Source organism: Nostoc sp. UIC 10630, assembly GCF_010747425.1.
Taxonomy (GTDB): Bacteria; Cyanobacteriota; Cyanobacteriia; order Cyanobacteriales; family Nostocaceae; genus Nostoc.
Map to the genome: position 1 here is coordinate 1 of NZ_JAAGOG010000007.1, position 95,185 is coordinate 95,185.

A 95,185-nucleotide genomic window follows, 5' to 3' on the forward strand; every position below is an offset into this window, starting at 1 on the left:
TATAGGACTCCGATTTGATTTCTGAAAACATACTGAGACTGAAAAGCCCATTTTCTCAGGTTTTTATCTGAAATATTGTTCAAAAATCAGATATGAGCCCTATACATTTTACAAATGTTTAAACAAGGTTAATTTTTACATAAATCAAAAGTCTCACTTTTCGCTAAAACCTAAATAATAGGCTGAATACCTATAAATTCAAATATTCTCACATCCGTAAACAAACACTTGACAGGGAAGCTTCTATGTCTGTAAAACGCAAGTTATTGAAGGCACTAATATTTTATTTAAGAAATCTTAGTAATCAGTTTTTATCTGCAATAAAAAAGAAAATAATTTGGTTGCTAAGAACTATTTTCACAACTAATAGAAGGCGTGGCGCGGGAAATGCTGGTTTTGTTTTACCAACGGTAGCAATGGTATCTTTAGTTGTTGTACTGTTAACAACTGCAATTTTATTTCGCTCTTTTGAACGCTCCAAAAATGCTAGTAATGTTCGAGTAAATGAGGCTGCACTCAATGCTGCAACTCCAGCTATTGATCGAGCTAGAGCTAAAATAAATAAGCTGTTTCAAGACGGACGACTACCACGAGCCACACCAACAGATGATGCGTTGTATTCTACTTTGAGCGGCAATATCAATGAATATACATTTGGTGATGAAACTCAACTTCAACTGGCTCTAAATACCGATCAAAAAGCAAAAAGAACCGAAACTACTGAAAAGGATAAGACACTAAATACTGCATGGCTATACCCTCTAGATACTGATAACAACGGCAAATTTGATAGCTACACGCTTTATGGCATTTATTTTAGAAATCCCCCTATAAATGCTGGTGTATATAAATATGCCAGAAATCCATTAGAAGCAAGAACTTTACCAATGACTGCTGGTAATGTCAGTGGAGATTGTGGAGATACGCTAGGCACAAGCGCTACCTTAGTAGGTAATACTGGCTGGTTTAAAGTGGGCAATAAGTTGAAAAAAGCCTTTTTTGTCTATACAGCAACCGTTCCTATTACTACTACACCAGCTTCTAATACTAAATATGAACTTTACAAAGGTAATAAAAGCTTTTCTGCTTTAGAGTATCAACAAGAACGTGTCCAAATTCCTGTAGTTAATAATGCTGTTCTTTATGAAGATGATATAGGACTTAGCCCCGGGCCAGCCTTCAGATTAAATGGACGAATTTTTACTAATAGTAATTTTCTCACTGGTTCACCAGCAAATAGTGTCAAGCTATTTCAAGTTAGTAGTAAGGATTCCTGTTTCTACGATGACGAGAATGCCAAAATAGTAATTGGTGGAAACTTGGGTGCTGGTGGCTTCACAGATACAAGTGACTTAGGTAATGTCACTAAAGTGCATTTATTTAGAAAAGGAGAAGCTACCGATCCTGTTGAAGTCGATTTTGCAAAATCAACTACTCCAGCATCAAATGAAGCGAATTTCATGGCTTATAACAGCCTTGCCTATACTCAGCGTATCACTCGCCTAGTTAACGCTCAAATAGCTACTACAAATCCTGATCCGACAGAAGTTACCAAAGGTATTCAACAACAAAAGGATAAGCTTGGTTTAGCAAGTTACACCACAGCAGAAAACGACGCACTACGCAAACAACAGCTACAGCTTTACTTTCAAAAGCGCACCCGCCGCGTACCTTACAAAGAAGTTGCTGCTGGGAGTGCTGAATCAGTTGCATTAGGTACATACGCCACAACTACTCCGCTTCAAGGCAGTGGCGATACCCTACGCCCTGTAGATGCTTGGATGTATCCTACCGATCCCACGGATGGTAAAACGGGTACTGGTTACAGTAATTTAACACTAAGTATCAGCAGTAATAAGCTGATACCTGGTGCAACGGAACCTACTAAACTACAAAAAGACTATGACGGAAAAGAACAATCCTTGGGTGACAGGGTTGTAATTGGTAACAATCTGCCTCAAATCTGGTGGGACAGCAATCAAAGCCTATTTGTCGGCCCAAATTTCCAAGATACCCAAAATATTAGTGGTGTTAACTGGGATCTACCAACGACACCTGCTACACCTCGCACTCGCCGCTCTCGCGTACAAATATTAGCTGATTTAGGCTCTACAGACCGAGATAAAGATTGGGAACTAGCAGCAGCTCAAGTTCCGAGTACCATACAAGACCCTTTTGGTGGTTTACGAGTGGTAACTGGTGCTGGGATTTATTTGCCTGATAGTTACACAGCCGCAAGTACTACTTTCACTTCAGCTACCAAAGAAATTTGGTCTGATCTGATGCCAGTGCCTCAAGCTCCAGCACCCACACAAAAGACTATTAAGCCATATTGGATGTATGATTACTCTGCTGTAGGCGCAAGTAATTATTCTTCAATACAGTATACATGGCCCGAAATTGCCGATCCAACTAAGACACCATCTCTGCGGATGCGAGCTACAGCTGTTTATCACTACAAAGCTACTAGTTACGACCAGCAAAGTCCACAGCCTATAGCTTGTGTAAGCAGCTTTTATGTCCCTACTAATAGCACTACTGCTAAAAATCAAACAGGGCTTCCAGCTTGGGCTTCAAATGCTAATAGTTCAGCTACAGGTGGTTTATCCAACAACGGCATAGTTTACGGGCCTCCAACGAAGGCAGTCAGTGATTATCAGGCCATACTGACTTATCAATCTCAATTAAAATATCCAAAAGGTGATATAAAAGGAGATCCAAAACGTCCAATAACTGATACAACTAATGCAGATTATTTAGCTGGACGTTCTATAGATGATGGACTGCTAGCAAAAGCTTTAGCAAAAACAGCAGCAAATCGTACTCTCTCCGAACAATCTACAATTCATGCTGCAATTTGCGCTCTACAAATTTTAGACGGCAGTATTTCTCCAGTAACCACTACACCTCCTATTCCTCACGGCGCAATTCAAGAAACTGCCTTTTTAGATCCAAGACAGGTTAAGGCAAATCAAACAAGCACTACAAGTACTGATTACGATCTTGCAACAAAAGACAGACAACCTTTAGAAATTCGCGCCACAGTATTAGATATCAACTCGCTTCGCACTACTACGTATGGTGGAGCAACTCCAGCGCAAGAATACTTACTGCCAAATAGTGGCATTATCTATGCTACTCGCAATGATGCACTGCCAGATTTGAGTTCAACAAAGACAGATCCAGAGGCGCAAAAACTTGAAAGCCCAGTGGATTATACGCTTGACCCAACGCGCCGTCCTAATGCCATTATGCTCATCAACGGCTCCCAAATCGGTCGCGGCACAAGTAATAATTATCGAGACGTAGAGAAAGGGTTGATTTTAGCTACCAATTTGCCTGTTTACGTTAAGGGGAACTTTAATCTTCACACCCAAGAAGAGTTCACAACAGCATTGTCAGATGATTGGAGCAATTTCTATACTCGCGCCAAAGCACAGCGCAATCCGAATTTTGCTTGTCGTCCAAATGATACAAGGCTACCAAACTGTACAACTGGTGATTTATGGCGGCCTGCATCTGTATTGGCAGATTCTGTTACTTTACTTTCTAATAACTTTAGATTGGGCTACCGCGATGAGGGAGATTATGACTGGAGTAATAGCTATAATGCTCCATTTCCAACACTATCTGGTTTCTCACAATACAATAGCTTTGTCCCCGTAGCTCGATGGCGTGATACCACTACAGGCATACCCAAAGACCTTGACTCAACTACAACAGGGTTCCAAGGTAGTTCCTACCTCAACAACTTTGTGACACCGATTGCGCTACAAATACCACCAGGGACATATTTGACGGAAGTTTGCTCTGCAACTAACGTAGCAGATTGTAGTGATCCGACAAAAGCGACAACTGCATGGACTATCCAGACAGCCTGTGGAGGTGGAGGAGGTAATACGTTTTATAATGGTCAAATTGTTGGTAAAAATGGAAATCCAAACAATAGTCGAATAAAAACAGGATACATTTTTGATGATCCAGCGACGGATTATTCAGGAGGATGCTTTCCTGCAACGGCTCCTCGGAGAATTGCTTTTGTACGTGATGCAACAACTGGTCAGTTAGTTACTCCTCTTAGAGTCTTAGGAGTTGATAACACCAACCCTGGTAAGGTACAAGAATTTCCTCTAGGGTCAACAACATCAACTACAGGAGGAGGGCAAACACTATTACCGCCACCAAACGATGTGTTCATGCCCTGGCTGAAGCCTGTTATAACTGCTGGTGCTATCACTGGATTTGAACCAGTTCTACAAATTAACCAACCCTTTGCTACTCCTCAAGACCCAGACAACACTAATAATATTGTCTCTGGAACCCACAATAATTGGTTGCAAACAGCTACTGAAACTACCTTTAATTTAATTGCTGTGGCTGGAGATACCCCAGCACGTCCTACGGAAGATAACGGTGGTTTACACAACTTTGTGCGCTTTGTGGAAAACTGGAACCCAACAGGAGGAACAAGTGATGCCATTAAAGCTAGGATTAGTGGCTCTTTCGTCCAGACTAAACGAAGTGCCTATGCCACAGCATCATTCAACACATCTATATCAACTCAATCTGATAGTTTTAAGTATAAGATTCAAGGCAACAACAGCAGAACACCTTTCTATCTAGCTCCTACACGGCAATGGGGTTATGATGTAGCACTGCTATCTCAGTCGCCTGACTTATTAGCCCAAAAATTGGCAACCATACCAGATGATTTGCCAGATGAGTACTTCCGTGAAGTTGGTCGAGATGACGCATGGGTGCAAAGTTTGTTGTGTGCGAAAAAACCCGATACCAGCACTCCTCCTGTATATACTCCTGCAATCGATTCTGATCAACGTCCTAGTAACTGCCCATCTTAAAACTTCATACTACTCTCCTAAACTGTAACTTTCACTTTAGGGGAGTAAGATTTCTCAATTACGTTTTTGAATGCAAATTGGTATCAGAAGCTGGTGATAAGTTAATGATTAAGCACAAACTACAGCAACAAATCATCTCTGCTGATGAGTCTGGTTTTACGATTATTGAGTCTTTGGTAGCAATAGTTATAGTTGCTATTTTAATGGCAGCAATCGCACCTGCGATCGTCATCTCAACAGCAACCCGCGTTCAGTCTCGACGAGTGGAACTGGCAACCCAAGCGACAAAAGCATTTATTGATGCTATAAGAACTGGAGCAATTGCAGCGCCAAGTACAATCATTGCACGCGATCCTGTGAGTGCAACTACAACCCGAAATGTTTCAAATTCAACTCAAGCAGCAGCCTATTTAATTAGCAGTACAGAGATGCCTGTTCCGCAAGCAAGTGATACGAATTTGTATTGCTTTAAGGTTACTGATGGCACTATTACTACTACTAGTACTACAGCTTGTAGAGATAAGCCCTTTGAGCAGTTTTACATTCAAGCTGCTCAAGTTAAAGTCACAGGTAGTTCGGTAAACGACGGTTATCGTCTGGCAATTCGGGTTTATCGAACAGATATTGACTTTAGTAAAACTATAACAGCCAATACAGGGAACTCGAATAGTGATAAGAAAACACAAAAAACTTTCACAGGTGGATTGGGCGATCGTCAAGCACCATTAGTCGAAATGACAACCGACATTGGCAATACTAACACTACATTTCAGGCTTTATGCCGACGACTAGGTAATGCAACAAATCAAGCTTGCCAGTAAAGAACTAAGCAGTTTCACATTATGCGATGCTCACTGTGCATTTATTACTAAAGAGAATTCCAGAATATGGTGAGTACACTAAAATTCTTAATCAAAAGCCAGCTAAAACGCTCTAGGTTAGTTCAGCAAGTTAACGGTTTTACAATGATTGAATTGTTAATTGCCATGATCCTGGCATTCCTCATCATTACACCGTTGCTAGGATTCATGGTTAACATTATGGATACAGATCGAAAGGAGCAAGTAAAGGCAAATTCTGAGCAAGAAATTCAAACTGCGCTAGATTATATTTCCCGTGATTTACAACAGGCAATTTATCTTTATGATGCTGACGGAATTGAAGCTATAAAAAATCAATTACCTAATTCGAGCGCAACAGATAGAGTCCCGGTTCTTGTCTTTTGGAAGCGAGAATTAGTTAATCAAGCGCTTACAATTACAGGAACCGAAAAAGATGATACTTTTGTATACTCATTAGTTGCCTACTATTTAATTAAAGACGCTACTTCTAGTTCTACTTGGTCTAATGCAGCTCGGATTGCGAGATGGCAAATTAAGGATGGTGTACCAGCTAGTACTGGTGTTGATTGTACTGGCTACACTGGCAAATATATTAGTGGTAATTGTCCAAGTCCAGGTTTTACCCTATTTAAACTCGATGGAGTAGGCACTATTAATGACAAGATGAATGCTTGGGTAAAAGCCACGGAAACTTATACTGCTGATACTACAGTACTGGTTGACTTTATTGATCAAACCAAAACTGATGATACAACACCAGCACCTGCGGCAACTTGTCCTACTGATAACAACACATGGCAAAAAGTATCACCAAACACTGCTAGCTTTAATACACGTAATGCTGGCAAAATGACTGGTTTCTATGCGTGTATCGATAGGGTTAACACAACAGCACAGGTATTTTTACGAGGCAATGCACTCGCACGGTTACAAAGCAATAACCTTAATTACACAGATACCAACAAAACTTATTTTCCAAATGCAAGTATGCGCGTACAAGGGCGCGGATACTTATTTACTAAATAAGTGCTGAAAATTCAAGGATTAATTAATGGCAGCTAATTATGGGAAAGTTAAGTTTGAAGTTATTTAACCCAAACAGTAAAAATGAAACCAGTAAACAGCGATGTTTAATTCACAGACTACGCTATGCTTCTGGATACACCCAACAAGATGCTGGCTTTAGCTTGCTGGAATTAATTGTAGTGATGGTGATGATTGGAATTTTAGCAGCGATCGCAGCTCCTGGTTGGCTTGCCTTTGTGAATCGGCAGAAAGTGAATAAGGTTAACAACGCTGTTTTAGCCGCACTGCAAGAAGCACAGCGCGAAGCTAAAAACAAAAAACTTAGCTACAGTGTCAGTTTTCAGAAAAATAGCACAACCCAAAATGCAGAGGTTGCTGTTTATAATACCAATGCTGGAAGCCCTACATGGAAACCTTTAGGAGCAGATGTAGGCATCAGCTCTGATAAATTTCTGCTAGGTGCAAATCTCACCAGCCAAAACACTGCTGGTTCATCTGTCTCTTACACTTTAAGTGCGTCAACAAAAATTACCTTTGACTATATGGGGACTTTACCCAATGCAAGCTTTGGAACACCTATAGCCCCTTCGACAGAGCCACCTGGGTTAAAAATAGTGGTAGCTGTACCAAGCTCTGCAAACTCCACATCGGCTAGTAGCGTCAAGCGATGCGTCATTGTGAAAACTCTCTTAGGCTCAATGCTCACAGCACAAGATGATAAATGCAGTTAAGTAGCTTATGCAGGAATCTTCATTTCAAATTACGTAATAATACTGTATATAAAACTGCACATTGATAGCAAAATTAAAACATCAGGTGCAGTTTTTAATGTTCGATAGATTTATTTAAGAGCCAGTAATAAACTAGCTATTGGTTCAATATACAAAATAAAAAGCGTCTTAATCAAAATATCAAAATGTAAATTTTGTCAAATGACTGAAAACCTTGATATTACTATAGCTATCCCAACTTATAACGGTGAAAGTCGTTTGCCTGAACTACTAGAACGGCTACAAAACCAACTTCACACCGAAAACTTATCTTGGGAAATTATAGTTGTAGACAACAACAGCACTGATAACACAGCTAAAGTTGTTCAAGCCTATCAACAGAATTGGCAATGTTCTTACCCTTTGAAGTATTGCTTTGAAGCACAACAGGGGGCAGCCTATGCCCGAAAAAGGGCAGTCGCAGAAGCTAAAGGTAGATTAATAGGTTTTCTAGATGATGACAACTATCCAGTATCAAATTGGGTATATGCAGCTTATGCTTTTGGTGAAAAATACCCCAAAGCGGGAGCTTATGGCAGCCAAATTCACCCTGACTGGGAAGTAGAACCACCAGAAAACTTTCAGAGAATTGCTCCATTCTTAGCAATTACAGAGCGAGGTAATTTACCGTTATTATATGAAGCATCTAAAAAATTGCTACCTCCCTCTGCCGGACTTGTAGTGCGTAAACAAGCGTGGCTAGAAAGCGTGCCAGATAAGGCGATTTTAACTGGGAGAGTTAAGGGTAATATGCTTACCAGTGAAGACTTAGAAATGTTGTCTTATATCCAAAAATCAGGATGGGAAATTTGGTATAACCCAGAAATGGAAATTTCCCATAGAATACCTAGTTTCCGTTTACAAAAAGACTATTTAATTCCCTTTTTTAGAGGAATTGGACTTAGCCGTTATGTAACTAGAATGATTAATATCAAACAGATATATAGACCAATTGCTCTTGTATCTTATATGATAAATGATTTACGTAAAATTGCTTTACACTTACTCAAATACCGAACTAGACTCAAACACGATTTGGTAGTTGCTTGCGAAATGGAACTTTTTTTTAGTAGCTTCGTTAGCCCTTTTTATCTTTGGAAAAATGGATATTTTAAAAAATAAATTATCAAAGCATTAAGTATTATGGTCAACTTGTCAGTTGAAAGTTTAGATATTAGCGTAGCTATCCCTGCCTATAACGGAGCAACCCGTTTACCTAAAGTTTTAGATAAGCTATTAAACCAGATAGGAGTAGAAAAACTTAACTGGGAAATTATTATTGTGGATAACAATAGTTCTGATAACACATCTGAAATAATCCAGAATTACCAAAAAATATATGATGAAAATTGTCGGTTAAGATATTTTTTAGAACCAAAACAAGGAGCCGCTTTTGCAAGATTGCGGGCAGTACGTGAAGCAAGAGGAGAGCTAATAGCGTTTTTAGATGATGATAATTTACCTGCTCCTGATTGGTTAGCCCAAGCATATACCTTTGGATTAGAGCATCCTCAAGCAGGTGCTTGGAGCGGACAGATTCATGGAGATTTTGAAGTGAAGCTGCCAGAAAATTTTGAAAGAATTCAAGCTTTTTTAGCAATCAGAGAACATGGTTCAAATCCGCATTTATTTGATGCAGATAATTTAAGACTACCTCCTGCGGCAGCGCTTGTTGTGAGAAAACAAGTATGGTGTGAAAATGTACCACAAAAACCGACTTTAAGCGGCAAATTACCTGGTATTTTTGTGCAGGGTGATGACTATGAACCATTGCTTTATATACATTATGCAGGCTGGCAAATTTGGTATAACCCTACCATGCATACTTATCATCAAATACCGCATTGGCGGCTGGAAAGAGATTATTTACTGACTTTGGCACGTGGCTGTGGCTTATGTATTTTTCAGCTACGTTTGATAAATGCTAAAAATTGGCAAAAACCAATAATTTTTGTGAAAACTATTTTAGGAAATTTACGTAGAGTATTACAGCACCTCATTCAGTATAGAGGGCAATTTAAAACTAATCTAATTGCTCTTTTTGAGCTTAACTTTTACTTAGCTAGTATGATGAGTCCCTTTTATTCTTTAAGATGCAAGTTAGACAAAATCTTGAAAACAAGAAGTGTACAACATGATTAAGTCAACTTTAAATAAAACATTAGTTAGTGTAATTATCCCAGCTTACAATAGTGAGAAAACTATTAAAGCAACTATTGAATCTGTTTTAAATCAAACTTTTCACAATCTAGAATTAATTGTAATAAATGATGGTTCCCAAGACTCGACTTTAGAAATTATTACAAAAATTCCAGACTCACGAATAAAAGTATTTTCCTATCCCAATGCCGGGGGAAACGTTAGTCGTAACCGAGGGCTACACCATGCTGTTGGAAAATTTGTTAGTTTCTTAGATGCAGATGATATTTGGACACCTGATAAACTTAAATCTCAGTTAAAGGCTTTGCAAGAAAACGTTACCGCAAAAGTCGCTTATAGTTGGACTGATTATATTGACGAAAATGGTGAATTTATACTTTCAGGTAAGCGTGTTAAAGCTAATGGAAATGTTTACGAAAATTTGCTACTAAATAACTTTTTAGAGAATGGTTCCAATCCTTTAATTTGTAGAAAAACTTTAATTGCATTAGGTGGCTTTGACGAATCTCTAGGTGCGGCTCAGGATTGGGATATGTGGCTGCGATTAGCATCTAAGTTTAATTTTATATGTGTCCCATCTGTACAAATTTTATATCGCATAACTCCTAATTCAGTTTCTTGCAATCTTGTCAGACAGGAAAGATCCTGTTTGCAAGTGCTTGAGAGAGCCTATAAAAAAAGACCTTCTCTACGAGACGCTACACAAACAACACTAAAGGATAGTTGGAATCTTTGTCTGGCAAATTTATACAAATACCTGGTTTGCAAAGCTCTACAAAAGCCATTTAACAGAAAAAAAGGTCTAGCGGCGGCTATATTTTTGTGTAAGTATTTTATTTATGACCCTTCAAGACTTCAGAATATAAATTTCACCTTAAAACTGTCACTGAAAATTGTCACAATCCTTATTCTGCCGACCTTGCTAGACATTATTACTAACCAGCGTCAGGTTAGAAGGCAAGAAACTGAAACATTGCTCAACGACTGGGTAGTTGAAAAGCGATCAGAAAACAAAAATGGATATCCAGGTGCATTTACCGTCTCTAGTTAATGCAAAAAATTTTTTGAATAAGCACTCCAGTAGTGGTTTTACCCTACCAGAGATGTTAATAGTTGTTGTATTAATTACTATATTAGCTACGCTGGGAATATCTAATTGGCTAGCTTTTGTAGAGACTCGCCGTCTCAACACTGCTCAAAACGAAGTTCACCTTGCTATTCATCAAGCCCGAAGCCAAGCCACTAAAGAAAAGTTGACTTGGCAAGCTAGCTTTCGTGAGCAAAACGGCATTATTCAATGGGCAGTTCATCCTGCTACAGTAAACCCATCTACGGTTAACTGGAATAATATAGATTCCAATGTACGCTTAGATTCTGAGACAACCTTACAACTGTCAGATAACATACGTAAAGTTCAATTTGACTACAGAGGTAATGCTAAAAGCCCTAATGATCTAGGACGGATCACGCTATCCAGTAAGTCTGGTGGTAAAGTAAAGCGTTGTGTTATTGTTTCAACGATTTTAGGGGCAATGCGAACGGCAAAGGAGCATACTACAACCGATAACGACAAGTATTGCTATTAAAATATCTCTTAGTTTATTAAAAAAGGTATTGTGTGCTGAATTTACCAGCAAACCTAAAACAGCACCTGATTATTTTTACTCGCTATCCAGAACCAGGTAAGACAAAAACCCGATTGATACCTGCTTTAGGAAATCTTGGTGCTGCCAATCTTCAACGGGAAATGACTGAATATACAATATTTCAGGTTCAAGAATTGCAAAAAGCCATTGCCATATCTGTGGAAGTGCGATTTGCAGGTGGCGATTTGCAACTCATGCAAGACTGGCTGGGGTTAGATTTGGTTTATCAGTCTCAAGGTGAAGGTGATCTAGGTTCACGGATGACGCGATCGCTTTTCGATGCTTTTCAATCTGGTGCAGAAAAAGTAATTATCATCGGCACAGATTGTCCTGGAGTCAATGCCGAGATTCTAGCAACAGCTTTTGAAAAGTTACACACCTTTGACCTCGTACTTGGGCCTGCGATCGATGGTGGATATTACTTAATTGGTTTGCGCCAAGCTATCCCGGAGTTATTCGTTAATATCGAGTGGGGAACTGCTCAAGTATTCCAGAAAACCGTAGACATTGCCCAAAAACTTCATTTATCATACGTGAATTTGTCGCCTTTAGCTGATGTTGACCGACCCGAGGATCTGCCAATTTGGGAACAATCCCTTGTGGGTGAGGTGAAAGGATGAGGGAGATATAGTGATTTTTATATGGATGCACAACCCACTAGGGGTGCACATCTGTGCGCCCCTACAAAATGCCTATGTTGCAAGCGATTGAGAACTGAAAACAAGGGAAATCGAGTAATTAATGAGTCTTTTCTGACGTTACCGATTATACTTATATTTTAAAATACTAGGAATTTCCTGAAGACACTGTACATAACAAATGTTACTGTGGCCTAGTTGAAAACCAAGAGGCAGATAGCCTTTACCAATATTGAATCTGCTTTGTATTTCTACACAACAGTCACGGTCATAGGCACAATATTCAAGTAACTTGAAATATGAAAATCACTCGTATTCACCGCCAGTTTGAAAAACTATGGTTAACCGTTTTACTTCCGTGAGTACTGCCCTCACCGTTAAGGTAGTTGGAATAATCTGCATTTTGTCGTTTTTTGTGGACTTTTTGATTCTATTGTTACCCTTTCAACCGACTGATCGGGTATGGCAAATCAACTTGGCAACAGCGCTAGTTGATCGGGGGATTGTTCCTCTAGTGGGGCTGGGGCTGCTGTTTGCTGCCTATTGGATTGAAAACGCTGATGCAGGAAGCGATCGCCCCCAGGGGATCGATTTAAGATTTCCCGCCGTAATTCTCTCAAGTATTTTAGGGTTGATGTTCTTGCTGATTTTTCCCCTGCACCTCAATAACGTCAATCAAGCTAAGACTCAAACACTCAATCGAATCACTCAAGAAGCAGATCAGGCAGAAGCTCAACTCAACAATCGCTTATCGCAATTGCAAGCACAACTGAATACTGAGCAAGGAAAAGCCCAATTAGATCAACTGCGAACCCAAACCAAAGCTCAGTTTAGTGAAATCCTCAAAGACGATCAAAAATACAAGCAAGCGCTTGAAAGCTCTCAAATTCCCCCAAATATCAAAGAGTTACTGAAGAAGGCTAAAACAGATCCTCAAGCACTTGACAAAGCTATTGAACAACAAACAGATATTCAGACACTACGAACTCAACAACTGAGCCAAGTTCGCCAACGCAGAGAAGAAGCAGAACAACAAGCTAAAGATACTGCTTGGAAGTCTGGACTGCGGATTGGGATTAGCAGTTTGTTGTTATCTATTGGTTACATTATCATCGGCTGGACAGGCTTAAAAGGTATGGGTGCTGTACAAGGTGGTAAACCTAAAGCTACCGCCCGTTAATCCACTATTGGCATGGCAGTAAGACTTATACAAAAATTATTCGGTTAATACTGCCATGCGCCTAATAGCTAATAAAAATAAAAAAGCAATTATCACTGACTAAAATCACTATAAAACTTGAGTAATGTTCTCAATTTACATACTTACATATAACGAAGAACTAGATATTGCTGCTTGTATCGAATCAGCGATGCTATCGGATGACATTATTGTTGTGGATTCATGCAGTAGCGATCGCACTATGGAAATTGCCAGCAGTTATCCCATCCGCGTTGTCCAACACGCTTTTGAAAGCCACGGCCGCCAACGCACCTGGATGTTAGAGTCTATTCCCCCAAAGCACGAATGGGTTTATATTCTCGAAGCTGATGAGCGGATGACACCAGAACTGTTCGCGGAATGCGAAAAGGTCAGTCATAATCCCGATTACATCGGTTACTACGTGGCTGAACGTGTCATGTTCATGAATCGTTGGATTCGTTACAGCACACAGTATCCCCGTTACCAAATGCGTCTTTTCCGCCACGGAAAGGTGTGGTTTACAGACTATGGTCATACTGAGCGGGAAGTTTGTGACGGTGCAACTAGCTTTTTAAAAGAAACATACCCCCACTACACTTGTAGCAAAGGTTTGAGCCGTTGGATTGATAAGCATAACCGTTATTCTACAGATGAAGCTCAAGAAACGCTGTATCAGTTAGAACAAGGAAAGGTCAACTGGCAAGATTTATTCTTTGGTAAATCGGAAGTTGAAAAACGCCGCGCCTTGAAAGATTTGTCTTTGCGTTTACCTGCGAGACCGTTGCTACGCTTTCTATATATGTATTTTATGTTAGGCGGATGTTTAGATGGACACGCTGGACTTGCTTGGTGTACATTGCAGGCATTTTACGAATACTTGATTTTGCTCAAAGTTTGGGAAATGAAGTATCTACCAAAACCTAATTTAGACGTAACAGCAATTCTGGCAAAAGAGAGTCCACAACAGTTACAGTGTGCAGATTCGGAAACTACACAGGCTGATGTGGTGTAAACGGGACTGGAGATTAGAAGGATTCCCGATAAAATCAACAAGCAGCGATTGAGTGAGTAGGCGATCGCAAAATCAGAATTTTCATGAATAGGGTAGCATAGCTAGCTGTGCTGCCCTATCGCGCTTTAAATTTAAACAAAACCACCATATTAAATTAATATTTATAACAGACCATTTTCATAAAAACCGCTCCCGATCAAAAGTGACTAACCCTATAAAATAACTCCTCTGTTTACCTGGTGGTACTTTCACAATCATGGGCAGCTTTTGATTGAGCGCGATAGATTAGTAATACCTTATGACTTGCAACAATCATTTACAAGTCTTACAAGGAAAGGTGACATTTTCTGAGAATAACCAGCCGCCATCCGATTGGTTGATATCTATGTCTATGCTTGTAGGAGAATAGCTGATTTACAGCAAAAAGTACGTATTCTTGCTGTAGTAGCCAAACTGCTAGCGTTTTGGATAGTTACTTGCGGCAGAAGTTGCTTTAAGTAAAGCCTTTGCTATTTGATGAATTTGCTGGTATGGATACCAATAACAAAAGTTCCTCTAGCTTAAAACAGGAGAATCAGGGCTTGGTAATCGATCGCCTAAAACAGGACTTAAAAAACGACCTGATTGCTGGTTTGTTGGTAGTGATTCCCCTAGCAACCACTATCTGGCTGACAATTACCATTGCTAATTGGGTAATCAACTTCCTCACCCAAATTCCCAAACAACTGAATCCTTTTGATGGGTTGAACCCAATTTTAGTAAATTTACTGAATTTATTAGTAGGATTAGCTGTACCACTACTATGTATCTTATTGATGGGTCTAATGGCTCGCAATATTGCTGGGCGGTGGTTGTTAGATTTTGGTGAGCGATTATTACAGGCAATTCCTTTAGCTGGGCAGGTATACAAAACTCTCAAACAGCTTTTAGAAACAATACTAAAAGATTCTAATGGCAAATTTCGCCGGGTAATTTTGGTAGAGTATCCCCGCCGAGGAATTTGGGCGATCGCCTTTGTCACTGGTGCAATCAGCAGTGATATCCAAGCCCAGATGTCACGCCCCGTCCTAAGTGTTTTTATCCCCACTACCCCAAATCCAACTACCGGATGGTACGCAGTCGTTCCTGAAGACGAGGTGGTGAACCTCTCCATGTCCATTGAAGACGCTTTTAAAATAGTTGTATCAGGTGGCATTGTCGCCCCTAATACGCCCTTGATTTTCCCCAAAGAGTCTAATCTGGAAGTGAAACACGACGAAACCAAGCGGCAAGTTATTCCCGTTGAAGAAATTTAAAATCAATCTGGCAAAGTCACAAGCAAATGCGTAATCTTGTTGTTTGACTGTGCCAAAATTGATAAACTTGTAAGTTTGCCCAGCCTAGTTACTCAGTTCTCGCACAATCACCCCTGACTTTTATGCAACCTCGTAAACCCCAGCAAATTGCTCGTGAATTGGCGCTTTTAAGCCTTAGCCAATTGCCAGTCAACCCAAAAAAATTAGATACACTACCAGACGATCAGCTAGTATCGAAATTGGTACTGGGAGCAGTACGCACCCTGACCTCAGAAGTGCAAGATACCCTCAATAATGCCGCAGGTGAACTGCAACGCAGTAACGATCGCCTTTTGAGTAGCCAAACTCGCGCTTCCGACCTCAATTCTGCCAGAACAATGCTTCAAGAAGCGATCGCCTGCACCCAGACAGCAATCAATCAATTGGGTACGGCAGTTGATTTCCCCGAATTGATTCAACTAGCTAATCAGGATAAGGGAGTCCGTAATTACGCTAAAGAGCTTGTGATTACTGTCAACGAAAATCGACACATTATAGATGAACTCCTTTCTACTGCCTTAGTGGATTGGCAAGTAACTCGTCTTGCCCAACTTGACCGCGATATCCTGCAAATCGCAGTGGCAGAAATGAAATTCTTAGGAGTTCCCGATAGTATCGCCATCAACGAAGCTGTGGAGCTAGCCAAACGCTACAGTGGAGACGACGGTCATCGATTTATTAATGGTGTTTTGCGCCGAGTCACTGAGCAGAAGAAAACAGCATAGTAACACTGCCTAATTCATATACTGCTATGGAGAAAAGTCTGTAGCCGATTCTGCGGCTTCCTCCAAGCGAAACTTTTACCTTGGCGCTAGCTCTCCTTTGGAAGAAAGGGAGACACTGCGCGAACCGAAGGAAACTGATTCTCCTCAAACTAGCTATCAAAGGTGAGGATAACCGGGAAGTTTTCACCCCAAGAAAAAGTGCAAAGTTAAATTAAACTCATAACTTATAACTTATAACTCATATAACTAATACTGCTGCAATGGTTTTTAATTGGTTCCGCCGTCAATATAACGATTCCTCTGAGACTCCCTCTGATAAAAAACAGGAAGAAACTACTCCTGCACAAGAACTCCAACCAGAGCCAGCCGAAACCTCAACTGCTGAAGCTGCACCAGACACAACGGCAGACTTGTTGGCGTTTGCTAAAGCTGCTTACAAAAATATTCAGCAAAAACAACAAACTGAGGTAGTAGAAACCCCACCTGATTCAGAAAATGCCTTAGCAGAACCTGAAACTGTAGAAATGGCAATTGCGGAAATCACTGAATCAGAACTAACTGAGGAACCTGTTAGTACAACCCTAGAAACAGCACAGCCAGAAATTATCCCAACTGCTACTGAGGAAGAAAATACAGAAGATTCTTCGGTAATTGCAATCGCTGAAGAGCCAGATGTCGAAAGCCCAGAAATAACCACAAACGAAATTGAGCAAGCCCCCACGCCAGAGGCAACGCAGCCAACAGCACCAGCTAATTTATCCTTCTTAGAACGGGCGGCGGCAGAACGGCAAGCAAAACTAGATCAACTAATAGCCACCGCCATTGAAGTTCCAGAACCGGAGGTAGTACAGCCAGTAGCGGCAACCTCAGAGATCGGAGAGGAAATTCCCGGACTGGTATTTGATGATGGGTTTGTCTGGTCAGCGAAAGTTTTAGCAGCTCAAGGTAGAAATCCAGAAGACGTTTCTATTGAAGAAATTACCTGGCTCAAAAAGCTCCGGCAAGGGTTAGACAAAACTCGCCGGAGTATTCTCAACCAACTGAAGGCGATCGTTGGTCAAGGGCCGCTAAACCAAGCTGCTGTGACGGAAATTGAAGCATTACTCCTGCAAGCTGATGTGGGTGTAGAGGCGACAGACTTTATTATCAATGCGCTACAGACAAAACTTCGAGAAGAAGTTACTGCACCGGAAGAAGCGATCGCTTATCTGAAAAAAATTCTCCGGGATATGCTGGATGCACCAAGCATTGCATCCCACAAAACTAGCTTTACCCCAGAGAAAGAAACCTTGAACATTTGGTTAATCACTGGGGTGAATGGTGCAGGGAAAACCACCACCATTGGTAAAATTGCCCATTTAGGGCAAAAGTCTGGCTATAAATGCTTGATTGGGGCAGCAGACACCTTCCGCGCCGCCGCCGTCGAACAGGTGAAGGTTTGGGGTAGTAGAAGTGGTGTAGAAGTAATTGCCAATCCTGGAAAAAATACAGATCCAGCAGCAGTTGTATTTGATGCGATCGCAGCCGCCCAATCGCGGCAAACAGAATTACTTCTGGTAGACACTGCTGGGCGATTGCAAAACAAGAAAAACTTAATGGACGAACTCGGTAAAATTCGGCGAATTATCGACAAAAAAGCTCCAAATGCCAAAGTTGAATCGCTATTGGTTCTAGATGCCACTTTAGGTCAAAATGGACTACGACAAGCTGAAGTTTTCTCCCAAGCAGCCCAACTGAGTGGCGTTGTCTTAACCAAACTAGATGGCACTGCTAAAGGTGGCGTTGCCCTTGCCGTTGTGCAACAGCTAGGTTTACCGATTCGTTTTATTGGTGCTGGTGAAGGAATTGAAGACTTACGACCCTTTTCGAGCTATGAGTTTGTCGAAGCTCTCTTGAGTGGCTAATTAAAAAATTGGGAGTTAAAAATTTTCTTGACAAACTGATAAATTTAGGGATAACTGAATCTGGTATTATCACTTGAACTAACTAAAAACAGTTAAAATCCTAAAATCATAAATTTGTCACAATAAATGGGTGACTTTTGCTAAAATCTCAAGCTAATGAACTTTTTCACCCCTTTAAGGGCTTTTTAAGTGGAGTAGCAAGACATTTAGTTGCTAAACACAAAAGCCCGTAAACTTACACTTTGTACAAACTTAAAGGGTAGACAAGATACTCACCCCCACAAATACAACTATTGTGGTGTGGGATGGACAGCAGTCTGAGCGGTGAGTAGTACATTAAAGAGCCAACGTGGGTGAGTCAAATACTGCGGTATTTTCCCTCCGCAGTTAACTCATATTAGCTATGGCAACTTGTACTGCTGTCAAAGAAGCAAGCTAAAGCTATGCGTAGCATCACCAACAGGCGAAGCGACTGCATTAGCAAGTCGAGAGAACTGCACGCTGCACGTAACTTACTTAAAAGTTGGATTACGAGCATCAACTGTTTGCCCAATGCTTGCCAGAAAGACGGCTTCCGACCATCAGAAATTCGGAAAGTCGTCCACTGTGGACTCAAAAAGTGAATTAGTGTAAGTAAGCTGTTTCAACACTCCCAGGTGTATTTTCAGCTCCTACTTGCGAAAGAATCTACAAATATTTTTGTAGTAAATCGAGAGATTTGAATTCTGATGATAAAACGACAACATTGTTTCTGGCTTTTGACTTAAAGTTTTGGGAGGAGATTTTTTCTAGATTTAGTATCATCCTTGGCGATTATCACGGTAATTATGGTATACAGATTAAGTATTTAAAGACTTATTTACATATTCTTAGCTTTTGGAATGAATGTAAGTATGTTTTTACCAAACTAAGCTCGATTGGAGCGCTTATTGAGGTTTTCGCTCAAAAGACTTCTAATTTCCTAGTTTCCTATACCCAAATAATTACTCTGAAAGCGTTATAAATTATTCTTTGAATAAAGTATTTTTCTGACTTTAGAGATATGCTTTGGTAATTAAGTTATGAAAAAAGGAAAAGCTTTCTGAACTATCACCAAAACTATAGCGCTTCTCGTTTTGATGCAATACACTTTGATCTTTCTTCGAAAAGGCTACAGTGTATACACATCTCTCTACAAGGCTCAGGGTTAGGTTTATATTCCATACAATTGATAACCGCTATAGTAATTTTTACGGGTTGGATTTTGACTAAAAATACATGATTTTCAATGACTAAGATTCCATCAAAAATACAATAAGCAAATAAAATACTGATAAAAGTTGCCTGTTACGTCTTTATACTCTTGCTAAAGTGACAAGTCTTGTCTAATTATGGTTTAGCAATACGAAAGCCAAAAAGCTTATAAGTAATCTAAAATCTGCCAATATAAAGTGCAATAATACCTGTGCCTGTGTCTCAACTGCCCTCTCAACCCACTGACAACAATAGTAGTGCCGCGACGGATGTCACCCCAGTCGTGGCACTCAAAGAACTCGTGGCAAGGTTGCACCGGGAACAGAACAAAATTCAAGATTTGCTCAGTTCTTTAGGATTTGCCCTGAGAAGTTTCAATAATTTGAATCAGTTTTTGGAACTGATTCCACTAATGGCAACAAGAGTGACAGATGCAGACGGCAGCGCCCTGTTTCTCTACAAACCTAATGGTCAAGTCAGGTTAGAACAGTTACATTGGCAAGATAGTGGACAGCGTAAAAATATCCGCAAAGCGCTAGAAATAGCCAGCAGTCAAATCACGCTTTTGCCAAATACTGCCCCTCTAGCGAATGCGACGGGGATTTTGGATGACCAGATGCATCGTTATTTGGGGCCAGATGTGCAAATCTTTGGTACGGCGATTCTGGTAAAGCATACAGAAAGGGGATGGCTCTATGTATTGAGCCGCGATCCAGAATACAGTTGGACAGAAACTAGGCAAAAGTTAGTTAGGTTAGTGGCAGACCAAACAGCAGTAGCGATCGAAAACGATGAACTAGCTGTAGAACTTAGAAAAAAAGAACGGTTAGACCAAGAGCTAGAAATTGGTGCAGAAATTCAACGGCGACTTCTACCACGTCAATGTCCCACAATACCTGGTGCAGTCCTAGCGGCCCGTTGTAAACCTGCAAATCGTGTCGGCGGTGACTACTATGACTTTATTGCTACCAATCAGAATAAAATTCGGTCTAAGACTAAAGGTGACACCGAGACTGGTCGCTGGGGTTTGGTTATTGGAGATGTCATGGGCAAAGGTGTCCCTGCTGGTCTGATTATGACGATGATGCGAGGAATGCTAAGGGGAGAAGTGCTACATGGGAATTCCCCAGCAAAAATTCTGCAAAACTTAAATAGAGTTATGTATGCCGATTTGGAAAATTCTCACCGTTTCGTAACACTATTTTATTCAGAATATAATCCTCACAGTCGAATTTTGTCTTATAGCAATGCGGCACACAATCCTCCCTTGTGGTGGCACGCAGCCACGAAAACTGTCAGCCGTTTAGATACTCTAGGAATGCTAATCGGTTTGGATGCTAACAGCCAATATGAAGATGCTCAGGTACAGTTAGAGCCTGGGGATACAATTATTTACTATACAGATGGCTTGACCGATGCAGCGGCGGCTGGTGGCGATCGCTTCGATGAGGATAACTTTGTCGCTGGCTTCAATACGGCTTGCAAGTACTGTAATGGGCCAGAGGAGATTGTGGATTATTTATTTGACCAAGTTCAACAATTCATTGGTGATGATAAGCAAAACACTGATGATATGACACTAGTTGTTCTGCAAATTTTATAGTCATTAACCATTTTTCCTGGTCAAGTCATGAATAAATACCTAATTTTATGACAACTGGTTATGGCAACTGGATATTTACCACGCCAAATTTAATTTTTAATTTATTTTTTCTTTAAATTTCCTTAGCGATCGCTCAAATAATCGCCAATTAACCTTTTTTCAGGACTTGTTTGTATTTAATCATTAGGATAATACATAAAAAATGATCCTTAGAATACATTTCTGTTGAAGCAAAAACTATATATTTTGCACATCTAGCACAGTAGGAAACGTTAAGGGGGAGAGCAGGTAAAAGGTAAAATGTACAAGGCAAAAAGTAAATTTACTTCTTCATTTTTGCTTTTTTTCTATCCTTGTTACGCAAGCATTTAGCCTGTTCCCTCTTGGCGTTTTAATTTTTCTTTTCTCCGCCGTAGCAAGTTCACAACAGTTACGACGGAGTTTTGCTTTCTTTGTTTCTTAGGTCTAAACTTGGCAGTTTTCAACTTACTTGGTCTTTAAGTTATTAACCTTCATTTAATCATTTGTCAATATATTTCTAAAAAGATTTTAGTTGAAAAATTCAGAATTAAAATAGCTATTCTTGCGCTCCAGCTTTTTGCAGACTCCGCACTACATTTTTATAACCATTAAATTCTGCAATCATCAAAGCAGTATAACCACCACGGTTTTTTAAATTCACATCTGCCCCAGCTTGGAGTAATAACTGCACAATTTCGCCATAACCTGCTGAGGCAGCCCACATCAATGATGTTGCTCTCGCTGAGTCTTGAAAATTGACATCTGCCCCCTTTGCCAGCAGCAAATGTATGATATCTGTGTGCTTGCGTTCGGTTGCTTTAATCAAAGCAGTTTTGCCATCGTCCCCCAGAGTGTTGGCATCAGCACCATAGTCTAACAACACTTTCACTGTTTGGGTGTGTCCTTGTGATACAGCCAAGGTCAAAGGTACTTCACCAAGATTTTTCCCATTAATATCTCCCCCAGAACACAGTAGGGCCTCAACAATTTTGCTATGTCCCTGCAATGCTGCTACAAGCAGTGGCGTATCACCCAGACGATTCCTAATTTGGACATCTGCACCCCCGTTCAGTAATACTTGCACGACATCAATGTAGCCTTCCACAACGGCAAGATGTAGGGCAGTTTCACCATCTTGGTCTTGGAGATTAATTTCAGCACCTCGATCCAGTAAAGCTGCTGCGATCGCACTATGTCCCCCTGCTGCTGCTGCCAATAATGCAGTTCCACCATCAGCGTTTTTTACATTCACATCAGCCCCCGCCGCTAGCAGTGCTTCCACAACCTCCAAATGCCCCAAATCTGCGGCTAATGTTAAGAGTGTCTCACCCTCTTGATCTGGAATATTGACATCAACACCAGTTTGGAGAATTGCTTGTAAAATTTCTATGTTTCCCTGCTTAATGGCAAGTTTCAAGGCAGTATCATCATCTTTATCGGCAATACTCACCTCCGCACCAGCAGCCAATAAGACTTGCACTACATCGATATGACCTTTGAGGACTGCGGCCATTAAAGCTGTGCTGCCATCTTCATTAGTGGCATTGACATCAGCACCTTTGGATACTAAAAGTTTCAAAATGTCAAGTTGTTTGGCACTAGCTGCCAACATCAAAGCCGTCAAACCATAGAGTTTTCTGGGCAAGTTGATATTTGCCCCAGCATCCAGCAGCGATCGCACAATTTCGGTGTAGCCTAAATTGGCAGCAAACATTAACGCCGTAGTACCTTGGCGATCGCACGCATCTACCCTCGCACCAGCAACCAGTAGCGCACACAGACCCTTAATATCACCACTTTTAGCAGCTTTTAGCAGCAAAGTATCGTTGTTTTCAGTCATGAATGAGATCCCACACAGGGGGTTTTGTTCGTCTACCCTCAAAACTCAGTCTGAGATTGTTTATGCACTTTGGCAAGAGGGTTATGCAATTAAAAATTGAAAATTAAAAATTAAAAATTAAGAAACGCAGTCTTGGCAAGCATTCTAAGGCAAGGGAGGCTTCACTCTTGTCTTCTCTCCTCATCCCTTAGACTCTTTTAATTTGTGCAACTTGAAGCACAGAGAATAGAGTTATGCTAATTTTTATGAAGATTTAATAATTAGGCGAGAACACTATGAGCTTGGAACTTTCTGCGTCGGTGAAATATTGGCTGAATTTCTTCCATCCGGTGCTGATGTGGGCGCTATTAGTACTCTCAATTTATGCTGCCTACTTGGGGCTGCAATTACAGCGTACCAGAAATGCTCAGGGGGAAGAAAAGAAAGAACTGATTAAAGGTAGATATAACGTCAGACACTACCAAATCGGGTCTATACTCTTAGGTTTGATGGTAGCAGGTGCAATTGGAGGGATGGGTGTCACTTACATCAATAATGGCAAGTTATTTGTCGGTCCTCACCTGCTGGCAGGACTGGGTATGACAGGTCTGATTGCATTTTCTGCTGCTTTGTCCCCTTATATGCAGAAAGGGGCAAACTGGGCACGCGCAACCCATATTTTGCTAAATTTCACGCTTTTGGGACTTTTTGCTTGGCAGGCTGTTACTGGCGTGCAAATTGTCCAAAGAATTCTTACTAAAGCATAGTCATTTGTCCTCTCTTACAAAGCTCTGAGCGGAGGAGACCTCCGCTCAGAGCTTTGTCCTTTGTCATTAGTGTATGAGAAATGACAAAGGACTGTTGACTCAGCGCTTTTGTTTGGAATTCCCAGAAAAGGGTATTTCCAAAGATTTCTGAAAATCTTGCTGAACTTTACGAGTTAAGCGGCGGGAAACTTGGCGGACGATTTGGTTAAGTAAGCGATCGCCTGTAGATTGAATTATAGACTTGGGTAATCGCTGAATAAATCGGGGAAAGTGCAAATCAACAATTAAATCCAATTCCCATTCAACTCTCGTAACCTCGCCGCTACTGCAAGCATCGTTTTCTATTAGCTGTAGAGATGCCCGATAGTCTACGTCATAACCAGGCGATTGGTAATCAGGAATGGGGATTGTACGGATGCGGTAAATACCTTCTTCTGGGGGCAACAATTCCAAACCAATTTTCGGTTCTACTTCATAACCGAAAGCACCAAAACGACCAATTACTAAAGCATAGCCATTTTCCCCAAGTAATTGCACTTTCATGGGTTCAGCACAACGAGAAAACCATAAGGCGTGAGTATTAAGATACTCAGCAACCTTCTCTGCTGGGGCAGGCATTTCCATAAAATCTTGATAACGACCGTAAAATTTTGTAATCGTCGCTACATTTATGTCTGTTAATGTGTCCTTCGCTTCTTCTTGGTTGGACGCTACAGGTAAAACTGCTTCTGTTATTTCCCAGGATTTATATTCGCCTTGTTTTGAAAGCATAAATGCATTACTGTATATTTTGGCGTTCTGTCTATATTAATAATTCCCTACGTGCTTGGGTCATTTCACACTAATATCTCATTTTGACCAAAACCTCATTAATCTGCCATCAACTCCATAGAATTACTAAAATAAAGAACTAAACAAGCACACAATAGTTTCCCAGGATAGCATTTCTCATGAAAGCATTTGTAGCAGGGGCAACCGGTGAAACAGGTCGCCGGATTGTGCAAGAGTTGATAGCGCGGAATATTCCCGTTCGTGCTTTGGTGCGGGATATAGAGAAAGCTAGGGGTATTCTGTCTCCTGAAGCCGAGTTGGTTGTAGGTGATGTATTACAACCAGAAAGTTTAAATGCTGCGTTGGGAGATAGCACAGTTTTGTTCGTTGCGACTGGTGCAAAACCTAGTTTTGACCCCACAGGCCCTTATAAAGTAGATTTTGAAGGGACTAAAAATTTAGTAGAAGCTGCCAAAGCAAAGGGGATTGAGCATCTTGTCTTAGTCTCTTCTTTGTGTACTTCGCAGTTATTTCATCCACTAAACTTGTTTTGGCTGATTTTGGTGTGGAAAAAGCAAGCTGAAGAGTATATCCAGAAAAGTGGTCTTACTTATACGATTGTGCGGCCTGGTGGATTGAAGAATGAAGATAACTCAGATGCGATCGTGATGCAGAGCGCTGATACATTGTTTGACGGTAGCATCCCCAGGCAGAAAGTCGCCCAAGTTGCTGTTGAGGCCCTATTTGAAGCAGATGCACGCAATAAAATTGTCGAAATTGTTGCTAAACCTGAAGCAGCCTCAAAAAGCTTTAAGGAGTTATTTCAACAGTGCTGATAGTTGTAGAGGATTCTATTCCCCAAAATGATCGGCTCAAATCTGATCGCACTTTGTCAAGTAGCTTGCTTCATTTAAATTGACCGCCCTTGATTTTACTTTCTAAAGCGATCGCTCCATCCCACACCTAAAATGTAGGGTTAAGGTTAAAGTGCATTCATTGCTCATACGGCGCTTTAACCCTACACTCATTTACCATAGACAAGCAATTCCACAATATACGACAATACAGTTCAGGTAAGACCAAAATACTTGTAGAGACGGCGATTTATCGCGTCTCAAAAACCCAAAATTTTTGCCAGTCGCCCTTAACCCAAGCGTATTGCAATATAGGAAATCGATTCTTGTAGATTACAAAATGAAGTAGGCGAACTACTAAATAATTGATCTGGAAATAGGAATTCTACCAGTGCATAATAATTGTTAAAACCAAGGTCGGCTATTCCATTTCGCCATTAATAAAGTTTATAGATTTCATCAGATAATTTGAAGAGTAAATTTTTGACAATCTTATCAATTTTCTGATGAGTCAACCCCGAATTATAGCAATCAAAAATTCAAGATTGGTAGATTACAACCAACCAAAAATATAATCGAGTTCATTACATCTTCTGCTCCATAGTCGTAGGGTATGAGTTGATATAGTTCTGATTTACAGCACTCAGAAATAACGGATACCATATAACTAACAATCAGGTATGAACTTTGTCAAAATGAGTTCGTCAATGATTTGTGTTAGCAAAGAGAGCAAATTTGAAGGAGTTAGACTCTGAAAGGCTTTGAATTCAAAGGTGTTGAAAAACTTATTGGGCCAATAGCTGCGCTTCTTGGCTTTGTGTATTTGTTGCAATGGTATATTGGAGACTTGCGATCGCCTTCCGATCCCATCTTTGCAGATAAACAGCCGCCCTTGGTGATGAAACAGGGCGACCCCTATATCCGCGCTTTAATGCGAACTATTTCGGCGAGTGAAGCTAGTGGAAACCGCCCCTATTCGCTGTTGTATGGTGGACAACAAGTTAATGACCTTAGCAGACATCCTGAGATATGCGTCACAATTATCACAGGCCCAAATACAGGTAATTGTTCTACTGCTGCTGGTAGATACCAAATTATCAACATTACTTGGTATCGTTTAGCCCCTCGCTATCACCCAAAGCCGATGCAAATGATGTTTTGGACTGCTTATAGTTTTGAAGCAGAATATCAAGATATAGTAGTTTACCGTTGGTTAACTGATTCTAAAGTTTGGGGAACTGATCTTTCTCAATTGCTGCGTCAGGGAAAGTTAAATGATGTTTTGCGGCGACTCTCTCCGACTTGGACGAGTCTAGGATATGGTATAGAAACTAATTCTGTTAGTAGTTCTTTGCCTAAAGTTTATCAGAAAATGTTGCAAGAGGAATTAACCACAGCTAATCAACCAACTGTCCAGAATTTGACACCATCGCCAACTCCTTCTAGAAAGCCACTAAAGAAGCCGTGAGGTTATCTGAATTTCTAACTTGCTGTAGATAGGAAAGATTTGATATTTTCCACAAATGCCAAGGTATTTTCAAAGTGAATATTATGCCCAGCATTTTTAATTATTTTTAGCTGTGTAAATTCACAGATTTTAGCCATTTCTGTATTAATAGATATAAACTTTTCATCATATTTACCAGCTAGTAAGAGTATAGGAATTTTATTCTCTTGTAGCTTCTCCCATAAAGAAGGTTGACATCCAGTCCCCATGAAGCGCAATGATTTATCCAATTCCTGTGGATTGTTTTGCAACCGACTTTCTATCATGCGATTGTATTCTGGATGATTTTTTATATAACCAAAAATTGGTTGATTGTACCAATTGGACAAAAAAGTCGCAAAATCACTTTGAATAATGCTTCTGCTTAATTTTCTAGCTATTTGAGTATCATGCCTAACTCGCTCTAATCGTTCTGCCTCTGTTGCTAAACCTGGGGAGGCTGATTCTAATACGACTTTAATAAAACGTTCTGAGAAATTTAGAGTTAGGTATAAACCTAATCTCCCACCCATCGAATAACCAATTAAGTGGCATTTATCTATTTTTAATTCATCTAATAAATTAATTATTGCTTGAGCGATGGATTCCATTCCATAGTATTCATCACCTCCGACAACTTCGGTTTTCCCATGTCCTGGTAATTCAAGAATAAGATAAGAAAAATCTTCTACTAGAAATTTTATAGCTTCATCAAATTCATTAATGTTTCCCATGAAGCCATGTAACAAAATAATTATAGGTTTGTTAGTATTTATATTTATAAAATAGTTAAATTTATATTTATTTAAAATCATTCTTGGAAGATATCTATAAAATCCAAATACAAAAACTTCCCTACCGTACTCTACTATAATTTCAAGGGTATAAGTTATACCCTTATGACTGCTTTGGAACTACCCAGACTATCAACGATGACTGTGAAACACTTATGCTAATTTTGGCATAAAAACCCTTTGTCTGAGTCAATACACCAAATATTACATCTCTACCAAATGTCTTGTAGTGCTAGTCAATTTCTAATTTTTCTAATTTTTAAGGTAAAAATCGATCTAAAGCAGCTTTTAACTGTTTAATTTCAACATCAATATTACCCTCTTGTGCAGCTCTCGCAATACATTCAGTTAAATGTTCATCCAAAACAATTCGCGCTACCTTATCCAATGCGCCCCGCACTGCGGCAATTTGCAGTAGAACATCAGGACAAGGGCTATTTTGCTGCACCATTGTTTTAATACCACGAACATGGCCTTCTATACGCGATAATCGATTGGCAATTCGCCGTAAAGACTCTTCGCTATGGACATGAGGATGAGCAGGCTCTCCAGTCCCATGAGTATGATCTGTATGCTCGTGGTCTGTATCATGATGCTGGGAATGTTCTGCTTGCTGGGATATTGGCAAAGATTTCTTGCCTAATCGATTTGATCCATTCATGGGTTATCACAGGACTGGTAATACTAAAATCCTAGCCTAGAGGGTAATGGTTAATCGCTAATTAGTTTACGCCCATACGTGTCAATAACAAATTCAATTCGTGGAGTTAATGGGTACATCAAAATAGGTCAAGCTTTTCCGTAGGGTAGCCTACCTGTGTCGGCTAATAGAAAACAAGGGTATTTTGCCCCTTGTTTTAACCAGTAGAGACGAATAAAGCCTCGTGTGATTGCGGTTTATAACGGACTATTTAACTACTGACGATTGGGCCTTTGTTGGGGAATAATTTCTGTTACTACCCTACCGCTAGAACTGCCACCTTTGACTACAATATTTTCTGTTTGCAGATTACCAACGGCTGTTTCACCTGTAAAATTTAACGGCGGGTCAACTTGCCGATAAACCACATTTCCCTGAGCTTCAACTAACTTATTGTCTAAATACCAAGTTAATGTATTAGATTTCAAAGACTGGCGACGCTGACCAATGGCGTTGACGTTACCTGTTAAATAAACCGTTTTTTGTGGGATTTTCATTTCACCTTGATTAGCGGTTACAGTAAGATTTTCAAGCCGTTGGAACATTCTTACAGGGGAATTTGTAGTAACAGTTTCTGCGTTCATGTTCCATGTCATAGAGTTACTAGCTATTTGCACTGGTGGGTCTAGTAAATCTAATTGAGCATTCTGTTGAATAGTGGCAATTTTTGTTTTTAAGTTGACTTCGGCAGAATTTCCCTTACCGCGATCGCTAATCTTATTATCTTTGTAGCGATCAATTTGTATGGGGCGATCGCCAATCAGTTTTTCTTCTTTAATATTCCAAATTAAATGCTCGGTTCTTACTTGTAATTGGGGATCAGCAGAATTTGCTACTACTCGTCCAGAAAATTCCATACGCTGTTCGCGGGTTTTAACTCGCGCTTCTTGCGCTACAGCTTGTAGTTGTTTGTGAGTACCGTTAATTTGGTTACGGACAATCAACAAATCTTCTTTGGGCCGCCATTCTAACTCATTGCCTTGCAATACAATTCCATTACTAGGGTCTGTGGCAAATATCTTACCTTTAAGAAACAACTGCTTCCCATCTTGTTCAATATCTGCAACATCTGCCTTGATTTGGTAAACTACTTTACCATCTTGATATAGTTCACCATAAGGACTTTCAGCTTGACCAATTTGTTTTTCTTTGGTGTATTTTGCTTGTTTAGCCCTGACTTTCCAAATTGGTCTTCCCACTTCATCTGCCTGTTCTAGGGTGACATCAAAGAAGGTTAAATCGCTATCTTGCTTAGATGAAGCCGCAGAATTTTCTTGAGACGCTGGAGGGGATTTACCCCCACAACTTACTAAACCAAATATCAAGAAAAAAATCAAAGGTAAAAAAAGGAAGGAGGGAGTGGGGGAGTAATTTTGAATTTTTCTCTCCCCCTGTCTCCCTCTTTTATGAAATTGATACGCCATTATTCTTGGATTTCTAGGTGTCCATCACTAGTTCTTGGGTCTTCCAAAAAGCCGATACCAGATAACGGCCGGTATGGATAGCTTTGGCGAGGGGTTTTTTGAATGTCTTCTTTGATGGCTTCTAAATCAATGTAGCGATCGCTTACATTAATTAAGCTGTCACTGGTCATCGAACGCAAACTTACCACTTCTACCCGCACGCCGCGATAGCTAACTGAATTGACTGCATAAGCCAAATCCCCATCACCGCTCACTAAAACTGCGGTATCATAAGAATCAACTAGCGCCATCATGTCTACCGCTATTTCTACATCCAGGTTAGCTTTTTTAGAGCCATCTGGTAGCTGGACTAAATCTTTAGCAATGACTCGATAGCCATTGCGACGCATCCACAGCAGGAACCCCTGTTGCTTCTCGTTCGTCCGGTCTACACCAGTGTAGAAAAAAGACCGCAGGAGTCTAGAACCTCCAGTCAATCGACACAATAGCTTCGTGTAATCTATCTCAATCCCTAGTTGCAGTGCAGCGTAAAATAGATTTGAGCCGTCAATAAATATGGCAACCCTACCCCGATTCTCCAAAACTTGTTCTGGCGTAAATATTGAATCGGTTTCAAAATTATTCAACATCATTGTGATACCTCGATTTTTATCCCTGTTATTTTTGATACAAATTACGAACTTTTAGATGCTAGTCACAGCGGCTTATGATAATGTTCCGGGGTTAATATAAATTAAGCCCCGATAAATTTTTTGAGAGAATAAGAAATTGAACAAAATCAGAATTTGATAAGGACTAATCGTTTTTCGGGGGTTCTATTCGCTTAAAAACTGGTTGGAATGTACCCAACTGTTGTTTACTAGATAGTATCCCCCATGTCGCATGGGTGGCAAAAGGAGCGGTAACTGAACTTTGTATTTGATCGTTAAAGTCTATTCCAAAGCCCAGTTGCTGATAAATATCGCTACTGATGTTTGGAATAATTGGGGAAAGCAGATAAGCTGCCAGTCTAACTGATTCTAGAACTGTGTAGAGAACTTTTTCTACGGACTCTTGCTGTCCCTGTTTATATAATGACCAAGGAGCTTGTTCATCAATAAACTTATTACTGGCTTGTGCCAGTGAAAGGATAGCGCCGCAGGCTTGACTGAAGGCTAGTTCCTTATATGCTTCTTTCACCTGTTCCCCTAGACGTAAACCTATTGTTTTCAAAGGATTTTCGTCAGGAATTCCTTCATTGCCGATTGACGGAACATTATTGTCAACGCAGTATTTCTTCACCATGCTCAAGGTGCGATTGAGCAAATTACCTAAATCATTTGCCAAATCTGCATTCAGAACATTAATGAACCTTACTTCATTAAAATCTCCATCTTTGCCAAATTCGATTTCCTTAAGGAAGTAATAACGAACGGCATCACTACCATAGCGTTGAACTAACGAAACAGGATCAAGGGTATTACCCAGACTTTTACCCATCTTTTGACCATCTTTAGTCAAAAAGCCATGCCCAAATACTCTTTCTGGTAAGGGTAAGCCAGCTGACAACAACATTGCCGGCCAATAAACTGCATGGAAGCGCAAAATATCTTTACCTATTAAGTGCAGGTTGATTGGCCACCATGTTTCTAAAGCATTTGCTAAAGTTGGTTCTGCATCTGGTTCGAGTAATGCCGTGACATAACCTAGCAGCGCGTCAAACCAAACATAAAGGGTGTGTTTGGGATCAACTGGTACAGGAAAACCCCAATCTAGATTTACCCGTGAAATAGAAAAGTCTTGCAGCCCTTGATTGACAAAGCTAAGGACTTCATTGCGCCGACTTTCTGGTTGAATAAAATCGGGTTTAGATTGATAAAATTCTGTCAGCTTATTTTGATATTTAGATAAGCGGAAAAAATAGTTTTGCTCGTCTCGCCACTCAACTTCCTTGTTAGTATGAATCGGACAACGATGTCCTTCTATCAGATCCCGTTCTTCTTTAAATTCTTCGCAAGATACGCAATACCAGCCTTTTTGTTGTCCTTGGTAGATATCACCAGATTCCCAGACTCGCTCAAAGAATTCTTTGACGATCGCTTCATGACGAGGTGCAGTTGTCCGACTAAAGCGATCATATTTAATGTCTAGTAACTGCCACAAACTAACGAAACTAGGGACAACTTCATCGCAAAACTCTTGTGGCGCTTTACCTAAACTTTCTGCCGATCGCTGAATTTTTTGTCCGTGTTCATCTGTACCTGTAATTAGTAATACCTGATGCCCTAGTAATCTATGAAATCGTGCTACTACATCTGCTGCGATCGTCGTATAAGCACTGCCTATATGGGGGACATCGTTTACATAATATAGTGGTGTTGTCAGTGCAAATGTTTTTTCTGTTTTATTCACTAGATTCATACAAAATAAAAATTAACTTATTAAAACCTTTTACTTCTTACTTTTGTGGGAAAAACCACGCAATTATACAATAATATTTCCATTTTTTCCAATAACACCTTAATAGTAGCAAATTTATCAGGTCAAAAATTGTTTTGTAATATGTATCTATTCAAATCATCTTTGCCTATCTGAGGAAAAGTAACTAATCATAATTTTTTTGAATACTTTCTATTAGAAATTATTGTGATCGAGAATACATAATGCAGAATGCAGAAAACTTAGCTGGTTTTGTAGATCAGATATTTCTATCTTAAGACGGTCATGGCAGTAGTAAAGAAATGTAAAAATTAAGTTAAGATAAACCGCCATATTTACCGTAAAAACATATTGATTAGGTATGAGTCGAAATAGCCCCCTAGAGATTTCTCGCGCTTTGGTGGCGGCACTCTCAACACAAATGTTTCGCTATTATGAGGATCGCATTCCCCAGGATGCTAGCGTTTTGGTAGTCAGCAATCACCGCAGCTTCATGGATGCACTGATATTAATGACAGCGTTATCAAATCCGATTCGCTTTGCTTGCCATCACTATATGGGACAAGTGCCAGTAATGCGGGAGATTGTCACCGATCAATTGGGGTGTTTTCCTTTAGAGGAAACTCAAAACCGCCAACAAAGCTTTTTTTCGCAGTCGCAGTTGCTATTGCAGTCTAAGCAGATGGTGGGAGTATTTCCAGAAGGTACTGCACCAATGGTGAAATTTACTCAGCCAAACCAGGTGGGTGAGTTTCAACGGGGATTTGCCCATTTAGCATTGCGAGCTGATGTGCAGGATTTAGCAATTTTGCCGATCGCGATCGCTTCCTTAGAAGAGGTAAACACGAATGGTTTTCCTTTAAGGCTTTTGAGTGTATTTGACCCTTCAGAACCTTTATTTAATCAAGCGGGTTGGCATCCTTTGGTAATTTATCGTCGGGTTGCGGTGTTGATCGGTCGCCCTTATTGGATAACACCCCAACATCAAAAAAAATATCACGGGAAACAAGCCAGAACTGTTGTGGCTGAACTGACAGAACACTGTCATGGTGAAATTAGCCATTTACTGCGTCAAGGTTGCTATTAGAGCTATTCGATTTTGGATTTTGGATTGTCGGAACAATTAACAGTTCAAAAGTTTTATACCATTGACTAATGACCATTGACCAATGACCAATGACTATCTCTGAAGTTGAGTTAAAGCCTTGTTTCCTGACTCCTAAACGAGTACAGCCAGAGTATCCGCTATTGGTATATTTACCGGGAATGGATGGAACAGGTCAATTATTGCGATCGCAGACTGCTGGATTAGAAACTGGCTTTGATGTCCGTTCTTTGGCACTCCCCCGAAAAGACCTTAACACTTGGGATGTGTTAACAAAAAGTGTATTGGACTTGATCGACGCTGAATTACAAAAAAGCTCTCACAGGTCAGTTTACTTGTGTGGTGAGTCCTTTGGTGGTTGCTTGGCAATGAAAGTAGCGATCCAAGCACCGCATTTATTTAAGCGAACTATCTTAATTAACCCAGCTTCGTCCTTTCGTCTTCGCCCTTGGTTGAGTTGGGCATCTCAACTTACTTACTTAGTGCCATCAGAATTGTATGATGTTGGCGCACTGGGATTGTTGCCGTTTTTGGCATCTTTGCCCCGCATTTCTCGGAGCGATCGCCATGAACTGCTGAAAACCATGCGTTCTGTACCAGCAGAAACCGTTCTGTGGCGATTGTCTTTATTGCGAGAGTTTGAAGTTGATGAGGAAAAATTAAGTCGCTTAACTCAACCAGTGTTGTTGATTGCTGGTGGTAGCGATCGCCTTTTGCCTTCTGTAACAGAAGTGAAGCGGATAGGGAATATCTTACCAAATAACAAGATTGTGGTACTGCCCGATTGCGGACACGCTTGCTTGCTAGAGCAAGATATTAATCTCTATGAAATTCTTAAAGATAACGACTTTTTAGAAAATAATGCTGATATGAGTACAAGGCTAGAGGTGAGAGGATAGGGTGAGCGTCCTGCTCCCAAAGAGAAGTTAAAATAAACAAACTGCTTTTCTACGCCGGAATTATTTCTCATCTGGAAACAGACTGGAGACTCAAATGACCCCAGCAGCCATCGCTATACCCCGTCAGGAATCACCCCTGTTGTTTGAGGGACTGACCTGGAGAGAATTCAAAGCAGTTGAGCAGTTGCTAGACCGTCCAGGATATAGGCTCTCTTTCCTGAATGGAGTTTTGGAGATCCGAAGAATGCCTGGAGAACCACACGAAACCGTTAAGAAAAGAATTGCGGCATTAGTGGAACTGTACTTGCTTGCGGCTGGGTTTGACTTTATTCCCACTGGCTCAATGACCTTGGAAAGTGAAGTGGGTGCTGTCAAGCGTGAGGCGGATGAATCTTATAAACTGGCTCCAGGTCGAGTGCGTCCCGATCTGGTGATTGAAGTGGTGTTTACGAGTGGCGGTATCGATAAGCTGGAGGCATATAAGCGGCTCTTGATTCCAGAAGTGTGGTTCTGGGAAGATGGTGTGTTAGAAGTTTATCACCTGCGGAAAGAGGACAAGGCACTTCACTATGAGAGGGTTTCCAGTAGTGAGGAGGTCAAAGGAATCGATCTGGATTTGTTGTTACGTTGCATTCTTATGGTGAATCATGTGGATGCCATCAAGACTTTTCAGCAGGCGCTTCAAAAATAGCTGGCGATCTGCTTTAATTTCTAATTGTGTGATACCTGCGGCAACCCAGAAAATAGTTAATCTTCAACTGCTATTTACGTTTATAGAGAGATGTAGAGCCGCTCATAATTCGCTACAACAAGTTTAGAGAGGCTTTACAAGATGGTGTCAAGTAATGGCAGACAAATCCCAACAAGAAATAGTAGTGAATAAATCAGTTAATTCACCCAGAGAAACTTCAGAAATAGAAATCCAGGCTCAATCATCAGTAGAAAATGAACCGTCTGTATTAGAGTCTTTTGTTCAAAGTGTTGCTCAGACTGGCAAAGCAGTTTTAGACACAGCATTAGAGGTGGGAGAAGCGACAGCAAAACAAACACACAAGTTAATTGAGCAAACAACTCAAACTAGTGGTCAGGTTGTGAATCGCCTCAGCGAAAATTGGTTGATTAGAAAACTATCTGGAGTATTAAATCTCAATTGGCTAATTGGTACTACTGATGCTGTTGATTTGGAAAAAGCAGAAGCTGCGGTAAACAAGCTCAAACAAAAGTATCCAAATGAATCACCTAGTGAGATTGCTCACAGAATCATGGTGGAAAAAGCGACTCAAGCAGGCACTGTTGGACTAGCCACTAGTATTTTGCCAGGAATAGCAATTGCATTGTTGGCAATTGATTTAACAGCGACAACAAAATTGCAGTCAGAAATGCTTTATCAAATTGCATTTGACTACGGGCTAGATTTAAAAGATCCTGCCCGTAAAGGAGAAGTCTTGGCAATTTTTGGTCTGGCTTTGGGTGGAGGTCGTCTTTTGAAAGCTGCGGGATTAGGCTTACTGCGAAATGTGCCTTTAGCGGGTGCTGCGATCGCAGCTAGTTCAAATGCAACAATGATCTATTCATTGGGTTATGCTGCTTGTCGATTTTATGAAGCCAAGCTAGATGAATCAACTTCCCTAGCATCGCCACAGACTCTAGCAACATTAAAAGCAGAAAGTGAAAAGTATCTCGAAAGTGCGATCGCTCAAGAAGCCGTCATGGATCAAATCTTAGTTCACATGATTTTGGCTAGCCATCCAGATAAGACTTTAGAAGAAATTTTGCCAGAATTACAAGCTGTAAAACTCAGTCCTACCTCGTTGGATGCCATTGCCCAAAATATCAAATCGCCTAAGTCTTTAGATATACTGCTCAATCAACTGAATCGTGATTTTGCTATACCCTTACTCGTTCAGTGTAAAAAAATTGCCCAGCTTGACAATAAGACTACACCACTTGAGCAAGAAATAATCGCAGCGATCGCCAGAAAATTTAACATTGATCCAACAATTGAGGCATAGGGAATGGGGAATGGGGCAAGAAGCAGGACGTAAAAGAATCTGACTTTTCACGGTATCTGGAAAATCCCTCTCCTAAAAGGAGAGAGACTTTGAATTTTCCCCCTTCCCGCGTCGGGAAGGGGGTTAGGGGGTTAGGTTTTTGGTGGACTTTTCCACATAACGCGAAAAGTCAGGTAAAAGAATGAAGATCATAGCTTCATTAGCGAGTATAAAAGCCTCGTTAACGGAGTTCTGAGGTGGATTCACGAGGATAAAAGACTCGTTAACGGAGTTCTGATGTGGATTCACGAGGATAAAAGCCTCGTTAACGGAGTTCTGATGTGGATTCACGAGGATAAAAGCCTCGTTAACGGAGTTCTGATATGGATTCACGAGGATAAAAGACTCGTTAATGAGTACTACTTGCACTAATTCACTAAATTATAGCTACCGCTCCCTACTCCACAATGTCCAATGCCCCATGCCCAATACCCTATACCCATTCCCCTCATCCTGAAACAAGAATTTTGAGCAATACTGGTACAAGAAGGAATACTTACACAAAATCCCAAAATGACAATTCAACCTAGTGATAAGCCTTTGCTAGAGTGGGCAGGCGATAGTTTGGCAATAGGATTATTTGAAGATGCAGTAGAGTTAACCGGAGAACTGGCAACTTTAGATCAAAAGTTTTCTGGGGTCTTAAAAGAACTAATTGCTGAAGAAGAATTTAAAGGTAAAGCCAACAGTACAATTTTCACTCGTGTGAATCCTGGTAGCCCAGTACGTAAATTGATTCTGGTAGGATTGGGTAAACCAGATGCACTAAAACTCGACACTTTGAGACGCGCTGCTGCTGCGGTAGCCAGAGTAGCAAAAAAGCAAAAAAGCAAAATTTTGGGATTTAGCTTCCCATTATGGAATAACGATCCAGCTGCAAGTGCCCAAGCGATCGCAGAAGGTGTTGAATTAGCACTTTATCAAGATATTCGTTTTAAATCAGAACCAGAAGATAAAGGATCGCAAATAGAAACCGTAGATTTACTAGGTTTCGGTGGACAAGAAGCAGCCATAACCCTCGCCAATCAAATCGTTTCTGGGGTAAATTTGGCACGGGAGTTAGTGGCAGCACCAGCCAATGCAGTAACACCAATTACTTTAGCCGAAACTGCTCAAGCGATCGCCAAGGACTACGGTTTACAAGTAGAAATTCTCGAAAAAGAAGACTGTGAAAAGTTGGGTATGGGTGCTTTTTTGGGAGTAGCACAAGCTTCCGAGTTGCCCCCTAAATTCATTCACCTGACTTACAAACCAGAAGGTACACCGAAAAAGAAACTAGCAATTATTGGCAAAGGTGTAACCTTTGATTCCGGCGGACTGAATATTAAAGGTGCTGGTAGCGGCATCGAAACCATGAAAATGGATATGGGCGGTGCGGCTGCTACCTTGGGGGCGGCAAAAGCAATTGCTCAAATTAAGCCAGATGTTGAAGTTCACTTTATCTCGGCGGTAGCTGAAAACATGATTAGCGGTCGTGCCATGCACCCTGGAGACATTCTCACCGCATCAAACGGCAAAACAATTGAAGTGAACAACACCGATGCAGAAGGACGTTTAACCCTTGCAGATGCTTTGGTGTATGCCGAGAAATTAGGGTTGGATGCGATCGTTGATTTAGCAACCTTGACAGGTGCCAACGTCGTTGCCTTGGGTGATGATATTGCTGGTTTGTACACTCCCGATGATGACGTAGCTTCCCAGATCGAAAAAGCTGCCCAAACTTCAGGGGAAAAAATTTGGCGGATGCCAATGGAAGAAAAATATTTTGAAGGGCTAAAGTCTGGGATTGCGGACATGAAAAATACAGGCCCGCGTCCAGGTGGTGCGATTACGGCTGCCCTTTTCCTCAAGCAATTTGTCAAAGAAACCCCTTGGGCACATTTAGATATTGCCGGCCCAGTATGGACAGATAAAGAAAACGGCTACAACGGCGCAGGTGCTACTGGCTACGGGGTTCGGATGCTAGTTAACTGGGTGTTGGGGATTGGGGAGTAGGAAGTAGGAGGAAGGGGAAGCAGGGGGAGCAGAATTAATAACCAATACCCAATCCCCAATGCCCTATGCCCTATTCCCTAATAAATGGTACTTGGCTTGTTATGTGCTAATTGCTGGCGCAATTTTGACTAAAGGCCCAGTGGGAATTGTCTTGCCAGTGATAATTGTTGCCGCCTTTTTGCTTTACGTGGGAAGATTTAGAGAGGTATTGCGGGAAATGCGCCTCTTCGTGGGTATACTGTTAATTCTAGGTTTGTCAGTGCCCTGGTATGCTTTAGTAATTTGGCGCAATGGCTGGAATTATATTAATGCCTTTTTTGGTTATCACAACCTGGAACGCTTTACAGAAGTAGTTAATGGTCACTCAGCACCTTGGTATTTTTACTTTGTAGTAGTGCTGCTGGGTTTTGCACCATACTCCGTGTATTTACCAGTTTCTATAATAAGACTAAAGTTTTGGCAGCGATCGCACTGGCGATCCCTTGAACGTTTTCAGCAGTTTGGTTTATTCGCCTGGATTTGGTTTGCTAGCATCTTTGGCTTTTTCTGCATTGCTGTCACCAAACTGCCTAGTTACGTCTTGCCTTTAATGCCAGCAGCAGCGATCCTAGTGACGCTTTTATGGAGCGACTTTTTCCAGGATACAAAAGACAGACAAACATCTCCTGTTTCTTCCTCCCCCACTCCTCCCCTTTCCCCTACTTTTCTCCGAGCGAGTGGTTGGTTGAATGTAATGTTTTTATCAGTTCTAGCAACAGCACTGTTTAACATAACCCATATATTAGGTACTGATCCAGCTATCAGTAACTTTCATGAACTAATTCAAAAATCTGGTTTACCAGTAATAGCTGGCGTAATGTGGTTGATTTGTGCAATTTTAGTTGCTGGTTTCTTACTGAGTCGCCGATGGAACTACATTATTGGAATTAATTTACTAGGGCTTGTAGCGTTTATAATTTTTGTCTTAACGCCTGCTTCGTTTTTTATTGATCGAGAACGTCAATTACCCTTAAGGGAATTATCTGCGGTCATTCTAGAAGCAAAACAACCAAATGAAGAATTGATCATGCTTGGTTTCAAAAAGCCCAGTGTGGTATTTTACAGCCACATTCATGTAAATTATTTAGGACTTCCTCAAGAGGCTATAGAGCATATTAAAAACCAGGCCGCTAAGGGATTACAACCTCCCTCACTGTTGCTGTTGGCTGAACAGAAAAAGTTTGTACAAATGGAATTACAGCCCGATGATTACAAAAGTTTATCTACCAAAGGTGCTTATAACCTAGTTCGGGTTCCTTTTAAGAAAAAGAAAAATGAAAAAATAGACATATCTTAAATTGTCATTAGTCATTTGTCCTTTGTCCTTTGCGAATAACCAATGACTAATGACTAATGACCAATGACACAATTAACATTTGCCATTGTAACCATTGACAGCTAAGGCTTGATTGATCTGGTTTAATAGGTCTTCCATTGATATCGATCGCGGTAATATTTGGGTAGCGATCGCACCAACAACAGTCTCTATCGATTCCAAGCTATTCTTTTTCTGCTTGTCAATTTCCTTATAAGCTACCCCAACCGGAAAACTGGTGTCTGGGCGATTTAATCGCTGATTTAGTACCAAAATTGGTGGTAATTTATCAGGTGAATTTCCCAATGTTTTCAGGGCTTTTAGCACATCTTTGTGGATAGCGGATTCTCCTAAACAAATTAGCAGTAAATCAACGCTTTGGTGGCGAATTTGTTGTAACACTTCTGCCCAACAGGGACTCATAGCTGCTTTAAAGCCTGCTGTTTGTAAATACTGAATTAAAGCTTGGAACCACTCAGACCCTCTTTCAGCAGTTTCACTACTAATTGAGCAATTTTTTGCTGTCCGATAACCCTTAGCTGGCTTACGTCTTACCTGTGGAAAATCACGCAGCATCGTCAAATCCACAACCAAGATGTTAGGAGGGCAGCAAATACCAGAAGCAATTTGCAGTACTGATAGTAAGGCATCTGTTTTTTCGATGCGACTGCTGTTGTCTTTGGTAAATGGTGTTAAGTAAGGAAATACAGATAACCCTGGTACTTTAGAAGCCACTAAGGTAGTTGCAACATCGCAAGTAACCAATGGTAGAGCTGCCAAACGTGGATGCTGGATTAGTTGTTGCAGATAAATTTGGGCGGTGGTAGTTTCGACATCTAGTAAAATGACATCAAATTGCCATACCCGCGCCAAAAGTTCTGCTTGATCTAAATCATCTACTTCAATCACCCGATGTTCTCGAAGTGAGGGGTGAGGATTGACTGATTCCAACTGGGGATTCACCAACCTGAGAATTCGCAGTGGGGTTTTAGGTGGGATAATGGCGCTATTTTCCAACCCTACCTGCGGAGCTACTTGGGCAGTACATAATTTTTCGAGAACTGGTGCCAATAATTGATGCGCCACTGGCAAACTTAAGAAACCATCGGCTCGGTTAGCAAATGCTTTGTCCTTTTCGGCCCCCGTTGCGGTAACTATTACAGATATATGACGAGTTGCGGTGTCAGATTTTAGTAAAGTCAATACATCCCAGCCTGACAGCAAGGGTAGCAACGGATTCAAAAATATTGCTATTGGTTGTAAGCGCCGAGCTTTTTCGACTGCTTCTGTCCCGGATCGCGCAATTACTACCCGATATCCTAAAGATTTGAGTTTTTCGGTCAAGTCTTCAATATATCGGGCTACTGCCTCGACTACTAAGACCAACCGTTGAGAACTCGCGGGATGATGCTGTGTAGGCGTAACGATCTGCTGACGAGTGGCTGCGGTGTTTTCCCGTGTCTGTTGGTGTCGTGTCTTCTCGTCTGCTCTGATTACCATATCTGGCTCCGAAAAGCCTGTTTTCGGAGGACTGGGCGGCAGAAGTAGTGTAAACTGGCTACCTTTGCCTTCACGAGACAAGAAGCTGACATCTCCTCCGTGGAGCCGAGCTAAGGCCCGAGTTAATACCAGCCCCAAACCAGTGCCTTCAAATTGGCGGGTGAGGGGATTTTCTAGTTGTTGAAATTTTTGAAAAATTAGGTGTTGCTGGTGTTCTGGAATGCCAATACCTGTATCCCAAATTGTAAAGGCAATCCATCCTTCCCAACGACTTACCCGCAGCCCAATTTCGCCGGATATTTCAGTGAATTTAAAGGCGTTGGAAAGTAAATGTACTAGCATCTGGCGCAAGCGCAACTCATCTGCGACCATTTCATCTAAACCTAGTTCAATGGAAAGGCAGAATTGGGGAGCAGATGAACGGGCATTTTCTTGAGGTTGGGATGTTGTTTTAGTAGTTTGAGTGTGGATGGCTTTGGCTTCCGACAGGGCGCGATCGCACACAGCACTAATTTTCACTGGTGTCAGCGTCAAATCCATTTGTCCCGTTTCCATTCGGGTCAAATCTAAAATGTCATTAACCACACTCATCAGGTGGCGGCCACTTTGATGGATTAGTCCTGCATAACGAGCTTGACGCTCGTTAAGTTCTCCCAACTGCTGATCCACCAGCAAGCGCGATAATCCTAAAACGGCAGTTAGGGGAGTTTTGAGTTCATGACTAATACAAGCTAAAAACTCATCCTTCAACCGATTTAGTTGAATTAAATCGGCATTTTTTGCAGCTAACTCTTTGCAAAGCTGCTGCTGTTCAGTTACATCAGTAGCTAAAACTAACCATAAATCATTGCTGAGTACAACCTCTGACTCTGCACTCATGACTTTAAACTCAGGACTATCTAAGGGAATTTTGGCAAACTGCCAGATTCGCTCCTGACCATTTTGCACTTCCACAACACAGGTACAAGTACCCACTTGACTATCCAAATAGCAGCGACTGTATACAGTATCTGGTGATGCTTCTTGCTGAGTCAGTTCCTCTTCACCACCATATTCATTCTCCCTGCCATTGGGATGAACCTTGATTGCTCGTTGGGTGACATATTCAGATTTTTCGGAGGGCTTAGGGACAAGTATTGCTTCCACTTGTTGCCTAACTCCTTCTGGATCTTTTAAGGCTCCTAATTGTTGCCACCAGGCGGGATTTCGGGCTAACACTTCGCCAGTAGACGTTTGCAACATTAAAGGCCAAGGCAATCTTTCCAGCAACTGTATCAGTGGCTGGTGTCCCAATGATTTTGCTTTATTTGGGGGCTGTACATCAGCATCATACTCATGGCGCGACCCCTGGATTCCTGAGCTTTGTAAACCAACCATGCGTTCCTTAGCCAGCGATCGCAACAGGCGAGAACTATCCAGCAGACCCAAATATCGGCCATCAGAGTCAATCAGGGCCCAATCTAAGTTCTGGTGTTTTTCGGCTTGTGGATAACCCAAGTGCAAGTTTAATTGCTCTACACGCTCAGAAGCTGATATTGTCTGTATTGGCTCAATTAAACCTTGACCCCATGTAGAGAGTGGTTGATGTAAATTTAGATTTTTATTGTCACTATGTGCTAATAATTTTTGGATTAAACGGGCAGAATACAGCAATCCAATGGGGCATTGCTGCTGATTCACTACTACCAAGCGATCGCACTGCTCTTGCTCAAAAATCTCCAGCACCACTGCCAAAGAAGATGTTTGGAGGCAGCTAGCTACGGTTGCCTGAAAGTCAGAAAGCGGGTAATCTAGCATTAACATAGGGCTTTGGGGGTCATTCTTCCTGTGGGAACCTCCGGCATCTCCATCTGCCAACTGTTGATGGTCTTTTCGCCTGAAGCCATATCCTCTAAGAAGACTCATATAAGCAACTCTGGTTATTTCAACGCCATTAAATAAAACAACGGGATTTCCCCTCACGGACACTTGCTTGTGGACGAGTGCATTTTTCCAAGAGGCGACGTTTCTGATTTATAGCAACTAGCCTCCCCAGCGTCTTACTGGTATTTAAACTCCCGATCGATAGTGACGGCTACAACAATTATGGCCCCAAAGATTCGCTTTAGAACCTTGAGGAATTATAATGATTTAGAATGCGACAATCCTTTAAGTTCGTTTAAGTATCTTATCAAGGAGAAAAATTAAAAAATATATCTATTTATATACATAGATACAGATACGCAAACAATAAATTAGGTAGTGTGTCTCTTTATGGCGACAAATACCTCATCATCAAAGATTTACTAAGTCTTAACACTCAGTTGCTGAATTAAGCTTTTGAGTTGCCAGCACAAGCAGGCATAAATAAATATCCAGTTGAAAAAAACTAAAAAGTTTAAGTTTAGTGCATAAGCTTTCTTACTTCCCACCTCCAGCAAGAACTGCCTTCTTGCAGTATCTGTGAACACAGAGGGTTATTTTGGGGTAAAGTCGCTAGTTTACTGCACATCAAGAGGTATTCCCCTAGAAGCGTTAGCCAAACTTATCAGCCCACGTTTCTTGGTCAAGGCGATCAAGGAGATAGATTAAAGAGTAAATGTTATTACCGATATTGATTCTGCGACCTGATATTAACAAATGTTTAAATAATCTAGTTTACTTAGCCAAGCAAAAAGATTGGATTGCTTGGGTGTGGAAATTTATTGACGCGATTATCGCCCAATTTTACAATTTACCTGTTACTGCAACGACCTCTGAAAAAATCAACTATTTACCAAATTGGCCGCAACAAAATCCAAGTAAGGCATACACTAGCAAGTACGTCTATGTATTTGCCAGCCAGATGCAAAAAAGCCAACAGCATTTCCACGAGATGAATCCAGCCGAAAGGCAAGGATTATTAAGACAGCTTAAATTAGATTACAGTCTAATCCTTATAAATTATTTTACCACAGACAAAACACTCAAAGAAAAAATTGATAAATTCATCAATACGATATTTTATGCTAATATTCCTGTGCCCCAAATAATCGAAATTCACATGGAGGTAATTGAAGAATTTTCTATCCAGCTAAAATTAGAAGGAAGAAGCAGTGAAACCTTACTTGATTACCGCCTGACGTTGATAGATATATTGGCTCACTTGTGTGAAGTCTATAGGAGTTCGATTCCTAAATAAAATAAGTTTATTTATTAATATTTAACTTGGAACAAGCTAACACTGTTAGTTATTACCAACGTGCGAACACATCTTGTATTTCTACGATCGTAACTAGCCTGTAAATATATGATTAAAGCCAAAAAAACCTACGTTCTCAAGCTTTACGTAGCAGGGAACACCCCTAATTCAGTTCGGGCGTTGAAAACACTCAAAAATATTTTAGAACAGGAGTTTGAAGGTGTTTATGCTTTAAAAGTGATCGATGTATTAAAAAGCCCACAACTGGCAGAAGAAGATAAAATATTGGCAACGCCAACATTATCCAAAATTTTGCCTCCACCCGTTCGCAAAATTATTGGCGACCTTTCAGATCGAGAAAGAGTATTGATTGGATTAGATTTGCTTTATGAAGAACTGAGTGAAGCAGATTTTGAAGAGTAAAATAATTAATGATATAAGATATCGTTTATAAAGTAAATTTTAACTATGTAGGGTAGCCATTATATTGCTCTAGTTAAGATAGCTTTACTACCTTTTATCCTAGAGCATTACAGCAAAATATTTATTCTAAATATTAAATATATTTATTTTTACTATTTTTTTGTCAGATTGTTACCTAATACACCCCACTTGCTTAACATTTAGTTTATAATTAGTCTGGAAAAATTGAGTAAAAATTTTACTAATAAAACAACAGTTTTTAATACCCTTTTATTATCAAGCAATGAGTCAAAACGAGCAAGTAGAACCCAATAAGACACCAAAAAATGGGGGTGTAGAAAAAATTCGCACGATGATTGAAGGGTTTGACGATATTAGTCATGGTGGTTTACCAATTGGTAGAACTACCTTAGTCAGTGGCACTTCAGGTACAGGTAAAACTTTATTGTCTCTCCAGTTTCTATATAACGGTATCACCTATTTCGATGAAGCAGGTGTATTTGTTACTTTTGAAGAATCACCCAGCGATATTATTAAAAACGCCCATGTTTTTGGTTGGAATTTACCCCGCCTAATCGAAGAAGGCAAGTTATTTATTCTTGATGCATCTCCCGATCCAGAAGGTCAAGATATCGTTGGAAATTTTGACCTTTCTGCACTCATTGAACGCTTGCAATATGCCATTCGCAAATACAAAGCTAAACGAGTTTCAATTGACTCAATGACAGCAGTATTTCAGCAGTATGAAGCGATGGGAGTAGTACGACGCGAGATTTTTCGCTTAGTAGCACGTCTCAAAATACTGAGTGTTACCACTGTAATTACCACTGAACGCAGTGAAGAATATGGCCCCGTTGCTTCTTTTGGAGTGGAAGAATTTGTTTCTGATAATGTAGTAATTGTTCGCAACGTCTTAGAAGGAGAACGCCGCCGTCGAACAGTTGAAATTCTCAAATTGCGTGGCACAACTCACATGAAAGGCGAGTATCCCTTCACAATTACTAATGAAGGAGTTAACATTTTCCCACTAGGAGCAATGCGTTTAACTCAGCGTTCATCTAATATCAGGGTATCTTCTGGTGTCAAAATCTTAGATGAAATGTGCGGTGGTGGTTTCTTTAAAGATTCTATTATTTTGGCAACAGGAGCCACAGGTACTGGTAAAACCTTGTTAGTAAGTAAGTTTATTCAAGATGGCTGCCTGAATGGAGAACAGGCAATATTATTTGCTTACGAAGAATCACGCGCCCAACTATCTCGTAATGCTTCTTCTTGGGGAATTGATTTTGAAGAATTAGAGGAGCAAGGTTTACTAAAAATAATTTGTACCTATCCTGAATCAACTGGTTTAGAAGACCATTTACAAATTATTAAATCAGAAATTGCTGTCTTCAAACCAGCTCGGATTGCCATTGATTCCCTATCAGCATTAGCTAGAGGAGTGAGCAATAATGCATTTAGGCAGTTTGTAATTGGTGTAACGGGTTATGCTAAACAAGAAGAAATTACTGGTTTCTTTACCAACACAACTGACCAATTTCTAGGAGCGCATTCGATTACTGACTCTCACATATCTACGATTACCGATACAATTCTAATGTTACAGTACGTAGAAATTCGTGGAGAAATGTCGCGGGCAATTAACGTATTTAAAATGCGCGGATCTTGGCATGATAAGGGCATTCGCGAGTATAATATAACTGCTGACGGGCCCGATATTAAAGATTCTTTCAGAAACTACGAACGGATTATCAGCGGTGCTCCTACTCGCGTTAGTATCGATGAAAAGGCGGAACTTTCTCGCATTGTTAGACGTTTTGAAGATAAACAGAGTTCCGAACCCTAAATTTAGTATCGTAGTATATTCTTTCCTAAATTTAGTATCGTGCTATATTCTGTGGTGAAGAAAGGTTTTCTGCCGCTAGATTGATTTTCGTGTGAGGGATGCGGTGAAAGGACAGCAATTATTCTATAGCTTCTTGCCTGGTGTCACGGCAGCGGTTTTAACAACTCAGCCTGCTTGGGCTGGTACTGTAAAACTAACTGGGGTACAGCTGGCTTCTTCTCCTAGTGTTTTGACTTCTACTTATGGTCAAAGCTCGGTTGTGGATATGATGAATACGCAATTGCCGCATGGTGCAAATGTTAGTGTTCCAACCCTACTACCTGGTTTTGGTTTTACTAAACTTAGTATGAAGCCTTTAAGTAATAACAGTATTCCAGTATTTACGGCTGGAAATACTGTTGTGCCAATAAAACAAGTACTTAAGAAAGATGAAGGTAGATTTGTCAGTTTGACACCTACCTCTAGTTCTTCCCAACAGCTAGATGTTAGCAGTTCTGCTCAAAATAACCAAAAACAGAGTAACTCAAGCATTTCTGGGCAGAAATCAGAGAGCATAGTAGTTCCCAACTACACTTCAAAACCTTCTTCTGTCCAAAGAAAAATTTTACCCCTGTCTTCTGCACAGCAGCCAGTGGTTAAAAAGAAAAATGCTGTGACTGAGTTGCAAACATTTTTACAAACTTCAGCTACAGGTGGAGAATCAGCAAAACTGTTGTCAGCGCCAAGATGCCCACAGGAATCAGGGAAAAGCAAGACTGATTCCTCAGCGGCTTTGCTACTGGCTTCAAACACCTGTTTACAACAAAATGCTATTGGCCGCATTGCTCAGAACAATACCTCGATTCCGGCAAATTCGACACAAGTTCCCACTGTACCAGGAACCGTAACTCCTGCACCGTCAGAGTCAGTACAACCTTCCACTGTGCCGAGAACCATAACTCCTGTGCCATCAGGGCCGGTGCAAATTCCCGAGAACTTGATTCCTAGCTCAAATCCCTTGCAATTTCCTACCAAACCGGAGGAAGTGACACTTCAGGGAAATCAGCCGATTACTTTGGCACAAGCTTTGGAGCTAGCACGGCGTAACAATCGGGATTTACAGGTGTCTATTTTGGAGCTAGAACGCAATCGAGCGGTTCTACGTGAGGCACAAGCTGCTTTATTGCCAACTCTGGGAATTAGCGCTGATATTACTCGTAGTCAGTCTGCCAGTAGTCAGCTCTCGTCGAAACTCCAAGAACAACAGACGGGTATCTCATCGCCAGATGAAGCTGGTACATCTTTTTCCGGTCAAGCACAGCTGTCATATAACATCTACACTTCTGGGAGAGTGCAAGCTAGCATCAGAGCGGCTGAAGAACAGGTACGTTTCAATGAATTGGCTGTAGAAACTCAGTCTGAGACAATCCGTTTGAATGTTGCCACTGACTACTACAATCTGCAACAGGCGGATGAACAAGTACGTATTGCTCAGTCGGCTGTGCAAAACTCCGAGGCTAGTTTGCGTGATGCGGAAGCTTTAGAGCGAGCTGGGGTTGGTACGCGGTTCGATGTGTTGCGATCGCAGGTGAATTTAGCAAATGCCCAACAAGATTTGACTAATGCTAGATCGCAGCAGGCAATTTCCCGTCGTCAATTAGCAACTCGGATAAGTTTGCCGCAGGGAATAAATATCAGTGCCGCCGACCCTGTACAATTAGCTGGTCTCTGGAACCCAACGCTAGAACAAAGTATTGTGCTGGCTTATCAAAATCGTCCAGAATTGCAACAGCAGTTAGCACAACGCAATATCAACGAACAACAGCGTAGACAGGCTCTTGCAGAACTGGGCCCTCAAGTTAGTTTGGTAGGCAGTTACAACCTACTAGATCAGTTCGATGATAGTGTCAGCGTTACTGATGGTTATTCATTGGGAGTTAGAGCCACCATCAATTTGTATGATGGGGGAGCGGCAAGAGCAAGAGCAGCTCAGTCTAGTGTTAATATTGCGATCGCAGAAACTCAATTTGCTGAACAGCGCAACCAAATTCGTTTTCAGGTAGAACAAGCCTACTCTACCCAGCAATCTAGTTTGGAGAATGTTCAAACCTCTAACACCGCTTTAGAACAAGCTAGAGAAGCTCTACGTTTAGCGCGTTTGCGATTCCAAGCTGGTGTAGGAACTCAAACTGATGTTATTAACTCTGAAAACGACCTCACAAGAGCTGAAGGTAATCGAGTCACAGCAATTTTGGATTACAACCGCGCTTTAGCTCAGTTACAACGGTCTGTTACCCTCAGAGCGCTACGCTAGTACTGCTGACTTAACCTCTCAATTAAAAATTCTGAAAGCCTCATTGAAAGATGAGGCTTTTTAATTAAAAAAGACTGGAATTTTAACTCTCTACACACCTAAAATTCCCACCGATCAGCTGAAAGTGATTTAAATTGCATAACCTAAATTAAATATCAGTCTTTGTGGCAATACTTGTCGGGTTTTGGGGAAAAGGGGAAGGGGAAAAGGGAAAGAAAAAACCTTTAACCTTTAACCTTTTCCCCAAACCCAATTCCGAGTTAAAAATTCTTAACCGAGCAGTATTGGTCTTTGTGGGGTGGGCAACATGAACGCTCTCTAGATGAAAATTAAATATGGCACAGTTTAATTCTTAACTGAACCTTCTCACAGAGATTTTGAATTTTGAAAGTGCCGCGAAAACGCATAACAGGAATTTTGTGAAATGATGTAGCATAACTGAATGTTCGATTGCTAGCCTTGTCAAAGACTCATGACTAAAGTAACATCTCAAGAAATTGCACAGTTTCGCTCTCAATTGGCTGACGATCCTAGCGATATGGAAGCGCTGGATTTGATTGAAGACTGTGATGGAGATTTAGAAGATGCGGCGATGACGCTAGCTATTAGAGCAGGACAACAACCAGAAAGAGCAAATTCTGAGTGGTTAGATGCCTTGGCTAGAAAATGGCGTGTGGTTATTTGCGAACAAGAATACCGGGAAGATTTGCTTAATACTTCACCTCAAAAGATGATGGAACATCTAAAAGCAATGCCGACATTTCCCAAGATTTTGGCAACGCCAGTTTTGATATATGTCCTCAAACAAGGCGTAAACAATTTTTGTGAGCCACTAGATTCGCTCAAGTGATCGGCTCATGTATATTTAACTGATGCTTACTTGCGCGATGCCTGCGGTGGTCACTGAGCTTACCGTTCGCGGAGCGTCTCGTAGAGAAGTGCGGGCTACGCCTACGCGATTTGCAGTTGAGTTTTAATACAGACCTAACCCCCAATCCCTTCTCTACAATGGAAGAGAAGTAAGAATCAACACTTTTCGGATTTTGGGGGAAAGGGGAAAGGCAAAGGGTTTGAATTTACGTTTCCCCAGACCAAAAGAGAGATTATTGGGTTTATCCGAAAAGTATTGGAGTAAGAATCAAAGCCTTTCCAAACTCCAAACTCTTACCCAATGTAAGATCGATTCGACCAAGACTGATACGCTGTTAATTAAGGCAAAACTTATATTAGACAAATTGTAAAATCAATGAATTACCTTGTTGCCGTATTACCAGACCGCATTCAAGCCGAAGCTGCTTACTTAGCTTTAGAAGAAGAAGGCATAAACAGTACTATCCTTGGGAAGGGCTATAAAACGGCTGACGAGTTTGGCTTAATTGACCCCAAAGACCAAGCCAAAAAGCAAGCACAACTGATGGCAACCTGGCTGATACCATTTGGCTTTTTTGCAGGTTTTACATTCAGCCTCATCACTGGTTTAGATACTTTTGCCTGGGCGGGTGAAGTTGGCAATCACATCGTTGGCGGACTGCTAGGTGCTGCTAGTGGTGCTATGGGTGGTGTGGTTGTGGGTGGCGGAGTCGGTTTACTTGTCGGTGGTGGTGATGCCTTGCCTTATCGAAACCGCTTAGACGCGGGTAAATACTTAGTTGCCGTTCAAGGCTCTGAAACTCTCACTCGGCAAGCGACCCGAATATTACGCCAGTTTGATCCAGAAAATATCCAAGGTTATGCTGACACAAGTAGCGTCTGACAAAAAATCCTGGTTTACGCATTACAACACACAAGGATTTACTTTTGAAGCAGTAAAAGCACTGGTCAATTTTGCCTTTACTGGGCGAGAACTGAAGAGAATTATCACTCATTCTCCAGACGGTCGTGTTGCCTCGGTTCGCATTTTGAAAAAACTAGGAATGCAACAAATTCCTAGAGATGGGAACCTGTTGAAATGGGAATTAAAGTTAGAATCAAGACAGTTATAGTAGTTTAATTCTCAATTCATAACTCATAATTTTTAAGAATGTTGCCACGAGAAGAACTTTTAAAGGGTGTTGAAAATCGAGATAGTGTAGCTCGTGTAATTGATCAAGCGGAACAAGCTATCAAAACTTGGGAAGTGGTTTTGACAGATTTTCTATCTCCCCCAGAATTAGCGGAAATTCAACGGGTGTTTAACCGATTAACAGAAGTGCAATTAGTTGCGTGGGGCGGATATCCCCAAGCTGAACGCCAAAGAATAGCGATCGCTCGTTCAGAACTTCCCCTAGATCAATCTCAAGTCAGCCTTGTCGCCGTGGAAATTGCTGGTAATTTCTTGTTTGATACCGCCTCTCACCGCGACTTTTTAGGCGCAATGCTGGGAACGGGAATTGTTCGTGAAAAGACAGGAGACGTTATTGTCTTAGGAGAACGAGGGGCCCAGGCGATTGTCGCCCCAGAGTTAGTAGAATTTTTGGAAATGAGTCTTAAGCAAGTGCGATCGGTTCCTGTGAAGACTCAGCCAATTGAGATAACTGAATTAAGGGTTCGGGAACCAAAGAAAAAAGAATTAACTACTGTGGAGGCTTCTTTGCGGTTAGATGCGATCGCATCTGCTGGTTTTGGTATGTCCCGCAGCAAAATGGTTGACTTCATTGATGCTGGTGATGTCCGCGTTAATTGGAAGGAAGTTACACAAGCTAGTTCTCAAGTCAAATCAGGTGACTTAATCGCCATTCGCTCTAAAGGGCGTTTAGAAGTTGGGGAAATTGCAGTTACAAAAAAAGACCGTTACCGAGTTCAATTAACAAGGTATATGTAATCAGTGAGGAGTTAAGAGTTTTAAATTCACCAGTTTCTTTACCCCCCAATTTTTAATTCCTAAGAGGATATTTGAAAAGTCTACCCTTATATTGAGATCCCCCCTATCCCTCCTTAAAAAGGGTGGAATAACCTTCTCAAAGTCCTCCTTTTTAAGGAGTATTTAGGAGGATATCAAGTTTTGGATACCTCATCACTACTTTTCAAAAAACCTCTTAGGCTTTAAAGTGTTTTGCTAATATATTCAGCAAAAGTCTGCGCGGTACGAGCCGAGATAATTTGCTTCTAATTTGAGTGCTAGTATCAGAACTAATAACAGTTGGATAGCCTTTTTCCAAAGCATCTAAACATTCCCAAACAACTTTTTCGGCAGAATACACTTTATCTGTAGTACTTGCCAGCGCTGGAGGAAAATTAGCTTCCGCAAAAAAATTTGTTTCTATTGGCCCTGGACAAGTGACCAAAATACGGACACCATATTGACGATTTTCTGCCCATAGTGCTTCACTAAAACTAAGAATAAAAGCTTTACTGGCAGCATAAACAGAAAGGTATGGTATCGGTTGAAATGCGGTAATAGAGGATACGTTAATAATACTTCCAGACTGTCGTTGCCGCATCAAGGGTAGAAATTTATGGGTTAAATCTACCAATGCTAAAACGTTTAATTGTACAATTTTAATTTGTCTTTCTCCATCCCCTTCAGCAAAGTCGCCATAGTAACCAAAACCAGCATTGTTGATTAATAAGTCAATAGTTAATCCCTTTGTTTTAGTTGCATCAAATACAGCAGCAGCTGCATTAGGTTCCGTCAGGTCTTGGATTATAACGTCTACTTGAATTTTGTGTTGTTCTTGTAGTTGTTTAGCTAATTGATTTAGTTTCTCTTTGGAACGAGCTACGAGTACAAGATTTGTCTTGCGTGCAGCTAGTTCCTGGGCAAAAGCTTTACCAATACCACTAGAGGCACCAGTAATTAAAGCAGTTGGCATTCTAGATATTTAGATAGTTTTTAAACAGCTTATAAATCTTACCTATGCTGGCTATAAGTTTTAACTACCTAAAGTGATATACCCAAAAGGGTAAAACCATCACTTAGTAATGAATAAGGGTCATGTCCCAAATAATGATTTTTATCATAGTGATTCAAATTTATTTTGGATTGCTAGCTACCATTTTTCAGACCAATAGATTATTTCTGAGGCGGAACTATTAATAGCGACACCATAGCTATCTCCATGATTCCATTTGAAGCCAGGTCTGCCTTTGTCGTCTGCATTTAATACTAGTATTTCATAAGTAGCTGGAAAAGATTCTGTAGAAGAGTCACTGGTGTAGAAAAAAGTTGTCGGCACACCGTTAAGTTGATTTATGTGGTCGTTTGTGTTACCACCTCTATATTTGTACTTTGCACTATTTCTGTATTGTGACAGTAATTTTTCTATCTTATTTGGTGGCTGTTTCAGCCTAATTTGAAAAAAAGTACTTCCTTGCAAAAATTCTGGAGAGTAAGCAATACGAACATCTTTAGCATCAGTAGGAATCTGATTAGGAAAATGTTTTACTCGATCATTATCAGACCATAGCTGATTACGAATTTCTTTGTAGCGTGATGTATCAGTTATTATTTTAGGCTCGCTAGTACTGCTAAAAGCTGTTCTGATAAAAAAGCTTCCCCCGACAATACAAAGGCTAGCAAGGGCTAATAGAAATGGCGATCGCTTCATGAAGTTGGGTGCGTCTAACTTTCATAGTCATATACCCAACTAATAAACTAAATTCGTACTATTGCGGATATAGCATCAGAGATATTAACAAAAACTTTGCGTATTTAGGTAAAATTGAGGATATTTGTAAAATTACTGTGAAGCTAGTCAATGATTATCTAGTCAAAAACCGCAGGTTGTCCTCGTTCAGACTAATACTACTTTTAGAGCTAACGAAATCAATTCCACAGTTATCCATTTTTTTCAATTCTTCCTGATGCAGCAAGAACTAAGGCGGATATATAAATAGTAGATGCACCTTAATTAAATCATAGCCCTCCGCTTTTAGCTGAGGGCTTTTTTTAATTAAATTTATAATTTTAAAATAAAATAAATCTGTTGGAAAACCTAATTTTCCCGGATATAGGAATTAATACAGCGGATTAATAAATGGTAGATGCACCTTAATAAATTACAGCCCTTAGCTTAACGCTGCGGGCTTTTTTATTACTTATAGTTTTTAATGCGTCGATAAAATAAATTTGTTAAAAAAACTAATTTTCCCGGATATAGGAATTAATACAGCGGATTAATAAATGGTAGATGCACCCTAATAAATTACAGCCCTTAGCTTAACGCTGCGGGCTTTTATTATTTAAATATAGATGGCAGCAAACCAGGAGCTAACCATACTGCATAACCAATAAATCCAAACATCAAGGTAATTAAGACAGTAACGCCGTAGCTGATGCAAATTAATAAACCGTCAGATTCGATGGTGGCAACAGTTAAAAGTAAAATACCTATAGTGGGGATAGGATTCGTAAATGGAATTGGTAATATTAAAAATATTGTTAATAAAGAGATACAAAACCCATTAATTCGCCAAATCAAAGGATTATGGGCTATTTTGGCCAATCGGGGACGGGCGATTTTCTGTAAAACTTTGGTAAAACGTCCCAAATTTTGTAAAAGTAACTCGGCAAAGGGACGAGGAAACTTGTAGTTAGCGATTCTTTTCGGCAGCCAAGGCGATCGCCTCCCTAAAACCATTTGCGCTGACAACAGTAAACAAGCACCACCAAAAGGACCAGTTAATCCTGGTGGCATAGGAAATAAAAAAGGCAAAACTAATAATGTAATTACCAGGCTGAATCCTCGTTCTGAGGTTTCTGCCAGAATATCACCTAGAGTAAGCGGTTGTTCCGCTAGGCGTTGTAACAGGGACTTTATATCTTGAGAAAATCTCAGATGCATTTGGCGTGAGTTGATGCGACTTCCCACATTTTTAGCAGAGGGAAATAGAGTAACTGGAGGAGATGAGGGAGAATAACTCCTAACTCCTAATTTCTGGGGGTGCTAAAACAGCTATAGCTTTAGGTATAACCCTAAAATGAGCCGGTGTGTAAGTAGTAATTTCACCATCTGTATTGATAGGACGAGGTTTGCGAGTATATACTTTTATTTCTTGACCTTGAAGAGAACGTACACTCTGCCAATGTATATGTCGCCCTTCTCGCATATCAGGAAGTAATAGTATAATCTGCCACCAGTGTTTAATTTCCAAGCTATAGAGGTCTAGCCTTTGGTCATCTATTGTTGCATCGTCAGCCACTGCCATGCCACCGCCGTAATAACGGCCGTTACCTACAGCAATTTGTACTGTTTTTACGCGAACTGATTCATCATTGATTACAATCTCCGCCGTAAAAGGTCTAGCTTCCAAAATGACTTGCAATGCAGTGGCGGCATAAGCAAATATTCCCCAACGGCGTTTGACTTCTTTGGTAAGTCGCTGGGTAATTTTTACACTCAATCCCAGACTGGCAACATTAAAAAAGTGCTTGCCGTTCACCCAACCCAAGTCGATATGGCGTAAATTTCCATTTGCAATAATTTGGCAAGCTTCGCTGAGTGAATTCGGTATTTCCAAAGTCCTCGCTAGGTCGTTGGCAGTTCCTAAAGGCAAGATTCCCAAGGGCAACTGAGTATCAACTAAAGCATCTACTGCTGCATTGAGAGTGCCATCTCCTCCACCAATGATTACTAGATCAACTTGATGCTGATAGCGAAATATAACTTCAGCAAGATGTTTTGGATCTTCTGTAGACTCCTCAATTAAATCAAAGCCGAGTGTTTTCAGATATTCAATCGCTTCCGACAGGCTCTTTTGCCCTTGGCGGGCATGACGATTTATTAACAGAAGGGCGCGGGAACTCATGGGTAGTACCTTTTGTAGTTGATATGTCCAATTATCCGCATCTATGTATTCTGCTTTAAGTTGGCTCTAAAAAAGTGTTTAAATTGTTATGATATTCATCAAAATTTTATTTTTTTAATGCTTATTATGTTATTGTAAGCAATTTTTAATTTCTATTTTATCTATTTTATCTCTATTAGCCCTTCCTCTTTTGATACTCAGTAGATATGATTTTTACTCACTAAATGACTGGATTTGAGTATTTTTATTGTTAGTACGATATTTCTTACAATTTTATAATAACCAGACAATAATTACAAACAATGCAATATTTATTATTTGTATAGATACATACTTATAGATTAAATTGTATAAATAAATTTTATCCAGGTTGAAACCATTAGCTTTTACATTATTGGCTGCAAACTTTATATAGCAAAAGCTACATATTTCAAATGGCTGTTAAAAAAGCTTTAGTTTTTAAGCGGTAACGCTACGAGAACAGAATGACAGCAAAAGACTCCTTTAAAACATTGTTTAAACTAGACTTTATCAAAATAGAATTCAGGAGTTAGAATTTAGAATGATTCTGTACGACTGGCGAGCGAATGAATAAAAAAGTCACCTGTGCCGTTTAACTGGATTCATCCACAGTTCTAAATGACTAAATGCCTGTGAAAAAAGTAACGTTAAACATAAATAAACCACCGCTACACCTGCATAAATTTCAAAGGCGCGATAGTTGTCAGCAACAATTAACTGTCCTTTACGTAGTAATTCTTCCAACCCAATTACAGAAACTAAGCTAGTATCTTTCAACAAACTGATAAAGTCATTACCCAAAGGTGGAATCATCCGGCGAAAAGCTTGGGGAAAAATGACATAACTCATCGTTTGTATAGAACTCAAACCTAATGATTGTGCTGCTTCTGCTTGTCCTGTTTCAATCGATTGAATCCCTGCACGCACAACTTCGGCGGTATAGGCAGCGTTATTCAAACTTAAGGCAATTATTCCAGCAGTTAGGCGATCAAAAGTAAATGTAAAACCAAGTTCTTGCGAAATTGCTGGTAAACCAAAGTAAATCATAAAAATTTGCACCAATAAAGGTGTTCCCCGAAAAAAATCTACATAGGCTCTCGCTAGCCATCGCACAGGTGCGATGCGAGAAAGTCGGACAATACCAATTAGGGAACCTCCAATTAAACCAAAAACTACAGAAATTATTGTTAATTGTAACGTTACTAATGCTCCCTGCAATAAAGTCGGAAAAGCCTGCAAAATTACGGCAATTGAGGTAAATATTTTAGGTGAACTAGTACTATTCTGATTTTCAAATGGTGATTTAGCTGGTAAAGATGGCGGGTTGATTTTAAACCATTTTTGGTAAATTTGGGAATAAGTGCCATTTGTTAACACTCTCTCCAAACCATTATTTATTAATGCCAAGTTTGGCGAATTTTTAGCTGTAGCAATGCCATAGAACTCCTCCGTCAGCAATTGCTGTACAATTTTTATTCCCTGAAGATTGCCCGTATTAATAGCATATAAAGTCACTGGCGCATCATTGATTACTGCATCCACATTACCATTGGCTAATTCTTGTAGGGCTACAGGTGCTGAATCAAAACTACGAAGTTGCGTTCCAGGAATACTCTTAGCTTTTGCAGCTCCAGTTGTACCAATTTGGACTGCAATTTTTTTATTTTTGAGACTGTCAAAGCCAGTAATATTTTGATCGTCTGCACGGATTGCGATCGCTAACCCAGCTTTAAAATAAGGACGGGAAAAAGAAATTGTCTTCGCCCTCTCCTCTGTAATCGTGATCGAACTAATTGCCGCATCTACCGTTTTGGCTGCCAAAGCCGGTATCATACCATCAAAAGGCATACTTTGAAAATCTACTTTAAATTTAGCTGCAACTGCGATCGCATTCATCAAATCAATCGAAAAACCCTGTAACTCACCACCTTGTTTTTTAAACTCAAAAGGTGGGAATGCTGGTTCTGTCGCAACTCGCAAAGTTTTTCCCGCATTAGAGTTCACAGCACAGCCAGCCAATAACAAACAACCAAAACTAACAACCACACACCAGCGCAGCCAACGCCCAAAACCAAACTTAGCCATATTATTTTCTCTTACCTCTGCGCCTCTGCGGTTCCTTAAAACCTTACAATCAACTGTAGAGCAGCTTGACACAAGTAATGAACAATACCATCCCCGCAATTATTTTTGACAATATCGAAAAAAACTTTGGTTCCCTAAAAGTCCTTAAAGGAATAACTGGCGAAATCAACCGGGGAGAAGTTGTTGCAGTTATCGGTTCCTCCGGCTGTGGTAAAAGTACTCTATTACGCTGCTTTAATCGCTTAGAAACCATTGACAACGGGCGTTTAATAATCAACGGTATCAACTTATCTCGCCCCACTGTCAACTATAATCAACTGCGCCAACTACGGACACAAGTAGGTATGGTTTTTCAACAGTTCAACCTGTTTCCTCATCTCAGCGTCCTGGAAAATATGACACTTGCACCGCGTAAAGTTCTGGGTAAAACACCCAAGGAAAGCGCCCAACTAGCGAGATTGTATTTAGAGAAAGTTGGCTTACATGACAAAGCAGCTGCTTATCCCGAACAACTTTCTGGCGGACAAAAGCAACGAGTAGCGATCGCTCGTAGCTTATGTATGAATCCCCAAATCATGTTATTTGACGAACCCACCAGCGCCCTAGATCCCGAACTCGTCGGCGAAGTTTTGCAAGTGATGCAACAATTGGCAGCAGAGGGAATGACAATGGTGATTGTCACCCATGAAATGCAATTTGCAAAAGAAGTAGCCCATCAGGTGATATTTTTAGACAAAGGTATTGTGGCAGAAAAAGGTTCAGCTTATGAAGTACTGACCAATCCTCAAAGCGATCGCCTGCGTATTTTCCTCAGTCGCCTTCAAGTAATTCGTAATTCGTAATTAAAGGCTTCCTTTAAACTCACGATACTCAGCACTAAGTAAGTCGGCGCGAAAAAATCCAAGTATATTACGAAACGTAAATAGGCTTAAAATCTTTACTAATGACCAATGACAAAGGACAAATGACAGCCTTAGCTAGTTAGCTTTAATTGCGCCGACCTACTTACTTAAAGATACTCGCGCAAGAAATCAAAGGGATCGTCTTCCCAACAAGGCTCAGGTATCAGCCAAAACAAACTAGCACTGATGTCGGCTTCAATTTCATCACCATCGTCTCTATCAAATAGTTCTATCAAAGCTGTCAAATCACGTTCTCTCAGAGACGTTAACGATGGGGTATATACCTGGCAATTATTTGAGTAATTCACGCGCAAAGTTGTGCTTGACAGCCGTAAAAATTTAGTATAGAAATTTGTAAATAATCGGATTTTAGGTTTGACAACCGTAGTTAAATAGTTATTTTGATACTATTTAGATATAGGCTACTCTCATTAGTGTCTCATAATTTCCATAGGGCTGCTATAGTATTTGTTACATAAATACAGACTAAATTTACTCAGACCGGAAAAAGTCTTGAGGCTGTGATTCGATTACTTCCACTCCAAATACTTCAGCAAAGCACTGTGCCATATAAAAACGGACTTCTTGGCAAGTAATACCTGGAATCCACTCGGCTAAACTGCCTACAGGTTTATCAGAAATACCGCAGGGTACAATGCGCTCAAAGCCTTTCATATCTGGACAAACATTTAATGCAAAGCCGTGCATAGTAATCCAACGGCTGACTTTAATCCCAATAGCCGCAACTTTTCGCCCTTGTAACCAAACACCAGTAAAAGCTGGAATTCTTTCTCCCTGCAACCCATAAACTCTCAATACGCGAATTATGACTTCTTCGAGTTGGCGTAAGTACCAATGCAGGTCTTTACGATAACGTTGCAGATTTAAAATTGGATACCCCACTAGTTGACCGGGACAATGATAAGTAACTTCGCCGCCTCTTTCAACTCGATGCACATCATATTCACCTTTATCAATATCAAATTTGATAAAGTCTGAGTTGCTTCCTTGCCCCAAAGTGTAGACAGGTGGATGTTCTAGCAAAATTAACACGTCATCTAGACTAGGGTCATGGATGCGTTCAGTGAGGAGCGATCGCTGCCATCCATGAGCATCTAAGTAAGGCATTAATCCTTGGTTATACAGCAAACAAAGGTTATTGTGTGATTCTTTACTACGGATCATGCCAAAAATCAACTGGTATTAGGAATAAAATATATTGCGATTTACAGGATTGAAGTCCAAAAGTGTCAAGATTTGCAAAGGATTTTAAAGGAAAGTCAAGGGAACATGCATTAGAAAATACAAAGTGCTAGTTTGAATATACAACCTCAATAGGTTTTAGGAGGAATTCTCTGCAATAAGCATCATGCCAAGACAATTAAGAACGATGCACTGGCTGATGACTCTAATAATCTTGTTTTGCATATTAAAGCAAGATCAACTTCTATAAATACTCGTGTTGTCGATCAACAGAGAGTAAACCTCAACCGGACACAGAAGGAGCAACTATCAACAGTTCTGTAAGCGTTGTTTTAATAGAGAAGACAGTTACGAGAGCTACCGCTCAAATTTCCTCACCAAATAGTTCTATGTGGAAATCCAATTGGATATCAGCGCAGAGATGAGGAGGAAAATTAAGGGTATAATGAGCAAAAACTTAGATGCAGTAAGCTTAAAGATAGCTTACCAGCATTAGATAGAAACAGTTCACAATTTGTTTTGGCGGGAGTAATAGACCTTACCGCAATTTCTTTTCATACAAAGCAAATTCACACATCAAATATTCAGTGGGAGAGTTTACATGAAGCTTGTCATCCACAGCAAAAATATTGAAATCACCGATGCGATTCGGGAATATGTACATCAAAAGATTGAAAAAGCAGCTAGTCACTTTCAGAGCATCACAAATGAAGTGGATGTGCATCTTAGCGTAGCCCGTAATCCTCGAATTAATACTAGACAAGCAGCTGAAGTAACTATTTACGCTAATGGTAGCGTTATCCGTGCCGAGGAAAGTAGCGAAAATCTATATGCCAGCATTGACTTAGTTGCAGATAAAATTGCCCGTCAACTGCGGAAATATAAAGAACGCCGTCAAGATCAAAAAACTCAGCCCCAACCAACAGAAGTAGTTGTTGCAGAGTCGGTAGTCCCAGATTTAATTGGCGATCGCACTCCCGAATTGCCCAACGAAGTCGTCCGCACCAAATACTTTTCCATGCCACCGATGACCCTTGCAGAAGCCCTGGAACAACTGCAACTCGTGGGACACGACTTTTATATGTTCCGCAATTCTGAAACTGGAGAGATTAATGTAATTTACGAACGTAACCACGGCGGTTATGGTGTGATTCATCCCCGCAATGGTAACGGTCATACTAACGGCAAGAATGGCAAGTCAAGCCACAATAATATTGTCATGCCGGAAAAGTTGCATTCTAAATAGGGGCTAGGGAGAAGCGACTGGGGACTGGAGACTGGGTACTGGGAAAGAGTTTCTCAATCCCCAGTACCCAATCCCTAATCCCCAATCCCTCATTTTGCAATCTGTTGCAAAGTTTTCAATGCTTCCTCAACATGACCTTTAAAGTTCAACATTGAATCAAAAACGTATTGCACAACTCCCTGTTGGTCTATGACGTAAGTAACGCGACCAGGGAATAAGCCAAAGGCTGCTGTTGCGCCATATAGCTTCCGTACTTGGTCGCCTTTGTCAGTTAACAGGGTAAAAGGTAGATTATATTTTGCAGCAAATTTTTGGTGAGATTCGCTAGAGTCAGCACTCACGCCGACAACTTCAGCACCAACACTTTTAAACACTTCATATTGATCACGAAAGGCGCAGGATTCAGCCGTACATCCGGGTGTGTCATCCTTGGGATAAAAATATAGGACAACAGCTTTTGTGCCGCGAAAATCTTGGAGGCTAACTGTTGAGCCGTTTTGAGCAGGTAGAGTGAAATTAGGAGCAGTATCTCCAACTTTGACTGGCATAACAAGTGGTGGTAATTACTTAACAAAATTTTACCTTGTATCCGAGTATATAAATTTTGCTTGATTAGCTGCATGAGGCGGAGTAACTTAGATACTCATCAAAGAAAAAATTCCCTTTATGCGCCTGACTTCACTGGATGTTTTTCGCGGCATTACGATCGCTGCTATGATTCTCGTCAATATGGCGGGAGTCGCAGATGATGTATATCCTCCCTTGGCCCACGCCGATTGGCACGGTTGCACGCCAACTGATTTGGTATTCCCTTTCTTTCTCTTCATTGTTGGTGTAGCGATGACTTTCTCGCTGTCAAAGTACACCGAAGATAACAAACCAACTTCAGCTATTTACTGGCGCATCTTCCGCCGCGCTGCTATTCTGTTTGCCTTGGGATTGCTACTAAATGGCTTTTGGAATCAAGGTGTTTGGACTTTTGATTTGAGTAGCATCCGCATTATGGGAGTATTGCAACGCATCAGCATTACCTATCTCCTGGCTTCCTTGATAGTTCTCAACCTTCCGCGCAAAGGTCAATGGATACTTGCAGCAGTTCTACTCATCGGCTATTGGCTAACGATGATGTATCTACCAGTGCCAGATTATGGCGCGGGAGTTCTAACACGAGAAGGTAATTTGGGCGCTTATATTGACCGGATGATTATTTCCAAAGCACATCTATATAAAGGTGATGGTTTCAAATTTATGGGAGATCCAGAGGGACTGTTCAGTACTATTCCCGCGATAGTAAGCGTCCTCGCTGGCTACTTTACTGGTCAATGGATACGCAGCCAACCTGTACAATCACGCACAAGTATCGGGTTAGGATTATTTGGAGTTGGTTGTTTAATTATCGGTTGGGCGTGGGGGTGGACATTTCCCATTAATAAAAAGCTGTGGACAAGTTCTTATGTAGTCTTTACTAGCGGTTGGGCGTTAATTTTGCTAGCAGCTTGTTATGAACTCATCGAAGTCCGGGTGAATCGTCGCTGGAGTAAACCTTTTGAAATTATGGGCTTAAATGCGATCGCACTTTTCGTTCCATCCGTTTTGTTGATTAAAATCTTAGTGAAAACCACTATCGGCACAGGCAAAGACGCTCCCAGTACCTACAATTGGATTTACCAGAATTTTTTCGCATCTTGGGCGGGACTTCTAAATGGTTCCCTGTTATTTGCCATAGTCACTGTGTTGTTGTGGTGGGCTGTTGGTGTTCTGATGTATCGGCAACGTTGGTTTGTCAAAGTGTAATACTATATCTGGTAAATCATACGCCATTAGTTAATTGCGAGTAAAATTAGCGATCGCCTACGGGGGCGCTTGCGCCATCGCCAGGTTTTTTTAGGTTTGCGACTCTAGCCTACGAGAATGCTGAGATAAAGCGATCGCAATAACACTTATTTGAGCGGACACAATATCAACTCTGCGTTTTACTGTTAAACGCAAATATGCAAATTTTTGATTTGCATTATATTTTCTACTAGCCAATATTCTGAATTAATTTACTTCAAAGCAGCCGTAATAAAGTAAAAATATTTTTTTAGTTTACGTTTGAGTGTTAACTAGGTTACAACAGGTATTAAGTAATCCTTTTTTAACACTCAAGGAACAAAGACGATCGCAGGGTTATCTATAACTCTTAATAAACTCATTTTCGTTCTTATTAGGCAACTGATAGAATTCCGATGTCTGACAACAAGCCGTTTCTAAAATTCCGAATAAAGAAGCGTCTAGAAACTTCTCTGTGTGTTGAAAATTATTATTTCTCCTAATTCACTAAATTAATCCATAAAAAAATTGTGAGGTAATGAATGCATCGCATTAAACTTTGGGTACTTTTGCCAGTTACCCTGATATTGGGTTGCTCAAATCAACTATTTCAATCTAGCCCATCTGTGGCAAACTCGAATTCAGCCGTAGTTCAACCAACCAGTCCAACGCTATTAGCAAGTGCGAGTTATCTTTCACCGTTGGAACAACAGGTAATTATTGAAACGAATAAGGTACGAACAAATCCCAAATCATATCTCCCGATTCTGGAAAACTATAAGAAGCGCTTTGAAGGGAACCGAGTCAAAATTTCTAATAATACCTATTTGCGAACTCAAGAAGGAGTCAAAGCAGTCGATGAAGCGATCGCATTTTTGAAATCTGCACGTCCTGTAGGAGCGTTGAGTGCCTCTAAAGGTATGTCTTTAGGAGCAAAAGACCATGTTAAAGACCAAGGGCCAAAAGGTGTTACAGGTCATGATGGTAGCGATGGTAGCAACCCTTTTACTCGCATCAACCGCTATGGTGCATGGCAAACAACGGCTGGCGAAAATATTAGTTATGGCCCAAACACTGCCCAAGATATCGTCATGCAATTAATTATTGATGATGGCGTGCGCGATCGCGGCCATAGAAAAAATATATTTAACGGCGCTTTTAAAGTGTCTGGCGTTGCTTATGGAACTCACAAATCATATAGAACAATCTGCGTAATTGACTACGCTGGAGGTTATAGGGAAAAATAATTTGAGTAGGGGCGGTTTGTAACCGCCCATTTAGCTATTACTGTGCAACCCAAGCACCATGAAATCCATAAGGTACTCGTTGAGGAATTATCACCCGCGCTACAGGTTCAGCAGTTACATCTTGGGCATTCACGACTACTAATTCTGAAGTGTTTGAATTCTCATCATGAACGAAAGTCACAAGCCAGCCATCATCCTCAGCAATTGCACCAGGACGCGGCGCAAACACAGCTTCACCACCATAGCGTCCCTGTCCGAATTCGTGGGTTTGAGAATTTCCACTGTTTAAATCGTACTTAATGATACCTTCAAATAAAGGTAATGAACTATTCGCCATTTTGTTACTGTAGCCATATCGGGTTTGCCGCCCCAATAGATTTTCGTTGACGCGGGGAAATTCTGACGCTACATCATCTAACATCTCCTCACGCACTGTCCCCGTGCTGAGATTAAATCGCCAGCGATACAAACGCGGGATATTTCCTTCTGGGTCGGGTTGGGAATCATCAGAAATCAACACAGTAGTAGAACTCATACGACAGGCGATAAGCACTACTTCATCTCCATCTTCGTAAGCATTGAGGGTATGGAAGACGTAGCAAGAGGGGCTCTCAAACCATCGGATATTACTGTTATCACCATGACGTGGTAGAATGCCAAAACGACTGGGGCGATCGCGCTCAAACATCATCACAGGTTCTCCTCGTTGCGATCGCTCGGCGCTAAAAGTCAACGGCAAATCCATAAAAATGGTGTAGTTTTCAGTGATGGCGAAATCGTGCATCATCACTCCTATGGAGAGGTCAATTGGCACTGTCCGCAAAAGTTCGCCTTGTGCTGAGACAACACTATATTGCAGGTATGGTGGCGTAAACACAGAGTAGCCAAAGAAGATCATCTCGCCCGTCACCGGGTCTACCTTGGGATGAGCTGTGAAGGCAGAAATTAGCTTCCCATTGTAGCTATACTCCCCAATGGTTTCTAATTCAGGAAGCTTGATGGCGTGAGGTTTACCACTTTCGTTCAGTGCCAACATCTGACCCGCGTGCCATACTAAGGCGGTATTGGCAGTGTTTTTGCGGGGGCCGTGGGGATTATCCATTCGCGGTGGTTCTAAAAGCCCACTCCACAGAGCCTCACCCGCTTCTCGTTCTTTTTTCCATCCGTCTGTCTGAACGTAGCGGTTACGATAAGTGGCTACGCCGTTGCTAATTTGCACACCATGTAGCATCCCATCTCCGTCAAACCAGTGATATTGACCAATGGGTGTCCATTGAGGGTTAGGGCCATTCCGTACAAACATCCCCGATAAATCAAGGGGTAATTCACCGATGACTGGCAATTTGTCGGTGGTGATTTCTTCACGGATTGGAGCAAAATTGCGATCGAGATAAGGATTTACTGCTATTGTTGGCATTTATAAAATTTGGTAATGTGATGGATATGGCTTTTGGTGAGCGATAACATTAATCGCTGTCTTCAACCAATTAATATAAGTCTGTTCTCTTCTGATTAACAACTCCAGCACCAGCCTTTGCATTACCTGCTCACGGTTGGCAGAATCATCACCAAGTGAAGGCAAATCAATGATTTCGCATTCAGCAAGCTTTTTGCTTCGAGCCGCCAATTGTTGCTCCAGTAGGTGAATGATTGCTTCATTCGACAACTGATCTGCAAAATGCAACTGGACTAGCAAAGGTTCTCGTAAAGTTGGTAACGGCTGATGAGTCCCAAGCCATTGGGCAAATTCAGCTTTCCCTAGCTCCGTCACAGTGTAAACTTTGCGATTGGGGCGATCGTGCTGAATCTCAATCGTACAGGTAATCCAGCCTTGCTCAACTAGCTTATCGAGAGTTCTGTAAATTTGTGCCTGGTCTGCTGGCCACAAATGGGCAATACATTGATCAAAGCAGCTTGTTTTAAGGTCGTAGCCCGTCATTTCTTGCTGCTGAAGAAGACCTAGAATTACGTATGCTAGGGACATTAGGACTGTTTTCCCATAATTGACATTTTCTCACTAGGTTCTATAACTATCTACTTCTTATAAGTTTATGCTAATATATGATTAATCTGATATAAGATGTAACGCTTATAAAAAGATATGTTGATTTTTATACGTCTTAACAAGGAAACCGAATAGATTAACTGAGTGCAGATGGCTAATAGTGCTGTTTGCACAAGACAATGAGGGAGTGGCGATATATCTTGACTGTCGATCTAGTTAGAGTGTCTTGGAGAGAAAGTTGGAGCGGCAAGCGTCTATGCATCGCTACGGTATCACTCAACAAGCCAGTTGTTCGCTACAGTCTATTGGTGATAAATACTGACGCAGCAATTATTTAAGCTATTGAAGACTATTGTAACGAGAGGATGATTAACATTGACTTCTAACACACTTTCACAAAGAATACGTCAACATCAATATCTGCGTGATTTACGAAATAAATTACTCCACCTTCATAAGATGTTGTTGGAAACAGAACGCATTGCCTATGAACAGGTTAGTGGACGAGTATCAAGCGGAGAATTACTTCAGCTAGTTATCGCTCATGAACAATTTGCTTGGCTACATCGCATTTCTGAGGTAGTTGTGCAAGTTGATGAAATGCTCGAAGCTGATGAACCGATATCAATGGACGATTTTGAAAAGTTGATTACTGATGTCCGCACGCTGATTGTACCTTTAGAGACAGGCAATACCTTCGAGAGAAAGTATTACAATGCTCTCCAGCGCGAACCATCTGCTGTGTTGGCACATGCAGAAATATCAAGATTTCTCATGTCTAAAGTTTAAGTCATTCCCTGTCACTCCGACAGGGCATGATTTGGGGTAAAATCCACTGATATCAGATAACGAGCTTTGCGATCGCTAAATGCTAGATAACAAAGAGTTGATGCGAGTAGGGAGGTTGCAATGCAACCTCCCTACAGTGGTATTGTTTAGTTTACAGCAGCACTGACTAAACCATTGTGTCTGAGTAAAGCGATCGTACTTGGTTCACGACCCCGAAAAGTTTTAAATACCTCCATTGGGTGCTGACCACCACCAAGTGCGAGTACCGTATCCCGATAACGCCGACCTGTAGCTTTTATAGCCTCTTCATCTTCTAGACCAGCTTCTTCAAAAGCGGCAAAAGCATCAGCACTCAGTACCTCAGCCCACTTATAACTGTAGTAACCCGCCGCATAACCACCCTCAAAAATATGCCCAAAAGCACATAAAATTGCATCTTCTGGAAGTGGCTGTAAAACGGTAGTAGTCTTGGCTATGCGATGACGCACATCTGATGGAGTTTCACTACTACCAGGGTGATAGCGGTAGTGTAGTTCTAAATCAAGACTGCTTAGGTGAATCTGCCGCAACATAGCAGTGCCACTCATATAATTACGCGCCGCTAGCAGCTTTTGATAATAATGCTCCGGTAGGGCTTCACCAGTTTCATAATGCTTCGCCATTCCAAAGAAAGTGGTTCGCTCATAGCACCAGTTTTCCATAAACTGACTAGGTAGTTCCACTGCATCCCACTCCACATTATTGATGCCTGCAGCTCCGGGATAATTAACCTTAGTAAGCAGATGGTGCAATCCATGACCAAACTCGTGGAACAAAGTCTCTACTTCATAGAAGGTCATTAAACTAGGTTTACCATCTACGGGAGGACTTTGATTACACACTAAATAAGCTACTGGTAAGCGGATGGTAGTGACACCATTTTCAGTGATTTTGGCCCGATTGATGCACACATCCATCCAAGCACCACCGCGTTTTTCGGCTGGACGGCTGTAAGGGTCTAAGTAGAAGTAGGCTATGGGAGAACCAGTTTCGTCAGCAATTTGGAAATAACGTACATCCTCATGCCAGACTGGGGCTTGACCATCGGCAGAAGTGACAGTAACACCAAACAGCCGCTTGACTAATCCAAATAAGCCGTCTAACACTTGGGGAAGCGGAAAGTAGGGACGCAATTCTTCAGCAGTAAAGGCAAATTTTGCTTCTCGTTGGCGTTCTGCCCAAAAGCTGATATCCCAGTGTTTTAAATCCTCAGCTTCTGCTGCTCCCTGTGCTGCTGCAAAAGCTTTGAGTTCTACCAAGTCTTTGACAGCAGCATCATAACTAGCATGGCGTAGTTCTTCTAATAGGGCGTTGACTGCCTCAACATTAGGAGCCATTTTACTAGCCAGACTCAATTGAGCAAAACTTTTAAAGCCTAATATATCTGCGAGTTCTTGGCGCAACTTCAAAATGCGCTCAATTAAGGGGTTGTTATCTAAATCGCCAGTAGAAGCGCGGGTGATATGAGCTTTGTAGAGCTTTTCACGCAAATCTCGCCGGGTGCTGTGCTGCATGAAAGGGCCATAGCTGGGGAAGTCTAAAGTAATCCGCCAAGGGCCATTTTCTGGGGTGGCGTTACTTTCGCCTGCTGCACGAGCAACTTGGGCTGCTAGACTCACTAAGCTTGGTGGTAAACCTTCAATTTCCGCTTGTGTTGTCAGGGTTAAGCTGAAGGCTTTCGTGGCATCAAGTACATGGTTAGAAAATTTGGTAGAAAGTTCTGCTAACTCCATCTGTATGGCGTTGAAACGCTCTCTGACCTCTCCTTCTAAGCCAACACCAGAAAGTTCTGCATCTCGAATGGCGGCTTCTACAATGCGCTGTTGGGCTAATTCTAAAGTTGCCCAATTGTCACTGGTACGGAGTGCTTTAAAAGCATTGTAGATAGGTTGACTTTGACCGAGCTTGTTAATAAATTGTACGACTAGTGGCTGTACGATTTCATGAGCTTCGCGCAGTTCCGGGCTATTTTTAACACCCATTAAATGATTCACCACCCCCCAACTCCAGGTAAGCCGTTCTGTCAGCTTTTCTAAGGGTTCTACTAAACCACTCCAAGTAGGCTGTACACTAGCTTCTAAGGTGGCAAGCTGCTGGTCAAGTTCTGCCAACAACTGATTGAAAGCTGGTACTACTCGTTCTGGTTTAATCTCTGCAAAGGGAGGTAAACCAACGCCTTGAAGTAGGGGATTGTCGGAAATAATGGTACTTGCACTCATGGTTTTGTGTGAACTGCGAACGAATAAAAATCAACAATGATTTTTATTTATATATATCTTCTAATGTAGCGATCGCTGTACTAAATAGTCTTGCCATTCTGATAAAAAGGCAAAAAAAGCGAGAATGACTCACAAATTTATCCTGATACAGCTATTTTGTTTCCTTTGTGAAAGATGTCTCACACAATGACAGTTCCAGAAATATCAGCGAAAGTGTCTGAGATAATATAGTTATCCACCCATATTTTCAATCAGGTGGCTAATTATGACTAGCCTTTTACCGAGTTCTCAATCAACAGAAGTTTTTTATCCAAGCTCGGATGGTGAACCTTTGGCAGAAAGTTATGTTCATTTATGCGCTCTACTGGCAACTTTAGAAGTATTGAGGCAATATTTGCTGGGTAGGCAAGCAACAGTTTTGAGTAACCAGTTTCTCTACTATGCTCAAGGTTTTCCGAGATTGCGAGTAGCTCCAGATGTAATGGTGATTTTTAATGTTGCTCCTGGAGGTCGGGATAATTACAAAATATGGGAAGAGGGACAAGTACCTGTAGTCGTCTTTGAGATGACCTCGGAGGGTACTAAAAACCAGGATATGGGCTTCAAAAAGACGTTGTATGAGCAGTTAGGGGTACTGGAATACTGGTTATTTGACCCCAAGGGAGAGTGGATTAAGGAGCAATTGCAAGGGTATCGGCTGCGAGGCGAGGTGTATGAACCAATTACAGATAGTCGATGTGAACCTTTGCAGCTGCGGTTGCAAATAGAGGGAGAACTGATTGGTTTTTATCGAGAAGACACTGGGGAAAAGTTACTGATTCCAGAGGAATTGGCAGAGGCGCTGAAACAAGAAAGATTAGCGAGGGAACAAGCCCAAGAGCAAGTAAAACAAGCAGAGTTGCAGGTAGAAAGGTTGAAGGAACAGTTACGATCGCTTGGTGTTGACCCTGATAGTATTTAGCTAACTTAACTTGAATTTATGCGATCGCCAAAAGACATCATAATGTAGTATGTCAAACAGGTAGCTCGTCCGCCAGCATCGGCGTTAAGCTGAAAGCGCTGTTTCAGTTCAAGAATCCTACACTTTTTAAGCGTGGGAGTGTTAAATTAACTGAGCGTGATCGAGCATCTTTACCGAACCGAGAAGGAAGGCTCGACTTTTATGATTTTATTTGGCAACTCATCTTTTTACTCGTAAAATCGAAGACAAGATCAAGGTCAGTAGAAAAGAGTCCCTAAATTAATGAATACGTTAATCAGTCAGGGTGGAAGAGTTATCACCAAACCTCAGATGGTAGATCGAATAAATGATATCGGTTGGCAAGCTCACCAAGGGAGCGTTGCTGCGATTATTCAGTTATTAAATGAAAAGCTAGCCAAATCTGGTGTCAGAACTAGAGCCATTTTTTCTGATGGTGTTTTACAACTTCTGTGTGAGGCGGCTAGGATAGAGCAACTTGAGCAATCTCACCTCGTAGAACAAATCCAGCAAATTCTTGAGTCTATTGCTCCGCGCCACATTCGCCGAGTCAATATCAACAGTCGGATTGTTCGAGAACAACAATTACTATGGTTAAAAGAGATAGATAGCGATCGCGACAACCAATTGCTCTGGTCACAGGAAATCGCCTTAATTCAGCCTAATATTGTAAAGCAATTAATTAAAGATTTTACAGAAGCTCAAGCTGACTTAGGAAAACCAAATTTTCCTAAAACTCAAGTCTCTCGTCCTTTGGTACTTATTAACAAAGAAAAACATAGTAATACACCTAAAACCAAAGTATTAGCAGCTGCTGGTTTATGCTCACTGTTGTTACTTAGTTGGATTGTTTATGCCCAGTTAGGTGATAAACTGAAAAACCTAATGCAACCACAAACTTCCAAATCTTTAACTACAGAAAATACTAACCAGAGGAAAGCCCAAACATCATCTCGTGTTCCTAGCAATAGCTTTGATGAGCCATCTGATGACCCATTTGCAATATCTGTGCGAATTGCAAATCAAGCTTCTACATCTGGTAAAACAGCCACAAGCTCAACTCAATGGCTAGAGATCGCTGCTAAGTGGCAACGAGCTTCAGATTTAATGGGTACGGTGCCACAAAACCACAGCCGTTATCAGGAAGCTAAAATTCGGACTCAACTATATAAGAAATATAGTGAGGCGGCACAAAAAGAAGCAGATAAGAGTAAACTTTAGTACCGTTTTGTGTGAAATCGTAGCGTTTTTAAACGCACTAGGTAGCAAAGCTAAGTGCATAAGCGCTTCTCTACGAGACGCTACGCGTAGCTTGCTTCCACGAAGTGGTACGCCTTCGCGTAGGGTAGGGGCACAGAGTCTTGCCAAATTTAACTCGCTACGAATTAGTTAAATCTGTACTTGGTTTTTAACATCTCAATAACAACTTTAATAAATAGCCAATTCCTTGTACTAATGTGAGGATAGCTAATTCTAATTTAGACTTCCAAAAAATTAAATATTCAATAATTTATAATGATTATTAAAAGGCTACTATTTGGTAGTTTTTTAGTACTGCTTTTTATAGTAAATTTTGTAATGATATAATTTTAATATTTTTATATAATATAGAGATATTAAATTGCAAATTTTTATCTTAAGCGATTAGATATACATTAATTAGTAGTAAGATAATGCTGTTAGTTACAATTGGGAAAAATCGACCTTACTGTTAATAAAGTCGATTTAATCAAGCGGATTAATTCATGGAGTCAATCTCAAATCCAAAATGTGGTATTATCCCCTAACTTAGGAGTTCTCCTGTTTCTTGCAGGGAGTGCAAACGGCGGTAGATGCCTTCTTGATGCAAGAGTTCATCGTGGCTACCCACTTCTACAATCTTTCCTTGCTCCAAAACTACAATTTTATCTGCTTCTCGCACTGTACTTAAACGGTGGGCAATCACAATAGTGGTGCAAGTGCCCTGAATCGATCGCATCGCTAGCTGAATTGAACGCTCAGATTCATAATCTAAGCTAGAAGTGGCTTCGTCGAAAATCAGCACATCTGGTTCCACTAGCAACGCCCTTGCAATTCCTAACCGTTGTCTTTGTCCTCCAGATAACCTGACACCTCTTTCTCCTACAACGGTGTAATAACCTTTGGGTAACTGCTGCACTACTTCATCGACTCTGGCGATTCTACAAGCTTCCTGAACCTGCTCAAAACTAGCATGCCGCCTACCATAAGTGAGGTTATCTAATATAGTACCGTTGAAAACGTCTACTTCTTGGTGAACGATCGCTAGCCTTCGTCTATACTTACCCACATTCAAAGTGCTAATATCTTGACCATCAATCAGAATTTGACCTTCTTGAGGTTCAAAATATCGCAACAGCAATTTAACTAAAGTAGACTTACCAGAACCAGAACGCCCAACTAATGCCACTGTTTGGTATGGCTCAATCAACAAGTTAATATCTTGCAAAACTTGACGGTTGGCATCATATCCAAAACTGACGCGGGACAACTCAACTTTCCCAGTAAATTTATAGGGTGATTCTGTCTGGTTGCTCTCTTCTAAAAGACTAGCTGAATCAGATGGAATTGGCTCTTGGAGAAATTCGTGAAACCGCAGCATAGAAGAATAACGACGGGCAAAAAGTTCTCCCAATGTGCTAATAGGTTCTAATTCGGCATAAGCCATGCTAGAAAGAGTTAATGTCATGACAAAGTGACCGAGAGAAATTCTACCGTCTACTGTTGCTGCTAGAGTCAAACCCAAGATAGTAAACACGCAAAACTGAATTACAGTCCTTTGCCAAGTAGCCAGTTTCACATAACCTTTGTGAACGCGATACTCAACTACCATTAGCTCACGATCCAAACGTTGTTTTTGCCGCTTTAGTTCATGAGCTTCAGTAGCAAATGCTTTTACCGTTTTGATGTTGGTGATCAGTTCGGAATTACGGCTTTCCGTATCTTCTGAATATTTATCCAGAATAGTTTCATGCCAAATCAGGTGCTTTAAATCCTTCAAGCTAAAGCCAAGAATAACTACAAAGGAAATCAAATATAAAATCGCAATTCGCCACTCAATCACCAAGATAAACAAGAAAATTCCCAGTACCCGAACTAGTTTAGGAATTAACTGTCCGGCAACTTCGGGGTAAGTAAAAGTGTGGTTAGAAATACCTCTAGCTATTCTTCCAGCAATGCGTCCGGGGTTGTTTTCATCATAAAATTCTAGTGGGAGAGTGAGAATTTTTTCTACGGCTGTTTGGGCTTTCTGGCGACGCAACCTTAAGGATATATCCCAATGAAACCAATGGGTTAACCAAGGTTGGGTTGGCGCTTTGACTACGGTGACAACGAAAACTAAACCCAGTAATACACCCAAAGATAGAGTTTTATTAATAGGGTAATTAGTTATGTCTGAAAAAGTTGCTATCGCACTTTGAAGTGGTTTATCCAAAGGTTGATTAGACAAAACGTTTAAAATCTGCCCAATCGCATAAGGAACAACCAAATCAATAATTTCGTAAATGCTAGATGCTGTAATACTAAAAAGACTCAGCTTCCAGTCAGAGCGAAAGTAATTGACAATATCTTGAAATTTGGCCATGATGCACACCGTCCAAGAGCGCGATCGTGAGCTTGGAATTTGTATACTACAAGCGTATTACAAAGTAGTCAAGGGCTATTAGGTTTAAATCATTCTTTTTGAGTACTAGGCATTTGTGCTGGGATAAATTCTAGGCGATAGCGATAGAGAGCAACTGGTTGAGAATTAGCTTTAAAGTAATCTGGATCTTGGGGTGAAAGATAGACAGCAGTAACTTGATCTGCCTCAATTGCCGGATTAGCTGTTGGAAGTTTATGATAAGCAGTGGTAGATTCTACAGAGTTTAAATAGGGGCGTGAACCACCTTTGAATAATTGTTGAAACACTTCTGTGGTGATGAACTTGCCATCAGGAAGAGTTTCTGTAGCTCGTGCAGTCACAATGGAAACTAGTTGGCGACTGCTACGCAGGAATGTAATCTGACGATTAGGTGAATCTGGATCTACTTTGACTGATAACACTGCTTCATCCCCTAAATAAGCTCGTGCCAAATTCAAACTATTAAACGCTCTATCTGCCACCAAATTTGGGGATTTGTAATCTATCTGAGGAAATATTTTTAACCTAGAAATATCTGGTTGTTCTTTTACAAATCTTACTACAAAACTCACAGGCTGATTTAATTGTCGGCGATTACCTTCAAACCCTGGAGTTACGATATCTGGTGCTAAAGGTGCAGCTAAATCTATTAAAGTACTGGTAACTTGCCAATCACCAGCCATCCATTCAGGGTAAACCAAATCACCCGAAGCCGATTGCACTGAAGTTAGTTTTTCCCATTGGGGAAAATTTGCTAACCTTTCAGACAACTCACCTGCAAAAGCTTCGCCACTCCATAGTAGAAACGAAACAACCAAGCAAAAACTCCAAATCGACCTCATTGCAAGCATCGGTAGTGTTTGTTTAATATTTATTTGTTATGGAATAAAAATTTATCTCCAGAAAAATAATGCATTTGAGCTATTGCTCATTATCCAGCTAGCTAATCACACATTGAGCTATGATATCTAGTACATAAATTTTTCAGATATCATAATTGACCATTTGAAAAGTAATTATTACTAGTGTACAATTTCATAAAATGCTAATTATCTAATTCTATAGTATATCAATATATCAATACCATAAATTTTGGTGAGAGCTAAGTAATTTGCAAAATTAGGAAAATAATAAATGAATGCACGTCAAAATGAAGTTTGTTTGCTCTACTCCGAATCGGATAAAGCTATAGCAAGTCTCCTAGAAGATGCTTTAAATTATTATAGTATTAATGTTTGGAAAGCACAAAATATTTCCATAGGAAGTAAAATCATAAATCAAACAACAGAAATGCTAGATAAAGCTAAATTTGTTATAGTTTTATGGTCAAATAATTCTGTAAAATCTGCCTTATTGAAAAACTTGGCTTCGGAAGCAAAAAAAAATAATAAGATTCTGATTCCTGTATTAATTGAAAATATTAGAATCCCTGGAGAATTTTTAGATATTCAACCAGCTTATCTAGTAAATTGGGATGGAGATCACGAAAATGAACAAATTGTCAAACTTTGGAGACTCATCCAAGACAAAGTTTTGAAATATCGTAGTAAAAAAGTAGGTTTTAATCAATTTATCGCTATTTTCGGTCTAGTATTAACAGGATTAAGTGTAATTATTGCTATTACAACTCCAGAAGTTAGATGTTTTTTCAAACTCCAATGTTCCGAAAATACATCTAGCGAAAAAACTATAAAATCTTCTGAAGTTACCTCACAATCACCTGTTGAAACTGATTTGCCAAATCCGATTAAATCAACACCAACACCTCAGCCTATTATTGAAAATCCTTTACCAAATAAAACTTCTGCACCTACAGTTCCTGACAAGAATAACCCAAGTATTCAACAAGAAACAGTATCTCAACAATCGGTCGAAGTAGAAGGGTTTATTTTTAAACTTAAAAGCTGCAAAAGATTAAATGAAAATGTAAAATGTGATGTATTAATAACAAATACCCTCAAGGATAGAGAACTGAGGTTATATGGTAATTATACCTCTAAAAGAAGCAAATTTTTGGATTTAGAGGGTATTACATATCCTGCTGACTCAGTTGAAATTGATGCAATTAAAAATAATTATTACGTTAGTACACAACTTATCCAAAATGCTAATGTTAGGTTGAGTGTGAGTTTTATCGAAATTCCTTTACAAGTCAAGAAAATACAAGTGCTTAACATTCAAGCAGAAGGATTTGACTCACCTAAATCACTTAAAGATATTCAATTTCGTGACATCGTATTATCTAAATAATTGGTGATTGACGGTTTTCTCCAATTACCAATTATCTATATTAAATCTCTGCTGGTAAAGGTTCCCAAACTTCTCCATACTTCTCTTTTAGAGTCTCCCAAGTTTCCACCTGACCGGGTTCATATTCCCCCGGTTTCCCCCATTGTAAAAATAGGCTCAAAGCAGATTCTTGTTTCTCATCTAAAAAGCGAATTGCATAGGTTGTAAAGTTACCTCTTTTTGCCTCACCTGTTTCAAATTTCACCTGAGTGATTTTATCCATATTCAAGTGAAACTCAAAGCCTTCGGTGTGCATATTCGCATACTTACCTTTAGGCAATTCTGCATAAAATAACTTTTCTAGCTTACCTCTTGCTTCTAATACAGCAGCGCTGCTAGTCACAATTAAACGCAAAGTTCCCAAAGTCTCACAAGCTGCTAAAAATTCTTTCAATGTTGTGGTCATTTGTCATTTGTCCTTTGTCAATTATTATTTGTCGTTGGTTAAACGATGAGTACTAACTAATGCCCTATGCCCAATTCCCAATTCCCAATTCCTATTTTTCGTATTGTTCATAAGCAGCAACAATGCGTTGAACAAGAGGATGGCGCACGACATCTTTTTGGGAAAATTCGCAAAAGGCAATACCTTCAACGTGTTTTAAAATTTGTAAAGCCACTCCTAAACCTGATTGTTGGTGAAGTGGTAAATCTGTTTGTGTCATGTCGCCTGTAATCACCATCCGCGAACGGAAACCCAAACGAGTCAAAACCATTTTCATCTGAGCGGGTGTAGTATTTTGAGCCTCATCGACAATTATAAAGGCGTTATTTAGAGTGCGTCCTCGCATATAGGCAAGTGGCGCGACTTCAATTACACCGCGTTCCATTAAACTGGGTACTTTTTCTGGGTCGATGAATTCGTAAATAGCATCGTAAAGTGGGCGAAGATAGGGATTAACTTTCTGCTGTAAGTCTCCAGGCAAAAAACCAAGTTTTTCACCAGCTTCGACGGCAGGGCGAGTTAAAATTAGCTTTTCAACTTGATTGGCCAGGAGTGCTTGCACGGCAACAACAACGGCAAGATAAGTCTTGCCAGTACCAGCAGGCCCAATCCCAAAGGTGAGATCGCGCCTACGGAGTGCTTCGATATATTGACGCTGGCGAAAGGTTTTAGCACGGACTTCTTCACCCCGGCGACTTTTAGCAAGGACATCTCGCTGTAAATCTTGCAGTTCCCCTTGCCGATCGCTATCTATGGCTTGACGGGCTGTTAAAATATCGGCACTGGTGATGGTATTGCCTTTAATCCAGAGTTCTTCAAGCGATCGCACCAATCGAGAAGCCAGATCAATTTGCTCTTGATTACCAGAAATCATTAATTCCTGTCCGCGTAGCACTAAATTGGCTCCTGTTTGCCGAGATAGGATTTTGAGATTTTCTTCTCCATCTCCCCCAAGAGCGATCGCACTGGAAACATTCGGCAGCTGAATTGTGAAAGCACCTGCCATAGTATTTCTTAATTCGTAAGGATCTATTTTTGACAAAGGTTAATATTTTCTCGCCAAAGGCGAAATTACGCTTTTTTACTTACATTTTAGAAAAATTTTTGCAACAAATTATCGACACTGGTCAAAAAGAGGAAAAGGGGCTGGGGGGAGAATCCCTATAAATGAATGTATTGGCTCTGAAATAAGAATGTATTATTTCTCGTGTTACACATCTCGTTCGCGCAGCGTGCCGTAGGCATAATAAATACTTTTACTTTTGAGCATAAATAAATTTAGTTGCTCTCTAACCCTTGTATTAGGGTAATTTCAGTATATTTCTCCCTGCCCCCCTGCCTCTTCGGTGAAGAGTTCAAAAAAAGATCCAAAAATCTTTTTGCTACTTTCCATCTTTACAAAAATTCTGAGCGGAGGTAACTACAACCGCTCAGATTTGCTCTCTAGTTTTAACCTAGCGGAGGCGGGGTTTAACAATGGGTTTAGGCCCATCATTTCCACGCGCTTCTCTCCTAGTCGGCGGTGGCGATCGCTCTTCTGTGTCTTCATCAAAAGACATACCTTCGCGGCCCGGAGTGGTACTGCCGTAGATATCCAGGTATGCTGATTGCCCAGCTGCGGCTGCGGCTGCGGCAATTACTGTACGAATCGCCTGAATATTGCGTCCCCCTCGACCAAACACTTTCCCTTTATCTGTGCTTTCAAAGGCGATGCGAACCCAAACCCGGTTGAGGGCCTGAGAAATTTCACAATCGACACTTAAAGTCTCTGGAGATTCCAAAAATGGCTGCACCAAAAACCGAACCAGATCAACATAGTTGGGACTGGCTGTTGGCAATTTTGTTCCGAAATTATGATGCGGCTGTTGCACTGACCTGTTCAAAAACATTAGCTTTTACTAGAATGCGACGTACGGTGTCAGTGGGTTGAGCGCCTTGTTGTAGTCGCTTGACGATACCGGGAACGTCTAATCGCACTTCATCAGTTCTGGGGTTATAAAATCCCAATTCTTCTAGGGGACGGCCATCGCGGCGAGCGAGGTTGTTAATGGCGACAATGCGGTAACTTGCTTCCCGTTTTTTACCGAATCGCTTCAAGCGCAGTTTGATCATGTTGAAGAATCGTTCTCCTGTTTAGATATTATTTAGCAACTAGTGGGTGAGGAAGCAACCTAAATCTGGCTGTTGCCGAGAAATAGAGGGTTAGTTTCCTCTGCTGATAAATTCTGAGGTCGAAATGCTAATTTTAGCACTGCCTAGCATTTGCTGCTATTAGTCCTTTGTCATTTGTTCTTTGTCATTGGTTAATGACTAAAGATTACCGAAGCCTTTTTTCTTTTTCTCTTTGGTTTTTTTCTTTTTCGTGCCTGCATCACCACCATAACCCCGCCATCCGGGGGCTGCGGGACGATTACCTGCCCCTGCGAAGGCGTTGCCCATACCGCCGCCACCGCCGAACATTCCTGGCATTCCAGGGAAGCCACCTTGACCCATTTGCTGCATGAGCGATCGCATTTTTTGGAAATCACCCACCAATTTAGTCACATCTGACTCTCTATAACCGGAGCCAGCAGCAATCCGCCGCCGCCGACTGGGAGAACTGGCTAATAAATCGGGGTCGTGGCGTTCTTGGCGAGTCATGGAGTTAATCATCGCCTCACAGCGCTTTAGCTGGGTTTCTCCTTGCTTGAGTTGGTCGTCTGAGAGCTTGTTCATCCCTGGGATCATCTTGATGAAGCCTCCCAGAGAACCCATATTCTTCAGCATCCGCAACTGCTTGAGAAAGTCTGTAAAGTCAAACTTTGCTGACAGGATTTTCTCCTGCATTTTCTCAGCATCGGCTAAATCGAACTCTTCCTGGGCTTTTTCTACTAGGGTTAGCACATCGCCCATTCCCAAAATTCGGGATGCCATGCGATCGGGATAAAAGGGTTGCAGTGCCTCGACTTTCTCACCCACGCCCACAAATTTAATCGGCGCTCCCGAAATCTTTCGCACTGACAGCGCTGCACCACCACGGCTATCACCATCCATTTTGGTGAGAATCGCCCCAGTAATTCCGATCTGCTCATGGAAGGTGCGAGTCAGATTTGCTGCCTCTTGACCAGTCATCGCGTCCACCACCAACAGAGTTTCATGGGGTTGGACAGTTGCTTTGATGCGGGCTAATTCCGCCATCATATCTTCGTCAATTTGCAAGCGACCAGCAGTATCAATAATTACTGTGTTTACACCCTCTGCCCTAGCGCGTTCTACGCCCTGTCGAGCAATTTCTACGGGATCGGCATCGCTTCCTAGTTCAAATACTGGTACGTCAATTTGCTTACCCAACGTTAGCAACTGATCGATCGCGGCAGGGCGATATACGTCTGTCGCCACCAACAAACAGCTACGATCTAATTTTCTCAGATGTAAGGCTAACTTAGCGGTAGCTGTGGTTTTACCAGTACCTTGCAAACCAGCCATCAACACAATAGTAGGCTTTTCCTGGGCTTCTGCGATGGGAACATTTTCCTCTCCCATCACCTCCACCAGTTCATCGTGAACAATTTTGATGAACTGTTGGTCAGGTCGCACGCCGGTAACTACCTCGGCTCCCTGGGCTTTGGCTTCGACTTCGCTAATAAAATCTTTGACTACCTGGAGATTGACATCTGCCTCCAACAAGGCGCGGCGCACTTCGCGCAATGCATCTTGAATGTTGGATTGAGAAATTTTGTCCTGTCCCCGCAGTTTTTTCCAGGCGGCTTCTAAACGGTCAGATAGAGCATCAAACATAATGTAATTACAGGTAGTTCGCCAATGAGGAATCTTAAACCGCCGATAAATGCGATTCCGAATTTCCGCTAAATTTTAAACGTGCTATTTACCAGCTTAGTAGTTTTCACCGCGACTGTAGCAACCAGATACCTACCTTTATAGAAGATTGAGCTTAAAGTACAATGAGGCGAAGAAGGGCTATTGTACAGCGAGAACCTACATCACATATCGCTATGACTAGCAACACACTGCTTCAACCCACAGAAATCGTCCACCTATCGGGTATCAGTTGGCAAACATACGAAAACTTGCTAACTGAACTTAGTGCTAGTCGCCGCCTCCGGCTTACTTACAATCGAGGTACTTTAGAAATCATGGTTCCTTCACCTGAACATGAGAGTTATAAAAAAGTCTTGGGTCGATTTGTTGAAACTCTAGCGGAAGAATTAGAAGTCAATATCCAACCCCTTGGTTCTACTACTTTCAAGCGTCCAGAACTGAGTGGTGCAGAACCAGATGAATGCTTTTACATTAGAAATATCCAGTTAATCAAGGGCAAAAAAAGAATAAATTTGCAACAAGATCCGCCGCCAGATTTGGTAGTAGAAATCGATATTACTAGCAGTTCTAAAAATCGCTTTGAAGTCTATGCTGATATGGGTGTGCCCGAAATCTGGCGATATGATGGCAATTCTTTTAGTATTAACGTTTTACAAAATCAGAAATATATATCTGTTGAACAAAGTTTAGCATTTCCCAATCTGCCATTAACAGAAATTTCTAATTTTTTAGAGCAGGTGGGAGAAAAAGATTATTTGGAATTAGTTAAAGAATTTCGCCAATGGGTTAAAAGCCAAATTTAATATTAAAATAGCAAATTAATTTAGATAGATGTCGCAGCGAATCAAAGTATATTCATACTCGATCTACCACTCGTCAAATTCATATATTGGTATTGCTCTTGCGGAAAAAGCATTGCAGGGTTTACCTGTTGATATTGAACGAAGACCAATCTACATACCGAAAGAGCGAGGTATAAAGGTTGTTGATTTACAAGGACGAAGTGAAAGCGCTTTGTTATCGTCGTATCACAAAGAAGATTGTTTGCGGTGGGCGAAAAAGTACGGCATTGAAATTCGGCTCAAGGAACTTGAAGAATTTGGTCGGTGGGTCAAGCGCTGGGAAAAAATGAAATTTGGTCGGGAAGAACTTCCTGCAAGAGCGTATTACGCTGCTTGTGGAACTGGGAAGGAGCATCTGCTGGATGCAGCTTTTTTTCGAGCGACGTACATCGATTTACTTGATGTTAACGATGAGTCTGTGATTAGGAAAGTTGCAAATGATGTTGGGTTGAATGGCGATCGCATTCTTGAGTTAATCTACGGGGAAGCAGCCAAACAAGCAGCAGTAGCAGCTTTGGCAGAATACGAACGGTTTGGCTGTCCCGGAGTCCCGACTTGGGTAGTCGAAGGCGAGAGATTTTGGGGAAAAGATCGCGTTGATTGGGTTGCCGAAAAGGTAAAGCAATTATGTAATACAACTGCTACCAAAACAGTAATGTGTGCCGAGTGATAATTTGTCAAGTGAGTCGGCAAAAATCATCACTTTGCCTCTTTGCTTATTCCTGGTCTAACCCCTTAACTAGCTACTGATTTTCTAGTTGTAACTTGACAAATCGGCAACTCAACCACAAACTCTGTACCTTTGCCAAGTTCAGATTGGCAGTAGATTTTGCCGTTATGTTTCTCTGTTACTATCTGGTAGCTGATAGATAGTCCCAGTCCTGTGCCTTTACCGACAACCTTGGTAGTAAAAAATGGATCGAACAGTCGAGAGAGGACTTTTTCATCTATGCCGAGTCCATTATCGGCTATGCGAATTACAATCCAGTCTTTATTGAGCAGAGAGGTAGAAATTCGGATTTTGCTGGGGTTTTTTGCCAGTCCTTCAGAAGATTCCTGCGTGATTCGTTCTTCTAGAGCATCAATGGCATTGGACAGCAAATTCATAAATACCTGATTCAACTGACCGGGATAGCATTCTATCAGAGGTAACTTACCATAGTCTTTGCTCACATGAATGGTGAGGCTATCACCTGAAGGCTTCAAGCGGTTTTGCAAAATCATCAATGTACTGTCGATGCCTTCATGAATGTTTGCTGGCTTGAAATCGGCTTCGTCTAAACGTGAGAAGTTCCGTAAAGAGGTGACAATTTCACAAATCCGCTCAGTGCCAACCTGCATGGATTGGAATAATTTAGGTAAGTCGTCGACCAAATACTCTATTTCGGCTTTTTTGAAAAACTCTTTGATTTCTGGTGCGGCATCAGGATAATGATGCCAATAAAGCTGCACATAGCGAAGCAATTCTTGCGTGTATTGGTGGGCGTGTTCTAAGTTGCCATGGATGAAATTAATCGGGTTATTAATTTCATGGGCAACTCCCGCTACCAGTTGCCCCAAGCTGGCCATTTTTTCAGCGTGGATAATTTGCATTTGGGCAGTCCGCAGTTCATTTAGAGTCTGCGCGAGTTGATTCGCTTCTTCACGAGTTTGACCAAGCAAACTAGATTGTTGAAACAAGTTGGCTTGACGCAGCGCTACACTCAGTTGAGCCGCCACTTGGGTGACAAATTCCAATTCCGCTTCTTCCCAATGACGTGTATGGGTGCATTGGTGAATGCACAACAACCCCCACAGTTCATCACCTTCCATCAATGGCACAATAATCTGTGCTTTGACTTGGAATCGCTCAATCACATCAAGATGAGGTACTTTGGAGCCAACGCTGTTGACATCAGATATAACTTGCACTTGCCCTTGGCGATATTGCGGTGCATATTGATCGCCAAAGCAATAGTCTTGCACCTTCACAGCGAGAGCAGAATCGAATTTGGGTAACACATCTTCAGCAATAAATTCACCACTGCAAAAACCGACGTTCGGATCGAAGCGGAAGATGCCGACTCGATCTGTATTCAGCGATCGCCGCACTTCCTGTACTGTAGTCTTAAGGATTGTCTCTAAATCTAACGATTCCCGAATTTTGACGACCAAATCAAACAAGATCCGGCGCTGTTCAGCCGATTGTTGCAGTTCATCAGCACGAGTTTGAATTTGAGTCACCATTTGAGAACTTTGCAGTGCTACTCCCAGTTGGCTCGCAACCTGTCCCAAAAATTCCACTTCCACACTATCCCACTGGCGCGGTGCAGAATGTTGATAGGCAGCCAGCAATCCCCACAAATTCCGTCCTACAAAAATTGGGGTTAACGCATAAGCACGAATCTTGAACTGCTCCAAAATCTCAAGGTGACAGCGCGAGTGTCCAGCTTGGTAAATATCCTCTACAGCAAAATTTTCATTGTTGCGGTAGCGTCCGCCTTTGGTTTCTTGGAGGTGGGTATCCTCCCAAACGAGATTTTTGCCAAAGGGATTGATGCTGTCCCACTGTGCCTCAACCATGCCGAAATTACTCACGAATTCACCACTCCAATCTTCATTGAAGCGATAAACGCCAACTCGCTCAACTCGCAGCAGTTTGCACACTTCTTGGCAAGTAGTTTTTAGGATTAAATCAATATTGAGAGAGGAGCGAATTTTACCGACTACTTCAGTTAGTGCCCGTTGGCGAGCGATCGCATCTTTGAGAGCAACTGCCTGTTGTTTCGACTGAGCCAAATTCTCGGCTTGCTGAATCGCCACTCCCAATTGCGCCCCTACCTGTGCCAGGAACTCCACTTCGTAATTTGCCCATTGGCGCGGCCCGGAGTGTTGATAGGCTGCTATCAGTCCCCACAGTTTTGGGCCGATGAAGATGGGTGCTAAGGTATATGCCCGAATCTTGAATTGCTCCAGAATATCGATGTGACAACGCGAGTGTCCGGCTTGGTAGATGTCGTTAACAACAAAACTTTCGTTATTGCGGTAGCGTCCACCTTTGGTTTCTTGGAGGTGGGTATCTTGCCAAACTAGATTTTTGCCAAAAGGATGAATTCTGTGCCATTGTGCCTCTACCATCCCGAATTGGCTGACAAATTCGCCGCTCCAATCTTCATTAAAGCGATAAATTGCTGCCCGCTCTAACTTCAGGAGTTTGCAGAGTTCCTGACAGGCAGTGTCTAGAATAATTTCGGGATTCACAGAGGAGCGAATATTTCCTACCACTTCCGTCAAGGCACGTTGCCGTGCGATCGCATCTTGCAGTTCTGCTGTGCGTTGTTTAGTCTGTTCTAAATTTTCTGCTTGCTGCATTGCCACACCAAGATGACTGGCAGCTTGGGCAAAAAATTCGACTTCGTGAGGATACCATTGCCGAGGAGCCGAGTGTTGATAGGCTGCAAGCATTCCCCATAATTTTGCACCAATAAAAATCGGTGCGATCGCATAGGCCCGAATCTGAAACTGTTCTAATACTTCAATATGACAACGAGCGTGCCCTGCATCGTAAATGTCAGTCACAGCAAACGGCTCATTTTTGCGATATCGCCCTCCCTGAGTTTCTTGCAAATGCGAATCTTGCCACACCAAGTCCTGTCCAAAGGCAGTCAATGCATCCCAAGGATGTTCTGCAAAGCCAAAACGATTAATAAAACTACCGCTCCAGTCAGTGTTGAAGCGGTAGATTGCAACTCGCTCAATCTTTAATTGCCGACAAATATCTTGACAAGAAGTCGAACAGATGGATTCTATATTTACAGAAGCGCGAATCTTAGCCAGAATTCTCGCCAATATTTTTTGGTACTGAACCGTCAACTGTAGCTGTTTGTGACACTCTTGCAGGTCTAATAAGTTCGACGTTTCAGGACTGTTTGTTATCATAAAGTATAAAGAAACTGAAATACCTACTTTTAGTATTCCCTTCTTTATTTTTCAGATTATAGGTTGAGATGACTATTTATAAAGTAAATCTTAAATATAGGAATCTGGTTTGATTTTGGTTCGCGTAGCGTAGCTATACTTACGTGGGAAGGCAAGAGGCAATAGGCAATAGTCAAGAAGGCTTTTTGAGTTGTACGGAGTTTTTTCACGCAATCAAATATGAGTTCTATTGCGTATGTTAGCGATAGCGTAACGCACCGTGTTAAATAGGGGCGCGTTAGGCACTTTGATGAAATTTTATGATTGAGTTGCTGTCGGTTTAGAACGCTGTTGTTGGTAAAAACGGACAACTTTCTGCACATACTCAGCAGTGAAACCTTTGTTGCAACCTGTATAGCTACCAGTCATCCACCAACAAGCTGCGCCACGCACAGATGCAATTTCATTATTGTTGGTGGCGCGAAACTGATTGGTTAACTCACGGCGGGTAATGCAAGAGACAACTTGGCGAGCGATCGCAGGATTGTTTTCAAACTGTGTCGGTGTTAGTTCTCGTTTGAGACAAGTTCTTGTCCAGCCTTTGAGGGTTTCTGGTTTCACTTGCCATTCACTGTAATATCCATCGTTGGGATTTTTTGTCTGCGGTGCAGCCTGTCGCAATGCTTCTACCATCGCCGCAACTTGAGCATCAGAAAACGATACTGGCTGCTGTGCTTGAGCTAATAATGGCAATAGTCCGAAGCTGACAATAACTCCGTTGAGTAGTAATCCTATAGGGTTTTTTATCATTAGGTAACATCCTGACTTAACAAAGCATTATGGACAGATTAGCGACTAGCCCTTTCAAGGTGACTCGTAAAATCTCTTATTTTTTCTCAGCGCTCTCTGTGACTCTGCGGTTTATAATTTTTTGAACCACAGAGGCGCAGAGGACACAGAGTAAAGAGTTATTCACCAAAATTTTTACCACTTTTAAAGGTTAGATTAACGACCTACTAAATTTTCTATAGTATCGGCATCATTCGGTAATGCGGCTGTTAAAACTTCGCTACCTTCTGCGGTAACTAAAACATCATCTTCAATGCGAATTCCGCGCACATCGGCAAATTCAGATAAACGTTGCCAGTTGACCACATTCTGATATTTTGAGCGAACATTGGCATCATTTAAAATTGCTGGCACTTGATAAAAACCAGGCTCAATTGTAACTAACATTCCTGGACGCAGGGGACGATTTAAGCGGAGGTAGCTTAAGCCAAAGCGATCGCTCCTTTTCCGTCCTTCTTCATACCCCGCTAAATCTCCCAAATCTTCCATATCATGGACATCTAAACCCAGTAGATGACCGATACCATGAGGGAAAAACAGCGCGTGGGCATCCATCTCTACTAAATATTGGGGATTCCCTTGGAAAATGCCTAACTCTACTAAACCTTCAGCTATAACTGTGGCAGCTAATAGATGAATATCCTCATACTCTACACCAGGCTGTATTCTGGCAATGCAAGCATCATGAGCCTCCAGCACTACATTATAAATATCTCTTTGGGTAGATGAAAACTTACCAGAAACTGGCCATGTGCGAGTGACATCACCTGCCCAACCCATCTCAGTTTCAGCGCCAACATCGGCAAGTAGTAAATCACCTGGTTGCAAGGGGTGGTGATAGTGTTCGTTATGCAAAACTTCGCCGTGAACGGTGACAATACTGTTGTAAGAGGTGGTCATATTATGGGCAATAATTACCCCTTCCATCGCTGCGCGAACTTCTGCTTCTAGTTTGGCTTGAGGTGTTGCTGCCATCCCAGCTTTGTGTGCTTCAACAGTGACAGCAGCAGCTTTTCGCAACTCGGTTAATGCAGCTTCATCGTGAGTGAGGCGGATAGAAGCGATCGCTTTAGCTAAATCTAAGTCAATTCCTTGGGGAGGACTTTGGGGTAAAACCCATCTATTTAATAGCTGCGATTGTTGCGTCCATGTCGCTGCATCTTGTACAGCAAGTGTGACAGCATCTTCTACCCAAGACTCTAATTCTGTCATTGGTCGAGCCACATCTGCCCCAATCTTCTGGGCTATTTCATTGCGCGTTGGCATTTCTCCATGCCAAAGGGTGCTACTAGGTGATGGATCGTCCATAAATAGTTCTAGCTTGCCCCCTTCTAAACGAATTGCCGCATTTGATAATGGCAGTCCGGCAAAATAGAGAAAATGACTGTTAGCGCGAAATGGAAAGGGATTTGCTGGAAAGTTGCGAGGACTGTTGCTACCTGACCACAGAATTACGGGAAAGCTAATGAGGTTTGCTAATTTTTGCCGTCGCAGGCGTAAACAATCGGTGAGGGAAGTAGAAGTTTGTGGGATAAGCATAAATGGAAACCCAAGGTTATAGTTTTGCCTTTATTTAAGTAAGTCGGCGCAATTAAAGCTAACTGGCTAAGGCTGTCATTTGTCCTTTGTCACTTGTACTGAGTTTCGACTACGCGGTAGTTGCGCGCAGTCGTACCCCTCCGGGGAAGCAAGCTACGCGTAGCGTCTCGCAGAGAAGTATTGGTCATTAGTAAGGGTTTTAAGCGCCAACTTATTTAGTCGTTATCATCTTTCTCGTCTTTCTCGTCGTGTTTATCATCTTTGTGATCGTTATTTTTGTCATCATCATCATCATCTTTGTCGTTCTGGTTAGGCTGTTGGTTAGGTTGTACGACTGGTTTTTGTTGCTCTGTTGGTGCAAGTGGCTGTGGTACTTCAACAGCACAACTAACTAATCCTCCAGAAATTAGCGCTAAGTTGACAGCAGCAAAGATGCTTCTAAAGATTTTTATCCCCATATTTCCGTTTTGCTTAGACATTGACCCTAGTTTTTGGAGATTGTATTCCTAATTTATAAGGTACTGTATATGGCGATTTCCATTTTGATGTAACAGCATGGTTGTGTGCCCTTATGAACCAGTGGCTCTATTCCACATCGAAAACTCCTATAGACTAATACGCTTGGGTTAAAGCTATAAATTTTTGTCTTTGGAACAAGGCGCAGAGGATACAGAGAGAAACATATAAATGCTTAAATGAACTCTAGTGCGCTTTAGACGCGTAGCAATGGGCTTAAAAATAATCTTAACTATTGGCATAAATCTCTAACACACTCCTGATAAGTATATTGCTGTCTAATTTTTAGGGTGACTCTAATGGGACAAATCATTACTCAGGTTGATGCTTTTACCAATAGACCTTTCGCAGGAAATCCTGCTGCTGTCTGTGTTTTGCCTACTCACCAAAATGAGCGCTGGATGCAAAATGTAGCGCAGGAGATGAATTTATCTGAGACAGCTTTTCTATTTAGACAGGATGATGGCTTCAATCTGCGTTGGTTTACGCCGACGATAGAAGTACCTCTTTGTGGTCACGCAACCTTAGCTAGTGCCCATGTACTTTGGTCAGAGGGGCATTTGTCAGAGAATCAAGTTGCGCGGTTCTACACCAAAAGCGGAGTGCTGATTGCTAAATTGCAAGGTGAGTGGATTGAGTTAGATTTTCCTGTGAATCACTCACAAGAAACAGTCGCTCCACGAGAACTCAAGCAAGCTTTGGGTGTACCTTACAAATCTGTTTTTTTAAATTCTTTTGGCTATTTAGTGGAATTGGAATCTGAAGATTTGGTACGGCAAGTACAGCCAAATTTTCAAATATTAAAAACTTTGCCTATTTCTGAAATCATTGTCACCAGCCTTACCGACTCTGATTCGGAATATGATTTCGTCTCTCGTTTATTTGCACCGGGTTTAGGAATTGATGAAGACCCTGTAACTGGGGCTACCCATTGCTGTCTTGCTCCCTTCTGGCGCGATCGCTTACACAAAGATGAGTTATTGGCTTATCAAGCATCTCGTCGCGGTGGAGTGGTAAAAGTACGCTATGACGGAGGCGATCGCGTTTTTCTGGCTGGACAAGCGGTAACTGTTCTGCGAGGTGAGTTATTTACCATTTGAAGGAGGCAGGTGGCAGAAGGCAGGAGGCAGGAGGTTTTGTTCAGAAGGGCATTCTGGACCCCTCCTAGCCAAAACAATGGCATTGTCAGGCGATACAATGGCATTGTTAGTTGATGCAATGGCATTGTCAGGCGATGCAATGGCATTGTCAGTTGATGCAATCACATTGTCAGTCGATGCAATGGCAATATTTAGTTTTAAAATGTCTACTAAAAATACAAATAATCGAAATCTGGTTGCATCTCGTGACTGGCCAATCGAGCAATTACCTGGACTAAGCCACGACGAACAATCACAACTGCAAAATTGTGGGATTGATACCACAGTAGCGCTAGTCAAACAAGGAAAGACTCTAGAGGCACGGCTGGCGTTAGCAAATAAATTACAGATTCATCTTCAGTATGTAAATAAATGGATGGCTTTAGCTGACTTGGCGCGTATTCCTAGTGTAGGCATACAATATTGTGGTTTATTGCTCCACGCAGGTATTGGTTCCGTGGCACAGTTGGCACAGACTCCCACTCATCGATTGCACCAACAAATTATGCGCTTGCAAGTAGCAACAATGCAGCGACGAGATTTGTGTCCAGCAATTGAGCTAGTACAACAGTGGAGTCAGCAAGCGCAAGCAATTAGGTGATTGGGGATTGGGGATTGGGGATTGAGGAAACTACCCAGTACCCAGTACCTAGTACCCAGTCCCTAATCCTTAGCTAAAACACCATTAAGGAAAATATCAGCAAGTCCTTCAGCCATTTCTTGCATTTGTTGGGGGGAAGCGTCAGGTTCGATGAGGGTATTGTTAGAAAAACCTGCGATCGCAAACATTCCCAAGAAGACTTTAGCAACTAGCTTTGCATCCATTTTGCGATAAATGCCTTTATCCATAGCTGTTTGAAAGAATGCTTCGCCGACATCGGTCATTTTGGTAATGACTTCTAATTGAATGCGATCGCGCAAATCGGGATGAAACTGCACCTCCATAAAACAAACGCGCATCAAATCGGCATTTTTTTGAAAGTTCCACATCCGGCGACGCATCACTTGAGCTACAGCTTTATAGCTGCCCATTTCACTTAATTCTGTTAGCAAATCTGTTAAAATTTCTACCCAGCCACTCGTGGCTACTTCTACTAAAATTGCTTTTTTATTGGGAAAATGACGAAATAAAGTGCCTTCAGCTACACCTGCCGCCTGCGCTAAATCACGGGTGGTAGTGCCGTCAAATCCCTGAGAAGCAAACAGCCGTTGTGCTGCCTGTAAAATTCGGGTGCGCGTCTGAGCCTCTGAGGGTGGGGAAGAATTAAAAACTCGCATAACAGTTATGGTGAAATGTGCGGAACACGATTTGTAGCATTATTGTCTAACGTCAAGTAAAAAAGCTCAACAAGCTTAATACAACATTAACGTCCTTTTGCTAAGTATCCTGTTTCTCAGGTAGTGTAACTTTATCTTAATTTTTGCTTATGAACCAGATCAGTCGGTCATTTTTGGATTTTAGATTGGGGATTTTGCAGGACTTACGCACTCAAAGCCTAAAAATTAGATCCCCCCTAACCCACGCCAGTCGCTCCACTTGGGGAGACCCCAGACGCTCGATGACTCGCTACCGCTTCGCTATCGCGCAGCGTCTCGCAGAGAAGACCGCGCTGGCTCCCCTTAAAAAGGGGGGGATCTCAAAAGCCCCCTTTTTAAGGGGGTTGGGGGATCTCTTCTGTGTAACTTCTGTATCTGTCATATTACGGCGGTTGTTTGTCACTTTGTTGGCTTTGATCGTTTTCTGGTGGGGATTGCTACCAGAAATTGCTCTGGCTCAAACTCAAATTGCACCTCCTCAAGAAACCAAAACTCAAACTCCACCAGTTCAAAGTTCAATTCAACCTTATCTGGATCGAGTCATTAAACAATTAACGGAGTTTCGCCTCGACAATGGTCTAAAATTCCTTGTCTTAGAACGGCATCAAGCACCTGTGGTTTCTTTCCTGACTTATGCAAATGTTGGTGGTGTGGATGAGCCAGATGGTAAAACCGGTGTAGCTCACTTTCTGGAACATTTGGCGTTTAAAGGTACAACGCGCATTGGTACACAAGACTACAAAGCAGAAAAACCTCTACTAGATAAATTGCAGCAGTTAGATACTCAAATTAAAGCAGCGAAAGCCGACGGCAAAAAAGATGAGGTTGCGCGGTTAGAAACTGAGTTTAAGCAAGTAGAATCACAAGCAGGTAAGCTTGTCAAGCAAAACGAATTGGGACAAATTGTCGAACAAGCAGGAGGTGTGGGTTTAAATGCCAATACTTCAACCGAAGCTACCCGTTATTTTTACAGTTTTCCTGCCAATAAGCTGGAACTGTGGATGTCATTGGAGTCAGAACGATTTCTTGATCCGGTAATTCGTCGTGAGTTTTATAAAGAGAAAGATGTAATTTTAGAAGAACGACGGATGCGGATAGAGAATTCACCCATTGGACAAATGGTGGAAAAGTTTATTGATACTGCTTACAAAGTCCATCCATACAAGCGTCCGGTGATTGGTTATGACCAAGATATCCGCAATCTGACACCAGATGATGTCCAGAATTTCTTTGATACTCACTACGTACCAAGTAATTTAGCGATCGCTATTGTTGGAGATGTTAACCCAGCTGAGGTGAAAAAACTGGCGCAAACTTATTTTGGCCGCTATAAAGCAAAAACCAAAGCTGTTGAACAAATTCCGGTGGAACCGCCACAAAAACAAACACAAGAAGTTACTTTACAACTACCTTCTCAACCCTGGTATTTAGAAGGTTATCATCGTCCGGCAGTTACCCATCCAGATAATGCAACCTATGAAATCATTGGCAGTTTATTAAGTGATGGGCGCACGTCCCGCTTGTATAAGTCTTTGGTAGAAAAACAGCGTTTGGCGCTAAATGCTCAAGGTTACAGTGGATTCCCTGGAGATAAGTATCCAAACCTAATATTTTTCTATGCTCTTACGGCTCCTGGTCATACAGTTGATGAAGTAGCGGTGGCCTTGCGCCAAGAAATTGACAAATTAAAAACTGAGCCTGTCGCGGCGGTTGATTTGGAACGGGTGAAAACCCAAGCACGGGCGGGTTTGCTGCGTACCCTCGATTCAAATATGGGGATGGCTCAACAATTATTGGAATATGAGGTGAAAACTGGCTCTTGGCGGAATTTGTTTAAGCAGTTGGATGATATTTCGGCGGTAACGACGGCTGATATTGTACGAGTGGCGAAGGAGACGTTTACGCCGGGAAATCGCACGATTGGGAAGTTGTTGTCGAAGGAAGGATAAGAGAAACGAACCGTAAAGGGCGCAAAGGAAGAGAGATATGCAAAGGTACAAGGTGAAGGGTAAAAGGCGGATGGCGTTGAAAATCAAAAATGGGAAGGGGTTAATTTATGCGTTGGTTGCTGTTTTTGCGTGTTTACTTTTAACTTGTAATTTTTCTCTGGCGGCGACGACTGAGGCAAAGCATTATAGTGAGTTGCAGCTGCCACCGTTACCTGAGATTAAAATACCGAAATATGAACGGTTTGTTCTCCAAAATGGCTTGGTTGTCTATTTGATGGAGGACCACGAATTGCCGTTGGTGAATGGGACGGCGTTTGTGCGGACAGGAAATCGCTTGGAACCAATGGAGAAAGTTGGGTTAGCTGGTTTTACAGGCGCGGTAATGCGAACTGGGGGAACTAAGCAACATTCGGCTGATGAACTCAACGAAATGTTGGAACAACGAGCGGCATCTGTAGAAGCTAGTATTGGTGAAAGCTCTGGTAGTGCTAGCTTTGATGCATTGAGTGAAGATTTAGAAACGGTGTTTGGGCTATTTGCCGAGGTACTGCGATCGCCAGCATTTGCTCAAGAAAAGCTAGACTTGGCTAAGACGCAAGCGAAAGGTGGCATTGCCCGTCGTAATGATAATCCAGATGGAATTGCTAGTCGAGAATTTAAGAAATTGATCTATGGGAAAGATAGTCCATACTCTCGCACCATAGAGTATGCAACGGTGGATAAGGTTGAACGTGAGGATTTGCTCAACTTTTATCAGCAATATTTCCACCCCAATAATATAATTTTGGGGATTGTGGGGGATTTTGACTCTAAGAAAATGCGATCGCTCATTCAAGCTAAGTTTGGGGGCTGGAATCGCAACCCAGGTATTGCCAAACCCAAATTACCATCAGTTTCGCCAGCTAACACAGGCGGAGTCTTTTTTGTCAATCAGCCACAATTAACCCAAAGTAGTGTGCTTCTCGGCCATTTAGGCGGACGGTTTGACAGTCCCGATTATGCAGCGCTGGATGTATTAAATGGGGTGTTAAATGGATTTGGTGGACGCTTATTTAATGAATTGCGATCGCGCCAAGGTTTAGCTTACTCTGTTTATGGCGAGTGGAGTCCCCGCTACGACTATCCTGGGATATTTGTTGCTGGTGGACAAACGCGATCGGATGCTACCGTGCAGTTTGTCAAAGCCTTACAAGCTGAAATCAAGCGCATTCAAACTCAAAGAGTGCCAGCAAAAGAACTGGCTTTTGCCAAAGAGTCTACACTCAACTCCTTTGTATTCAACTTTCAAGACCCCAGCCAAACCTTATCAAGGTTGATGCGATACGAATATTACGGCTATCCGGCTGATTTTCTCTTTCGCTATCAAAAAGCCGTCGCCGCCACCACAGCTGCTGACGTGCAACGGGTAGCACGAGAATACCTCAAGCCAGAAAAGCTTGTAACTCTAGTGGTGGGGAATCAAACCGCCATTCAACCGCCATTGACGCAGTTAGCAGCAACGGTGACACCAATAGATGTAACGATTCCTGGTTCGCAACCACAGGCGAAGAATTAATCCAAATTGCGATCGTAACAATAAGTAGAGACGCGATAAATCGCGTCTCTACTCATTTAGGGAGACAAATAAGATCAGAATATAAATCATCTCTTTTAAAGACGAAAATCCTTTAGTTATGTCTTGAAAATTAGCTTTAAAAAGTTAAATGACTAAAATTTTATTGCAAAATACAAATGATGGAGTCTGGATTTTTAGCTTAATGTTATCTCAGACTAGATCAATTAATATCACTAGATTTTGGGAGGTACATCAATAGTCATGATCTTAATATCTAACCTGCATCCTAATAGTGACGTGAATCTGCTCACCGAACTAACCGATTGGGAAATGAGAACTGTAGAGGGTGGAAGAAGAAGAAGATCAAGAAGAGACGATGAAGATACTTCTGGCGCGCTTTCAAGGGAAAATGTAAAAGAGACTGTTAATGATTGGTTAAGTAACATAGAACAGCAAATAGTAGACCTACGGCAACAACTGACTGGTTTACAATAATTGTGAACAATCAGAATTTTATAGTCATTAAGCTCGTGCGCTCTTAGATAAATTAAGAGCGCACGATTTTTGTTTACAGATGTTTGCAATTGATTGAATACACAACTCTATACTTTTATTAAAGTCAGTCTAGCCCTGTCGAATATCATGCCTATCTACACAGGATTTCACAAGTCTGAAAACTTTCATACGGTACTTTGATGAAATACACCCCTCTCGTCTCCAAGGTTCGTGACAGAGCAGGTGAAGTATTTTTGTATTTCACAAACTTGAAATATACTAATCAGCGACCAATGCGGTTCAGTTAAAGCTAAAAACTAAAAATGGTGTAGGTTGGGTTGAGGAACGAAACCCAACAAAGCCTTGATAATGTTGGGTTTCACTGTTGATCAACCCAACCTACTATTCTTCTTAACCCAAGCGTATTGATTTATGAAAAGTTAGACTCTCGACTTATCAAAGAAGTTTGTAATCTTTAGATCGCTAATTTTTACAAAAAAATAGGATGTTTTCTAAACATTTTTTGAATAAAAATAAAGCCATCAATAAAGACGTAACCCATTGATTTATGTCTTACAAATCAGGCTTACAAGCTTGATTTTTATAAAATTTATGAATAAAAATGGAATCAGCAGTTAAGCAATACACAGCTTAATCGCTGCCAAAGTCTCTTCAAATGGGACGAATTATTGTAGGAGAAAATTATGGCTAGTATCGCTCTTTCACAACTAAATACCACTGGTTCTGAACTGTTCCAAGATTCTGAAAGCTTCCTCAACGACCTGAACAATGTAGATTCCATCACTATTTATGGTGGTGGTGATGGTGATGTTTCTGATGTTGGCGAAGGTATAGACCCACTATTAGCTTACGGTATTAAGGGACAAGAATTTGCATTATTAGCCTTTGGAGCTAGCTTGACTGCACACATCGTCAAGTCCTTCAGCGATGCTGATACTTGGATTTAATTTGTAGTTTACTACTG

Annotated in this window: 79 protein-coding genes and 1 pseudogene; 48 read left to right on the forward strand and 32 right to left on the reverse strand. The window is 41.2% G+C overall.

The window, feature by feature from the left end:
- Nucleotides 1–245: 245 nt before the first annotated feature.
- The 14 genes from hpsA to ftsY all read left to right on the forward strand — a co-directional run bounded on the left by hpsA (nt 246) and on the right by ftsY (nt 18,117).
- On the forward strand, nt 246–4,859 hold the full coding sequence (gene hpsA, locus G1O98_RS03605; RefSeq protein WP_163927326.1) for a hormogonium polysaccharide biosynthesis protein HpsA: 4,614 nt from the start codon (nt 246–248) through the stop codon (nt 4,857–4,859).
- Nucleotides 4,860–4,963: 104 nt separating this feature from the next.
- Nucleotides 4,964–5,680 carry a hormogonium polysaccharide secretion pseudopilin HpsB gene (hpsB, locus tag G1O98_RS03610; RefSeq protein WP_163927388.1) on the forward strand — a complete coding sequence of 239 codons (717 nt, stop codon included), beginning with the start codon at nt 4,964–4,966 and terminating at the stop codon, nt 5,678–5,680.
- A 66-nt stretch (nt 5,681–5,746) separates the two neighbouring features.
- The gene (gene hpsC, locus G1O98_RS03615; RefSeq protein ID WP_175586509.1) at nt 5,747–6,727 is read left to right on the forward strand and encodes a hormogonium polysaccharide secretion pseudopilin HpsC; all 981 of its coding nucleotides are present in this window, start codon (nt 5,747–5,749) and stop codon (nt 6,725–6,727) included.
- Nucleotides 6,728–6,765: 38 nt separating this feature from the next.
- The gene (locus G1O98_RS03620) at nt 6,766–7,458 is read left to right on the forward strand and encodes a prepilin-type N-terminal cleavage/methylation domain-containing protein (RefSeq protein ID WP_163927327.1); all 693 of its coding nucleotides are present in this window, start codon (nt 6,766–6,768) and stop codon (nt 7,456–7,458) included.
- Between the two features lie 201 nt (nt 7,459–7,659).
- The gene (gene hpsE, locus G1O98_RS03625) at nt 7,660–8,619 is read left to right on the forward strand and encodes a hormogonium polysaccharide biosynthesis glycosyltransferase HpsE (RefSeq protein ID WP_163927328.1); all 960 of its coding nucleotides are present in this window, start codon (nt 7,660–7,662) and stop codon (nt 8,617–8,619) included.
- Between the two features lie 21 nt (nt 8,620–8,640).
- Nucleotides 8,641–9,639, forward strand: coding sequence for a hormogonium polysaccharide biosynthesis glycosyltransferase HpsE (hpsE, locus tag G1O98_RS03630; protein WP_163927329.1), 999 nt, complete (start codon nt 8,641–8,643; stop codon nt 9,637–9,639).
- Nucleotides 9,632–10,708, forward strand: coding sequence for a glycosyltransferase (locus G1O98_RS03635; protein WP_163927330.1), 1,077 nt, complete (start codon nt 9,632–9,634; stop codon nt 10,706–10,708). The genes hpsE (G1O98_RS03630) and G1O98_RS03635 overlap by 8 nt, the downstream gene beginning before the upstream one ends.
- Nucleotides 10,674–11,243, forward strand: a complete 570-nt coding sequence (locus tag G1O98_RS03640; protein WP_163927331.1) for a GspH/FimT family pseudopilin — start codon at nt 10,674–10,676, stop codon at nt 11,241–11,243. The genes G1O98_RS03635 and G1O98_RS03640 overlap by 35 nt, the downstream gene beginning before the upstream one ends.
- A 32-nt stretch (nt 11,244–11,275) precedes the next feature.
- A complete protein-coding gene (locus G1O98_RS03645) occupies nt 11,276–11,923 on the forward strand; it encodes a TIGR04282 family arsenosugar biosynthesis glycosyltransferase (protein WP_163927332.1) in 648 nt (215 codons plus the stop codon).
- A 355-nt stretch (nt 11,924–12,278) separates the two neighbouring features.
- Nucleotides 12,279–13,121: an HpsJ family protein gene (locus tag G1O98_RS03650; RefSeq protein ID WP_163927333.1), complete on the forward strand. Its 843-nt coding sequence runs from the start codon at nt 12,279–12,281 to the stop codon at nt 13,119–13,121.
- A 124-nt stretch (nt 13,122–13,245) separates the two neighbouring features.
- The gene (locus G1O98_RS03655) at nt 13,246–14,154 is read left to right on the forward strand and encodes a glycosyltransferase family 2 protein (RefSeq protein ID WP_163927334.1); all 909 of its coding nucleotides are present in this window, start codon (nt 13,246–13,248) and stop codon (nt 14,152–14,154) included.
- 530 nt (nt 14,155–14,684) lie between these two features.
- Entirely contained in the window at nt 14,685–15,449 is a 765-nt protein-coding gene (locus tag G1O98_RS03660; RefSeq protein WP_163927335.1) for a DUF502 domain-containing protein, read from the forward strand.
- Nucleotides 15,450–15,571: 122 nt separating this feature from the next.
- The gene (nusB, locus tag G1O98_RS03665) at nt 15,572–16,213 is read left to right on the forward strand and encodes a transcription antitermination factor NusB (RefSeq protein ID WP_163927336.1); all 642 of its coding nucleotides are present in this window, start codon (nt 15,572–15,574) and stop codon (nt 16,211–16,213) included.
- A gap of 260 nt (nt 16,214–16,473) precedes the next feature.
- Nucleotides 16,474–18,117 carry a signal recognition particle-docking protein FtsY gene (ftsY, locus tag G1O98_RS03670; protein ID WP_163927337.1) on the forward strand — a complete coding sequence of 548 codons (1,644 nt, stop codon included), beginning with the start codon at nt 16,474–16,476 and terminating at the stop codon, nt 18,115–18,117.
- 397 nt (nt 18,118–18,514) lie between these two features.
- On the opposite strand, the gene G1O98_RS03675 is transcribed toward ftsY, so the two are convergent.
- The gene (locus G1O98_RS03675) at nt 18,515–18,733 is read right to left on the reverse strand and encodes a hypothetical protein (RefSeq protein ID WP_163927338.1); all 219 of its coding nucleotides are present in this window, start codon (nt 18,731–18,733) and stop codon (nt 18,515–18,517) included.
- An 828-nt stretch (nt 18,734–19,561) separates the two neighbouring features.
- Here G1O98_RS03675 and G1O98_RS03680 point away from each other — a divergent pair.
- Nucleotides 19,562–20,953, forward strand: coding sequence for a PP2C family protein-serine/threonine phosphatase (locus tag G1O98_RS03680; protein ID WP_163927339.1), 1,392 nt, complete (start codon nt 19,562–19,564; stop codon nt 20,951–20,953).
- Nucleotides 20,954–21,530: 577 nt separating this feature from the next.
- Here G1O98_RS03680 and G1O98_RS03685 read toward each other — a convergent pair.
- The gene (locus G1O98_RS03685; RefSeq protein ID WP_163927340.1) at nt 21,531–22,814 is read right to left on the reverse strand and encodes an ankyrin repeat domain-containing protein; all 1,284 of its coding nucleotides are present in this window, start codon (nt 22,812–22,814) and stop codon (nt 21,531–21,533) included.
- A 275-nt stretch (nt 22,815–23,089) separates the two neighbouring features.
- On the opposite strand from G1O98_RS03685, the gene G1O98_RS03690 reads away from it, so the two are divergent.
- Nucleotides 23,090–23,560, forward strand: a complete 471-nt coding sequence (locus G1O98_RS03690) for a DUF4079 domain-containing protein (protein ID WP_114080236.1) — start codon at nt 23,090–23,092, stop codon at nt 23,558–23,560.
- Nucleotides 23,561–23,659: 99 nt separating this feature from the next.
- On the opposite strand, the gene G1O98_RS03695 is transcribed toward G1O98_RS03690, so the two are convergent.
- Nucleotides 23,660–24,331: a DUF1997 domain-containing protein gene (locus tag G1O98_RS03695; RefSeq protein ID WP_163927341.1), complete on the reverse strand. Its 672-nt coding sequence runs from the start codon at nt 24,329–24,331 to the stop codon at nt 23,660–23,662.
- Between the two features lie 179 nt (nt 24,332–24,510).
- On the opposite strand from G1O98_RS03695, the gene G1O98_RS03700 reads away from it, so the two are divergent.
- Both G1O98_RS03700 and G1O98_RS03705 read left to right on the forward strand, forming a co-directional pair.
- Nucleotides 24,511–25,167 (forward strand): NAD(P)H-binding protein, encoded by a 657-nt coding sequence (locus G1O98_RS03700; RefSeq protein WP_163927342.1) that lies wholly within the window; start codon nt 24,511–24,513, stop codon nt 25,165–25,167.
- An 835-nt stretch (nt 25,168–26,002) separates the two neighbouring features.
- On the forward strand, nt 26,003–26,653 hold the full coding sequence (locus G1O98_RS03705) for a glycoside hydrolase family protein (protein ID WP_322745230.1): 651 nt from the start codon (nt 26,003–26,005) through the stop codon (nt 26,651–26,653).
- A 14-nt stretch (nt 26,654–26,667) separates the two neighbouring features.
- On the opposite strand, the gene menH is transcribed toward G1O98_RS03705, so the two are convergent.
- The 5 genes from menH to metG form a co-directional block, all read right to left on the reverse strand.
- Nucleotides 26,668–27,486: a 2-succinyl-6-hydroxy-2,4-cyclohexadiene-1-carboxylate synthase gene (gene menH, locus G1O98_RS03710; RefSeq protein ID WP_163927343.1), complete on the reverse strand. Its 819-nt coding sequence runs from the start codon at nt 27,484–27,486 to the stop codon at nt 26,668–26,670.
- A 238-nt stretch (nt 27,487–27,724) separates the two neighbouring features.
- Nucleotides 27,725–28,126, reverse strand: coding sequence for a metal-sensitive transcriptional regulator (locus G1O98_RS03715; RefSeq protein ID WP_163927344.1), 402 nt, complete (start codon nt 28,124–28,126; stop codon nt 27,725–27,727).
- Nucleotides 28,127–28,380: 254 nt separating this feature from the next.
- On the reverse strand, nt 28,381–29,589 hold the full coding sequence (gene lptC, locus G1O98_RS03720; protein WP_175586510.1) for an LPS export ABC transporter periplasmic protein LptC: 1,209 nt from the start codon (nt 29,587–29,589) through the stop codon (nt 28,381–28,383).
- The gene (locus tag G1O98_RS03725; RefSeq protein ID WP_041565095.1) at nt 29,589–30,218 is read right to left on the reverse strand and encodes an NYN domain-containing protein; all 630 of its coding nucleotides are present in this window, start codon (nt 30,216–30,218) and stop codon (nt 29,589–29,591) included. The genes lptC and G1O98_RS03725 overlap by 1 nt, the downstream gene beginning before the upstream one ends.
- A gap of 166 nt (nt 30,219–30,384) precedes the next feature.
- Nucleotides 30,385–31,989, reverse strand: a complete 1,605-nt coding sequence (gene metG / locus G1O98_RS03730) for a methionine--tRNA ligase (RefSeq protein WP_163927345.1) — start codon at nt 31,987–31,989, stop codon at nt 30,385–30,387.
- Nucleotides 31,990–32,368: 379 nt separating this feature from the next.
- Between metG and G1O98_RS03735 the strand changes: the two genes are divergently transcribed.
- From G1O98_RS03735 to G1O98_RS03760, 6 genes and pseudogenes are all read left to right on the forward strand, one after another.
- Nucleotides 32,369–33,094 carry a 1-acyl-sn-glycerol-3-phosphate acyltransferase gene (locus G1O98_RS03735; protein WP_163927346.1) on the forward strand — a complete coding sequence of 242 codons (726 nt, stop codon included), beginning with the start codon at nt 32,369–32,371 and terminating at the stop codon, nt 33,092–33,094.
- 89 nt (nt 33,095–33,183) lie between these two features.
- The gene (locus G1O98_RS03740; protein WP_163927347.1) at nt 33,184–34,011 is read left to right on the forward strand and encodes an alpha/beta hydrolase; all 828 of its coding nucleotides are present in this window, start codon (nt 33,184–33,186) and stop codon (nt 34,009–34,011) included.
- 94 nt (nt 34,012–34,105) lie between these two features.
- On the forward strand, nt 34,106–34,702 hold the full coding sequence (locus G1O98_RS03745) for a Uma2 family endonuclease (RefSeq protein ID WP_163927348.1): 597 nt from the start codon (nt 34,106–34,108) through the stop codon (nt 34,700–34,702).
- A 154-nt stretch (nt 34,703–34,856) separates the two neighbouring features.
- A complete protein-coding gene (locus G1O98_RS03750) occupies nt 34,857–36,023 on the forward strand; it encodes an EcsC family protein (protein ID WP_163927349.1) in 1,167 nt (388 codons plus the stop codon).
- A 552-nt stretch (nt 36,024–36,575) separates the two neighbouring features.
- Entirely contained in the window at nt 36,576–38,057 is a 1,482-nt protein-coding gene (locus G1O98_RS03755) for a leucyl aminopeptidase (RefSeq protein WP_163927350.1), read from the forward strand.
- A gap of 67 nt (nt 38,058–38,124) precedes the next feature.
- Nucleotides 38,125–39,393 (forward strand): annotated as a pseudogene (locus G1O98_RS03760) (glycosyltransferase); the annotation flags it as partial.
- 72 nt (nt 39,394–39,465) lie between these two features.
- On the opposite strand, the gene G1O98_RS03765 reads toward G1O98_RS03760, so the two are convergent.
- The gene (locus G1O98_RS03765) at nt 39,466–42,714 is read right to left on the reverse strand and encodes an ATP-binding protein (RefSeq protein WP_167306177.1); all 3,249 of its coding nucleotides are present in this window, start codon (nt 42,712–42,714) and stop codon (nt 39,466–39,468) included.
- A 775-nt stretch (nt 42,715–43,489) separates the two neighbouring features.
- On the opposite strand from G1O98_RS03765, the gene G1O98_RS03770 reads away from it, so the two are divergent.
- The 8 genes from G1O98_RS03770 (at nt 43,490) to G1O98_RS03805 (ending at nt 51,433) form a co-directional block, all read left to right on the forward strand.
- Entirely contained in the window at nt 43,490–44,071 is a 582-nt protein-coding gene (locus tag G1O98_RS03770; RefSeq protein ID WP_163927352.1) for a KaiA family protein, read from the forward strand.
- A gap of 108 nt (nt 44,072–44,179) precedes the next feature.
- Nucleotides 44,180–44,494: a circadian clock protein KaiB gene (gene kaiB, locus G1O98_RS03775; protein WP_114082480.1), complete on the forward strand. Its 315-nt coding sequence runs from the start codon at nt 44,180–44,182 to the stop codon at nt 44,492–44,494.
- A gap of 283 nt (nt 44,495–44,777) precedes the next feature.
- Nucleotides 44,778–46,340: a circadian clock protein KaiC gene (kaiC, locus tag G1O98_RS03780; RefSeq protein ID WP_163927353.1), complete on the forward strand. Its 1,563-nt coding sequence runs from the start codon at nt 44,778–44,780 to the stop codon at nt 46,338–46,340.
- A gap of 103 nt (nt 46,341–46,443) precedes the next feature.
- Nucleotides 46,444–48,633, forward strand: a complete 2,190-nt coding sequence (locus G1O98_RS03785) for a TolC family protein (RefSeq protein WP_163927354.1) — start codon at nt 46,444–46,446, stop codon at nt 48,631–48,633.
- A 472-nt stretch (nt 48,634–49,105) separates the two neighbouring features.
- Entirely contained in the window at nt 49,106–49,483 is a 378-nt protein-coding gene (locus G1O98_RS03790; protein WP_012409408.1) for a hypothetical protein, read from the forward strand.
- A gap of 396 nt (nt 49,484–49,879) precedes the next feature.
- Nucleotides 49,880–50,386 (forward strand): hypothetical protein, encoded by a 507-nt coding sequence (locus G1O98_RS03795; RefSeq protein ID WP_163927355.1) that lies wholly within the window; start codon nt 49,880–49,882, stop codon nt 50,384–50,386.
- Nucleotides 50,364–50,615, forward strand: coding sequence for a GNAT family N-acetyltransferase (locus G1O98_RS03800; protein WP_163927356.1), 252 nt, complete (start codon nt 50,364–50,366; stop codon nt 50,613–50,615). The genes G1O98_RS03795 and G1O98_RS03800 overlap by 23 nt, the downstream gene beginning before the upstream one ends.
- 38 nt (nt 50,616–50,653) lie before the next feature.
- Nucleotides 50,654–51,433 (forward strand): photosystem II S4 domain protein, encoded by a 780-nt coding sequence (locus G1O98_RS03805; RefSeq protein WP_163927357.1) that lies wholly within the window; start codon nt 50,654–50,656, stop codon nt 51,431–51,433.
- A gap of 214 nt (nt 51,434–51,647) precedes the next feature.
- Here G1O98_RS03805 and G1O98_RS03810 read toward each other — a convergent pair whose 3' ends face one another.
- The 5 genes from G1O98_RS03810 to G1O98_RS03830 all read right to left on the reverse strand — a co-directional run bounded on the left by G1O98_RS03810 (nt 51,648) and on the right by G1O98_RS03830 (nt 57,465).
- A complete protein-coding gene (locus G1O98_RS03810) occupies nt 51,648–52,424 on the reverse strand; it encodes an SDR family oxidoreductase (RefSeq protein ID WP_163927358.1) in 777 nt (258 codons plus the stop codon).
- A 177-nt stretch (nt 52,425–52,601) separates the two neighbouring features.
- Nucleotides 52,602–53,159 (reverse strand): hypothetical protein, encoded by a 558-nt coding sequence (locus G1O98_RS03815; protein WP_163927359.1) that lies wholly within the window; start codon nt 53,157–53,159, stop codon nt 52,602–52,604.
- Between the two features lie 630 nt (nt 53,160–53,789).
- Complete coding sequence (locus tag G1O98_RS03820; RefSeq protein WP_175586511.1) at nt 53,790–54,395, reverse strand: exopolysaccharide biosynthesis protein; 606 nt, start codon at nt 54,393–54,395, stop codon at nt 53,790–53,792.
- A 79-nt stretch (nt 54,396–54,474) separates the two neighbouring features.
- A complete protein-coding gene (locus tag G1O98_RS03825) occupies nt 54,475–55,359 on the reverse strand; it encodes a lipid kinase (RefSeq protein ID WP_163927361.1) in 885 nt (294 codons plus the stop codon).
- Between the two features lie 600 nt (nt 55,360–55,959).
- A complete protein-coding gene (locus tag G1O98_RS03830) occupies nt 55,960–57,465 on the reverse strand; it encodes an ABC transporter permease subunit (protein ID WP_163927362.1) in 1,506 nt (501 codons plus the stop codon).
- Between the two features lie 77 nt (nt 57,466–57,542).
- On the opposite strand from G1O98_RS03830, the gene G1O98_RS03835 reads away from it, so the two are divergent.
- Nucleotides 57,543–58,307: an amino acid ABC transporter ATP-binding protein gene (locus tag G1O98_RS03835; RefSeq protein WP_163927363.1), complete on the forward strand. Its 765-nt coding sequence runs from the start codon at nt 57,543–57,545 to the stop codon at nt 58,305–58,307.
- Between the two features lie 167 nt (nt 58,308–58,474).
- Here the strand turns inward: G1O98_RS03835 and G1O98_RS03840 are convergent, their stop codons facing one another.
- On the reverse strand, nt 58,475–58,675 hold the full coding sequence (locus tag G1O98_RS03840) for a hypothetical protein (RefSeq protein WP_163927364.1): 201 nt from the start codon (nt 58,673–58,675) through the stop codon (nt 58,475–58,477).
- 184 nt (nt 58,676–58,859) lie between these two features.
- Nucleotides 58,860–59,552: a lipoyl(octanoyl) transferase LipB gene (gene lipB / locus G1O98_RS03845; RefSeq protein WP_163927365.1), complete on the reverse strand. Its 693-nt coding sequence runs from the start codon at nt 59,550–59,552 to the stop codon at nt 58,860–58,862.
- Nucleotides 59,553–60,171: 619 nt separating this feature from the next.
- Here lipB and raiA point away from each other — a divergent pair.
- Nucleotides 60,172–60,816: a ribosome-associated translation inhibitor RaiA gene (gene raiA / locus G1O98_RS03850; protein WP_114082493.1), complete on the forward strand. Its 645-nt coding sequence runs from the start codon at nt 60,172–60,174 to the stop codon at nt 60,814–60,816.
- Between the two features lie 89 nt (nt 60,817–60,905).
- On the opposite strand, the gene G1O98_RS03855 is transcribed toward raiA, so the two are convergent.
- Nucleotides 60,906–61,364 carry a peroxiredoxin gene (locus G1O98_RS03855; protein ID WP_114082494.1) on the reverse strand — a complete coding sequence of 153 codons (459 nt, stop codon included), beginning with the start codon at nt 61,362–61,364 and terminating at the stop codon, nt 60,906–60,908.
- Between the two features lie 118 nt (nt 61,365–61,482).
- Here G1O98_RS03855 and G1O98_RS03860 point away from each other — a divergent pair, with 118 nt between their 5' ends.
- Nucleotides 61,483–62,610, forward strand: coding sequence for an acyltransferase family protein (locus G1O98_RS03860; RefSeq protein WP_163927366.1), 1,128 nt, complete (start codon nt 61,483–61,485; stop codon nt 62,608–62,610).
- A gap of 560 nt (nt 62,611–63,170) precedes the next feature.
- A complete protein-coding gene (locus G1O98_RS03865) occupies nt 63,171–63,875 on the forward strand; it encodes a CAP domain-containing protein (RefSeq protein ID WP_163927367.1) in 705 nt (234 codons plus the stop codon).
- A gap of 37 nt (nt 63,876–63,912) precedes the next feature.
- Here the strand turns inward: G1O98_RS03865 and G1O98_RS03870 are convergent, their stop codons facing one another.
- Nucleotides 63,913–65,292 carry a carotenoid oxygenase family protein gene (locus G1O98_RS03870; RefSeq protein ID WP_163927368.1) on the reverse strand — a complete coding sequence of 460 codons (1,380 nt, stop codon included), beginning with the start codon at nt 65,290–65,292 and terminating at the stop codon, nt 63,913–63,915.
- Nucleotides 65,293–65,859, reverse strand: a complete 567-nt coding sequence (locus G1O98_RS03875; protein WP_163927369.1) for a PadR family transcriptional regulator — start codon at nt 65,857–65,859, stop codon at nt 65,293–65,295.
- Nucleotides 65,860–66,255: 396 nt separating this feature from the next.
- Between G1O98_RS03875 and G1O98_RS03880 the strand changes: the two genes are divergently transcribed.
- Complete coding sequence (locus G1O98_RS03880; RefSeq protein ID WP_175586513.1) at nt 66,256–66,669, forward strand: hypothetical protein; 414 nt, start codon at nt 66,256–66,258, stop codon at nt 66,667–66,669.
- Between the two features lie 146 nt (nt 66,670–66,815).
- Here the strand turns inward: G1O98_RS03880 and G1O98_RS03885 are convergent, their stop codons facing one another.
- The gene (locus G1O98_RS03885; protein ID WP_163927370.1) at nt 66,816–68,927 is read right to left on the reverse strand and encodes a M3 family metallopeptidase; all 2,112 of its coding nucleotides are present in this window, start codon (nt 68,925–68,927) and stop codon (nt 66,816–66,818) included.
- A 265-nt stretch (nt 68,928–69,192) separates the two neighbouring features.
- Between G1O98_RS03885 and G1O98_RS03890 the strand changes: the two genes are divergently transcribed.
- Complete coding sequence (locus G1O98_RS03890; RefSeq protein WP_163927371.1) at nt 69,193–69,888, forward strand: Uma2 family endonuclease; 696 nt, start codon at nt 69,193–69,195, stop codon at nt 69,886–69,888.
- A 282-nt stretch (nt 69,889–70,170) separates the two neighbouring features.
- Nucleotides 70,171–71,127: a hypothetical protein gene (locus tag G1O98_RS03895; protein WP_163927372.1), complete on the forward strand. Its 957-nt coding sequence runs from the start codon at nt 70,171–70,173 to the stop codon at nt 71,125–71,127.
- Nucleotides 71,128–71,689: 562 nt separating this feature from the next.
- Here G1O98_RS03895 and G1O98_RS03900 read toward each other — a convergent pair.
- Together G1O98_RS03900 and G1O98_RS03905 are read right to left on the reverse strand one after the other, a co-directional pair.
- Nucleotides 71,690–73,510, reverse strand: a complete 1,821-nt coding sequence (locus G1O98_RS03900; RefSeq protein WP_163927373.1) for an ABC transporter ATP-binding protein — start codon at nt 73,508–73,510, stop codon at nt 71,690–71,692.
- 89 nt (nt 73,511–73,599) lie between these two features.
- Complete coding sequence (locus G1O98_RS03905) at nt 73,600–74,400, reverse strand: DUF6816 family protein (RefSeq protein WP_163927374.1); 801 nt, start codon at nt 74,398–74,400, stop codon at nt 73,600–73,602.
- A gap of 283 nt (nt 74,401–74,683) precedes the next feature.
- Here G1O98_RS03905 and G1O98_RS03910 point away from each other — a divergent pair, with 283 nt between their 5' ends.
- Nucleotides 74,684–75,799: a toll/interleukin-1 receptor domain-containing protein gene (locus G1O98_RS03910; RefSeq protein WP_163927375.1), complete on the forward strand. Its 1,116-nt coding sequence runs from the start codon at nt 74,684–74,686 to the stop codon at nt 75,797–75,799.
- Between the two features lie 40 nt (nt 75,800–75,839).
- Here G1O98_RS03910 and G1O98_RS03915 read toward each other — a convergent pair whose 3' ends face one another.
- The 5 genes from G1O98_RS03915 to ffh all read right to left on the reverse strand — a co-directional run bounded on the left by G1O98_RS03915 (nt 75,840) and on the right by ffh (nt 80,060).
- Nucleotides 75,840–76,244 carry a ChuX/HutX family heme-like substrate-binding protein gene (locus G1O98_RS03915; protein ID WP_163927376.1) on the reverse strand — a complete coding sequence of 135 codons (405 nt, stop codon included), beginning with the start codon at nt 76,242–76,244 and terminating at the stop codon, nt 75,840–75,842.
- A 91-nt stretch (nt 76,245–76,335) separates the two neighbouring features.
- A complete protein-coding gene (locus tag G1O98_RS03920; protein WP_163927377.1) occupies nt 76,336–77,289 on the reverse strand; it encodes a PhoH family protein in 954 nt (317 codons plus the stop codon).
- A gap of 448 nt (nt 77,290–77,737) precedes the next feature.
- Complete coding sequence (locus G1O98_RS03925) at nt 77,738–78,172, reverse strand: KH domain-containing protein (RefSeq protein WP_163927378.1); 435 nt, start codon at nt 78,170–78,172, stop codon at nt 77,738–77,740.
- On the reverse strand, nt 78,135–78,395 hold the full coding sequence (gene rpsP, locus G1O98_RS03930; protein WP_012409382.1) for a 30S ribosomal protein S16: 261 nt from the start codon (nt 78,393–78,395) through the stop codon (nt 78,135–78,137). Before rpsP ends, G1O98_RS03925 begins: the two co-directional genes overlap by 38 nt.
- 198 nt (nt 78,396–78,593) lie before the next feature.
- Complete coding sequence (ffh, locus tag G1O98_RS03935) at nt 78,594–80,060, reverse strand: signal recognition particle protein (RefSeq protein ID WP_012409381.1); 1,467 nt, start codon at nt 80,058–80,060, stop codon at nt 78,594–78,596.
- A gap of 215 nt (nt 80,061–80,275) precedes the next feature.
- On the opposite strand from ffh, the gene G1O98_RS03940 reads away from it, so the two are divergent.
- Complete coding sequence (locus tag G1O98_RS03940; protein ID WP_163927379.1) at nt 80,276–80,905, forward strand: Uma2 family endonuclease; 630 nt, start codon at nt 80,276–80,278, stop codon at nt 80,903–80,905.
- A 28-nt stretch (nt 80,906–80,933) separates the two neighbouring features.
- Nucleotides 80,934–81,614 carry a 2-hydroxychromene-2-carboxylate isomerase gene (locus G1O98_RS03945; protein ID WP_163927380.1) on the forward strand — a complete coding sequence of 227 codons (681 nt, stop codon included), beginning with the start codon at nt 80,934–80,936 and terminating at the stop codon, nt 81,612–81,614.
- A gap of 65 nt (nt 81,615–81,679) precedes the next feature.
- On the opposite strand, the gene G1O98_RS03950 is transcribed toward G1O98_RS03945, so the two are convergent.
- The 4 genes from G1O98_RS03950 to G1O98_RS03965 all read right to left on the reverse strand — a co-directional run bounded on the left by G1O98_RS03950 (nt 81,680) and on the right by G1O98_RS03965 (nt 87,708).
- Complete coding sequence (locus tag G1O98_RS03950; RefSeq protein WP_163927381.1) at nt 81,680–84,862, reverse strand: GAF domain-containing protein; 3,183 nt, start codon at nt 84,860–84,862, stop codon at nt 81,680–81,682.
- Nucleotides 84,863–85,159: 297 nt separating this feature from the next.
- Nucleotides 85,160–85,651 carry a hypothetical protein gene (locus G1O98_RS03955; RefSeq protein WP_175586514.1) on the reverse strand — a complete coding sequence of 164 codons (492 nt, stop codon included), beginning with the start codon at nt 85,649–85,651 and terminating at the stop codon, nt 85,160–85,162.
- Between the two features lie 195 nt (nt 85,652–85,846).
- Complete coding sequence (locus G1O98_RS03960; RefSeq protein ID WP_163927382.1) at nt 85,847–87,229, reverse strand: aminopeptidase P family protein; 1,383 nt, start codon at nt 87,227–87,229, stop codon at nt 85,847–85,849.
- A 215-nt stretch (nt 87,230–87,444) separates the two neighbouring features.
- On the reverse strand, nt 87,445–87,708 hold the full coding sequence (locus tag G1O98_RS03965) for a hypothetical protein (RefSeq protein ID WP_163927383.1): 264 nt from the start codon (nt 87,706–87,708) through the stop codon (nt 87,445–87,447).
- A 336-nt stretch (nt 87,709–88,044) separates the two neighbouring features.
- Between G1O98_RS03965 and G1O98_RS03970 the strand changes: the two genes are divergently transcribed.
- Together G1O98_RS03970 and G1O98_RS03975 are read left to right on the forward strand one after the other, a co-directional pair.
- Nucleotides 88,045–88,845 carry a PhzF family phenazine biosynthesis protein gene (locus G1O98_RS03970; RefSeq protein ID WP_163927384.1) on the forward strand — a complete coding sequence of 267 codons (801 nt, stop codon included), beginning with the start codon at nt 88,045–88,047 and terminating at the stop codon, nt 88,843–88,845.
- A 202-nt stretch (nt 88,846–89,047) separates the two neighbouring features.
- A complete protein-coding gene (locus tag G1O98_RS03975) occupies nt 89,048–89,485 on the forward strand; it encodes a DUF4332 domain-containing protein (protein WP_163927394.1) in 438 nt (145 codons plus the stop codon).
- 62 nt (nt 89,486–89,547) lie between these two features.
- Here the strand turns inward: G1O98_RS03975 and G1O98_RS03980 are convergent, their stop codons facing one another.
- Nucleotides 89,548–90,162 (reverse strand): TetR/AcrR family transcriptional regulator, encoded by a 615-nt coding sequence (locus G1O98_RS03980; protein WP_012409372.1) that lies wholly within the window; start codon nt 90,160–90,162, stop codon nt 89,548–89,550.
- Between the two features lie 149 nt (nt 90,163–90,311).
- Between G1O98_RS03980 and G1O98_RS03985 the strand changes: the two genes are divergently transcribed.
- The 4 genes from G1O98_RS03985 to G1O98_RS04000 all read left to right on the forward strand — a co-directional run bounded on the left by G1O98_RS03985 (nt 90,312) and on the right by G1O98_RS04000 (nt 95,168).
- A complete protein-coding gene (locus G1O98_RS03985) occupies nt 90,312–92,150 on the forward strand; it encodes a pitrilysin family protein (RefSeq protein ID WP_243458338.1) in 1,839 nt (612 codons plus the stop codon).
- A 70-nt stretch (nt 92,151–92,220) separates the two neighbouring features.
- Entirely contained in the window at nt 92,221–93,705 is a 1,485-nt protein-coding gene (locus G1O98_RS03990; protein WP_175586519.1) for a pitrilysin family protein, read from the forward strand.
- A 261-nt stretch (nt 93,706–93,966) separates the two neighbouring features.
- Entirely contained in the window at nt 93,967–94,200 is a 234-nt protein-coding gene (locus G1O98_RS03995) for a hypothetical protein (RefSeq protein WP_163927386.1), read from the forward strand.
- Between the two features lie 704 nt (nt 94,201–94,904).
- On the forward strand, nt 94,905–95,168 hold the full coding sequence (locus G1O98_RS04000; RefSeq protein WP_163927387.1) for a hypothetical protein: 264 nt from the start codon (nt 94,905–94,907) through the stop codon (nt 95,166–95,168).
- Nucleotides 95,169–95,185: the final 17 nt, after the last annotated feature.

Coding starts and splice junctions, on each gene's coding strand:
- hpsA (WP_163927326.1), top strand. CDS start 246: ATGTCTGTAAAACGCAAGTTATTGAAGGCACTAATATTTTATTTAAGA.
- hpsB (WP_163927388.1), top strand. CDS start 4,964: ATGATTAAGCACAAACTACAGCAACAAATCATCTCTGCTGATGAGTCT.
- hpsC (WP_175586509.1), top strand. CDS start 5,747: ATGGTGAGTACACTAAAATTCTTAATCAAAAGCCAGCTAAAACGCTCT.
- G1O98_RS03620 (WP_163927327.1), top strand. CDS start 6,766: ATGGGAAAGTTAAGTTTGAAGTTATTTAACCCAAACAGTAAAAATGAA.
- hpsE (WP_163927328.1), top strand. CDS start 7,660: ATGACTGAAAACCTTGATATTACTATAGCTATCCCAACTTATAACGGT.
- hpsE (WP_163927329.1), top strand. CDS start 8,641: ATGGTCAACTTGTCAGTTGAAAGTTTAGATATTAGCGTAGCTATCCCT.
- G1O98_RS03635 (WP_163927330.1), top strand. CDS start 9,632: ATGATTAAGTCAACTTTAAATAAAACATTAGTTAGTGTAATTATCCCA.
- G1O98_RS03640 (WP_163927331.1), top strand. CDS start 10,674: ATGGATATCCAGGTGCATTTACCGTCTCTAGTTAATGCAAAAAATTTT.
- G1O98_RS03650 (WP_163927333.1), top strand. CDS start 12,279: ATGGTTAACCGTTTTACTTCCGTGAGTACTGCCCTCACCGTTAAGGTA.
- G1O98_RS03655 (WP_163927334.1), top strand. CDS start 13,246: ATGTTCTCAATTTACATACTTACATATAACGAAGAACTAGATATTGCT.
- G1O98_RS03660 (WP_163927335.1), top strand. CDS start 14,685: ATGGATACCAATAACAAAAGTTCCTCTAGCTTAAAACAGGAGAATCAG.
- nusB (WP_163927336.1), top strand. CDS start 15,572: ATGCAACCTCGTAAACCCCAGCAAATTGCTCGTGAATTGGCGCTTTTA.
- ftsY (WP_163927337.1), top strand. CDS start 16,474: ATGGTTTTTAATTGGTTCCGCCGTCAATATAACGATTCCTCTGAGACT.
- G1O98_RS03685 (WP_163927340.1), bottom strand. CDS start 22,814: ATGACTGAAAACAACGATACTTTGCTGCTAAAAGCTGCTAAAAGTGGT.
- G1O98_RS03690 (WP_114080236.1), top strand. CDS start 23,090: ATGAGCTTGGAACTTTCTGCGTCGGTGAAATATTGGCTGAATTTCTTC.
- G1O98_RS03695 (WP_163927341.1), bottom strand. CDS start 24,331: ATGCTTTCAAAACAAGGCGAATATAAATCCTGGGAAATAACAGAAGCA.
- G1O98_RS03700 (WP_163927342.1), top strand. CDS start 24,511: ATGAAAGCATTTGTAGCAGGGGCAACCGGTGAAACAGGTCGCCGGATT.
- menH (WP_163927343.1), bottom strand. CDS start 27,486: ATGATTTTAAATAAATATAAATTTAACTATTTTATAAATATAAATACT.
- G1O98_RS03715 (WP_163927344.1), bottom strand. CDS start 28,126: ATGAATGGATCAAATCGATTAGGCAAGAAATCTTTGCCAATATCCCAG.
- lptC (WP_175586510.1), bottom strand. CDS start 29,589: ATGGCGTATCAATTTCATAAAAGAGGGAGACAGGGGGAGAGAAAAATT.
- G1O98_RS03725 (WP_041565095.1), bottom strand. CDS start 30,218: ATGTTGAATAATTTTGAAACCGATTCAATATTTACGCCAGAACAAGTT.
- metG (WP_163927345.1), bottom strand. CDS start 31,989: ATGAATCTAGTGAATAAAACAGAAAAAACATTTGCACTGACAACACCA.
- G1O98_RS03735 (WP_163927346.1), top strand. CDS start 32,369: ATGAGTCGAAATAGCCCCCTAGAGATTTCTCGCGCTTTGGTGGCGGCA.
- G1O98_RS03740 (WP_163927347.1), top strand. CDS start 33,184: ATGACTATCTCTGAAGTTGAGTTAAAGCCTTGTTTCCTGACTCCTAAA.
- G1O98_RS03745 (WP_163927348.1), top strand. CDS start 34,106: ATGACCCCAGCAGCCATCGCTATACCCCGTCAGGAATCACCCCTGTTG.
- G1O98_RS03750 (WP_163927349.1), top strand. CDS start 34,857: ATGGCAGACAAATCCCAACAAGAAATAGTAGTGAATAAATCAGTTAAT.
- G1O98_RS03755 (WP_163927350.1), top strand. CDS start 36,576: ATGACAATTCAACCTAGTGATAAGCCTTTGCTAGAGTGGGCAGGCGAT.
- G1O98_RS03765 (WP_167306177.1), bottom strand. CDS start 42,714: ATGTTAATGCTAGATTACCCGCTTTCTGACTTTCAGGCAACCGTAGCT.
- G1O98_RS03770 (WP_163927352.1), top strand. CDS start 43,490: ATGTTATTACCGATATTGATTCTGCGACCTGATATTAACAAATGTTTA.
- kaiB (WP_114082480.1), top strand. CDS start 44,180: ATGATTAAAGCCAAAAAAACCTACGTTCTCAAGCTTTACGTAGCAGGG.
- kaiC (WP_163927353.1), top strand. CDS start 44,778: ATGAGTCAAAACGAGCAAGTAGAACCCAATAAGACACCAAAAAATGGG.
- G1O98_RS03790 (WP_012409408.1), top strand. CDS start 49,106: ATGACTAAAGTAACATCTCAAGAAATTGCACAGTTTCGCTCTCAATTG.
- G1O98_RS03795 (WP_163927355.1), top strand. CDS start 49,880: ATGAATTACCTTGTTGCCGTATTACCAGACCGCATTCAAGCCGAAGCT.
- G1O98_RS03800 (WP_163927356.1), top strand. CDS start 50,364: ATGCTGACACAAGTAGCGTCTGACAAAAAATCCTGGTTTACGCATTAC.
- G1O98_RS03805 (WP_163927357.1), top strand. CDS start 50,654: ATGTTGCCACGAGAAGAACTTTTAAAGGGTGTTGAAAATCGAGATAGT.
- G1O98_RS03810 (WP_163927358.1), bottom strand. CDS start 52,424: ATGCCAACTGCTTTAATTACTGGTGCCTCTAGTGGTATTGGTAAAGCT.
- G1O98_RS03815 (WP_163927359.1), bottom strand. CDS start 53,159: ATGAAGCGATCGCCATTTCTATTAGCCCTTGCTAGCCTTTGTATTGTC.
- G1O98_RS03820 (WP_175586511.1), bottom strand. CDS start 54,395: ATGCATCTGAGATTTTCTCAAGATATAAAGTCCCTGTTACAACGCCTA.
- G1O98_RS03825 (WP_163927361.1), bottom strand. CDS start 55,359: ATGAGTTCCCGCGCCCTTCTGTTAATAAATCGTCATGCCCGCCAAGGG.
- G1O98_RS03830 (WP_163927362.1), bottom strand. CDS start 57,465: ATGGCTAAGTTTGGTTTTGGGCGTTGGCTGCGCTGGTGTGTGGTTGTT.
- G1O98_RS03835 (WP_163927363.1), top strand. CDS start 57,543: ATGAACAATACCATCCCCGCAATTATTTTTGACAATATCGAAAAAAAC.
- lipB (WP_163927365.1), bottom strand. CDS start 59,552: ATGATCCGTAGTAAAGAATCACACAATAACCTTTGTTTGCTGTATAAC.
- raiA (WP_114082493.1), top strand. CDS start 60,172: ATGAAGCTTGTCATCCACAGCAAAAATATTGAAATCACCGATGCGATT.
- G1O98_RS03855 (WP_114082494.1), bottom strand. CDS start 61,364: ATGCCAGTCAAAGTTGGAGATACTGCTCCTAATTTCACTCTACCTGCT.
- G1O98_RS03860 (WP_163927366.1), top strand. CDS start 61,483: ATGCGCCTGACTTCACTGGATGTTTTTCGCGGCATTACGATCGCTGCT.
- G1O98_RS03865 (WP_163927367.1), top strand. CDS start 63,171: ATGCATCGCATTAAACTTTGGGTACTTTTGCCAGTTACCCTGATATTG.
- G1O98_RS03870 (WP_163927368.1), bottom strand. CDS start 65,292: ATGCCAACAATAGCAGTAAATCCTTATCTCGATCGCAATTTTGCTCCA.
- G1O98_RS03875 (WP_163927369.1), bottom strand. CDS start 65,859: ATGTCCCTAGCATACGTAATTCTAGGTCTTCTTCAGCAGCAAGAAATG.
- G1O98_RS03885 (WP_163927370.1), bottom strand. CDS start 68,927: ATGAGTGCAAGTACCATTATTTCCGACAATCCCCTACTTCAAGGCGTT.
- G1O98_RS03890 (WP_163927371.1), top strand. CDS start 69,193: ATGACTAGCCTTTTACCGAGTTCTCAATCAACAGAAGTTTTTTATCCA.
- G1O98_RS03895 (WP_163927372.1), top strand. CDS start 70,171: ATGAATACGTTAATCAGTCAGGGTGGAAGAGTTATCACCAAACCTCAG.
- G1O98_RS03900 (WP_163927373.1), bottom strand. CDS start 73,510: ATGGCCAAATTTCAAGATATTGTCAATTACTTTCGCTCTGACTGGAAG.
- G1O98_RS03905 (WP_163927374.1), bottom strand. CDS start 74,400: ATGCTTGCAATGAGGTCGATTTGGAGTTTTTGCTTGGTTGTTTCGTTT.
- G1O98_RS03910 (WP_163927375.1), top strand. CDS start 74,684: ATGAATGCACGTCAAAATGAAGTTTGTTTGCTCTACTCCGAATCGGAT.
- G1O98_RS03915 (WP_163927376.1), bottom strand. CDS start 76,244: ATGACCACAACATTGAAAGAATTTTTAGCAGCTTGTGAGACTTTGGGA.
- G1O98_RS03920 (WP_163927377.1), bottom strand. CDS start 77,289: ATGGCAGGTGCTTTCACAATTCAGCTGCCGAATGTTTCCAGTGCGATC.
- G1O98_RS03925 (WP_163927378.1), bottom strand. CDS start 78,172: ATGTTTTTGAACAGGTCAGTGCAACAGCCGCATCATAATTTCGGAACA.
- rpsP (WP_012409382.1), bottom strand. CDS start 78,395: ATGATCAAACTGCGCTTGAAGCGATTCGGTAAAAAACGGGAAGCAAGT.
- ffh (WP_012409381.1), bottom strand. CDS start 80,060: ATGTTTGATGCTCTATCTGACCGTTTAGAAGCCGCCTGGAAAAAACTG.
- G1O98_RS03940 (WP_163927379.1), top strand. CDS start 80,276: ATGACTAGCAACACACTGCTTCAACCCACAGAAATCGTCCACCTATCG.
- G1O98_RS03945 (WP_163927380.1), top strand. CDS start 80,934: ATGTCGCAGCGAATCAAAGTATATTCATACTCGATCTACCACTCGTCA.
- G1O98_RS03950 (WP_163927381.1), bottom strand. CDS start 84,862: ATGATAACAAACAGTCCTGAAACGTCGAACTTATTAGACCTGCAAGAG.
- G1O98_RS03955 (WP_175586514.1), bottom strand. CDS start 85,651: ATGATAAAAAACCCTATAGGATTACTACTCAACGGAGTTATTGTCAGC.
- G1O98_RS03960 (WP_163927382.1), bottom strand. CDS start 87,229: ATGCTTATCCCACAAACTTCTACTTCCCTCACCGATTGTTTACGCCTG.
- G1O98_RS03965 (WP_163927383.1), bottom strand. CDS start 87,708: ATGTCTAAGCAAAACGGAAATATGGGGATAAAAATCTTTAGAAGCATC.
- G1O98_RS03970 (WP_163927384.1), top strand. CDS start 88,045: ATGGGACAAATCATTACTCAGGTTGATGCTTTTACCAATAGACCTTTC.
- G1O98_RS03975 (WP_163927394.1), top strand. CDS start 89,048: ATGTCTACTAAAAATACAAATAATCGAAATCTGGTTGCATCTCGTGAC.
- G1O98_RS03980 (WP_012409372.1), bottom strand. CDS start 90,162: ATGCGAGTTTTTAATTCTTCCCCACCCTCAGAGGCTCAGACGCGCACC.
- G1O98_RS03985 (WP_243458338.1), top strand. CDS start 90,312: ATGAACCAGATCAGTCGGTCATTTTTGGATTTTAGATTGGGGATTTTG.
- G1O98_RS03990 (WP_175586519.1), top strand. CDS start 92,221: ATGGCGTTGAAAATCAAAAATGGGAAGGGGTTAATTTATGCGTTGGTT.
- G1O98_RS03995 (WP_163927386.1), top strand. CDS start 93,967: ATGATCTTAATATCTAACCTGCATCCTAATAGTGACGTGAATCTGCTC.
- G1O98_RS04000 (WP_163927387.1), top strand. CDS start 94,905: ATGGCTAGTATCGCTCTTTCACAACTAAATACCACTGGTTCTGAACTG.